Source organism: Adhaeribacter terreus, from assembly GCF_042657365.1.
Lineage (GTDB): Bacteria > Bacteroidota > Bacteroidia > Cytophagales > Hymenobacteraceae > Adhaeribacter_A > Adhaeribacter_A terreus.
In genome coordinates this window covers 1-115,343 of record NZ_JBHSKT010000008.1, presented here as the reverse complement: position 1 = coordinate 115,343, position 115,343 = coordinate 1, and the positions used below count along the sequence as shown (strand labels likewise).

General features: G+C 44.2%; 97 protein-coding genes, 6 tRNA genes and 1 other RNA gene (1 of these 104 running past the window's edge). 70 read left to right on the top strand and 34 right to left on the bottom strand.

Going from position 1 to position 115,343, the window contains the following annotated elements; all coding sequences use genetic code 11:
* Both ACFPIB_RS13805 and ACFPIB_RS13800 read left to right on the top strand, forming a co-directional pair.
* Positions 1 to 517: the 3' portion of a transporter gene (locus tag ACFPIB_RS13805; RefSeq protein ID WP_378018047.1), read on the top strand. Its footprint begins 302 nt before the window's first position; the window shows 517 of its 819 coding nt (coding positions 303–819); its start codon lies beyond the left edge, outside the window; its stop codon occupies positions 515 to 517.
* Positions 518 to 759: 242 nt separating this feature from the next.
* Complete coding sequence (locus ACFPIB_RS13800; RefSeq protein WP_378018046.1) at positions 760 to 2,901, top strand: M43 family zinc metalloprotease; 2,142 nt, start codon at positions 760 to 762, stop codon at positions 2,899 to 2,901.
* A 190-nt stretch (positions 2,902 to 3,091) separates the two neighbouring features.
* Here the strand turns inward: ACFPIB_RS13800 and ACFPIB_RS13795 are convergent, their stop codons facing one another.
* On the bottom strand, positions 3,092 to 6,601 hold the full coding sequence (locus tag ACFPIB_RS13795; protein ID WP_378018045.1) for a pyruvate carboxylase: 3,510 nt from the start codon (positions 6,599 to 6,601) through the stop codon (positions 3,092 to 3,094).
* A 354-nt stretch (positions 6,602 to 6,955) separates the two neighbouring features.
* On the opposite strand from ACFPIB_RS13795, the gene ACFPIB_RS13790 reads away from it, so the two are divergent.
* The 5 genes from ACFPIB_RS13790 to ACFPIB_RS13770 all read left to right on the top strand — a co-directional run bounded on the left by ACFPIB_RS13790 (position 6,956) and on the right by ACFPIB_RS13770 (position 12,987).
* A complete protein-coding gene (locus ACFPIB_RS13790; RefSeq protein WP_378018044.1) occupies positions 6,956 to 8,287 on the top strand; it encodes a cryptochrome/photolyase family protein in 1,332 nt (443 codons plus the stop codon).
* A gap of 55 nt (positions 8,288 to 8,342) precedes the next feature.
* Entirely contained in the window at positions 8,343 to 9,197 is an 855-nt protein-coding gene (locus tag ACFPIB_RS13785; protein WP_378018043.1) for a dienelactone hydrolase family protein, read from the top strand.
* Between the two features lie 129 nt (positions 9,198 to 9,326).
* Positions 9,327 to 10,262, top strand: a complete 936-nt coding sequence (locus ACFPIB_RS13780; RefSeq protein WP_378018042.1) for a DUF2279 domain-containing protein — start codon at positions 9,327 to 9,329, stop codon at positions 10,260 to 10,262.
* A gap of 283 nt (positions 10,263 to 10,545) precedes the next feature.
* The gene (locus ACFPIB_RS13775; RefSeq protein ID WP_378018041.1) at positions 10,546 to 11,796 is read left to right on the top strand and encodes a mechanosensitive ion channel family protein; all 1,251 of its coding nucleotides are present in this window, start codon (positions 10,546 to 10,548) and stop codon (positions 11,794 to 11,796) included.
* Positions 11,797 to 12,012: 216 nt separating this feature from the next.
* A complete protein-coding gene (locus ACFPIB_RS13770) occupies positions 12,013 to 12,987 on the top strand; it encodes a Smr/MutS family protein (RefSeq protein ID WP_378018040.1) in 975 nt (324 codons plus the stop codon).
* Between the two features lie 36 nt (positions 12,988 to 13,023).
* On the opposite strand, the gene ACFPIB_RS13765 is transcribed toward ACFPIB_RS13770, so the two are convergent.
* Entirely contained in the window at positions 13,024 to 13,401 is a 378-nt protein-coding gene (locus tag ACFPIB_RS13765; protein ID WP_378018039.1) for a response regulator, read from the bottom strand.
* A gap of 145 nt (positions 13,402 to 13,546) precedes the next feature.
* Between ACFPIB_RS13765 and rnpB the strand changes: the two genes are divergently transcribed.
* From rnpB to ACFPIB_RS13730, 7 genes are all read left to right on the top strand, one after another.
* Positions 13,547 to 13,954: RNase P RNA component class A (gene rnpB / locus ACFPIB_RS13760), an RNA gene on the top strand.
* 230 nt (positions 13,955 to 14,184) lie between these two features.
* Positions 14,185 to 15,297, top strand: coding sequence for a fatty acid desaturase family protein (locus ACFPIB_RS13755; protein WP_378018038.1), 1,113 nt, complete (start codon positions 14,185 to 14,187; stop codon positions 15,295 to 15,297).
* A 97-nt stretch (positions 15,298 to 15,394) separates the two neighbouring features.
* Positions 15,395 to 15,937 carry a DinB family protein gene (locus ACFPIB_RS13750; RefSeq protein ID WP_378018037.1) on the top strand — a complete coding sequence of 181 codons (543 nt, stop codon included), beginning with the start codon at positions 15,395 to 15,397 and terminating at the stop codon, positions 15,935 to 15,937.
* A gap of 83 nt (positions 15,938 to 16,020) precedes the next feature.
* Positions 16,021 to 16,965: a hypothetical protein gene (locus ACFPIB_RS13745; RefSeq protein ID WP_378018036.1), complete on the top strand. Its 945-nt coding sequence runs from the start codon at positions 16,021 to 16,023 to the stop codon at positions 16,963 to 16,965.
* Positions 16,959 to 17,645, top strand: a complete 687-nt coding sequence (locus ACFPIB_RS13740; RefSeq protein WP_378018035.1) for an ATP-binding cassette domain-containing protein — start codon at positions 16,959 to 16,961, stop codon at positions 17,643 to 17,645. The genes ACFPIB_RS13745 and ACFPIB_RS13740 overlap by 7 nt, the downstream gene beginning before the upstream one ends.
* A gap of 122 nt (positions 17,646 to 17,767) precedes the next feature.
* Positions 17,768 to 18,283, top strand: a complete 516-nt coding sequence (locus ACFPIB_RS13735) for a YciI family protein (protein ID WP_378018034.1) — start codon at positions 17,768 to 17,770, stop codon at positions 18,281 to 18,283.
* A 109-nt stretch (positions 18,284 to 18,392) separates the two neighbouring features.
* Positions 18,393 to 19,559, top strand: coding sequence for a sigma-54-dependent transcriptional regulator (locus ACFPIB_RS13730; RefSeq protein ID WP_378018033.1), 1,167 nt, complete (start codon positions 18,393 to 18,395; stop codon positions 19,557 to 19,559).
* A 330-nt stretch (positions 19,560 to 19,889) separates the two neighbouring features.
* Here the strand turns inward: ACFPIB_RS13730 and ACFPIB_RS13725 are convergent, their stop codons facing one another.
* Positions 19,890 to 20,885, bottom strand: a complete 996-nt coding sequence (locus ACFPIB_RS13725; RefSeq protein ID WP_378018032.1) for an acyl transferase — start codon at positions 20,883 to 20,885, stop codon at positions 19,890 to 19,892.
* A 66-nt stretch (positions 20,886 to 20,951) separates the two neighbouring features.
* Here ACFPIB_RS13725 and ACFPIB_RS13720 point away from each other — a divergent pair, with 66 nt between their 5' ends.
* On the top strand, positions 20,952 to 21,503 hold the full coding sequence (locus ACFPIB_RS13720; RefSeq protein WP_378018031.1) for a hypothetical protein: 552 nt from the start codon (positions 20,952 to 20,954) through the stop codon (positions 21,501 to 21,503).
* An 86-nt stretch (positions 21,504 to 21,589) separates the two neighbouring features.
* Here ACFPIB_RS13720 and ACFPIB_RS13715 read toward each other — a convergent pair whose 3' ends face one another.
* Entirely contained in the window at positions 21,590 to 24,004 is a 2,415-nt protein-coding gene (locus ACFPIB_RS13715) for an alpha-ketoacid dehydrogenase subunit alpha/beta (protein WP_378018030.1), read from the bottom strand.
* Positions 24,005 to 24,186: 182 nt separating this feature from the next.
* On the opposite strand from ACFPIB_RS13715, the gene ACFPIB_RS13710 reads away from it, so the two are divergent.
* The 4 genes from ACFPIB_RS13710 (at position 24,187) to ACFPIB_RS13695 (ending at position 29,667) form a co-directional block, all read left to right on the top strand.
* Positions 24,187 to 24,972, top strand: coding sequence for a DUF1573 domain-containing protein (locus ACFPIB_RS13710; protein ID WP_378018029.1), 786 nt, complete (start codon positions 24,187 to 24,189; stop codon positions 24,970 to 24,972).
* An 887-nt stretch (positions 24,973 to 25,859) separates the two neighbouring features.
* Positions 25,860 to 26,984: an alanine dehydrogenase gene (ald, locus tag ACFPIB_RS13705; protein WP_378018124.1), complete on the top strand. Its 1,125-nt coding sequence runs from the start codon at positions 25,860 to 25,862 to the stop codon at positions 26,982 to 26,984.
* A gap of 94 nt (positions 26,985 to 27,078) precedes the next feature.
* Positions 27,079 to 28,974, top strand: coding sequence for an LTA synthase family protein (locus tag ACFPIB_RS13700; RefSeq protein ID WP_378018028.1), 1,896 nt, complete (start codon positions 27,079 to 27,081; stop codon positions 28,972 to 28,974).
* 204 nt (positions 28,975 to 29,178) lie between these two features.
* A complete protein-coding gene (locus tag ACFPIB_RS13695; protein ID WP_378018027.1) occupies positions 29,179 to 29,667 on the top strand; it encodes a hypothetical protein in 489 nt (162 codons plus the stop codon).
* Positions 29,668 to 29,772: 105 nt separating this feature from the next.
* Here ACFPIB_RS13695 and ACFPIB_RS13690 read toward each other — a convergent pair whose 3' ends face one another.
* Positions 29,773 to 30,225, bottom strand: a complete 453-nt coding sequence (locus ACFPIB_RS13690; protein ID WP_378018026.1) for a type I restriction enzyme HsdR N-terminal domain-containing protein — start codon at positions 30,223 to 30,225, stop codon at positions 29,773 to 29,775.
* Positions 30,226 to 30,297: 72 nt separating this feature from the next.
* On the opposite strand from ACFPIB_RS13690, the gene ACFPIB_RS13685 reads away from it, so the two are divergent.
* The gene (locus tag ACFPIB_RS13685; RefSeq protein ID WP_378018025.1) at positions 30,298 to 31,071 is read left to right on the top strand and encodes an AMP nucleosidase; all 774 of its coding nucleotides are present in this window, start codon (positions 30,298 to 30,300) and stop codon (positions 31,069 to 31,071) included.
* Between the two features lie 164 nt (positions 31,072 to 31,235).
* On the opposite strand, the gene ACFPIB_RS13680 is transcribed toward ACFPIB_RS13685, so the two are convergent.
* Entirely contained in the window at positions 31,236 to 32,537 is a 1,302-nt protein-coding gene (locus tag ACFPIB_RS13680) for an MFS transporter (protein WP_378018024.1), read from the bottom strand.
* Positions 32,538 to 32,711: 174 nt separating this feature from the next.
* Between ACFPIB_RS13680 and ACFPIB_RS13675 the strand changes: the two genes are divergently transcribed.
* Complete coding sequence (locus ACFPIB_RS13675; RefSeq protein ID WP_378018023.1) at positions 32,712 to 33,146, top strand: T9SS type A sorting domain-containing protein; 435 nt, start codon at positions 32,712 to 32,714, stop codon at positions 33,144 to 33,146.
* Between the two features lie 78 nt (positions 33,147 to 33,224).
* Here the strand turns inward: ACFPIB_RS13675 and ACFPIB_RS13670 are convergent, their stop codons facing one another.
* A complete protein-coding gene (locus ACFPIB_RS13670) occupies positions 33,225 to 34,145 on the bottom strand; it encodes a methylenetetrahydrofolate reductase (protein ID WP_378018022.1) in 921 nt (306 codons plus the stop codon).
* Positions 34,146 to 34,258: 113 nt separating this feature from the next.
* On the opposite strand from ACFPIB_RS13670, the gene ACFPIB_RS13665 reads away from it, so the two are divergent.
* Positions 34,259 to 35,146: a Ppx/GppA phosphatase family protein gene (locus tag ACFPIB_RS13665; protein WP_378018021.1), complete on the top strand. Its 888-nt coding sequence runs from the start codon at positions 34,259 to 34,261 to the stop codon at positions 35,144 to 35,146.
* Between the two features lie 119 nt (positions 35,147 to 35,265).
* Here ACFPIB_RS13665 and ppk1 read toward each other — a convergent pair whose 3' ends face one another.
* Positions 35,266 to 37,449 (bottom strand): polyphosphate kinase 1, encoded by a 2,184-nt coding sequence (gene ppk1, locus ACFPIB_RS13660; protein WP_378018020.1) that lies wholly within the window; start codon positions 37,447 to 37,449, stop codon positions 35,266 to 35,268.
* 337 nt (positions 37,450 to 37,786) lie between these two features.
* Between ppk1 and ACFPIB_RS13655 the strand changes: the two genes are divergently transcribed.
* A complete protein-coding gene (locus ACFPIB_RS13655; protein WP_378018019.1) occupies positions 37,787 to 38,719 on the top strand; it encodes a DUF5996 family protein in 933 nt (310 codons plus the stop codon).
* A gap of 55 nt (positions 38,720 to 38,774) precedes the next feature.
* On the opposite strand, the gene gyrB is transcribed toward ACFPIB_RS13655, so the two are convergent.
* Positions 38,775 to 40,733, bottom strand: coding sequence for a DNA topoisomerase (ATP-hydrolyzing) subunit B (gyrB, locus tag ACFPIB_RS13650; protein ID WP_378018018.1), 1,959 nt, complete (start codon positions 40,731 to 40,733; stop codon positions 38,775 to 38,777).
* A 317-nt stretch (positions 40,734 to 41,050) separates the two neighbouring features.
* On the opposite strand from gyrB, the gene ACFPIB_RS13645 reads away from it, so the two are divergent.
* Positions 41,051 to 41,551, top strand: a complete 501-nt coding sequence (locus ACFPIB_RS13645; RefSeq protein WP_378018017.1) for a YciE/YciF ferroxidase family protein — start codon at positions 41,051 to 41,053, stop codon at positions 41,549 to 41,551.
* 135 nt (positions 41,552 to 41,686) lie between these two features.
* Here ACFPIB_RS13645 and ACFPIB_RS13640 read toward each other — a convergent pair whose 3' ends face one another.
* From ACFPIB_RS13640 to ACFPIB_RS13625, 4 genes are all read right to left on the bottom strand, one after another.
* Positions 41,687 to 41,866 (bottom strand): hypothetical protein, encoded by a 180-nt coding sequence (locus tag ACFPIB_RS13640; protein WP_378018016.1) that lies wholly within the window; start codon positions 41,864 to 41,866, stop codon positions 41,687 to 41,689.
* A 99-nt stretch (positions 41,867 to 41,965) separates the two neighbouring features.
* A complete protein-coding gene (locus ACFPIB_RS13635; protein WP_378018015.1) occupies positions 41,966 to 42,457 on the bottom strand; it encodes a helix-turn-helix domain-containing protein in 492 nt (163 codons plus the stop codon).
* A 288-nt stretch (positions 42,458 to 42,745) separates the two neighbouring features.
* The gene (locus tag ACFPIB_RS13630) at positions 42,746 to 43,990 is read right to left on the bottom strand and encodes a hypothetical protein (RefSeq protein WP_378018014.1); all 1,245 of its coding nucleotides are present in this window, start codon (positions 43,988 to 43,990) and stop codon (positions 42,746 to 42,748) included.
* On the bottom strand, positions 43,987 to 46,548 hold the full coding sequence (locus ACFPIB_RS13625; protein ID WP_378018013.1) for a DUF2339 domain-containing protein: 2,562 nt from the start codon (positions 46,546 to 46,548) through the stop codon (positions 43,987 to 43,989). Before ACFPIB_RS13625 ends, ACFPIB_RS13630 begins: the two co-directional genes overlap by 4 nt.
* 238 nt (positions 46,549 to 46,786) lie before the next feature.
* On the opposite strand from ACFPIB_RS13625, the gene ACFPIB_RS13620 reads away from it, so the two are divergent.
* Complete coding sequence (locus ACFPIB_RS13620) at positions 46,787 to 47,275, top strand: lipocalin family protein (RefSeq protein WP_378018012.1); 489 nt, start codon at positions 46,787 to 46,789, stop codon at positions 47,273 to 47,275.
* Between the two features lie 91 nt (positions 47,276 to 47,366).
* Here ACFPIB_RS13620 and ACFPIB_RS13615 read toward each other — a convergent pair.
* From ACFPIB_RS13615 to ACFPIB_RS13595, 5 genes are all read right to left on the bottom strand, one after another.
* A tRNA-Arg gene (locus tag ACFPIB_RS13615) sits at positions 47,367 to 47,440 on the bottom strand.
* 97 nt (positions 47,441 to 47,537) lie between these two features.
* Positions 47,538 to 47,611 (bottom strand) — tRNA-Pro (locus tag ACFPIB_RS13610).
* A 278-nt stretch (positions 47,612 to 47,889) separates the two neighbouring features.
* Positions 47,890 to 47,963: transfer RNA gene (locus ACFPIB_RS13605), tRNA-Arg, on the bottom strand.
* A 97-nt stretch (positions 47,964 to 48,060) separates the two neighbouring features.
* Positions 48,061 to 48,134, bottom strand: a tRNA-Pro gene (locus ACFPIB_RS13600).
* A 104-nt stretch (positions 48,135 to 48,238) separates the two neighbouring features.
* Positions 48,239 to 48,330, bottom strand: a tRNA-Ser gene (locus tag ACFPIB_RS13595).
* A 340-nt stretch (positions 48,331 to 48,670) separates the two neighbouring features.
* Here ACFPIB_RS13595 and ACFPIB_RS13590 point away from each other — a divergent pair.
* From ACFPIB_RS13590 to lysA, 10 genes are all read left to right on the top strand, one after another.
* Positions 48,671 to 49,639 carry a vWA domain-containing protein gene (locus ACFPIB_RS13590; RefSeq protein ID WP_378018011.1) on the top strand — a complete coding sequence of 323 codons (969 nt, stop codon included), beginning with the start codon at positions 48,671 to 48,673 and terminating at the stop codon, positions 49,637 to 49,639.
* The gene (locus tag ACFPIB_RS13585; RefSeq protein ID WP_378018010.1) at positions 49,636 to 50,613 is read left to right on the top strand and encodes a tetratricopeptide repeat protein; all 978 of its coding nucleotides are present in this window, start codon (positions 49,636 to 49,638) and stop codon (positions 50,611 to 50,613) included. Before ACFPIB_RS13590 ends, ACFPIB_RS13585 begins: the two co-directional genes overlap by 4 nt.
* 129 nt (positions 50,614 to 50,742) lie before the next feature.
* A complete protein-coding gene (locus ACFPIB_RS13580; RefSeq protein ID WP_378018009.1) occupies positions 50,743 to 51,144 on the top strand; it encodes a hypothetical protein in 402 nt (133 codons plus the stop codon).
* A 170-nt stretch (positions 51,145 to 51,314) separates the two neighbouring features.
* Entirely contained in the window at positions 51,315 to 51,935 is a 621-nt protein-coding gene (locus ACFPIB_RS13575) for a hypothetical protein (protein ID WP_378018008.1), read from the top strand.
* Positions 51,936 to 52,236: 301 nt separating this feature from the next.
* Positions 52,237 to 53,421 (top strand): acetyl-CoA C-acyltransferase, encoded by a 1,185-nt coding sequence (locus tag ACFPIB_RS13570; RefSeq protein WP_378018007.1) that lies wholly within the window; start codon positions 52,237 to 52,239, stop codon positions 53,419 to 53,421.
* Between the two features lie 195 nt (positions 53,422 to 53,616).
* Positions 53,617 to 55,056: a toxin-antitoxin system YwqK family antitoxin gene (locus tag ACFPIB_RS13565; RefSeq protein ID WP_378018006.1), complete on the top strand. Its 1,440-nt coding sequence runs from the start codon at positions 53,617 to 53,619 to the stop codon at positions 55,054 to 55,056.
* Between the two features lie 27 nt (positions 55,057 to 55,083).
* The gene (locus ACFPIB_RS13560) at positions 55,084 to 55,344 is read left to right on the top strand and encodes a hypothetical protein (protein ID WP_378018005.1); all 261 of its coding nucleotides are present in this window, start codon (positions 55,084 to 55,086) and stop codon (positions 55,342 to 55,344) included.
* A gap of 238 nt (positions 55,345 to 55,582) precedes the next feature.
* Entirely contained in the window at positions 55,583 to 55,897 is a 315-nt protein-coding gene (locus ACFPIB_RS13555; protein WP_378018004.1) for a hypothetical protein, read from the top strand.
* 165 nt (positions 55,898 to 56,062) lie between these two features.
* Entirely contained in the window at positions 56,063 to 57,391 is a 1,329-nt protein-coding gene (locus tag ACFPIB_RS13550) for an aspartate kinase (RefSeq protein WP_378018003.1), read from the top strand.
* Positions 57,391 to 58,539, top strand: coding sequence for a diaminopimelate decarboxylase (lysA, locus tag ACFPIB_RS13545; RefSeq protein WP_378018002.1), 1,149 nt, complete (start codon positions 57,391 to 57,393; stop codon positions 58,537 to 58,539). Before ACFPIB_RS13550 ends, lysA begins: the two co-directional genes overlap by 1 nt.
* Positions 58,540 to 58,702: 163 nt before the next feature.
* Here the strand turns inward: lysA and ACFPIB_RS13540 are convergent, their stop codons facing one another.
* Positions 58,703 to 59,269: a hypothetical protein gene (locus tag ACFPIB_RS13540; RefSeq protein ID WP_378018001.1), complete on the bottom strand. Its 567-nt coding sequence runs from the start codon at positions 59,267 to 59,269 to the stop codon at positions 58,703 to 58,705.
* A 196-nt stretch (positions 59,270 to 59,465) separates the two neighbouring features.
* On the opposite strand from ACFPIB_RS13540, the gene ACFPIB_RS13535 reads away from it, so the two are divergent.
* From ACFPIB_RS13535 to ACFPIB_RS13510, 6 genes are all read left to right on the top strand, one after another.
* On the top strand, positions 59,466 to 60,905 hold the full coding sequence (locus tag ACFPIB_RS13535; RefSeq protein WP_378018000.1) for an SDR family oxidoreductase: 1,440 nt from the start codon (positions 59,466 to 59,468) through the stop codon (positions 60,903 to 60,905).
* A 189-nt stretch (positions 60,906 to 61,094) separates the two neighbouring features.
* Complete coding sequence (locus ACFPIB_RS13530) at positions 61,095 to 62,030, top strand: phosphoribosylaminoimidazolesuccinocarboxamide synthase (RefSeq protein ID WP_378017999.1); 936 nt, start codon at positions 61,095 to 61,097, stop codon at positions 62,028 to 62,030.
* 68 nt (positions 62,031 to 62,098) lie between these two features.
* The gene (locus ACFPIB_RS13525) at positions 62,099 to 62,476 is read left to right on the top strand and encodes an STAS domain-containing protein (RefSeq protein WP_150904158.1); all 378 of its coding nucleotides are present in this window, start codon (positions 62,099 to 62,101) and stop codon (positions 62,474 to 62,476) included.
* Between the two features lie 24 nt (positions 62,477 to 62,500).
* Entirely contained in the window at positions 62,501 to 63,445 is a 945-nt protein-coding gene (locus ACFPIB_RS13520; protein ID WP_378017998.1) for a ribonuclease Z, read from the top strand.
* Positions 63,446 to 63,569: 124 nt separating this feature from the next.
* A complete protein-coding gene (locus tag ACFPIB_RS13515) occupies positions 63,570 to 64,145 on the top strand; it encodes a Crp/Fnr family transcriptional regulator (protein ID WP_378017997.1) in 576 nt (191 codons plus the stop codon).
* Between the two features lie 62 nt (positions 64,146 to 64,207).
* Entirely contained in the window at positions 64,208 to 64,648 is a 441-nt protein-coding gene (locus ACFPIB_RS13510) for a carboxymuconolactone decarboxylase family protein (protein ID WP_378017996.1), read from the top strand.
* A gap of 121 nt (positions 64,649 to 64,769) precedes the next feature.
* Here ACFPIB_RS13510 and glgP read toward each other — a convergent pair whose 3' ends face one another.
* Positions 64,770 to 66,416 (bottom strand): alpha-glucan family phosphorylase, encoded by a 1,647-nt coding sequence (gene glgP, locus ACFPIB_RS13505; protein ID WP_378017995.1) that lies wholly within the window; start codon positions 66,414 to 66,416, stop codon positions 64,770 to 64,772.
* A 358-nt stretch (positions 66,417 to 66,774) separates the two neighbouring features.
* On the opposite strand from glgP, the gene ACFPIB_RS13500 reads away from it, so the two are divergent.
* Entirely contained in the window at positions 66,775 to 67,587 is an 813-nt protein-coding gene (locus tag ACFPIB_RS13500; protein ID WP_378017994.1) for a queuosine precursor transporter, read from the top strand.
* Positions 67,588 to 67,671: 84 nt separating this feature from the next.
* The gene (gene trpS / locus ACFPIB_RS13495; RefSeq protein WP_378017993.1) at positions 67,672 to 68,652 is read left to right on the top strand and encodes a tryptophan--tRNA ligase; all 981 of its coding nucleotides are present in this window, start codon (positions 67,672 to 67,674) and stop codon (positions 68,650 to 68,652) included.
* 164 nt (positions 68,653 to 68,816) lie between these two features.
* Here the strand turns inward: trpS and ACFPIB_RS13490 are convergent, their stop codons facing one another.
* The 5 genes from ACFPIB_RS13490 to ACFPIB_RS13470 all read right to left on the bottom strand — a co-directional run bounded on the left by ACFPIB_RS13490 (position 68,817) and on the right by ACFPIB_RS13470 (position 73,669).
* A complete protein-coding gene (locus ACFPIB_RS13490; protein WP_378017992.1) occupies positions 68,817 to 69,389 on the bottom strand; it encodes a pseudouridine synthase in 573 nt (190 codons plus the stop codon).
* Positions 69,390 to 69,518: 129 nt separating this feature from the next.
* Complete coding sequence (locus tag ACFPIB_RS13485) at positions 69,519 to 69,683, bottom strand: hypothetical protein (RefSeq protein ID WP_378017991.1); 165 nt, start codon at positions 69,681 to 69,683, stop codon at positions 69,519 to 69,521.
* A gap of 8 nt (positions 69,684 to 69,691) precedes the next feature.
* Positions 69,692 to 70,465 (bottom strand): hypothetical protein, encoded by a 774-nt coding sequence (locus tag ACFPIB_RS13480; protein WP_378017990.1) that lies wholly within the window; start codon positions 70,463 to 70,465, stop codon positions 69,692 to 69,694.
* A 179-nt stretch (positions 70,466 to 70,644) separates the two neighbouring features.
* The gene (locus ACFPIB_RS13475) at positions 70,645 to 72,954 is read right to left on the bottom strand and encodes a nitric-oxide reductase large subunit (protein WP_378017989.1); all 2,310 of its coding nucleotides are present in this window, start codon (positions 72,952 to 72,954) and stop codon (positions 70,645 to 70,647) included.
* Between the two features lie 322 nt (positions 72,955 to 73,276).
* On the bottom strand, positions 73,277 to 73,669 hold the full coding sequence (locus ACFPIB_RS13470; protein ID WP_378017988.1) for a hypothetical protein: 393 nt from the start codon (positions 73,667 to 73,669) through the stop codon (positions 73,277 to 73,279).
* 148 nt (positions 73,670 to 73,817) lie between these two features.
* Between ACFPIB_RS13470 and hppD the strand changes: the two genes are divergently transcribed.
* The 4 genes from hppD to ACFPIB_RS13450 all read left to right on the top strand — a co-directional run bounded on the left by hppD (position 73,818) and on the right by ACFPIB_RS13450 (position 80,021).
* A complete protein-coding gene (hppD, locus tag ACFPIB_RS13465; protein ID WP_378017987.1) occupies positions 73,818 to 74,948 on the top strand; it encodes a 4-hydroxyphenylpyruvate dioxygenase in 1,131 nt (376 codons plus the stop codon).
* Positions 74,949 to 75,030: 82 nt separating this feature from the next.
* Complete coding sequence (locus ACFPIB_RS13460; RefSeq protein WP_378017986.1) at positions 75,031 to 75,582, top strand: hypothetical protein; 552 nt, start codon at positions 75,031 to 75,033, stop codon at positions 75,580 to 75,582.
* 81 nt (positions 75,583 to 75,663) lie between these two features.
* Positions 75,664 to 77,427 carry a phospho-sugar mutase gene (locus tag ACFPIB_RS13455; RefSeq protein WP_378017985.1) on the top strand — a complete coding sequence of 588 codons (1,764 nt, stop codon included), beginning with the start codon at positions 75,664 to 75,666 and terminating at the stop codon, positions 77,425 to 77,427.
* A 323-nt stretch (positions 77,428 to 77,750) separates the two neighbouring features.
* Entirely contained in the window at positions 77,751 to 80,021 is a 2,271-nt protein-coding gene (locus ACFPIB_RS13450) for a monovalent cation:proton antiporter family protein (protein WP_378017984.1), read from the top strand.
* Between the two features lie 93 nt (positions 80,022 to 80,114).
* On the opposite strand, the gene dnaB is transcribed toward ACFPIB_RS13450, so the two are convergent.
* Positions 80,115 to 81,674 carry a replicative DNA helicase gene (dnaB, locus tag ACFPIB_RS13445; RefSeq protein ID WP_378017983.1) on the bottom strand — a complete coding sequence of 520 codons (1,560 nt, stop codon included), beginning with the start codon at positions 81,672 to 81,674 and terminating at the stop codon, positions 80,115 to 80,117.
* Positions 81,675 to 81,991: 317 nt separating this feature from the next.
* On the opposite strand from dnaB, the gene ACFPIB_RS13440 reads away from it, so the two are divergent.
* Positions 81,992 to 83,365 (top strand): UDP-N-acetylmuramate--L-alanine ligase, encoded by a 1,374-nt coding sequence (locus tag ACFPIB_RS13440; RefSeq protein ID WP_378017982.1) that lies wholly within the window; start codon positions 81,992 to 81,994, stop codon positions 83,363 to 83,365.
* Positions 83,366 to 83,487: 122 nt separating this feature from the next.
* Positions 83,488 to 84,300: an exonuclease domain-containing protein gene (locus tag ACFPIB_RS13435; protein ID WP_378017981.1), complete on the top strand. Its 813-nt coding sequence runs from the start codon at positions 83,488 to 83,490 to the stop codon at positions 84,298 to 84,300.
* Positions 84,301 to 84,505: 205 nt separating this feature from the next.
* Here the strand turns inward: ACFPIB_RS13435 and ACFPIB_RS13430 are convergent, their stop codons facing one another.
* Entirely contained in the window at positions 84,506 to 85,036 is a 531-nt protein-coding gene (locus ACFPIB_RS13430) for a hypothetical protein (protein WP_378017980.1), read from the bottom strand.
* 17 nt (positions 85,037 to 85,053) lie between these two features.
* Positions 85,054 to 85,848, bottom strand: a complete 795-nt coding sequence (locus tag ACFPIB_RS13425) for a M48 family metallopeptidase (protein WP_378017979.1) — start codon at positions 85,846 to 85,848, stop codon at positions 85,054 to 85,056.
* 224 nt (positions 85,849 to 86,072) lie between these two features.
* On the opposite strand from ACFPIB_RS13425, the gene ACFPIB_RS13420 reads away from it, so the two are divergent.
* From ACFPIB_RS13420 to ACFPIB_RS13360, 13 genes are all read left to right on the top strand, one after another.
* Complete coding sequence (locus tag ACFPIB_RS13420) at positions 86,073 to 86,684, top strand: fumarylacetoacetate hydrolase family protein (protein ID WP_378017978.1); 612 nt, start codon at positions 86,073 to 86,075, stop codon at positions 86,682 to 86,684.
* A 99-nt stretch (positions 86,685 to 86,783) separates the two neighbouring features.
* Positions 86,784 to 88,682 (top strand): M23 family metallopeptidase, encoded by a 1,899-nt coding sequence (locus ACFPIB_RS13415; RefSeq protein ID WP_378017977.1) that lies wholly within the window; start codon positions 86,784 to 86,786, stop codon positions 88,680 to 88,682.
* Positions 88,683 to 88,749: 67 nt separating this feature from the next.
* A complete protein-coding gene (gene bcp, locus ACFPIB_RS13410; RefSeq protein WP_378017976.1) occupies positions 88,750 to 89,202 on the top strand; it encodes a thioredoxin-dependent thiol peroxidase in 453 nt (150 codons plus the stop codon).
* A 94-nt stretch (positions 89,203 to 89,296) separates the two neighbouring features.
* A complete protein-coding gene (locus tag ACFPIB_RS13405) occupies positions 89,297 to 89,869 on the top strand; it encodes a hypothetical protein (RefSeq protein ID WP_378017975.1) in 573 nt (190 codons plus the stop codon).
* A gap of 124 nt (positions 89,870 to 89,993) precedes the next feature.
* Entirely contained in the window at positions 89,994 to 90,848 is an 855-nt protein-coding gene (locus ACFPIB_RS13400) for a transketolase (protein WP_378017974.1), read from the top strand.
* A gap of 71 nt (positions 90,849 to 90,919) precedes the next feature.
* Positions 90,920 to 92,311, top strand: coding sequence for a vWA domain-containing protein (locus tag ACFPIB_RS13395; RefSeq protein WP_378017973.1), 1,392 nt, complete (start codon positions 90,920 to 90,922; stop codon positions 92,309 to 92,311).
* A gap of 262 nt (positions 92,312 to 92,573) precedes the next feature.
* Positions 92,574 to 93,527, top strand: coding sequence for a transketolase family protein (locus ACFPIB_RS13390; protein WP_378017972.1), 954 nt, complete (start codon positions 92,574 to 92,576; stop codon positions 93,525 to 93,527).
* 204 nt (positions 93,528 to 93,731) lie between these two features.
* Positions 93,732 to 94,271 carry an RNA polymerase sigma factor gene (locus ACFPIB_RS13385; protein WP_378017971.1) on the top strand — a complete coding sequence of 180 codons (540 nt, stop codon included), beginning with the start codon at positions 93,732 to 93,734 and terminating at the stop codon, positions 94,269 to 94,271.
* Positions 94,272 to 94,301: 30 nt separating this feature from the next.
* On the top strand, positions 94,302 to 94,733 hold the full coding sequence (locus tag ACFPIB_RS13380) for a hypothetical protein (protein WP_378017970.1): 432 nt from the start codon (positions 94,302 to 94,304) through the stop codon (positions 94,731 to 94,733).
* A 2-nt stretch (positions 94,734 to 94,735) separates the two neighbouring features.
* Complete coding sequence (locus tag ACFPIB_RS13375) at positions 94,736 to 95,182, top strand: hypothetical protein (RefSeq protein WP_378017969.1); 447 nt, start codon at positions 94,736 to 94,738, stop codon at positions 95,180 to 95,182.
* 229 nt (positions 95,183 to 95,411) lie between these two features.
* The gene (locus ACFPIB_RS13370; protein WP_378017968.1) at positions 95,412 to 96,602 is read left to right on the top strand and encodes an aspartate aminotransferase family protein; all 1,191 of its coding nucleotides are present in this window, start codon (positions 95,412 to 95,414) and stop codon (positions 96,600 to 96,602) included.
* A 135-nt stretch (positions 96,603 to 96,737) separates the two neighbouring features.
* The gene (locus ACFPIB_RS13365; RefSeq protein WP_378017967.1) at positions 96,738 to 98,555 is read left to right on the top strand and encodes an SLC13 family permease; all 1,818 of its coding nucleotides are present in this window, start codon (positions 96,738 to 96,740) and stop codon (positions 98,553 to 98,555) included.
* 140 nt (positions 98,556 to 98,695) lie between these two features.
* The gene (locus ACFPIB_RS13360; protein WP_378017966.1) at positions 98,696 to 98,887 is read left to right on the top strand and encodes a hypothetical protein; all 192 of its coding nucleotides are present in this window, start codon (positions 98,696 to 98,698) and stop codon (positions 98,885 to 98,887) included.
* Positions 98,888 to 98,958: 71 nt separating this feature from the next.
* Here the strand turns inward: ACFPIB_RS13360 and ACFPIB_RS13355 are convergent, their stop codons facing one another.
* Entirely contained in the window at positions 98,959 to 99,387 is a 429-nt protein-coding gene (locus tag ACFPIB_RS13355; RefSeq protein ID WP_378017965.1) for a tellurite resistance TerB family protein, read from the bottom strand.
* A gap of 292 nt (positions 99,388 to 99,679) precedes the next feature.
* Here ACFPIB_RS13355 and pfkA point away from each other — a divergent pair, with 292 nt between their 5' ends.
* Entirely contained in the window at positions 99,680 to 100,651 is a 972-nt protein-coding gene (gene pfkA / locus ACFPIB_RS13350) for a 6-phosphofructokinase (RefSeq protein ID WP_378017964.1), read from the top strand.
* Between the two features lie 164 nt (positions 100,652 to 100,815).
* Here the strand turns inward: pfkA and miaA are convergent, their stop codons facing one another.
* Both miaA and ACFPIB_RS13340 read right to left on the bottom strand, forming a co-directional pair.
* On the bottom strand, positions 100,816 to 101,742 hold the full coding sequence (gene miaA, locus ACFPIB_RS13345) for a tRNA (adenosine(37)-N6)-dimethylallyltransferase MiaA (RefSeq protein ID WP_378017963.1): 927 nt from the start codon (positions 101,740 to 101,742) through the stop codon (positions 100,816 to 100,818).
* Complete coding sequence (locus tag ACFPIB_RS13340) at positions 101,712 to 102,818, bottom strand: glycosyltransferase (RefSeq protein ID WP_378017962.1); 1,107 nt, start codon at positions 102,816 to 102,818, stop codon at positions 101,712 to 101,714. Before ACFPIB_RS13340 ends, miaA begins: the two co-directional genes overlap by 31 nt.
* Positions 102,819 to 102,969: 151 nt before the next feature.
* On the opposite strand from ACFPIB_RS13340, the gene ACFPIB_RS13335 reads away from it, so the two are divergent.
* The 5 genes from ACFPIB_RS13335 (at position 102,970) to ACFPIB_RS13315 (ending at position 111,342) form a co-directional block, all read left to right on the top strand.
* The gene (locus ACFPIB_RS13335) at positions 102,970 to 108,177 is read left to right on the top strand and encodes a PAS domain S-box protein (RefSeq protein ID WP_378017961.1); all 5,208 of its coding nucleotides are present in this window, start codon (positions 102,970 to 102,972) and stop codon (positions 108,175 to 108,177) included.
* A gap of 3 nt (positions 108,178 to 108,180) precedes the next feature.
* Complete coding sequence (locus ACFPIB_RS13330) at positions 108,181 to 108,558, top strand: response regulator (protein WP_378017960.1); 378 nt, start codon at positions 108,181 to 108,183, stop codon at positions 108,556 to 108,558.
* A 15-nt stretch (positions 108,559 to 108,573) separates the two neighbouring features.
* Positions 108,574 to 108,852: a hypothetical protein gene (locus ACFPIB_RS13325; RefSeq protein ID WP_378017959.1), complete on the top strand. Its 279-nt coding sequence runs from the start codon at positions 108,574 to 108,576 to the stop codon at positions 108,850 to 108,852.
* Entirely contained in the window at positions 108,849 to 109,610 is a 762-nt protein-coding gene (locus ACFPIB_RS13320; RefSeq protein ID WP_378017958.1) for an MBL fold metallo-hydrolase, read from the top strand. Before ACFPIB_RS13325 ends, ACFPIB_RS13320 begins: the two co-directional genes overlap by 4 nt.
* 166 nt (positions 109,611 to 109,776) lie before the next feature.
* A complete protein-coding gene (locus ACFPIB_RS13315) occupies positions 109,777 to 111,342 on the top strand; it encodes an NFACT RNA binding domain-containing protein (RefSeq protein WP_378017957.1) in 1,566 nt (521 codons plus the stop codon).
* 100 nt (positions 111,343 to 111,442) lie between these two features.
* Here ACFPIB_RS13315 and ACFPIB_RS13310 read toward each other — a convergent pair.
* The 3 genes from ACFPIB_RS13310 to ACFPIB_RS13300 form a co-directional block, all read right to left on the bottom strand.
* A tRNA-Leu gene (locus ACFPIB_RS13310) sits at positions 111,443 to 111,525 on the bottom strand.
* A 190-nt stretch (positions 111,526 to 111,715) separates the two neighbouring features.
* Complete coding sequence (locus ACFPIB_RS13305; protein WP_378017956.1) at positions 111,716 to 112,936, bottom strand: hypothetical protein; 1,221 nt, start codon at positions 112,934 to 112,936, stop codon at positions 111,716 to 111,718.
* A 78-nt stretch (positions 112,937 to 113,014) separates the two neighbouring features.
* Positions 113,015 to 113,410, bottom strand: coding sequence for a hypothetical protein (locus ACFPIB_RS13300; RefSeq protein WP_378017955.1), 396 nt, complete (start codon positions 113,408 to 113,410; stop codon positions 113,015 to 113,017).
* Between the two features lie 478 nt (positions 113,411 to 113,888).
* On the opposite strand from ACFPIB_RS13300, the gene ACFPIB_RS13295 reads away from it, so the two are divergent.
* Both ACFPIB_RS13295 and ACFPIB_RS13290 read left to right on the top strand, forming a co-directional pair.
* Positions 113,889 to 114,116 carry a hypothetical protein gene (locus ACFPIB_RS13295; protein WP_378017954.1) on the top strand — a complete coding sequence of 76 codons (228 nt, stop codon included), beginning with the start codon at positions 113,889 to 113,891 and terminating at the stop codon, positions 114,114 to 114,116.
* 116 nt (positions 114,117 to 114,232) lie between these two features.
* The gene (locus tag ACFPIB_RS13290; RefSeq protein WP_378017953.1) at positions 114,233 to 114,835 is read left to right on the top strand and encodes a hypothetical protein; all 603 of its coding nucleotides are present in this window, start codon (positions 114,233 to 114,235) and stop codon (positions 114,833 to 114,835) included.
* Positions 114,836 to 115,343: the final 508 nt, after the last annotated feature.

Genomic DNA, 115,343 nt, shown 5'->3' with positions numbered 1-115,343 from the left:
TCGCACGCCGCTGCCGGAAAACAAATTCATAGAAAAAGGCTTGGATGATATTATGCTCGGCACGAAGATTCAGTTACTACAGAACGCTGGCGCCCGGCCGGAAGCGGCATTGCAGGCAGATTTTAGATTACCGGTTGGCGGTGAGGATTTTGAAGGGGAAAAAGTTGAACCAAAACTGCGGCTTGCCCTCATGAATAAACTCTCGGAAAGATTTTCGCTGCATTACAATTTGGGGCTTGATTGGGAAGAAAACCAGAATCCGGAAAGCGCCCAGCCTTACAACCACATCGGCCTTTATACCCTGGCGCTTCAGTATGAAATATCCGAAGGCTTTATGGCTTTTCTGGAAGCCGTAGGTGAAAAACATAAGAAAGACATGCAGCAAAGTTTCGATGCCGGCCTTGCCTATAAAATAAAACCGAACCTGCAGCTGGATGCTTATGCAGGTTACGGAATAAGCGAAGAAGCACCGGACTTTTTTGCTTCCGCCGGCATAAGTTTCAGGCTGCCGAAATAAAACCAACTTGCTTAAACGCTATGCCTGACACCATAAAAACTCATAACAGCTGGCAAGCGCAATCGGCAACATCGTTTTCGGAAAACACTGAAAGGAATCTGAGCAGGTACTTTTCTTTGAAAGTTTATTTTTATTTTAAAATATTTCTATTTTTTATTTGCAGGTAATTTTTTTAACCATACCTTTCCAGAATTAAGATCTCACTTTTTCAACCCCTTTTATTCCCACCTTAATTAAACCTTATGAAAAGAAAATTTTACCATTTTCTGCTAGGCTGTGCTATGCTCACCGCCGGAGGAAACAGCTATGCGCAAGCCCCACAAACGCGGAATTGCAGCACCATGGATTTGTATCAGAACCAGGTACAGGCAGACCCCGATTTCCTGATCCGGCGCAATGCCATTGAAGCATTTACACAGAAACGTATAAACAGCGGCAAAGTAAATCAGCGAACCGGGGTAATTACCATTCCGGTGGTAGTGCACGTAGTTTACAACACCAGCGCCCAGAATATTTCCGACGCCCAGATCCAGTCCCAGATCAACATTCTGAACCAGGATTTCCGGAAACTGAATACTGACGTAAGCAAAATTCCGGCTGCATTTGCCGGTTTAGCCGCCGATGCTCAGGTGGAGTTCTGCCTGGCCAAACGCGACCCGAATGGGAATGCTACAACCGGTATAACCCGCACGCAAACAACCAGGACCTCTTTCAGCGATGCCGGAGACTATATTAAATACAACAGCACCGGCGGCAAAGATGCCTGGGACCGAAACCAATATCTGAACCTCTGGGTTGGTAATTTAAGTGGTGGTTTGTTGGGTTATGCGCAATTTCCCGGTGGACCGGCTGCTACCGATGGCGTGGTTTGTACCTATACCGGCTTCGGAAATACCGGCACAGCCTCTGCCCCTTTCAATAAAGGTCGCACAGCTACCCATGAAGTTGGCCACTGGCTGAACTTGTACCATATATGGGGCGACGATAATGGTGCCTGCACCGGTTCTGATCAGGTTTCGGATACTCCGAATCAGGGAAATTCCAACGGCGGCTGCCCTACATTCCCGAAAATTTCCTGCAGCAACACACCAAACGGCGATATGTTCATGAATTACATGGATTATACCGATGATGCCTGTATGTATATGTTCACAGCTGGTCAGAAAGCCCGCATGGATGCTATTCTCGATGCAGGTGGAGCACGGGCCAGCCTGGCTACTTCGCAGGGTTGCGTAGCACCGGGCGGAGGAACAGCTTGTAATGTACCGACCGGACTTACCGTTTCTAACTTAACTTCTACTGCCGTAACTCTTAACTGGGCTTCGTCTGGTGCAACCAGCTATAATGTCCGGATCAAGGCAATTTCTTCTTCTACCTGGAGCAATTTCACGGCTTCTACCAACAGCCTGGGTTTAACCGGTCTAACTGCTTCTACTACCTACGAATACCAAGTAGCAAGCGTATGTTCGGGTACTACCAGCGCTTTCTCTGCTTCCTATAATTTCACGGCTCCTACAGGTGGTTCAGGTGGCGGTTCTACCATTACGGTGGGTACAGGTTCAACAGGTATAACTCAGGCTCCTTACGGTACTTATTACATGGATCAACGCGTGCAATATATTATTACCAAGGCAGAATTAACGGCAGCGGGTTACACTTCGGGCTCAAGCTTATCTTCATTAGCATTTTATGTAAGCACTGCGCAAAGCCAGGTAATGAATGGTTATACCATAAAACTCGCCCACACTACTTCCAGTGCATTTGGCAGCACCAGCTACCTGACCGGTACCAATACCACCACCGTTTACAGCGCTAATTACACCACGTCTGCCAATTCCTGGAATACGCACGCGTTCTCAACGCCTTTCGTTTATAATGGCACCGGAAATATTCTGGTAGATATCTGCTTTAACAATAGTTCTTATACGCAAAACTCTACCGTTTTAGGAACCAATCTTGGCAGCTACCGCGCATTGTATAAGCAACAAGATGTAAGCTCCGGCGGAATCTGCACCACTACTACCGGAACGCGCTCATATAACCGGCCGAACATGAAACTTACCTTCGGAAGCGGCAGCCGTACCCAGGAAATTACTCTAGGTGATGCGGTTGCTTCGTTATCGATTTTCCCGAACCCGGTACAGTCAGAAATGTCGTTGCAATATACTTTAACCGATGCGAAAGAGAACGTGCAGGTTGAAATTTATAATGTGGTTGGCAAACTGGTTTACACCCATAAAATTGGCAACAAGACCAAAGGCGAACATGTTTTTGCTATGCCGCTGCAAACCGGCGAAATGGCAAACCTGGTAAACGGCATGTACATTTGCCGCCTGGTAAATGCAGGAGATATGCCGCAGATTCGGTTTGTAATCGCAAAGTAATGCTTGATTAAATTTATTAAAAAGGTCTTTCCGGTTAATTGGGAAGACCTTTTTAATTCCAGTTAGTTAAATTTCTTAAGTGTTTTTCAACCTCAAAACATAGCGTTTCCCATAAAAAAAAATCCTCACAAGCTTTAAAGCCGTGAGGATTTTTTTTTATGAGTTTTCGGGCTTAAAATGCTACCGTTTATCAGGCTTCTGCTTCGGCCGTTTCGGTAGCAGTTTCAATGGCATTTACCATAGCGTTTTCCGAAGGTTTATCCGTTGAAAGCACCAGGTCATCGGCGCTAACCAGCGATGTTTCCGGCAAGTAAATTCCGGTTACCAGCAAGTCCTCGGCAGCGGTAATGGTGGTTTCCATTTTCATGGCTTCTATAATGAAAAGCGGCGCGTTTTTCTTTACAACCTGCCCTTCTTTCACCAGCACTTTGGAAAGCATGCCTTGCAGCGGCGCGGCAATTTGTTTCGAATCGGCTTTGTCGGCTTTGCGGTTTTCTTTTTTAGTAATTTTCACCGATTTATCGAGCACATCAATATTCCGGGTCTGGCCGTTCATTTTAAAGAAAACCGTGCGTGTTCCGTCGTCGTTAGCCGGGCCCATGCTCTGATATTTTACAATAATCGATTTCCCTTTGGCAATATCAATAATGGCTTCTTCGCCCTGCTTCATGCCGTAGAAAAAGATACGCGTCGGGATCATGGAAACGTCGCCGTAGGTTTGTACGTGCTTGTAATATTGTTCGAAAACTTTCGGGTAAAGCAAATACGAAAGCAGATCGGTGAACTTTACGTTTTGCCCGAATTTCGCTTTCAGCTCATCCCATTCCTTTTCGAAATCGATTGGTTCCAGATGTTCATTCGGCCGGTCGGTGTAAGGTTCTACGTCTTTTAAAACGATCTTCTGCAGCTTTTTCGGAAACCCTCCTACCGGCTGACCGATGTCGCCTTTAAAGAACTGCTGCACCGATTCCGGGAAGGAAATTGTTTCGCCTTTTTCCAGCACATCTACTGTGGTCAGGTTATTGGAAACGAGGTACAAAGCCATATCGCCAACTACTTTGGAGCTGGGTGTAACTTTAACCACATCGCCGAAAAGCGCATTTACTTCCGTGAAAGTAGTTTTGATCTGTTCCCATTTATCGCCCAAACCCAAAGCCTGCGCCTGCGGACGTAAATTGGAATATTGGCCGCCCGGAATTTCGTGCTGGAATACTTCGGAAGTTCCGGCTTTTAAACCTGATTCGAACGGATAATAATATTCGCGTACGGTTTCCCAATAACTCGAATATTCGTTCAGGCTTTTCTGATCGAATTCCCGGTGACGATCCTGGAAGCGCATCATTTCTACCATCGAATTAAAATTCGGTTGCGAAGTTAATCCGGAAAGTGAACCTAATGCCACATCTACTACGTCTACGCCGGCTTCAATAGCTTTTAAATAAGTAGCGCTCTGAATGGAAGAAGTATCGTGGGTGTGTAAATGGATCGGCAATTTTACAGTTTCACGAAGGGCCGTAATTAACTCTGTGGCGGCATATGGTTTTAACAATCCGGACATGTCTTTAATGCAAAGAATATGCGCACCGGCGTCTTCCAGGTTTTTAGCCAGATCGAGGTAATACTGCAGGTTATATTTGGTCCGGTTCGGGTCCAGAATATCGCCGGTATAGCAGATGGAAGCTTCGGCCAGACCGCCGGTACGTTTGCGCACAAACTCGATGCAACTTTCCATGCCTTTCATCCAGTTCAGCGAATCGAAAATGCGGAAAATATCCACGCCGGTTTCCCAGCTTTTTTCTACAAACGCTTCAATTAAATTATCCGGATACGCTTTATAACCCACGCCATTTGCCCCGCGAATGAGCATTTGCAGCAAAATATTCGGCACCGCTTTTCTTATTTTGGCAAGTCTGTCCCAAGGGTCTTCGTGCAGAAAACGCATGCTTACATCGAAGGTCGCGCCGCCCCACACTTCCATACTGAAGGTTTGCGGATGGTTTTTGGCATAGCTTTCGGCCACTTTCAACATATCGAAGCTACGCATGCGGGTTGCTAAAAGCGATTGATGCGCGTCACGGAATGTAGTATCGGTGTAGTGAATTTGTTTATCGTTGCGCAGCCATTCAGCAAACTTTTCCGGGCCGAGTTCGGTGAGCAGATCTTTGGTGCCTTTCTCGTAAGTTTTCTTCGGATCAAGCTTCGGCAGATGCGGTTTTTCGAGCAACTTGTTCGGGTCAACTGCTTTAATATCCGGGTTGCCATTTACAATGGTATCAGCAATGTAGCTCAGGAATTTGGTGCCCCGGTCCTGCCGTTTTTCAAATTTAAAAAGTTCCGGATGTTCTTTTACAAAATCTACGGTGGCGTTGCCGGAAATAAATGCCTCGTGACCGATAATATTCTGTAGAAACTGAATATTGTTCTTCACACCCCGGATCCGGAATTCCTCCAAGGTCCGTTGCATTTTCTTGGCTGCATCTTTTAAGGTGGTAGAATGCGCCGAAACTTTTACCAGCAGCGAATCGAAGAACGGGCTGATCTTAGCTCCCTGGTATACACTGCCCTGGTCTAACCGAATACCAAAACCACCGGCGCTGCGGTAAGCAATAATGGTCCCGTAATCGGGTTTAAATTCATTTTCCGGATCTTCGGTGGTAATGCGGCACTGAATAGCAAAACCGGTGTTAAAACGCGCATGATTTTCGCCTAAGGATATTTCTTCGTCCGAAAGTTTGTAGCCGTCCGCAATGTAGATCTGCGTTTTGATCAGGTCGATGCCGGTGATCATTTCCGTAACCGTATGCTCAACCTGGATCCGCGGATTTACTTCAATGAAATAAATGGAATCTGTTTCCGGCGTTACTAAAAATTCAACAGTACCAACGTTATTGTAATTAACCGCCGAACAAATCTTCAGCGCATAATCGTAAAGTTTCTGCCGAAGTTCTTCTTTCAGGTTAAGCGCCGGCGCTACTTCCACCACTTTCTGGAAACGGCGTTGTACCGAACAATCGCGCTCAAATAAATGCGTAATATTCCCGTGGTTATCGGCTACGATCTGTACTTCGATGTGCTTGGGCCGCTCCACAAATTTTTCCAGGAAAACGGTAGCATCGCCAAAGGCTTTCAGGGCTTCATTTCGGGCTTCAAAAAAACCTTTCGCCAGTTCCTCATCCGTCCGGATCACGCGCATGCCACGTCCGCCGCCACCGGCCGCTGCTTTCAGCATTACCGGGTAGCCAATTCTGTTCGCTTCAGCTTTGGCCGTTTCAAAATCGACCAGATCTTTTTCGTTACTTTCAATGAGCGGTATGTTGCACGCTTTCGCTACCTTTTTTGCGGCAATTTTATCGCCAAGGGCTTCCATTACTTCCGGCCGCGGCCCGATGAAAACGATGCCGTTATCTTTACACTTTTGCGAGAACTCTTTGTTTTCAGAAAGGAAACCGTAACCAGGATGAATAGCGTCTACGTTATTTTCTTTGGCAATTGCAATAATTGCTTCCATATCAAGGTACGGCTGCAACGGCTGATGATCTTTTCCGATCTGATAAGCTTCGTCGGCTTTGTACCGGTGGTGGGAATAACGGTCTTCGTAAGTGTAAATAGCCACGGTCTGGATGTCCAGCTCGGTACAGGCGCGCAGAACCCGGATCGCGATCTCGCCGCGGTTCGCTACCAATACTTTCTTGATGTTCATAAAGAATTCTGATGTACGGTTAGGGAAGATGATTTAAGCTAACAAAATTCACAAAATATACGATTTTCTATATATAGAAAGGCCGGAAAATTAATGTGAGTTGCTAGATGGAGTTATGCGAATTTACTCGTTTCAGGTTTTCAGGTTACAGTGCGTAACGTTTTTTTGAGTCATTAGCCACAATTTGCGGGTTTACAGGGGCATATTTACTGCGGCCGCAAACAAAAAGTTAATGGTTTCGTTGAAAAAACGCTGCAATTTTAGCCGGATCCGCCTGAAAATGCATTCTAAAAAGGCTTAAATGCTGGCCGTAAACTTCTTCCGCTTCAGTTTTTTCTCATTAATAAATTATACATGAATTCTGAACCGATCAGTATTTTCTGGTTCCGCCGGGACCTGCGGCTGGAAGATAACGCCGGCTTGCATCACGCTTTAAAAAGCAAATACCCGGTGCTGCCACTCTTTATTTTCGATACCGAAATTCTGGATAAGCTGGAAAACCGGCAGGATGCGCGGGTAGAATTTATACAAAAAACGGTATCGGAAATAGCCCAGAAACTCAAAAAAAACGGTAGCGCTTTGCTGGTAAAAACCGGCAACCCTGAAGTAGTTTTCGGAGAAGTTTTGCAGGAATATAATGTGCAGGAGGTTTACGTCAACCACGATTACGAACCATACGCCTGTCAGCGCGACGAACATATAGAATCACTTTTAAGCGCCAAAAACATACCGTTTTTCACCTTCAAAGACCAGGTAATTTTTGAAAAGGCGGAAGTGGTGAAAGAAGATAGCAAACCGTATTCCGTTTACACGCCTTACCGCAAAAAATGGGAAGCCACCTTAAAGCCTTTTCACCTGAAAGCTTATCCGGTTTTAAAATACACGCAGCATTTCCTGAAGACGGAGCCATTGCCATTTCCGGATCTGAAAAGTTTAGGTTTTGAACCGGCAGGCATTAAATTCCCTAGCGCCAAACCCGATGTTGAAATAATAAGGCAATATGAAAAGCACCGCGATTTTCCGGCTTTGGAAGGCACAACGCGGTTGGGTTTGCATTTGCGGTTCGGTACCATCAGCATCCGGAAACTGGTCGCGTTCGCGTTAAAAGAAAATGCAGTTTTTCTTTCGGAACTGATCTGGCGCGAGTTTTTTATGCAGATCCTATACCATTTTCCGGAAGTAGAAACCCAGGCTTTTAAACCGGCTTACGACAATATAAAATGGCGCAACAACGAAGCAGAATTTCAGCGCTGGTGCAAAGGCAAAACCGGGTTTCCGTTGGTAGATGCCGGTATGCGCCAAATGAATGAAACCGGTTTTATGCACAACCGCGTGCGCATGGTTACGGCCAGTTTTCTGGTGAAACATTTACTAATAGACTGGCGTTGGGGCGAAGCTTATTTTGCAGAAAAGCTTTTAGATTATGACTTGGCGGCCAACAACGGAAACTGGCAGTGGGTAACCGGTTGCGGTTGCGATGCGGCCCCGTATTTCCGGATCTTCAACCCCGAAAGTCAGCTCAAAAAATTTGACTCCAAACTGGAATACGTAAAAAAATGGCTGCCGGAATTGGGTTCTACCGCTTACCCGAAACCGATGGTTGAGCATGCTTTTGCGCGGGAACGCTGTTTAGCAGCTTATAAAAAAGGGTTGGCAGAAAAAAATCAGGCTGTTTCTTATATATAGAAAAAACCGTATCTTTTTAGCCACAAAAACTCTTTAACCAAATCCATTCACACCCATGAAAAAACTTTTATTCTCGGCACTCTGCTGGCTGGCTTTTATGCCTTTTGCTCAAGCGCAAACCAAAACTTCCTGTTGCACCAAAACGGCTCCGGAACAATTTGCGGTATTTGCTTCTAACCAGGAATTTCAGGCCATGCACGCCAGCCCGCTACCATTTACCCTGGAAGAACCGGCCGGGGAGATCGTTTCGTTTCCGGTTGCCGGTGGCGAAGAAGGCCGCGCTTACCTGGTAAAAGCCACCAAACCATCTGACAATTACCTGATTGTGGTGCATGAGTGGTGGGGCCTGAACGATTACATTAAACAGGAAGCCGACAAATTTGCCAAAGCCATGCCGCACGTAAACGTAATTGCCGTAGACTTGTATGATGGCCGGGTAGCCGATAGCGCTAAAACAGCCGCGGAATATGTGAAAGATGTAACCGACGAACGCGCCACCGGAATCCTAAAAGGAGCGATGGCTTTTGCCGGTAAGAAAGCAAAATTTGCTACCATTGGCTGGTGCTTTGGCGGAAGCTGGTCGTTGCAGGCGGCTATGCTGGCGGGTAAAAATGCGCTGGGCTGCGTAATGTATTACGGCATGCCTGAAACGGACGTAAAAAAATTAAAAACCCTGAAATGCGATGTGCTGGGTATTTTCGCTAAAAAAGATCAGAACATTACGCCAAAAGTGGTAAGCGAATTCCAGAAAAAAATGAAAGAGGCAGGCAAAGTATTATCAGTTAAAACTTTTGATGCTGACCACGCTTTTGCCAACCCAAGCAGCTCGACCTACAACAACACTTTCTCGAAACAGGCCGATAAAATGGCGCTCGATTATCTGAAACGCAAATTTGCAGTGAAGAAATAAACCCGTTCTATTTCCGGAAACGGTAGCCTTTTTCATCTTAAAACTCAAGTTACAAAAAAGCCTTTCCGCATTGGAGAGGCTTTTTTATTGCCCGTCCTTTCCCGTATCTTTCGCTTTTAAAGCTTTGATTTGAAATTTCTTCCGAAAATATTCCTCCTTATTTTCTGCCTGCTGTTTGGCTTACAAGCGTCAGCAAGCACTTTTTTTTCTCCAGCCGATACCGTTTCCGGGAAGGTTCCGAACAAAAAAATTGCTTTGATCGGCGGTGGGATCGGTGTGGTTTACGTGGCTGGGATGGTAGGTTTGAGCCAGGCCTGGTACGATAAAAATACCCAAACCCACTTCCATTTTTTCAACGACAATGCTGAATGGAAGCAAATGGACAAAGCCGGGCATTTCTGGGGTGCCTTTCAAGAAAGCAAAGGCGGCGTAGATGCTTTAAAGCAAACCGGACTTTCGGAAAAACAAGCCATCTGGCTGGGCAGCTTAACCGGAATTTTACTGCAAACGCCCATCGAACTTTTAGACGGTTACCAGGAAAGTTACGGTGCTTCTGCCGGGGATCTGATCGCGAACACAACCGGTTCGGCAGCGGTTTTAGCGCAGCAACTGGCCTGGCGCGAGATCAGAATTCAACCGAAGTTTTCGTTCCATAAAACCCGTTATGCAGCTTTGCGGCCCAATGTTTTAGGGCAAAGTTTAGCCGAACGCGCTTTGAAAGATTACAACGGCCAAACGTACTGGCTCAGCGTAGATGTGGCAAAATTTCTGCCCCATGAAAGCAAATACCCGAAATGGCTGAACCTGGCGGCTGGCTACGGCGCCGAAGAAATGGTTTATAACGATCCGGAGATGAACCGGCAGGCCGGGCTGGAAAATTTAGGACAACCGCTTAAGCCCTACCGGCAATATTACCTGACCGTAGACCTGAATTTACGCGCCATTAAAACTCGCAGTAAAATATTAAGAACCGCATTTTATATACTGGATATTTTCCATTTGCCGGCTCCGGCTTTGGAGTATAATAATCGGAATAAACTCCGTTTTCACGGGCTTTATTATTAAGTAAAAACGGTATACTTTTCCGTATAAAAACTGCCGGAAACTTCGGATAATATCACCTGCCAATCTTCATTTAACGGCCTTACATTTTCATAAAACTTTCCTGTTACCGGGTTTTTCTGATATAAATAACAGATTACCAATACTTTTTTACGGCACTTAAATTTCAGAAACCAGGCAGCCCTGCGTATCTTCGTTGCAAAGCTCGGGAAGATTAAGCCCGGAATATGGTTGATTTATGGACATTTTAGAGCATTGGATAGAGCAGTTTTTAAGCAATAGCGGCATGGCTCCGACCTGGATTCCGGCAGTTACGGCTTTTATTTTATTTACCTCCCTGGTGCTGCTGGCCGTGGTTTCGTGGCAGTTAACCCGCGTATTGCTGGTAAGAACGCTGCACACTTTTTTTGCCCGCACCACTGCCAAATGGGATGATCTTTTTGTGGAGCATAAACTCTTCGAAAACCTGGCGCACATTGTGCCGGTATTGCTTTTCCGGTTACTTACGCCGGTAGTTTTTGCTGATTATCCCGAAATTCTGGCTGTTACTCTGAAAGCAGTTGATGTGTACATCATCTTCGTGATCATGCGCATTATTACCTCTTTTCTTACGGGCATGGAGGCTTTCCTGATCGCTTCGCCGGTCTTTAAAAACAAACCTATTGCCAGTTATTTTCAGCTCACGCGCATTCTCATTTATATTGCAGCTGCCATTCTGGTGCTTTCTATTTTATTGGGCCGTTCGCCGGTTTATTTCCTGAGTGCTTTCGGCGCCATGACGGCCATTATACTGCTCATTTTTAAAGACACCATTCTGGGTCTGGTAGCCAGCGTACAAATTTCCGCCAACGACATGGTGCGCGTGGGCGACTGGGTAGAAATGCCGAAATTCAATGCCGACGGCGACGTTATTGCCTTGAACCTGAACACGGTAAAGATCAGGAACTGGGACAAAACCATTACTGCCGTGCCTACTTATTATTTCATTACCGATAGTTTTAAGAACTGGCGCGGCATGCAGGAAAGTGGTGGCCGGCGCATAAAAAGGGCTATTTTCCTGAACCAGCGCTCCGTGAAATTCGTGGATCCGGAAATGCGCGAGCGGTTCAAAAAATATTACCTCATTACCGAATACGTGAACCGCCGGCAGGAAGAAATAGAAAATTTTAACCGCGAAAATGCCATTGATACCAGCACGTTAATTAACGGCCGCCGCATGACCAACATCGGGGTTTTCCGGCACTATACCGAAGCATTTTTGCGCGCCCATAAACGCATTAATTCAGAGATGACCTTAATCGTAAGGCAGCTTGCTCCTACCGATCACGGCTTGCCCATCGAGATCTATTGCTTTACCAACACGGTGGCTTTTGCTGAATACGAAGGCATCCAAAGCGATATTTTCGACCATCTGCTGGCCGCAGCTTCCCACTTCGACCTCGAAATTTTCCAGAGCCCAAGCGGCAATGACATTGTTCTGGCTGGCGAAAAATTAAGCCAGGTGCTGTCAGAAAAAAATGTGCCGCGGCAGGTGTAAGTTGCAATATGCTTTCAGTACAAATTCCAATAAAATAAAACGCTATGCTTTTCCGCCGGAAAACTCTGAAATGAACCTGAAAAACAGTAGGAAATTTAACTGAAAAACTCTGACCGAATAATCCGTAACTTTGAAAGGAAAAGCTGGCGTAAAACATATTTCAGAAAAGAAAGAAAATAGTACCTCAGCACATTAATAAATTAGCTCATTAAAGAAATGAATATAGGAGACCGCGTGCGTTTAATGCACGGCCGCGAAGAAGGCATTATTACCCGATTTATTGGCACCGACCAAGTTGAAATTGCAATAGACGGCGATTTTACGATTCCGGTGATGCGCCGCGAAGTGGTAGTAATTGCAGCCGAAGAAGCCAAATTTTTAGGCAATGAACCTGCAGAACAAACCCAGGCGCAGAAAAGCCAGCAGCTTTTTACCAATCCGGTTTCACCGGTACTTTCGGGCTCTGGTATTTACGTGGCCCTGGTACACCAAAGCCCGGAATTACTGGCCGTAAACGTGGTAAATAATACCGATTACGACCTGCTTTTTACTTACGGTGAAGAACGCGATGCAAAATACAAGGGCATTCTGAACGATAAGTTAAATGCGCGGAGCAGCAAAGCCGTTTCGCACATGCACCTGAAAGATTTTGATAAATGGCCGGATGTGATCATGCAGTTTTTACTGCACCGCGCCGGTACAACTTCGCTTTTACAACCCGAACTCAAACGGTTAAAATTTAAAGCTTCGTCGTTTTACAAGAGTAAAAATGTGGTGCCGGTACTAAAAAAAGAAGGTTATCTGTTTCAGGTAGACAATAAACCGGCCGAAGTTAATACCGGCAAAATTCTGCAACATCTGAGCGAAAATCCGGAACCAGTGGCTGACAATTACAAACTAAAAACGCCGGCTTCCGAAATAGATCTGCATATTGAAAAGCTTACTGACGAGGATGTTACTTTGATGAGTAATTCTGAAATTCTGCGTCGGCAACTGGCAGTTTTTCAGGATAATTTAGACCGTGCATTGGCCGCAAACTTACCGGAAATAACGTTTATTCACGGTACTGGCAACGGTGTTTTAAAGAAAGAAATTCAGAAAATATTGAGCCGGAATAAAGAAATAAAGTATTTTGAAGACGCTAAAAAAGAGAAATTCGGATACGGCGCTACCAAGGTAAAATTGAAATAGACTTTTCAGGGCTGAAAGGATAGCGTTTGCAAGCCCTTAACCAATCATCAGCGTCTGGATCTCTTTTAGAAGGTCGTCTTCGCGGAATGGTTTTTTAAGGTAGCTGTTGGCGCCGGTAAGCAAACTTTTGGTAGCGTGCTGCGGATGCTCATGACTGGTGATCATAATTATGGGAATATCCTGAAATTCAGGCATTTGGTTCCGGATAAAATCGGTAGCTTCGTAACCATCCATTTCGGGCATTTCCACATCCATCAGTATAAGGTTGAAGTTCTGTTGTTGCAGTTTTTCGATCGCGATCTTACCGTTTTCGGCAACTTGCAGGCCAAAACCATGGCTCTCCGCAAAGTCTGAAATAAGTTGCTGGAAGAAACGATTATCTTCTACTAATAAAATTTGTAGTGGAACATCCATCTGAATTGCTCGGATTATATAATTTTGTACCGGCGAAGGTTTAAGATCTGGCCAGTCGAACTTGGAACGAGTAATAATCAATGCTTGTTGTAAATAACAATAAAGTTCTTGTTCTTTGAAAATAAATTCTTTATAAAATAAAATAACGGCAAGCCGGCTTATCGCTGCGTCTTCCAGACGGAGAGGAAAGTCCGGGCAGCACAGAGCATCTTGCTTCCTAACGGGAAGGGGCTTTCCGGGCGACTGGAAAGTTACAGACAGGGCCACAGAAAATAACCGCCCTTTTTTAATTAGAAATTAAAAAAGGGTAAGGGTGAAAAGGTGCGGTAAGAGCGCACCAGTGCTTTGGGTGACCAGGGCAGCTGGGTAAACCTCAGGAGCTGAAAGACCAAATAGGTCCCGAATGTGGAGTTGCTCGCTCCCTGATTGCTTCGGTAATCTGTCGGGATGGGTAGGTTGATGGAGCCATGCCGCGAGGCCTGGCCTAGATAAATGATAAGCCGTTGCGGATTTTCCGTGGCGACAGAACCCGGCTTACAGGCTTGCTGTTTTTTTTATTTTTTACTTTTTCAAAAAAGCTGCCATTAATTCAGAATAAATTAATGGCAGCTTTTTGCATTTATCCCCCTCTTCTACCCTTTCAGGCAACATTTATTGCTCATACCATTTTTTCCGGAGTTTCAGGAATCCAAGCTATTGGCACTTAAAGTCAATATTATTAGTTAAATTTCTGAATTCGTAAGAAAAGCATCTTATTACCCGCAGCAGTTTAACCAAGCCTTTATGCAGCCGAATAATAAAATAAAATTTGTTAGCGCCAACCGGAATGAGTTTTTCGCCACCACCCGGAAACGCGTGGATCTTTATTTCGCGGAAAACAAGATCTCGAAGCATGCCAACGGCGCCATGATCCTGAAAAGCGTGATCCTGATCAGCCTCTACGTTTTGCCTTTTTTCTTTCTACTGGCTTTTCAACCTTCATTTCCGGCCAGCCTTTTACTTTGGTTTTTAATGGGAACCGGAATTGCCGGTATTGGCATGAGCGTGATGCACGATGCTAACCACGGCGCTTATTCCAAAAACAGCAAGGTCAATTACCTGATGGGCCACACCTTGAACCTGGTGGGTGGCTCGGCTTTTAACTGGAAACTGCAACACAACATTCTGCACCACACTTATACTAATATTGCCACCATAGACGAAGACATAAAAGACCGTTTGGTTTTGCGGTTTTCACCACACACTAACGTGAAATTCTATCACCAGCTGCAATACGTTTATGCATTCTTTTTTTACGGCTTATTAACGCTGTATTGGGTTTTGGCGAAAGATCTTGTTCAATTTCCGATGTTCATTAAAAACGGCACCAATGCCAATTCCCGCAAAGAAAACGTGGTTGCGTTAACCAAATTAATTGCAGCCAAAGCGATCTACTTTTTCATGATCCTGGTAGTGCCGGTCGTGTTTTTCAACATTCCTTTCACCGAAGTTGTACCGGGTTTTCTGCTCATGCATTTTGTAGCCGGCATTATTCTTACCGTGGTTTTCCAATTAGCACACACTGTAGAAGGTACAAGCCATCCGCTGCCGAACGATAAGAACATTATTGAAAACGACTGGGCCATTCACCAGATGGAAACTACGGTTAATTTCGCCCGGAAAAACAAGCTGATTTCGTGGTACGTGGGTGGCCTGAATTTCCAGGTAGAGCACCATCTTTTCCCGCGCATCTGTCACGTACATTATCCGCAGATCGCCGAAATTGTAAAAGCTACCGCCGAAGAATTTAACGTACCTTATTTAGAGAACGAAACCTTTGGCCAGGCGCTGCAATCGCACATCAATACACTTCATCGTTTCGGACGTTTACCGCACTGGAACGAAGCAATTGGGTAAACACTTTTTTAGCCTGAAAGCATAGCGTTTTTATTTAATTTCTGAAATTCCGAACGTAAATTACCGGCAAAAACCCCGCAATTAATAGCTCCGAACGATGAACCCGAAAATACTACTCTGGGAAAAAGAACTCAACGAAATTACCGCGCAATTCAAAAGCAGTTTCGGGCATTTGAGTGAGGAAGAACTGAACCGCAAACCAGACTCCAAAACCTGGAGCATTGCCGAAAATATAGCGCATCTTATTAAGATAAACGAAAGCTATTATCCGGTTATTAAAGCGGTAGGGGCGGGGAATTTAAAACTGCCTTTCATTGCCAGATTTTCCTTTTTCACCAACCTGCTCGGAAAATTCATTCTGCAATCGGTTGAACCGGAACGGAAAAAGAAAATAAAAACCTTCCGGATCTGGGAACCGGATACCAGCCAGACACAAGGCAATATTCTGGAGCAATTCGAAAAACACCAGCGGGAATTTATCAGTTTTATGAAAAGCACCGACGGGTTACTGAGCAAGCAAACCATAATCAGTTCGCCGGCCAATAACATGATCGTGTATAAACTGGAAACCGCTTACGAGATTATAGTTGCGCACGAAAAAAGACACCTGAACCAGGCGCTGGAAGTATTGCAACGGTAACAATAAAATGGTAGGCTTTTCGTATTAAAATCCGAACGCCGGTTCCGAAAAACGCTATCCTTTTACGCCTGAAAACTAAAGCCTTGCCTACCACGCTGCTTCAGATCCGCACGCTTCAATTTCGGCGTGAATTAAAAACGCTGGGACTTTTGCATAAAGCATTGTTTGGCATGCTTTTTCTTACGCTGGTGGCAATTTCCCACAGCAATTTTCAAAAGCAACCGAATTGCTGGTTCGCCGTGACGTTACTTTGGGTGGCAGCAAGTTTTGTGCAACTTTACCGGCCAGACAAAAACTTTGTTTACCTGCATTTAGCGAAGCCGCACCAAGCCATTTTTTTGGAATACGCGGTAATTTCGTTACCATTTATTTTACCAGTATTATTTTCTCCGAACTGGTTTTGCTTGTTCATTTTCCTAGCCGGCCTGTTCCCCATCACGTACATCCGAACCACCGTTTCAACTCAAACCCGGTTCATTTTCATCGGCAAAATATTTCCGGCTAATACTTTCGAATGGATTGCCGGTTTCCGGAAAAATTTTCCGTTACTAATTCTGATTTATGCGCTTGCCCTGGCGTTTTGTTGGGTAAAAGTATTGCCTTTGGCGCTACTCTGGCTTTTTTTTGGTATAGTGCTGAATTTTTACCAGCAGGCAGAACCCTTGCAGTTGCTGCGTACGATTACCGGAAACCCTAAAGATTTGCTCCGGAAAAAGATCATGCAAATGGTAAAATTGCTGTTGCTTTTAAGCCTGCCGGTAATATTGTTGCAAACAATTTTTCACCCGTGGTTGGGTTTGGCTGCACTGGCTTTTTTATTGCTCCAAAGCTGCGTGCTGGCTTTCGCTATATTCCTGAAATACAGCACTTACGAACCAAATAAAACGCTGAACAGCAACATGCTTTTGGTATCTTTTGCCCAAATAAGTGTCGTGATCCCGTTTTTTATTTTACTTCCGCTTGCTTTAATTTTCAGACAATACCGCCGGGCGCTTCAAAATTTAACGCACTATTTACCGCCATGTTAGAGATAAAAAAACTCAGTGTTTCCTTTGCCGGCCGGCCGGTTTTACAGGATCTGGATCTTACAGTTGCTGCTGGAAAAGTGCATGGCATAATCGGGTTGAACGGCGCCGGGAAATCTACTTTTTTCAACGTTTTATCAAGTGTAGTTAAACCGGAAAATGGTGAAATTATTTTCAATGGGAAACCGCTGAAATATACCGACATTGCTTACCTCGAAACCACTAACTTTTTCTACCCGAACCTTACCGGCCGGGAATACCTGAATATTTTCCCGAAAACGAATAAGGATTTTGATCTGATCGCGTTTGAGCAAATTCTGCAACTGCAGCTCGATCTGCTGATAGAAACGTATTCTACCGGTATGAAGAAAAAGCTGGCTCTGCTAGCGATGCTGCAACAAAACAAACCCGTTTTTGTACTGGACGAACCTTTCAATGGCCTGGATCTGGAGTCGAACCGAACGCTGGAAATGATCGTTGAGTTGCTGCGCCAGAAAGGCAAAACGGTTCTGATCTCGGCGCACATTCTTGAACCGCTTTTACATACTTGTAACCAGATCCATCTATTGCAAAACGGCCGTTTCGTACAAACCTTCGGAGAAGCAGAATTTCCCTTTATCCGTGAAAAACTTTTTGCACAACTGAACCAGGATCTTCAAAGTCAATTAAAGAAGGCGCTTTAGTTTTTAAGCCCGAAACCATAGCGTTTTAAACAGAAATTTGCTTCCTGGTTTTCCTGCAATATCCAGAAAAAGCCGCTAATTTCACTTCTCTAAAAATCGCTTCAAAACGCTACAACTTTTCTATGAAAAACTGCTCAACATTGTTCCTGGCTAGCCTTACAGTTCTGCTATTAAATACTTCCTGCTCCTCAACTTCCAAAACGGTTTCTGCTTCTAATAGTGCGCCAGCCAAAAGTATAGAAGCTTCCGGTTACGATGCTGCGCTGGCACAACAATTAGGCGCCGATGAGTATGGCATGAAACAATACGTAATGGCTTTTCTGAAAAGTGGCCCGAACCGTGATCAGGATAAAACTGTGGCAGCAGCATTGCAGAAAGCGCATCTGAATAATATAAACCGCCTTGCTGAAGAAGGAAAACTCGTAGTGGCTGGTCCGTTTCTGGATAAAGGCGAAGTGCGCGGCATTTACATTTTTAACGTAACCAGCATTGAAGAAGCGCAAAAACTAACCGAAACCGATCCGGCTATTCAGGCGGGGCGTTTGGTTATGGAGCTGCACCCGTGGTACGGTTCGGCGGCGCTGATGCAGGTTAATGATACACACAAAAAACTGGAAAAGAAAAACGTAGCCGAATAAAGAATTACCGAGTTTTTTTGCAATTTTCCCTACCGTTTTTCAAGCCGAAAAAGCCGGCAATTCGTAAACGGTTCTTTTAAAACGAAGGCTTTCCCATAAAATTAAAACTATGCCTAAAATTCTGATCATAGACGACGAGCGCGGCATCCGCAGCACGCTGAAAGAAATTCTGGAGTACGAAAATTACACCGTAGAAGAAGCTGAAGACGGCGAAAAAGGCCTTGATCTGCTTTCTAAAAGCAAATACGATGTGGTGCTCTGCGACATAAAAATGCCCAAAATTGACGGAATGGAAGTGCTGGACCGTTCCCGCGAATTAAACCCGGACGTTCCTTTTATTATGATCTCTGCGCACGGCACCATCGATACGGCCGTGGAAGCTACCAAAAAAGGCGCTTACGATTTCCTGGTTAAACCCCCCGATCTGAACCGTTTGCTGGTAAGCGTGCGCAATGCGCTGGATAAATCGAACCTGGTAACGGAAACGAAAAAGCTCAAGAAGAAGATCTCGAAAAGCTACGAAATGGTAGGCACTTCCGAAGCGTTGGAACGCGTGCGAAAAGCCATTGACAAAGTTGCCTTAACCGATGCCCGCGTTTTAATTACCGGCCCGAATGGTGCGGGTAAAGAAATGGTAGCGCGCCAGCTGCACGAAAAAAGTAACCGCGCTTCCGGCCCGATGGTGGAAGTGAACTGCGCCGCCATTCCCGGTGAACTGATCGAAAGTGAATTGTTCGGTCACGAAAAAGGCTCGTTTACTTCAGCGGTAAAACAACGTATCGGGAAATTTGAACAGGCCAACGGCGGAACTTTGTTTCTGGATGAGATCGGCGATATGAGTCTTTCAGCGCAGGCTAAGGTTTTGCGCGCTTTGCAGGAAAATAAAATTACCCGCGTAGGCGGCGAAAAAGAAATTCCGGTAGATGTGCGCGTAGTTGCCGCTACGAACAAAGATCTTTTAAAAGAGATCGAAGCCAAGAATTTTCGCGAAGACTTATACCATCGTTTGGGCGTGATCCTGATCCATGTGCCGCCGTTAAACGAACGCCGCGATGATATTCCGGCTTTGGTAGAAAAATTCCTGCAAGATATAGCGCAAGATCACGGCACCAAACCTAAAACCGTAGCCAAAAACGCTATGGAATATCTGCAAAAACTCGACTGGCGCGGCAATATTCGCGAACTGCGCAATGTAGTAGAACGCCTGGTGATTATGAGCGATGCTGAAATTACTGAAGAAGATGTGAAGTTATATGCCGGGAAAGCAGCGGTTTGATTGAATTGTTAAATGGTTTAATTGTTAAATTGTTATTTGTAAAAGCGGCAGGTTTTCTGGTGAAAAACCTGCCGCTTTTTGTTTCTGCCCCCTTCATTGCCGTCTGCTTTAGCTGACGGATTATTGCCAAATTATCCAGGGCTTTAGCCTAAATATTACGGAAATTTAAATTTGGCTGAAGCCGGAATACGAAATCGCATTTCCGTCAGCTAAAGCAGACGGCAATGAAAAAGGATTTGCCCAGAACAACTGTAGCGTATGGTTGTTTTATATTATAAATAATAAACAATTAAGCCATTTAACCATTTAGCCATTAAACAATTTAACCTTTTAAGAAACCAGCAGATTACAACCTCTGATATCGGAATTATCAAACCGCCCCAACACTTCAAAAGTACCATCTGGGTAAACTTTGCCGATGTCTTTAGTTTCGATAAAGCAGCAGGAATCGATGTTGGCCAGATCTATTACATTTATGCCGCCGCTGCGCAGGTTGGGGTTAATTTCAAAAGGATCATTCAGGTCGCGGAGCAGGATCTTCATGGTTTTGGGAACCTGAAAGATACCGTTGCCGGAAGAATAAGCCTGCGATAACAGTTCGGTCATGCCGTATTCGGAGTGAATATTCCGGATCTTAAAAGCGGCTTTTAAAATGGCATGTAGTTCTTCCCTGATCATTTCTTTTCTGCGGCCTTTCATTCCGCCGGTTTCCATAATAATTACATCCGAAAAGTCTGTATGACCAACCGTTTCAGCCAGATCGAGCAGCGCGTACGTTACCCCGAAAAGCATTACTTTTTTACCACTTTCCCGGGCATTTTCGATAGCGTTTTTCAGCGCATCGAACTGATATAGAAAGAAACCCGGCTCCTGTTGCCCGCTGCGTTTTATGAAATGATCTACCATGGCTACCAACGAAGATTCGCCTTGCTCCAGGTAGGAAGGCAGCAATGCCAGAAATACAAAATCCGTTAATTTGCCGTAAAATTGTTCAAATATGAGTTCAGCGTTTTGTAGGTAGAATTGCACGTCAGCTACAAAATGGCGGCTGCGCTCCTGTTGCGTGGTGCCGCTGCTTTTAAAAATGGTTTCCGCTTCGAATTTCCCGGTCTTGACTTCCTGCGTTTTAAAAAATTCGATGGGTAAAAACGGTATCTTTTCGAGGCTGAAAACTGCTTCGGGATCTATTCCCAGGTACTGAATATATTTTCGGTAAACCGGATTTTCCTGTGCCTGAAAGCGAAAAATTTCCAGCGCAAGTGTTTCAAAACCGAAACTTTGCGGCCCGGTTAGCAGTTCTTTAAAAAGTTGTTTATTATTGTTCAATTCTGAAGATAACAATTGCAGGTTTACTGCGTTAATTTTGTAAAAATAGTTTCTAATCTGCTTCCAATGAAACACTTATTCTTAAAATATAGCTGGTTGCCGGTTTTACTGCTTTTAAGTGCCTGTATGAAGGAGCCGGTTTACCCGCCGGAGCCGCAGATCGAGTTTAAAAGCATCTCTGCCAGAACCGTTTTCGATGATTTCAGGAAAACAGAGGTTGCCGAGATAAAGATCATCTTAAAGTTTAAAGATGGCGACGGAAACCTGGGCATCGATAATGCAAACCCGGCCGATTCCTTAGCACCTTTCGATTACGCGAATGGTTTCAATAAATTTCACCATAATTATTTTATAGAAACTTATTTTGAAACTGACGGCGAATTTAAATTGGTAAATCTGCCCATAAGTTTAAACGGTCGTTACCCGCTGTTGAATCCGGATGGGGAAAAACGAGCCCTGGAAGGCGAATTGCTTTATACCATCGATGACCTTGTTATATCCTTTCTCCCACTCAGCTTTAAATCGGGCGACCGCATGAAATTCAGAGTAACCATCGCGGACCGAGCTTTAAATTTGAGCAATACAGTGGAAACCGATCCGGTTCAGATATTTTTTTAACGAACCAAAATACGAATCAAGTAATATAAAAAGCCCCGGCATAAAGTCGGGGCTTTTACTTTTTATAGCCTGAAACCTACCGTTTTTTAGTAGATCTGCGGGAAACATTTTGGTTCAGCTTCGTGCATCATTTCATAAACCGTGTCGAAAATATCTTCGGCGTTTGGTTTAGAGAAGTAATCGCCGTCGGAGCCGTATGGCGGACGATGCTCGTGCGCGGCGATGGTGCGCGGTTGCGAATCTAACCAGCGGTAGGCTTCCTGCTCTTCCACTACTTTTTGCAGCATAAACGCAGATGCTCCACCCGGAACATCTTCATCAGCAAAAATTACGCGGTTCGTTTTCTTGATAGATTCTACAATGCTGTGGTTAATATCGAACGGCAATAAGCTCTGCACATCAATCACTTCCACCGAAATCCCGAATTCTTCAAGTTGCTTGGCAGCATCCATCACAATGCGGCACATCGAGCCGTAAGTTACAATTGTAATATCCTCACCTTTTTTCAGGACTTCCGGCTGGCCAAGCGGTACCGTAAATTCACCGATGTTATTCGGAATTCTTTCTTTCAGCCGGTAACCATTCAGGCATTCAATGATCAGGGCCGGCTCATCCGATTTCAACACGGTGTTGTAGAAACCAGCTGCCTGTGTCATGTCGCGCGGTACCAGCACGTGAATACCGCGAATGCTGTTCAGGATCATGCCGATTGGCGAACCTGAGTGCCAGATCCCTTCCAGGCGGTGGCCACGGGTACGGATAATTAATGGCGCTTTTTGCCCGCCTTTCGTACGGTATTGCAAACAGGCCAGATCATCGGAAAGGATCTGGATAGCATATAATAAATAATCTAAATACTGGATCTCAGTGATCGGACGCAGGCCGCGTAAAGCTGCACCAATACCCTGGCCAACGATCGTACATTCCCGGATACCGGTGTCAGTTACGCGCAGTTCGCCGTATTTTTCCTGCAAACCGGCAAACGCCTGGTTTACATCGCCAATTTTACCAACGTCTTCGCCAATGGCAAACACTTCCGGATATTTCGCTAAAGCAGCATCGAAACAAGCCTGCAAAACTTCACGGCCATCTACAATAGGGCTGTCTTCTGTAAACTCAGCTTTAACTTCTTCTACCAATAAAGCAGATTGCTCGCTCTGGCTGAATAGATACGAATTATAACGATCTGCATTTTCGCCAACCGCTTCTTCGAGCCAGTCTTTCAGATTGCGTTTCGCGGCAGATTTTTCGTCGCGTACATAACGCAGCGCTTTGCGGGCAGCTTTCACGGCATCAGCCCGGATCGGGTTAACCGTTTTGTGAAGCTCTTCGGCAATTTCGGCCAGTTTGGAAGCGTGTTCGCTCTGGCTTTCGCTTACCAGATGGTTCAGCAGATCCTGGCATTTGTCATGGTCAGCTTTAATACCTTCCATAAATGCATTCCAGGCGGCGGCGCGCGCTTGTTTTACGGTTTCTTTGGCGTCGGCTTCCAGTTTATCAAGTTGATCGGTAGTGGCGTATTCGTTTTCCAGGATCCACTCGCGCATTTTCTTGATACAATCGAAATCAGCTTCCCAATCCAGACGTTCTTTAGACTTATAACGTTCGTGCGAACCGGAAGTAGAATGGCCTTGCGGCTGCGTAACTTCCTCTACGTGAATAAGAACCGGCACGTGTTCTTCGCGGCAAACGGCTACAGCTTTTTCGTATGTTTCGCATAGCGTTTGGTAATCCCAGCCTTTTACTTTGAAAATTTCGTAGCCTTGTTCGCCTTTGCCTTCGCGCTGGAAACCAGCCAGAATTTCTGAAATAGAGCCTTTGGTGGTCTGGTATTCAGCCGGAACAGAAATGCCGTAACGGTCGTCCCAAACAGAAACCAGCATCGGAATCTGAAGAACACCGGCTGCGTTAATAGCTTCGAAGAACATGCCTTCGGAAGTTGAAGCGTTACCAATGGTACCAAAAGCTACTTCGTTACCGTTTACCGAGAAGTTCTTGTTGTTCTGAAGATCCGGGTTCTGGCGGTACAGCTTTGAAGCGTAAGCCAGTCCAACCAAACGCGGCATTTGTCCGCCGGTCGGGGAAATATCGGAGCTCGAGTTTTTAATTTCGGTCAGGTTTTTCCAGTTGCCATCGGCGTCAAGAGAGCGGGTTCCGAAGTGGCCGTTCATGGCGCGGCCGGCGGTTGCTGGCTCGGCTTCAACGTCGGTGTGGGCGTAAAGCTGGGAAAAATATTGCTGAATGGTCAGTTCGCCGGTGGCAAACATGAAAGTCTGGTCGCGGTAATACCCGGAGCGAAAATCACCGGGCTTAAAGTATTTGGCCATCGCCAACTGGGCAACTTCCTTGCCATCGCCGAAAATTCCGAACTTGGCTTTGCCCATGAAAACCTCTTTACGGCCGGTTAAACTGGCCTGGCGGCTTTCGAAAGCAATGCGGTAATCGTTTAGAATTTCTTCTTTGGTAAGCGTTTGAATTTTCGTGAGTTCTGCTGGCTGCATAATTTAGCGTTAGTGTTATGAAAATTTCAGCATCCAAAAGTACGAAAATTTAACCGTTTTCAAATATTTTGCAAGCCCGGAAACCAAGTGTACTGAAAATTTGTAGTGCATTTAACTTCCGGTTTTTATATATTTGCTTCCGGTAACGATTAACTCACGTAATATTTAAACTACGGTTAACCATGAAAAAAATCTTTACAATTCTGCCTGCCCTGGCATTTATGCTGGCTTCAGTAAATACGTTTGCGCAAGGCGTGCTGAAATTTGAATCTGAAAACCACGATTTTACGAAAGTAACGGAAGGGACAATTGCTACGCACGAATTCAAATTTAAGAACACCGGCGACAAACCGCTGGTTATTTCGAACGTGCAGGCTTCCTGCGGTTGCACCACACCAGACTGGACCAAAGAACCAGTAATGCCTGGAAAAACCGGTTTTGTGAAAGCGGCTTATAACAGCAATGGCCGTCCGGGAGTTTTCAATAAATCTATTACGGTAACTTCCAATGGCACAGAACCAACCAAAGTGCTGACTATTAAAGGCGACGTACTTACCCGTGCTGAAGCCGCTAAAAATTATACTCCGGAGCAAAAAGCAAAATCACCGAAGCTGACGTTAACCGGCAATTCACACGATTTTGGCAAAGTAGAAAGCTATCGTCAGGTAATTGCTAAATTCAAAGTGAAAAACACCGGTAAAACCGACCTGGTTATCTCAGATGTGAAAACAAATTGCAATTGCGTATCTTTGCAGCACATTCCGGACGCAATTAAACCAAATAAAGAAGCGACGCTGGAACTTTCTTACAACCCGAATCTGTTAGGTAATAGAACGGAGGTTGTTGAGATCTTTTCAAACGACATCGTTTCAGAACCGGCCAAGGTTAACCTGAAAGCAGAAGTTGTAAAAACCCTTGCGCCAACCAGCATAGTTAAAGAGGGAACCACAAGTGTTCCTTTTAAATAGTTTTTTCATAGTTTTATTTTGACTAATGGCAGTGATTATTTCGCTGCCTTTTTTTATGCCTTTTAGTTTGGAAAAAAGGATCTTTTTTTTAAGATTTTAGAAGCATTGTAGTTTTTGGTCTTGAAAGTATACCGTTTTTCTTGGTCATCTCGACGTCCGGAGAGATCTCTTTGGAATGGTAGTTTGGTTTGCTATTAAATCCCTTATTACGTCATTCCGAGCGCTAGTCGAGGAAACTTATGAAGCCTTATTTCTGACTTTTTCTGCTGAAAAGCATACCGTTTTTTTCTGTCATCCTGAGCACAATTGAGCGCGGGAGCGCGAAGATTGCGAGCGTAGCTCTGAAGGACCTCGTCGGCGGGCAGCAGTTTTTCAACTACAAAGGATACCGTTTTTGAAACACCTTTACTGCTAAACATCTGACTTTAAATTTTCATCGGCAATTTATTCCCTCAAGCCGGGCGGGCTTCGTTTCTGCGTTCGCGGCTGCAACCTTACCTAGCCGCATGGCGGCTTTCCTGACGGAACCGGTAAGCTTGGAGGCCGCTCTCACAGAAACTGGTATCATTCACCTTCGTAGTTAGCTTCTTTTTAGTTTAGTTTTCTCGGGTAACGTGGTTTTCAGGCTACGCTGCGCTGGCGAAATGCTTAAGATTGATAAATCAGGAAATTCTGTAATTCAGGTACTGACAATTGTCATGCAAATCTCTTAATCTGGTAAATCCTGAAACTGACTTTTTCGGCTGAAAACCATAGCATTTTTACTTTCCTGAAAAACAAGCTTTTAGCAATTCGGACCGGGTAAAATTTTTCCTTCGGGTTTTGCTATTTTATTACCGGAAACAACTGTATCTTTGCGCAAATTTCACATCAAAAATACTACTGAAATGATAATTGGTGTTCCAAAGGAGATCAAGAATAACGAGAACCGCGTAGCTTTAACTCCGGCTGGCGTGGCTGAAATGAAAAAGCATAACCACACCGTTTACGTGCAGGCAACTGCCGGTATGGGTTCTGGTTTCAGCGACGAAGATTACGTTGCGGCTGGTGCAGTAATACTGCCAACTATAGAAGAAGTTTACGGCATTGCCGAAATGATCATTAAAGTGAAGGAGCCGATCGCTTCTGAATACAACCTGATCAAAGAAGGCCAGTTATTATTTACTTATTTCCACTTTGCTTCTTCCGAAGAATTAACACACGCCATGATCGAGCGCAAAGCCATTTGCCTTGCTTATGAAACTGTTGAGAAAAAAGACCGTTCCCTGCCATTGCTGATTCCTATGAGCGAAGTTGCTGGCCGTATGGCTCCGCAGGAAGGCGCGAAATACCTGGAAAAACCACTGAAAGGCCGCGGCATTTTATTAGGTGGCGTACCAGGTGTAAAACCTGCTGAAGTATTGGTATTAGGTGGTGGTATTGTTGGTACTCAGGCTGCTAAAATTGCGGCTGGTTTCGGTGCCCGCGTAACTATCATGGATATTAACCTGAACCGCCTGCGCGAACTGGATGATATTATGCCAGCAAACGTGGTAACGCAGATGAGCAACCACTACAACATTAAAGAAGCTATCAAAACGGCTGACTTAATTATTGGTGCGGTATTGATCCCGGGTGCAAAAGCGCCTCACTTAATTACCCGCGACATGCTGAAAGACATGAAGCCAGGTACCGTTTTAGTTGACGTTGCTGTTGACCAGGGTGGTTGCATCGAAACCTGCAAGCCGACTACTCACGAAAACCCAACCTTCATCATCGACGATGTGGTTCATTACTGCGTAGCGAACATGCCGGGTGCAGTTCCTTTCACTTCCACTTTAGCTTTAACCAACGCCACCTTGCCTTACGCAATCATGCTGGCAAATAAAGGCTGGCAGGCTGCTTGCGCGCAGAACGACGAACTGCGTTTAGGCCTGAACGTGGTGAACGGTGAAGTGGTTTACAAAGGTGTGGCTGATGCCTGGAACCTGCCACTTACAAACCTGAGCAACGTAATGGAAGCTTACGCGTAATTATATAAATATTGATCTTGCGAAAGCCTTTCTGAAATTTTTCGGAGAGGCTTTCGTTTTTTTAATAGCTTAACCCTACCCTTTTCTAAAACGCATGTTCTGGCTCAAACTCGGAAATTTACTCAAACGCTTAGGCTTTCTGCTGGTGTTTTATATGCTGCTGCGATCTGCTTTTTTAACCCTGCATTTCGATACTTTTAGCGAAGCAACCAATGCCCAGATCGCCAAAGCATTTGTATTAGGACTCCGTTTCGATCTGGCGGCCATTTTTATGGTAAACCTGCCATTTCTTTTTTTCTCGTTGCTACCATTTGCTTTTACCCAGTGGAAACGGTACCAATTGGGCCTTAAGATCTGGTTTATCATCACCAATTTCCTGTTCCTTTGCCTCAACCTGATCGATCTGGAATATTTCAAATTTATTGGCCGCCGCACTTCCAACGAGCTTTTTACCATTACCCGCGACATTCAGGCGCAGGCCGGTCAGTTGATCACCAATTACTGGTATTTTCCGCTGGCAGGCGCTTTGCTCCTTTTCATTATGATAAAATGGTATCCGAAAGAAAAGAAAAACCCGGACGCCAAACCTCATTTAATAATTGAAATAATCGGGCTGATCCTGATGGTGGGCGCTGGCATTTTATTTATTCGGGGTGGAACTGCTTTAAAACCGCTGCGGCCGGCCAATGCCTTTATTCAGGAACCGCCAGTTTTAGGGCACGTTACCCTGAACACAACATTCACCTTTATTAAAAGCATTAACAGCCCGGTTTTAGACCCAAAAGAATACTTTGCCACCGATGCGGAATTATACCAAGCGCTGGAATTTAACCCAAAACCGGTAGGGAAATCGCAGGAAAAACCGGTGCGCGATAATGTAGTGATCATTATCATGGAAAGCTTTGCGTCGGAATACACGGGTCTGGAAAACAACGGCAAAGGTTACACGCCATTCTTCGATTCTTTAGCTGCCCGGGGCAATTTTTACCGGGAGCATTATGCCAACGGCCGGAAATCTATTGAAGCCTTGCCCCCGCTTTTTGCAGGTTTGCCTTCGCTTATGAATCAGCCATATATTACTTCCAGTTTTCAGAGCAACCAACTGTATGGCATAGGCAGTATTGCAAAAGATGCGGGCTATGCAACTTCCTTTTTTCACGGCGCCGAAAACGGGACCATGGGCTTTAATACTTTTGCCCGCATTGCCGGTTTCGATCAGTATTATGGCTTGCGTGAATATCCGAAAAACCTGTTCAAAGCTGATTTCGACGGACATTGGGGGATATTGGATGAACCTTATCTGCAGTATTTTGCGCAGGAACTGAACAAACAAAAGCAGCCGTTTTTAACCACTGTTTTCACGCTTAGCTCGCACCAGCCATACACGGTTCCGGCCAAGTACAAAGGCCGCTTTCCGAAAGGCAAATTACCGATCCACGAATCTATTGGCTACGCAGATTTTGCTTTGCGCCAGTTCTTTAAAACCGCTGCCAAACAACCGTGGTACAAGAATACGCTCTTCATTATTACCGCCGACCATACCCAGGAAAGCGTGGATGCTTCGTACCAGAATGATTTGGGAAGGTTTAAAATTCCGTTGCTGCTTTTCCACCCAACCAAAGTTTTGCCGGTCCGGAATTTCTTTAAGATCACGCAGCACGCCGATATTCCGGCTACCATTGCCGATTACCTGGACCTGCCTGCCAACAAACTTTTACCGTTCAGCAATTCGGTTTTAGATACCACCAATGCCGGCCGCGCTCTTTTATATACCGACGATAATTACGTGTTGGTACACCCCGACCTGGTTACCAAAATGAATGAATACGACCAGGTAACTTATTTTAATTACGCCCCGCACCGTTTAGAACCGCAAATAATTCCGAACCCGGAACTCGAAAAGAAATACACCCGGGAATTAAAGGCGCTGGTGCAATATTACCGCAAAGGCCTGATCGAGAATAACCTTTATTTCTGGCTGAAACGCTAGGGTTTCTGGGCTAAAAACTGCCGGGCCTTAATTGAAAAAAACTCAAGATGTGTTGGCCGTTTCCTCGTTTTAGTTTGCTAACTTAGAATTTAAACAATATACCTTCATTTTACAATTAAAAATGGTAGGGAAAACTGCTCAAAAAGTGATGGAAAACCTACAGTTATAGCGGGGATAAACGTAGTTACTACGTTTGTATACTAGTTGGCTGTAATTCAAATTATAGAAAAAATGGATTTAGGGACAATTTTTAATAAAAGACTTATACTTATCCTGGTCATTCTCATTGGATTGATAGTTCCTTTTATACCTTCACTTGTTGTAATCGAAATGTTTTTTCTTTTGATTCCTTTTGCTATCTTATTCATCGCTACAACAATATATTTGGTAGTAGCCCTCCTCAATAAAAACTTTAGTAAGGACAAGGCTCTTTTTATCTTTTCAATACTTCCAATATTCATCTCTTCTCAGTTTATGGTAGGATTTACAGTTGATAAAGTACAGAAAATTAGGAGTGAGAGCATAATAAAAGAAATTGAAGAAATCAGAAATAAAACAGGGAAACTTCCTGAACATTATAGCTCAGTAAGAGGAATTGATTACCAAAAACTAAGAGAAAATAATAATTTCATTGTAAGCTATTCCAGAGGATTTATGGTAACTGAAAAATATGAATCAGAGAGTAAGGAATAGAAAAGCTATGGGTGGAATGATTAAAAGAACACCTGCCAACAAGGTATAAAAATCAAACTTCGGCTCCGCCTTGTTCGCCTTTTATACTAACCGTTGAAAATATTTCTAAATCAACATCCCAAAAACCGGAATTTCCTGCAAGGCCTCGTACCGCGAATTCACAAAATCTACCTTCCAGCAATAATGTTCCAGGCCGTTGGTGAGCATGACGTATGGTGCGCGCAAGGTCTGGTTATAAACCGAAGCCTGCTTTACGGTTTCCGCGCAAATTTTCACTTCAGCAGCTTTGCATTCAATTAAAACCAATGGATTTCCTTCCGACGAATATACCCGCAGATCCGTGCGTTTCTGCAGACTATTATAGTGCATGCCCCGCTCCACCGAGATCAGGATTTTGGGGTATTGCAAGTACAGCGTTAAGTAATGCAGAAAATGCTGCCGCACCCATTCTTCCGGCGTAAGCAACACAAACTTCTTCCGAACAGGGTCGAAAATGAATAAATCTTCACCTGTTTTTTTAAGTTTGTAATCGTAAGCCGGTAAATTTAATGCTTGCATGCGTCAAAAATACGAAATTCCCCGTATATTACCGGGCTCAGGCTTTCGCAAGCCGGGCTTTAAATTAATATTATGAAGACCAAAGAAGACATTGTAAACAACTGGCTGCCCCGCTACACGGGCACAGCACTCGACGAATTCGGTGAATATATTCTGCTTACCAATTTTATAAACTACGTGGTAATGTTCGCCGAACAGCATAACGTGGAAATTAAGGGCATGGACAAACCCATGCAAACGGCTACCGCCAACAACATTACCATCATCAATTTCGGAATGGGTAGCCCCATGGCCGCTACCGTTATGGATTGCCTCTCGGCAGTAAAACCAAAAGCCGCATTGTTTCTGGGTAAATGCGGCGGCCTGAAAAAGAAAACCAAACTCGGCGACCTGATCTTACCTATTGCAGCCATCCGCGGCGAAGGAACTTCCGACGATTATTTACCGCCTGAAATTCCGGCTTTACCAAGTTTCCGGTTGCAGCGCGCCGTTTCTTCTATGATCAAAAAGCACGAGCTCGATTACTGGACCGGAACTGTTTACACCACCAACCGCCGCGTTTGGGAGCATGACGAAGAATTTAAGGAATACCTACGCCAAACCCGCATTATGGCCATCGATATGGAAACGGCTACCATTTTTGTGGTTGGTTTTATGAACGATATTCCGCACGGCGCTTTACTTTTGGTATCGGATAACCCGATGACGCCGGATGGCGTGAAAACGGCCGAAAGCGACCTGAAAGTTACCTCTAATTTCGTGAACAAGCATCTGCAGATCGGTATAGATTCGCTTATGGAGATCATGAATTCCGGCGAATCGGTAAAACATTTGCGCTTCGAATAAAACGCTATCTTTTTCTAACAAAAAAGTCTGGTTCAGCAACAAACCAGGCTTTTTTGTTAGAAAGCTATACCATTTCTAAGCCGCTCGATCTTCTGAAACTTGATCTTTTCAGTATTTATCGAAGCGATCTGTGAGTTTTTCAGGCTGAAACCATAGCGTTTTTATCAGGCAAAATGCGGCTGCGGTTCGGTTTTCTTACTCCGGATAGTTGCTAAAACGATCAGGCCGAAAACGAAGAATACCGAGAGCACCAATACGCTGTTTCGCATGGAGCCAAACCACTGTTCGGTAATTCCGAAAGCCAGCGAACCTAACGCTAAACCTACTTTATCGCAGATATCATAAAAGCTGAAGAAAGAAGCGTGGTCGGTAGTTTTTGGCAAAAGTTTACTGTAAGTAGAGCGTGAAAGCGCCTGAATACCACCCATAACCGCGCCTACTACAAAGGCCAGCATGTAATATTGGTTTCCGGTAGTAATAAAATAGGCCGCAATGCTAATGCCCACCCAAACCAATACCGCAACCATTAAAGCCCGGATATTCCCCATGCGCGCAGAAAGCCAAGCAAAACCATAAGCACCGCCAATAGCCACCCCCTGAATAATAAGTAATACAATGATTAAAGCATCGTCGGGCAAATGCAGTTCTTTCGAGCCGAAAAGTGAAGCCACGTACATAACAGTTTGCACGCCCATGTTGTAAAAGAAAAAAGCAAGCAGAAAGCGTTTCAAAGCCGGCAAAGCCTGAAGCTGATTCCAGACATGGCGCAATTCTTTAAAACCATTGAACAGGTAATTTCCTTCAGCTTTTTTGTGATAAGGATTTTGCGGAAGGTACGCAAACGTGTAATGCGCAAAGCCGAACCACCACAAACCGGTAAACAAAAACGACAGCCGCGGCGCCATGCTTTTATCAGAAATGCCAAACGTGGCCGGCGTTAAAACCAGCGCCAGCGAAAAAATAAGCAGCAGCATGCTACCGATGTAACCCAATGAAAAACCGCGGGCACTTAGTTTATCGAATTGATCTTCGGTGGCAATTTCGGGCAGGTAAGCGTTGTAAAAAACAATACTGCCGCTGTAACCAATGGCCGCCACCATAAACAAAAGCACCGAAACGGAAAAAGTCTGCAATTCAAAAAAATACAAACCCATGCAGGCAAACGAACCCATGTAGCAGAAAAACCGCATAAAAGCCTTCTTATTTCCGCCGTAATCGGCAATGGCAGTAAGAATAGGGCTAACCAAAGCAATAGCTAAGAAAGCACCGGTAAGCGCGTATTTATAAAGTACCGACGCAGAAACCTGCCAGCCCAGAAAATTTACCCAGTCGGTGCCGTTGGCTTGCGTGGTAATGGCTACATAATAGATCGGGAAAATAGCGGTGGTAATTACGAGCGAGTAAACCGAGTTTGCCCAGTCGTACATACACCAGGCGCGTGCCACTTTCGGGTTATTTTTTTCCATATTCAGGAATCAGATTTTAATGCAGGCGGTAAGTTAAGTAAAAATCGGAATGGCTGAAAAAGAACTTTTTTAACAAAACGCTATAGTTTTTCAGGTAAAAACCCGAAGCCTGAAAATCTTGGAACGAATTTAGCGTATGCGCTCAAAAACAGTATTAAACTCCCGATAACAAATATGAAAACGAAAAGCATATTCCGGATCTCCTTTTTGGCCGGTCTCTTGTTTTTATTCGCGCAAGCTGTGTATGCACAAGAAACAACCACCAAAACCAAAGTGAAAACCGAAACGGTAAAAACCAAAACCGAATCGAAAACAGAAATTACCGCTGCCGAACCTGAAAGCCGTGTGGAAACACTTTCCGGCATAAACCTTTTTCCGAATCGCAAAACCGGCAATTTCAGTTTACGTTTCTCCCAAGCGCTGAAAGACACTGCTAATATGGAATTGAAAAACAACGACGGTAAAGTGCTTTATGCCTTAGCCTTAACGCCCGAAGAAGCACCAATGGCCAAGCCCGTTGACGTTGGAAAACTGAATGCCGGCATCTACCTCATCGAAGTAAGATCGGCCAATACCGTTTACTGGAAAAAAGTCCGGATCCGAAAGTAATTTCTGTTTTGAGAATTTATAGGTTATCAATTCGAATAAAATAAATAAAAAGCCGTTGGGAATTTTCCAACGGCTTTTTTATGGCAATTTTTTAAGCACCTGCTCCAGAATTTCCGGACGCGAAAGCGCAAAGAAATGCACGCAGTGAAAGTTATTTTTGTAAAGTTCTCTCGCTTGTTCCGTCACCCAATTCACGCCAACTGCTTCCAGTTCAGCTTTTGAGGAACACTTTTTTATCTGTTGCTGCTGTTTTTCCGGAACTGAAACTTTAAAAAAATCAGGTAGCTTTTGCAGTAAATTCCACGAAACCAAAGGGCTGATCCCGGGAATGATCGGCACTGAAATTCCGGCGGCACGGCAGGCATTTTCGAAAGTAAAAAAGCGGGGGTTATCGAAAAAAAGCTGGGTAATTACAAAGTCTGCCCCGGCATCTATTTTCTTTTTCAAATACTGAATGGCCAGCTCAAAATTCTCTTCCGGTTCCGGATATCCGCCTACCCCAATGCAAAAATCCGTGTTAAAAGGCACATTTTCATTCCGCCAGTTTATACCCGAATTCAACTTCTTCACCTGTTCTACTAATTGAAAAGCATATTCATGTTGCCCGGTCTTTTGTTCGGTTGGCACAGAAATATCGCCCCGCAAAAGCAGCAGATTCCGCACTCCTAAAGCATGCAATTGCAGCAATACAGTTTCCGTTTCTTCCGCCGAAAACCCGGTGCACAAAATATGGGGCTGCGGGTTTAATCCGAATGTATTGATCAGAATTTCAGAAAGCGCTTTTGTCTTCGGGCGCGGCAAAAAAACGCTATCCTTTTTACCCGAAAAACCCGTATTGCTTCTGCCGGCGTGGTATGAAATGTCAACAAAAAGAGGCTTGCGCGCCAGTATCTTCTGGTAACGTAACAGATTATCTTCTGCAGTTATTCCTGGTTTGGGCAAGATCTCCAGCGAAAACTGCGGACCGGTATTTTGTTTCAGAAGGTTGGTAATATGCATACAGGCTGAAATTTTACAATGCACGTTTTACGGTAATTTAACGGCCTCGCCTGCCCAAACCGAAAATAATTTATGCGTATATTTGTTTCTATCACTAAATAAGATCACCCGGTTTGATAAAATTTGCTGCTATAGATATTGGTTCCAACGCCGTTCGCTGCCAGATCTCGAGTGTGCTGGAATATAACCAACACGTTACTTTCAAAAAAGTTGAATACATTCGCTACCCCATGCGCCTCGGCGAAGACGTTTTCGATACGGGTTACATCAGCGCACCGAAGCAGGAAAAATTCATCAATTTTCTGCATGCTTTAAAATTACTCATCGAAGTGCATGAAGTTCAGGCTTACCAGGTTTGTGCTACTTCGGCCATGCGTACCGCCAAAAATGCTTCCGAAATTATCCAGAAAGTGCAGGAAAAGCTGGGCATGAAAATAGAAGTGATCGATGGAGTTGCCGAAGCGGAATTGATAAACAAAGTGATACTGAATGTGCTCGACGATAAAAATTACCTGCACATAGACGTAGGCGGCGGCAGCACGGAGTTCAATATTTACGTGAACCGCGAAAAAGTAGCGTCCCAATCGTTCGAATCAGGCTCGATCCGCCACATGCAGGGCAACGATTCCGAAACCATCTGGACGAATATGAAACGTTGGGTGAAGGAAAATGCCAAAAAATACCACGTAAACCGCGCCATTGGAACGGGTGGTAACATCAACAAAATTTACGACCTGGCGGGCAAATCTGCCGGAAAGCCGATCTTCAAAAAGCAGATCGAAGAAATTGTGGAGCAAATGGCCGTTATGAAACTGGAAGACAGGATCAACATCATGCTTCTGAACCCGGACCGGGCCGATGTAATTGTTCCGGCGGCAGAAATTTACCTGGCTGCCATGCGCTGGAGCAAAGTAGAAAGCATGATCGTGCCTTCGGTTGGTCTGAAAGATGGGATGATGCAATCGCTTTACGAGAAATTTGTTGCCAAACGAAATAATTGATCTCAGAAAAACGGTATGGTTTCAGGCTGAAAAAGTCGGGAAAACGGTATCGGAAATTGCATAAAAAATGCCCGGTAGTTTTTACCGGGCATTTTCGTTTTCTGCTGAAAGCTTTATAGTTAAAGTTTTTCTTCTTTCAGATCTTCCTCCAAATCTTTTATCGTTTCTGTTTTCAGTTTTATTTCCGGGTACAGTTCTTCGAAAAGGCAGCTCCGCTCAATATTATCTTCGTTCACTTTATAAAATTCCTTGTGCGCGTTAAAGACCGGTTCATCTCCAACCGGTTGCTTTTTCACGTAAGAACCATCCTCGCGCATAATGTAGCTGTTCTGGTTATCTTTCAGGTTGTAATACAGAATATTGATCGCTTCTTTTTTCAGTTCTTCGTTCACAATGTAAAATAACGCTTCTATGCGGCGCTCAAAACTACGCACCATAATATCGGCACTGCCACCCAACACTTTGGGGTCGCCGTTATTGTGGAAATAGAACAAACGCGTATGTTCCAGGTATTCGCCCACAATAGAGCTCACCGCAATATTTTCGCTCAAATTTTCCCGACCCGGACGGATGCAGCAAATCCCTCTAACGATCAGCTTAATAGGAACTCCGGCTTTGGAAGCGGCATAAAACTCATCGATCACGGCTTTATCTTCCAGCGAATTGATCTTGATCACGATACCGCTTGGTAAACCTTGCTCTGCATTTCTGGCTTCCCCTCTTATCAGCTCGATCAACTGTTGGCGCATATCCTTTGGCGCCGTGATCAGGTTCTGGTACTCATCTGGCATGGAATGCCCGGTAATTACATTAAAGAATTCCGAAACGTCGTGCGCGTAAACTTCATCGGTGGTAAGCAAACTAACGTCTGTGTATTGGCGGGCGGTTTGTTCGTTGTAATTACCACTGCCCACGTGCACATACTGCGTAACCTTCTCCCCTTCCTTCCTGATGATCATCATCATTTTGGTATGGGTCTTGTATTTGCTGATTCCGTAGATCACAAAACAGCCGGCTTTTTCCAGTCTTTCGCCTTCCTTAATGTTGCGTTCTTCATCAAAACGGGCTTTCACCTCAAACAAAACCGAAACGTGCTTGCCGTTTTCCGCTGCTTTTAATAGTGCCGCAGAAACGCGCGACTGATCGGCTAGCCGGTAAATGGTTTGCTTAATTCCCAGTACATAAGGGTCTTCTGCCGCCTTTTCCAATAACCTGATCACCGGCTCCATACTATTGTAAGGGTGGTGCAGAATTACATCTTTTTTCTTGAGGTAATCGAAAAGGTTCTCGGTATTGTTATCTGGTAAACTTAACGGCGCCACCGGGCTTGGCTGCTTGAACATGCGGTTCCGGAACTGCGGATGCTTCAGAATTTGCCAGAAACCTTTCATATCTACCGGACCGGTTAGCGAGAAAATATTAGCGTTGTCTATCGTCCAGCGTTCGCGGAGCAGTTTCATCATGAAAGAAGAATGATTCTTTTCTACTTCCAGGCGCACCACGCGGCCTTTTTTACGGGTTTTGAGTTTGATTTTGATCTCCTGAATAAAGTCAGCTTCAATATCGTCGCTTTCTTCCAGCGTAAAATCACCGTTGCGGGTTATGCGGAATAAATTGGCCGATACTATTTCTACATTGCGGAAAAGCTTCTTGATCTTCCAGCGCACAATTTCCTCTATCGGCACAAATATAACCATGTCCTTCCGCTGAATTTCGTAGAAACGGGCCAGGTTCTGCGGAATCTGCACAAACGTTAATCGCTGGTTCTGTTTTATATCTTCTGCTGTTTTGGTAACCACGCCAAACGTGAGCAACTGGTTCATGAGCAGCGGAAAACCGTGATATGTATCGTAAACCATGGGCGTGAGCAGCGGGTAGATCGTCTTTTTAAAATACGTATCCACCTTCTTTTTTTCAACTTCCGAAAGTTCAGTTGGTTTCAGGATATTAAAGCCGTTCTCCTCAAACAGTGGTTTCAGTTCGGTGCTGTAAACCAGGTATTGGTCGTTTACAAAACGGTGCGCAAACTCCAGTAATTTCTTCCGGAAAGGCAGCTCGCGCAACCCCGAATAATCTACCCGTTCTTTGCCGTAGTCTATATAATTATACAAACTTCCTACCCGTATCATAAAAAATTCGTCGAGGTTGGAAGCCGTGATCGCCAGGAATTTCAGCCGGTCGAAAAGCGTTTTATCAGCATCTTTGGCCTGATCCAGTACGCGATAATTAAAACGCAGCCAACTCAGGTCGCGGCTAATGTAACGGCTACTCTTTATTTGTTCGGAAACTTTATTGATCAACATATTCAAATTCTCGGTAATCCCGCGAAGATTCTTCAACACCATGCGAATAAACTTATTTTCTAAAATCTAAACGAAAGCCCAGCGGCCGGGTTTGAGGCAAATTAGCTTATTTATACGAGAAACGATAGGTTTTTTGGCTAAAAAGCTTTGGTTCAGCTTTTATCGGGCAGATTTCCCCCAATAAAAATGGTATCCTTTTTAATAAAAAAACTCACTACCCTATCTGGCAATATTTTCAAGCGCAGAAAGCTGCAGTTTCCCCCCATTGATTTCTCAAAACTTCCCGCCTTAAACTTGTTTTATACGTAAAACAGAAAGCAGAATTCTAAGCAGATTTATGGCCGAAACGCATACCATTTCCGAAACTTTTCCCCCAATGCCGCTTGCAGATTGGGAAGATACCAAAGATACGCTCCATTTGTATATTCAGATAGTAGGTAAGATCCGGCTGAAACTGATGCCGCGCAAAAACCATTGGTGGCATGTGTTGCTTTACGTAACGCCACGCGGTTTAACTACCGGCGCCATGCCTTATAAAAACCGCACGCTGGAGCTACATTTCAATTTTATAGAACATGTTCTTGAAGTAATTTCCAGCGAAGGCAAAAGCCGCCAGATTCCGTTGCACGAAGGGTTAAGCGTGGCCCAATTTTACAACCAGGTTTTCAGCGCTCTACAGGAACTGCATTTCGAAATAAAGATCCTGGCCAAACCTTACGACAATAAAAGCAAAATTCCCTTTGCCGAAGATCGAGAACATCACCGCTACGACGCCGAAATGGTGCGCAAATATTGGTGCGTGCTTACGCAGGTAGATCAAATATTTAAAGAATTTGGTGGCCGGTTTTACGGCAAAACCAGTCCGGTTCATTTATACTGGCACCATTTCGACCTTACATTTTACCGTTTTTCAGGCAAAAAAGTGCCTTTAGACTCCAAAATGAGCATCGTAGAAAAGGATGCCTATTCGCATGAAACAATGGCTTTTGGTTTCTGGCCCGGCGATGATGTGGTGAGAGAAGCCGCTTTTTATTCTTATATTTTTCCGTTACCGTCCGGAATTGAAAACGAAAAACTGGAACCGGAAACGGCAAAATGGCAACTATCGAACGGCAGCCCAATGGCTTTTCTGAGCTATGAAAACTTCAGAAAACAACCGGATCCGAAACAAGCTTTACTGGATTTCCTGGAAAGTGCTTATTTGGCTGGAGCAAAACTGGCTGGCTGGCCCATTGAAGAATTGCGCGTACCACCCCTTAATGAGCTGTAATAAAAAAAGTCCTGCATTGCTGCAGGACTTTTTTGCTTTAAAAGGATAGCGTTTTTTAAACGTCCACTTTTGCGTATTTGGCATTTTTCTCAATAAAGTCACGACGCGGCGCAACTTCATCGCCCATCAGCATCGAGAATAAATGATCTGCCTGCGCCGCCGATTCGATGGTTACCTGTTTCAAGCTGCGGGTTTCCGGACGCATGGTAGTTTCCCAAAGCTGTTCCGGGTTCATTTCACCCAAACCTTTGTAACGCTGAATACCAACGGTATCTTCTCGGCCGCCTTTTGCAAGTTCTTTCACGGCTTCTTCCCGATCCTGCTCGGTCCAGCAATAACGTTCTTCTTTGCCTTTTTTAACCAAATAAAGCGGCGGTAAAGCAATGTAAATATAACCGTTATCGATCAGCTCGCGCATGTAACGGAAGAAGAACGTAAGAATAAGCGTACGAATGTGGCTACCGTCGATGTCCGCATCCGTCATGATGATGATGCGGTGATAACGCAGTTTTTCCATGTTCAGCGCTTTGTCGTCTTCCGGTGTACCAAAACTAACACCAAGCGCCGTGATCATGTTCTTGATCTCGTCGTTTTCGTAAATACGATGTTCCTGGGCTTTTTCTACGTTCAGAATTTTACCTCTTAACGGCAGAATTGCCTGGAATTTCCGGTCGCGGCCCTGCTTGGCAGAACCACCCGCGGAGTCACCCTCTACGAGGTAAATTTCGCAGTTAGCTGGTTCAGAATCAGAACAGTCGGCAAGTTTACCTGGTAAGCCGGAACCGGTAAGCACGCTTTTACGCTGCACCATTTCGCGGGCTTTACGGGCCGCATAACGGGCCTGAGCAGCTAAAACTACTTTCTGAATAATGATGCGGGCTTCGCGCGGATTTTCTTCCAGGAAAGCGTTCAGCATTTCGCCAACCGCCACATCTACCGCACCCATTACTTCGGAGTTACCAAGTTTGGTTTTGGTCTGGCCTTCGAACTGCGGCTCCTGCACTTTTACCGAAATAATTGCCGTTAAACCTTCGCGGAAGTCATCGCCGGTAATTTCAACTTTGGCTTTTTCCAGCATCCCCGATTTATCGGCGTAAGCTTTCAGGGTACGGGTTAAAGCGCGGCGGAAACCAGCTACGTGCGTACCACCTTCGTGCGTGTTGATGTTGTTTACGTACGAGAAGATATTTTCCGTGTAAGAAGAATTATACTGAAGTGCAACTTCTACCGGCAAACCGTTTTTCTCGCTTTCGATATGGATCGGTTCCGGAATCAGGTTTTCGCGGGTTTCTTCCAGGTAAGCCACAAATTCCTTCAAACCACCTTCCGAATAGAAAGAATCGCTGATGTAATTGCCATCCGAATCTTTTTCGCGCAGATCGGTTAAGTTAATACGAATGCCTTTGTTCAGGAACGAAAGCTCGCGCATGCGGTTGGCAATGGTTTCGTATTTATACTCCGTGGTAGTAAAAATGGAAGCATCGGGCTTAAAATGCACCGTTGTACCGTGAATTTCGGTTTCGCCGATCTCGCGCACCGGGTACTGCGGAATTCCGATCTTGTATTCCTGCTCATGTACTTTACCTTTCCGGAAAACGGTAACTTTCAGATCAGTAGATAGCGCGTTTACGCAGCTTACACCTACGCCATGCAGACCGCCGGAAACTTTATAAGAATCTTTATCGAATTTACCGCCGGCGTGCAATACGGTCATTACCACTTCAAGTGCCGAGCGGCCTTCTTTCTGGTGGAAATCGGTGGGAATACCGCGGCCGTTATCGGATACGGAAATGGAATTATCTTCGTGAATGGTTACGTCAATATTGTCGCAATGACCAGCCAGGGCTTCGTCTATAGAGTTATCTACAACTTCCCAAACCAGGTGATGTAAGCCCTTAACACCGATGTCGCCAATATACATAGCCGGGCGCTTCCGAACGGCTTCGAGCCCTTCCAGAACCTGGATACTATCTGCGGAGTAATCGGAGGCATTTTTTTCTACTATTTCACTCATTTGTTTCAGGTGTATTTAAGAAGTAAAGATACCACTTTTTTTTGGTTTTTCCGAGTAAAAAGGGCGTTTTTAGCTAATAACTTTCCTGCTTTTAACGCGTTTCAACCAGACTTTTCCGGCTTGTTAAACTACCGTTCCCGGGCTTATGGAATTTGCGTGAAAACCGTGGCCATTTACCGGCCGGAAAACCGTGTTTTCAGGCTATTTTCAACTGCGTTTCGGTTCAGTAAAATTCCTTTTCAGCAAGTTTACTTAACAGTTCGCAGATTCTGCCGTTTAAACCTGAAACAATGTCAAATTCTTAAACCCGCAAAACTATGGCCGAACTAAAAGATCTTACCGATCTGCTTCATCACGAAATTCAGGTTTTATATGATGCTGAAAATCTGCTGATAACCGCAATACCGCGCATAGCGGAAAAAGCCACTGATCCTGAATTGAAAGCAGCTTTTATGCAGCACCTCGAAGAAACTAAAATGCATAAACAACGCCTGGAACAAGCCGCTAAATTGCTGGGTATAAAACCCGACGGACAAGACAACGCAGGCATGAAAGGTTTGATTGCCGAAGGCGAAAAAGTGATGCATATAAGCCATTCGTCGGAAGCGATGGATGCTACATTAATTGCCAGCGCCCAGAAAATAGAGCACTACGAAATTTCCGGTTATGGAACGGCGGCGCATCTGGCGTTAGGGCTGGCGCTGGATGAAGTGCATACCCTTCTGAAAAAGACCTTAGATGAAGAACAAGCCACCGATACCAAATTAAATAACCTGGCTAAAACGAACATAAACCGAAGAGCCGCGCAGGTTTCCTAGATTTTCAGCAACATATTTACAAAAAGAAAAAGCCTTTCATTTTTTAACTGAAAGGCTTTTTTTAATGGTATTTGCTGTTAATAAACGGTAGGATTTTTAATGAAAAAACTGCTTGTTCCATAACCATAATAATTTTCAGGAGTTTTTAGCAGTCTCTTCTTTAACCAGATTACTTACTTTAAAATGCATGCTGCATTTGCGGTCCACCACCATCCATTCACACAGCGCCAGGTCGTTTTCAATTGCTTTCACATTCATCACCGGCCCGCCTATAAGCAGCCGCACCTGCATTCCAACTTTAATTTCTGTTTTCATAGGTCATGTTTTCAGGTAGAAAATTTTGTAGCAACTCATCCGGAAAAAGCCATTTCAGGCTGGATCTTAAAAAGAATTCGAAAAACCAAAAGCTTGAAATTAGTCGGTATTCTGTTTTCGCAACATTTCTATTATCTCGTCTTTCAAAGCCAGAATGCGTTGCAGGTTATCTTTTTCTGCCTGGCATACCCGTAACTCCGAAAGCACCGCCGGCACATTCATCAGTTGCTGCACCGGTGCGCTGCCTGGTTCATATTTTAGCAACTTATTTAGATTTTCCGATTCTGTATTTTCAGTAACAGACCGCAAAGTACCGGTTGCCCCGAATGGCCTTAAAGGTTCGCCTTTACCCGTGATCAGCCAATCCATATTCACTCGGGGATATTTAGCGGCAATTTTCTGAAGCGTATCAAAACTTGGTTTCCCCATCCGACCATACGGGCTCATAATATTATTCAGCACGCTGGTATCTACCCCGATTTCGTTGGCAAAAGCAGCCACAGATCTTATTTTCAAAAGCTCCTGAATAACCCGTAACCGGTGGGAAACCGTGAACTCCGATATTCCAGCGATGTCATTTGATTTCTTCATACTTTAAATACCATTAACAATATGTTCATTTGCCTTCCCCAACCGATCAATATAAATAACCGGATCAATTCGAAGCAACACACCTTCTGACATAATAGGGAGAAAAAAAGTTCGGAATATAGTAACCCGATATATTTATTCTTATTAATATACATTTTAAAAGCACCTCACCGCCTCCCTTTAGAATATTCACACAAAATATTCCTATTATCACAAAACGAATACACCCGATTCCGTTTATGAAATCGGGTGTAAAAGGAAATAAAAAGTCAGTAAAAACCGGCTTTATTACCGGGGATCGCTTGTTTCCTTTAACATCTTATAGGTCATATAACCCAGAAACGCGATCACAACGAGCAAAGCGATCCAGATCAGGATCTCATGCTGAAAAAAACGGTTAACCGCACTTTTTGGGGCTTCGGGCATAGCATTTTTAATTACGGCCAGCGGCTCCAGCACCGGTAAATTCCCTGGAAGTTTATCTTTAAAAAACGGTAGGTCGTAGGTCGGTAAAACTGCTTTAGCATCGCTGAAATACAATGCATATTCGCGGTTCTTTTTCAGTTCTGCGATCAGATACGTTTTTAACTGAAAGGCATTTACTGCTGCAATATTGAGCGGCGGATTGTCGGCATTTTCTATTTCCACATAAAATTCCTTCGCCCGGAAACCGGTAAACTGAAACGCATTTTTTCCATCCGACCGCAGCTGAAAAGATTGCACCGGCACCCACGATTCCAGCTTTTTATTGCGGCGGTCATTCACGGTTTTCCTTACAAAAACGGTAGCATTTCGCAGGTAAAAAGTCGCCGAATCTATCTTAAAATCGAGCTTATCGATCAGTACCGGCATTTCAGCAGAAAACCACAGAAATGTTTTTTTAATATTGGCGCTATCGGTGCGTTTAAGACTTAGTTCCGGAATAATTTCGTATTGCCCGTTCTCGGCATTAAAATCGTAAAAACCGGCAGTTAAAATATTGAGTGGCGCGCTGGCAGAATCGTTAATTTCCAGCTTATAAAACTCGTAATCAGAAAGCGGAAAATGCAGTACTTTTACTTCCGAAGTTGCTTCCGAATTCGATACAGATTGCAGTAAATAATCATCTTCCAGCGCGTACCAATTTTGCGCATCTGCGCTGCCACTCAGGCTGGCATTTTTGCTAACATTAGTGTTTTTTATTACCAGCGCCAGGTTGTTTATTTTGCTTTTTCTTGGGTTCTGAATTACCAGCGTGGTATTAATTTTCGGTATATTGTTTTTACCGACAATGGGATATTCGCGGAAGTAGCGGGTCGTTTTTTCGGTTGCGGTTCGTTCCAGTAAATACGGTAATTCATGGTTTTTATTATCATGAATACGCAGGTCAGAAAAATCGGCATTGGTAAAACGCACAATTTCCGGCCGCAGATTTATTCTGTAAAAACCGTTTTCAGATACCGCCGGCAATGGGGCTTTATACAGTTTTTCCTGGCCAAAACATAGCGTTTTCAGGCTCAGAAGCATCCAGAAAACAACTACAATTTTTCTCATGGCATTTCATCTTTAGCGTTGTGGGTTTCGTCGGCCAGGATCAGTTTTTTCAGGTTCTGGTACATAAACGAAATTACCAGCAGCAACACGCCCAGGCAAATAAATGCCGCAATTTTTCCGCCTTCCGAAATGCCGCGAATATCGAATAAGAACAGCTTGAGCAGCGTAATGGCAAACAGTGAAAGCGCCACAATACGCAGTTGTTTGTTCTTCTTTCTCAACCCGATAAACATAAACGTAAACGCGCAGATTCCCCACAAAATAGGGAAGCCAACTTTGTAAGTCTGGTGCTGAAGGTCATAAAAATACGTAAACTTTGCCGCCGCTAAAGCATCGCCTTTTAAGCCCTGTACATTGGCAAAAGGCAGGTTGAAATATAGCACATGATATAGTAATTCGGAACTTGCCACATATACAATTACCAGACTTAAACCCCACACCATAAACCTGTTAACGGCCGGCCAGCGCTCTTCGAAAATATATCGATTGCGGAAAATGAAATACAGCAAAACAAGCAGCAGCGCCAGACTCAGATAATGGAACCAGAAACCGGTAAATTCCTGCACTTCATAAAGAAAATGCGATTCGAGTAATTTCTTTACCAGAATATTATAGACCAGGCCATAAAGCAACACCCCAAACATGCCCAGCAACGTAACGGCCAGGGTAATTTTCGGTTCATTTTTACGCGCTGTAAACCGGAACAGAACGGCTATAAAACCAAGGTTGTAACAACCCTGAATGATGGCGCGGCTTAGGTGCGAATCGAAGTAATAATCAAGCTGATAATTGAGTTCAAAAAGCAGCACGAAATAAATGGTAATTACCAGAATAAAACCCAGCGCTTTCCGGTACACCAATGGTTGAAAATCGAACTGTTTAAAGACTACTGCTGCCGGTTCTTTCTTAAGCAACCAACGCGTAGCCAGTAAACTTAAAACGCAGATTGCGCCGGTAATAAAACCTTTGTTCAAAAGCACATTATACGTTACACCTGCCGGGATTTTCTGGTAAATATTCACCCAATCCATTGCCAGCGAAACAAGCATTAAACCGGTTATAATCACCGAACTTATAACCGCCAGTTTAATACCCGCTTTCTGGGCGAACCACAGCAATAAAACAGCTTCCAGCGCCCAGAACATAGTGATATAATTACCTTCCAGCTGCACCGGAATGGCAAGGCTTATAAAGGTAATTACCATACCAATAAGCAGATAAACCAGGTTGCGGTCAACCTGCCGGCTACGGAACAGCAAAAAGGCAAACGTAAAATTAAAAACGGCCACGGCTACGGTAAATAATCCCTGGAAATCGCCTTGCTGAACGTCGTGCAAAATGGCCATACCCGCCGAATAAAAAAGAAAGGTATTGCTAAGCAGGATCCCGATCTCAGATGCGACAAATTGCGTGCGCGCTTTCACATTGTTGATGATGTTCATCAGGAAGAAAATGATATAGAAAAGCGAGGCAAAAGTCAGGGCACCGAGATAAGGGGCACCGGTTGTGTTCAATACTTTCGTGGAAAGCCAGCCGCCGTATAGTAAAATGGTAGCGCCGTAGCAGATCCAGTTAATAATTTTCCAGTTCTTCAGGTAAGCCAGCACCAACATTCCTACGTTCAGGATCAGGATATAGGTAAAAAGAACCACGTAATTTCCTTCGCCGGTACTAACCATAAAAGGCGTTGCAAAACCACCTAAAATAGCCAGAACCGCCAGTTCTACCCGGTTATACGATATTGAAAGCAGCACTGAAAACGCCGTAATAACCACCATTACCAGAAAAGCCGCGATTTGGTTTAAAAGCTGGTATTCGTGAAACGCAATGGCAATGGTAAAATATAAAACTGCCAGACCACCGCCCACTAAAACCGAACTGAACGCCGAAAACGTTTTCCGTAACCGGTGCGCCAGCCCGATCAGAATTCCGCCGGACAAAATACCAATAAACACCCTGCCGATCTCATTGATCCAATCCTGATCGATGGCGAATTTCACAAAATATCCGATACCCAGAACCAGGATTGCGATCCCGATCTTATTGATCAGGTTTTCACCAATGAATTTTTCGAGGTCAGGATTATTTTGCAGGAAACGCTCTATAAAGCCTGGTTGCGGTTCTTCATAAACGTGTTCCGGAGGAGTATGTGGCATATAATCTGACTTTTCAGCCGCAGATACTTCTTCGACTTTTTCAGTGATTTTCCCTACCGTTTCTGTCGGTTTTTCCTCCGTTTTGGATACCGTTTTTGGTGGTTCTGCTGCCGTAAACAAAGGTGCCGGTTTGGGAATTTCGGTTGCTTCTGGCGGCGTTAGAATTTGCGGCAGTGATGTTGGAGGTGTAGCTGCAACGGGTTTAACTTCTTCGGGTGGCGTAGTTTTTTGCACCGGAGTTTGTGCCTGTTGCCGGCGCATCAATTCCAGTTCAGTCCGGATGCGCAGCAATTCGTCTTTTATGGTTTCGTAACGCAGGTTTACCTCCTGAATTCTTCCGGATAAAATATTGATTATGATAAAAGCCGCCACTCCAATGGCCAGCAACAGCATAACTTCCATGCAAAGTTTTATTGAAGTTCAGATAAAATGAAAATACAAGTGTATTTTAAGTTTGGAAGTTAAGCATTTAAATAATCCGTTTCGAAAAAACGGAGCAGAACATTTCAAAATGCATGGGCCTGAATCAGGGCAGAAAGATCAATTTAACGGCAGCAGAATTGTGCGCAACAAAACCATATATTGTTTGGATGTAACAGCAGAAATACGTTACTTAGGCAAAATTTAAATCCAATAGATCATGCTGAAACAACGCGCGGTTTTTCTTTTTGTCGCAACTTTGCTATGCAGTGCCTGTGAAAAAGAAGAGCCTGCTGAACCAGCGCCAACCGTTACAGAAAGTACGGTGGAAGAAAAATTAAGTGCCAATACTTCGAAAAGCTGGTTATTGACAAACTGGACGACCCGGGAGCAATTCGGCGTAATTACCAATAATTATTTGACGCTGGATTCCTGCGAGCTGGACGATGTGTACACGTTTTATTCCAACAAATCTTTTTTGCGCACCGATGGAAAATTAGCCTGCGATCCGGGTTCCAATACCATTCATCTTTCGGCGGCCACCTGGCAATTGCAGCAAAATAATACCGAATTAAAATTCAATACGTTTGGCGGCGGCTCTGTTTTTAAGATCAAAAGCATAAGCAACAACACCTTGGTACTTAACCTCCCGCTTCTTGTGCTCGGCAACGACACGATCTCAACCACTTATACCTTCACTGCAAAGTAAAACGCTGCTGCTTCAAGTAACTTTTAAAACCAAAAAATGATTTCCGAATAAAATAAAAAAAGCCCTTCAGAATTAACTGAAGGGCTTTTTGTGATCCCATTTGGATTCGAACCAAAGACCTACTGCTTAGAAGGCAGTTGCTCTATCCAGCTGAGCTATGGGACCGGGGTAAAAAAAAAATACGAATTATAAATCAGGAATTAGGAATGTCCCGAAGGAACAAGAATCGTAATTCGCAATTCGTAATTCGTAATTTTAAAAGTCGGGGTGGCAGGATTCGAACCTACGACCTCCACATCCCAAATGTGGCGCGATACCGGGCTACGCTACACCCCGAACTGTGCTTCATTTCTTTCAGCGCACAAATGTAGTAATATTTTCTTAACCTGAAACCAAACCAGGCCAGTTTTTTTCTACATTTTTCTTCTACTTGAATTAACCGGTTATTTTTCAGTGAATTAATTTTTCAAAAATAAATTCAAACCCTAAAATTCCAGGTTAAAAACCACTTTAACACTTGGGCCTGACCGGGAAATAAAAATGAACACTCACCGCACTTAAATAAAAAGCCTCTTTACTGGCAGTAAAGAGGCTTAAATAATGCGGGTAAATAGTGATCCCATTTGGATTCGAACCAAAGACCTACTGCTTAGAAGGCAGTTGCTCTATCCAGCTGAGCTATGGGACCGGGGTAAAAAAAAAATACGAATTATAAATCAGGAATTAGGAATGTCCCGAAGGAACAAGAATCGTAATTCGCAATTCGTAATTCGTAATTTTAAAAGTCGGGGTGGCAGGATTCGAACCTACGACCTCCACATCCCAAATGTGGCGCGATACCGGGCTACGCTACACCCCGAACTGTGCTCTTGAATTCCTGCGCAAGGCTTTCGTTCAATTGCGGTGCAAACTTAATATCTTTTTTTGAATTAAAACTAATGAACTCAAAAAAAATTTAAATTCTGGCGGAGGGGGGGGGATTCGAACCCCCGGTACAGTTTGACCCGTACGACAGTTTAGCAAACTGCTGGTTTCAGCCACTCACCCACCTCTCCGTGACCCTTTCTGCTAAAGGATGTGCAAATATACAGTTATTAATTTCAGATTTGCAACATCCATAACTGATTTTCTAATGAAATAATTTCAAAAAAACATCCTTTCCACCTTAATATTCTGATTTTAAAACACATAAATTTTACAGGCGCGCCATAAAAAAATCGGCTTCACCCCTACTATGCAGCTTTCGGCAAAAAAACGCTATGCAAAACGGCTCAAAAAGTCAGGTCATTGTTTATAAAAACTCATATCAAAAGCTCCTTTTTTGGTCAGCCACAAAGTTCAGGAACGGGATATGCTGAAATTTGTATCTTTGGGAACGCAATTTTATAAACCTGCATGACTTGGAGCCAGCCTTTTTCTTTACTGGAGCTTATTTTCGGCCTGATCTTTATTCTGCTTTACGCGGCTTACTTAATCCGGATGAAGAAGCTAGCCAATGCGCTGCACCAGAAACCACACCTGATCTGGCTTAAAATGCTGTTGCGCGGCACGTATTTCCTGCTTTTAATAATTGCGTTGCTTGGCCCATCGTTCGGGGCGGCTACCAAAGAAATTAAGACTACGGGTAAAGACATTCTGGTGGCGGTAGATCTTTCGCAATCTATGAATGCTACCGATGTGCAGCCTTCGCGCCTGGAAAAAGTAAAATTCGAGCTTCCTAAACTCTTAACGCGATTCAACTCAGACCGCATCGGGCTGCTTATTTTTTCTTCCGAAGCCTTTGTGCAATGCCCGCTTACCTTCGATCAGAATGCGCTGGAACTTTACACCCAAACGCTGAACACCAACCTGGTGCCGCGCGCCGGAACCGACCTGGCAGCTCCGTTGGAACTTGCGCTGCAGAAATTTAAAGAAGAAGAAAAATCTGATTCGCGGCAAACGGCCAAGATCCTGGTAGTGATATCCGATGGTGAAGATTTCGGCGAAAACCTGAAAAAACCACTCCGTGAACTGGAAAAGGCTAATGTGCGCGTCTTTTCGTTGGGCGTTGGCTCGGCCGATGGCGGTAATATTCCGGAAGGCAACAGTTTTAAAATGGATGACGATGACAAAAAAGTTGTTACCAAACTGAATTCGGAAGCGTTGCAGGAAATTGCGGGCAGCACCAACGGCGAGTATTTTGAAATTAATTCCCGGGCCAGCGAAATAAACAAACTGATAAGCGCGATAAATAATGTGAAAGGCAATGTGCGCCAAAGCAAAACTATAGATGTGAAAGCCAACAAATATTTTTATCCGTTACTGCTGGCGTTGCTGCTTATGCTTTTCGATGCTACCATTCGTTTCAATACCTTTAAGATATGAACGCGTTCTGGCTGATCATTTTCCTGTTTGTGAGCATCGGCGATTTCCGGCATATTGCGGAGCGGAACACTCGTAATGAGCAGGCCGCTGCAGCTTTTGCCAAAGGCAATTACGCAACCGCCGTTAAGAATTTCGAATACCTGGTTTATGAAATCGGCGATGATGATCCGCGTTTGTTATTGAACCTGGCGCACGCTTACCGGAAAAACAAGCAACTGGAAAAAGCACAGAAAGCCTACGAAAAATGCCTGAAAAACCCGAATGCCTGGCTCCGCTCCATTGCCTGGGAACAGCTCGGCACCTTAAATGCCGGCCTGCAGGATTACCAGAAAGCACTTACATTTTATAAACGCGCTTTGGTGGCCAATGCCGGCAACGAACAGGCGCGCTACAATTACGAAATGCTGAAAAAGTACCTGCGCGAGCATCCGGAAGAAGCGAATAAAATGCCGCCGCCTGCTCCGGAGAAAAAAGAAGAAAAGCAGGAACAGAAAAAAGAGCAAAAGCAGCCTGAACAACAGGAACAGCAAAGCGAAAAGCCGAACGAACAGGGGGACCAGGAAAAAGAAAATCCGGACCAGCCGGAGAAAGGTGATCAGCAGCAAAAACCGGATAAGCAAACTAACCCTGAAATGCCGGATCAGCCTAAAAAGGAAAAACCTGCAGACGGGGAAAACGCTAAGGAAAAGGAGCAAAAAAGTGGTACTGAAAAAGGCAACGAAGAAGGTCAGAATTTAGCAGAAACCGAAGAACAACCGAAGCCGGAAAAACCAAATAAAGCCGGCGGAAAAGAAGCGGCCAGCGGCGATGAAAAACGCTTGCAAACCCAATACGAACGCCTGCGCAAAGCCAACATCAGCCCGGAACAAGCTGAAATGATGCTGAACGCCATGCGCGCCGCTGAACAGCAATATTTACAGCAACTTCCGAAAAAAGCTACTAAAAAACGTGATCGTTCGAAGCCCGATTGGTAGGTTTGGTTTAAAATTTAAATAAAACGGTAGGCTTTCCTGTAAAAAAACCGGCAAAAACCTCCGGATATAGAAATGATAAGCCGAATATTCGGTATACACAGTAGTTGTGCGCAATTGATAAACTTAAATTTGAAAATTACACGATCTATATTCATTGGACTGCTTTTAATGCTTAGTTCATGTTGTCCATTCATAGAAGAAGAGCATCTTGGAAATAATTTATATTTATCAGAATATGATAATGTAGATCGAAGAATTCTTTATTCCGAAGAGGTTTGTTCAGGATCCGGGGTAGAAATAGTTCCAATGACTGTATTGGCATATGCATTTAATTCTGAATGGATTATCGCAAAATCAGGGAATAAGCGAACGAATTCTAATATTAAGTATTGGATCATCAAAAACAAATATGATGTTGAACCAACTGCAGAGATTGTTAAATCAAATACTCTTGGCACTTTGGATTTAGAAATTTTTTCCAAAGAATTGAAAGACAAAGGAATACTGTTAGAGTTAAAAACAATAGAATAACTGCGCACAACAAAATCTATAAGTTAGCTTCGCCACCTTATAGCTAAATCCGTTAGCTGCAATTTAATGATGACACTACAAGACATAAACCAATGACAAACAGGTTCAAAATAAATCTCATACTTTTTGTTGCGAGCATCTTGTCACCATTCATTGGCACTATAGTTCTTATGCGGACACTTGACGGTTTTTCAATTTTTCTATTGATTCCACTATTTCTTGCAGCATTAATTTTGTTAATTATTTCTACAATTAGACTTAGCAAAAATCAATCAGTCAAAACAAAAATTAAATACTCTCTAACAGCATTTTCTTCAGTGTTTCTTTATTTCTTTACATACGGTTTGCAACTCGACACGGCAGATTACATTTATTTTAAGACTAAAGAGAGCTTAATGAATGAATTTGTAGCAAATATTAGAACCTACAAAAAGATAACTCAGTTTTCTGACGAATATGAAAACCTAAATGGTTATCCCACAATTGCAAAAAACAATACTAATGTATTCATTCAACTAAGCAACAATTATCCTCTTGACAGTATTAAAAACATTTTCAACATAGACAATCAGCATTACGAAATATTTAGGCAAAAGCTAAAGTCAAGTGGTTACAGAAGTTTCTGCATTTTAGAAGACGGCACTATTTCATTTACTCAAGGTGGAATGATAGATAACTGTTATGGTATAGCATATTCTGAAACAGGTAGTAAACCGATTGAAAATGACTGCGGAAGAATAATTCGGTGGAAAAAAATTAGTGACCATTGGTTTGCTTGGGGAACAACTTAACACTTTGACAGAAAGAAAAACGGCAGCTAACACGGGCTTTGTGTTAGTGGGCAGACAGTGCAAATAGAAACATTTGAGCAATTAATAAACTTTGGTTCTGGCAGACAGTTTACGGTTTCAAAAGCCCACCAACGCAAAATCCGTATTAGCAGAAATACTTATTCCAAAACTATTAATCAACCCTTACCTTAAATTCGGTTATTCTCTTATTTCCCTTCCCTCCTTTCTCCAAAACCAACCGCAATTTGCAATTCCCACATAGTCTCGGTAATTTCACGGCCAAACAGTAAATCATCGCTTTATGCAAACGAAAGAAGTATATGTAATTTCGGCGGTTCGTACGCCAATTGGTAGTTTTGGTGGTTCTTTGGCCAGCGTTTCTGCTACGCAATTAGGTGCTGCTGCTATTAAAGGTGCCCTTGAAAAAGCCGGCGTAGATAAAAAAGAAGTGCAGGAAGTAATTATGGGTAACGTACTGAGCGCCAACTTAGGCCAGGCTCCGGCCCGTCAGGCAGCTATTTTTGCCGGTCTGGGTTACGAAGTAGAATGCACTACCGTAAATAAAGTTTGTGCTTCCGGTTCTAAAGCTATCATGTTCGCAGCGCAGGCTATTATGCTGGGTCACAAAGATGTGATCGTGGCAGGCGGCATGGAAAGCATGAGCAACGTACCATACTATTCAGATAAGATCCGTTTCGGGGCAAAATTAGGCCACGTGCAAATGGTAGATGGTCTGGTAAAGGATGGTCTGTGGGATGTTTACAACGATTACCACATGGGTTCTGCGGCTGAAAACACAGCTAAAGAAATGAACATCACCCGCGAAATGCAGGATGAGTTCGCCATTCAATCTTACAAACGTTCTGCTGAAGCTGCTAAAGCCGGCATGATGAAAAACGAGATCGTTCCGGTTTCTATTCCGCAGCGCGGCAAGGACCCGATCATGGTTACCGAAGACGAAGAATACACCAAAGTAAACTTCGATAAAATTGCTGGCTTGCGTCCGGTTTTCGATAAAGAAGGAACAGTTACTGCTGCCAACGCTTCTACTTTGAACGATGGTGCTGCGGCTGTTTTATTGATGAGCAAAGAAAAAGCCGAAGAACTGGGTTTAAAACCAATTGCGAAGATCTTAGGTTTTGCCGATGCGGAACAAGAGCCGAAATGGTTCACTACTACCCCATCTTTAGCCATTCCGAAAGCGCTGAAAAATGCCGGTATCTCTGCTGATATGGTAGATTTCTACGAAATTAACGAAGCGTTCTCGGTAGTTTCTATTGCCAACAACCAGAAATTAGGCTTGAAAGGCGACAACGTAAACGTATACGGCGGTGCAGTTTCTTTAGGTCACCCGCTGGGAGCTTCCGGTGCCAGAATTGTAACTACACTTATTAACGTACTGAATACCAAAGGCGGCAAAATTGGCGTTACTGGTATCTGCAACGGCGGTGGCGGTGCTTCTGCTATTGTAGTAGAAAAAATGTAATTCCGACTTTTTTGCTTCTTAAGCATACCATTTTCAAAAAGCCTTACGTTCATTTGTAAGGCTTTTTGTTTTTGATCAGGATTTGCAGTATTAATGAATTTTCAGGATTGAAAAACGGTATGGTTTTGGACTGAAAAAATCAGAACACATTGCTAAAACAGCATATTAGCACATTAAAAATTAGCACTTTAACGAATGATTCGCACTGCACTTACCGGCACTTTTTTACTCGTTTTCGCTACCGTTTCTTTCGGGCAGCGAAACAATTACAAGCGTTTTGAAAAAACCAAAGGGCCTGAAGTGAAAGTTACGACTTACCACGATTCGGCATACGCTAAGATCAGGGAACGTTACTTCATCCTGACCAAACCAGACACGCTGATAACCGGGCAATACCGCAAATTTTACCGCAGCGGAAAACCGGAAGTAAAAGCCAAATTCGTGAACGGCAAACCCGACAGCATTTACACCGAATTTTACGAAACCGGCGAACCGAAATTACGCGTACAGTACGAAAATGGCATGAAAAACGGCACGTTCCAGGCTTTTCACCCGAACGGAAAAATCTTGCAGGAAGGCAGTTACGTGAACGATCAGCAAAGTAACGTTATCAAAACCTTTTACGAAAATGGCAACCCGAAAATGGAAGCTGCTTTTGTGAACGGTTTTCCGGATGGTTTGGTGAAAGAATATTATCCGGGCGGGCAACTGAAATCGGAAATTACTTATAAAAACAACCAGCAAAACGGGCTGAGTAAAACCTATTACGAAAACGGCCAGCTCGAAACCGAGGCCCAATTTCTGAACGGTAATATTGATGGGTATTACAAAACTTTTTACGACAACGGTCAGCTAAAATCTATTGCGCAGCAAAACAAAGACGGCAAAACCGGCTCGTATAAAAGCTATTACAAAAGCGGCGGTTTAGAAACGGAAGGCACTTACAAAACCGTTAAAATTGAAAAGCAGCCGGAAATGTTCTTCGATGGGAAACAAACCCGCGCCCGCGAAAGCATAGACCTGAGCAGCACCACCGGCAAACGCGACGGCCTGATTAAATCGTATTATGAAAACGGCAAACCGATGCGCATCAGCACCTATAAAGAAGGAATCCTGGTTGGTACTGTGCAGGGCTTTTACGAAAGCGGCAAACTGAAAGAAGAAGTTAAATACAGCAACAACGCGCTGGACCGGAAAATCACCACGTATTACGAAAGCGGCAACGTAAAAGAAGAACAGACTTACAAAAACAAGCTGAAAGCCGGCGAATGGCTCACGTATTACGATGCGCCTAAAAAACTAAAGATCAAAGAACCATATCTCAACGACCGCATTTCCGGCATCCGGTTTACTTATCATGAAAACGGACAGGTTGCAAGCAAAGCCGAACATGTAAATAATAATAAGATCGGCCTGGAAGAAACCTTCTACCCAAGCGGCAAACTTAAAACCGAAACGGAATACAAAAGCGGCAAACGTTCCGGCAAATTCCGGCAGTATTTTGAGAATGGCAAAACGGAAATTACCGGCGCCTTCCGCAACAACCGCGAAACCGGCAACTGGAAATGGATGAACGAAAACGGCAAAACCGTGCGTACCGCAATTTTCCGAAATGGAAAGGAAGTGCCGAAGTAATTTATTCGTAATTAAGTCGAAATTAATATGACATTTTCAAAAGGTACTTCAGTAATCCTTAATTCATTTTTGGGGACTTCAGAACCCGAAGTAGATTTAAATTGCAATGAAAATTATTGGCTGCTAATTGGCAAAAAAGGAAAAATCATTGATTATCATGCGAGTTATCAAGATAGAGTATTGGTGCTATTCAATAATAATTTAGATGATTATGGATTAGAAAATCATAATCCTATTAAGAATTCTCTCTGGATTAAAAAAGCTGATTTAATATTGGACATCGAATAACAATTTTATCTGCCTTAGAAAATCAAAAGTGCCAGGTTAATTGTTTATAGTGTGCTGCCAATAACGGAGTCGGCAGTTTAAATGCACTACCATGAAACAATTAGCCTTGCTTTTGATAATTTTCCTTTTGACTGGTTTTAGCAATTCCGCCAGAAAAAATGAGCCTTTTAAAGTCGAGATCGCATACCGGTCACTTCCTGATCCTAAAACGACTGAGTACATTATTGACAATAAAAAAATGTACCTGACTCATGTGCTCTATGATAATCAGGAGGCATCGTACCAGACTTTAAACAAATCGACCTATAAAGATTTCGACCAGGAAAAGATCATTTCCTTTTTAAAACAAACCAACTGGTCCGAAATTCCGGCCCAATTGGGAAGTGCCGCGGATGGTCCGCACTACATCGTTAAAATAGAAATAGATAACCAGGCTTATAACTTCGATATTCGTAATACTTACCACCCAACTTTTGCCGGTTTATTCACGGTTTGCAACGAAGCAATTCCGGAAAAAGAAAAACGGGAAAAGTATTATTTACCTTATAAATAATGCGAAGGTATTGAAAGTCGAAAAAAATCCTTCCTCCATCAAAAACGCTATCCTTTTTCATTAAAAAACTCGAAATTCTCTTTTACTGATTTTATCATTTTCCCGGGCTTTCTCCGTACTTTTGCGGCTCAATTTCATAGCGTTTTTACGTATAATCTGTTATTAATGAAAGTCTTAAAATTCGGCGGCACTTCTGTAGGTTCCGCAGCCCGTATCAAAAACGTGGCCCATTTAGTGCAGCGCGAAAACCGCCCTGTACTGGTGGTGCTTTCGGCCATGAGTGGCACAACCAATCGTTTAGTTGAAATTACCGAGCTGCTGAAGCATAAACGTACCGACGAAGCTAAGAAACAGATCCAGGAATTACACCGCCAGTACCAGCTCGTAACCGAAGAATTATTCGATACCGAAAACTGGAAAAATCAGGCGCTGCAACTCTTGAACGAGCATTTTCAGTACCTGCAGGCTTTCACGCAAGACCTTTTTACGGTAAACGAAGAGCGCGCTATTTTAGCCCAGGGCGAACTTTTATCTACAGCGCTTTTCCATTTTCATTTACAGGAAACTGACGTGGCCGGAACCTTGCTGCCAGCGTTAAACTTCATGCGACTGGACCAGGACCAGGAACCAGACATGGCTTACATTCGCGAAAACCTGCAAACCGAACTTTCAAAGTACGACCGCAAACAGATCTTTGTAACACAAGGTTATATATGCCGCAATGCTTTCGGCGAAATTGACAACCTGAAACGTGGCGGTTCCGATTATTCGGCGTCTTTAATTGGTGCAGCCATAAAAGCCGAAGAAATTCAGATCTGGACCGATATCGACGGCATGCACAACAACGACCCGCGCGTGGTTAAAAACACCTACCCTATCGCCGAACTTTCCTTCGATGAAGCGGCCGAGCTGGCTTATTTCGGGGCCAAAATTCTGCACCCGAGCAGCGTGTGGCCCGCCAAGCAGGAAAACATTCCGGTACGTTTACTCAACACCATGCAACCGGAAGCGCGCGGCACGTTAATTTCCAGCAAAACCAACGGCCAGAATATTAAAGCGGTAGCTGCCAAAGATGGTATCACGGCTATTAAAATTCAGTCGAGCCGCATGCTTTTGGCTTACGGTTTTCTGCGTAGCGTTTTCGAGGTTTTTGAGGTTTATAAAACCCCGATTGACATGATCACCACTTCGGAAGTTGCCGTTTCCATAACCATAGACGACACCAAACATTTGGGCGCCATTGTAGAAGATCTGAGACTTTACGGCAACGTGGAAGTAGAACAGGATCAGACCATTATCTGTATCGTAGGCGATTTTCTGGCTGAAAGCACGGGTTACGCCTTTAAGATCATTACCGCTTTGCAACACATTCCATTGCGCATGATCTCGTACGGCGGAAGCAAAAACAATATCAGTTTCCTGATAAAATCTGAACATAAAGTGGCGGCTTTAACGGCGCTGAACGATAACGTTTTTGGCGAAGGAGGAAATTAATGCTGCACATCAATAAAACCGAACTGCAAAACAACCCCACCCCTTTTTACGCTTACGATCTGAAGCTGCTCCGCGAAACCTTGCAGGCAGCAGCCAAAGAAGCGCAGAAACACGATTACCACGTACATTACGCCCTGAAAGCCAACACCAACGATCCGGTTTTAGCGGAGATCAGAAATGTGGGTTTTGGCGCCGATTGCGTAAGCGGGAATGAAGTTAAAAAAGCGCTGGCAGCAGGTTTTACCGCCGATAAAGTAGTTTTTGCCGGCGTTGGAAAATCGGATGCGGAAATAAATTTCGGACTGGAAAACGATATTTTCTGTTTTAATGCCGAATCGGTACATGAGCTGGAAGTCCTGAACGAACTGGCCGGTAAAATGGGCAAAAAAGCGCGTATTGCGCTCCGCATCAACCCGAACGTTAATGCTAAAACGCACCATTACATTACTACCGGTTTAGAAGAAAACAAATTCGGGATCAACTTCTGGGAACTGCCACAACTCATTGATTATCTGCCAACTTTAACCAATCTGCAACTGGTAGGCTTGCATTTTCACATTGGCTCTCAGATCACGGAATTAAGCGTTTTCAAGCAATTATGCCTCCGCGTTAACGAAATTCAGGGTTGGTTTTTAAGCCGCAACATTAAAGTAGAACATTTGAATTTAGGCGGCGGCTTAGGCGTAAATTATCACGAACCAGATGCAGAAGCCATTCCGGATTTTGCTATGTATTTCGGGATATTTAAAGAATTTCTAAAACCGGAACCGGGCCAGCAAGTACATTTTGAACTTGGCAGGGCGTTGGTAGCGCAGTGTGGCACGTTAGTTTCTAAAGTGCTCTACATTAAAAAAGGTATCAAAACCAATTTTGTAATTCTGGATGCCGGCATGACCGAATTGATGCGTCCGGCGCTTTACCAGGCTTACCATAAAATTGAGAACCTTACCAGCCATGAACCTGATTTGCGTTACGATGTAGTTGGCCCGATCTGCGAATCTTCCGATTGTTTTGGCAAAGCGGTAATGCTCCCGGAAACCAACCGCGGTGATCTGCTGGCCATTCGTACCGCCGGCGCTTACGGCGAGGTTATGAGTTCAGGATATAATTTACGGGAAAAAGCACCCGCATTTTATTTCGAAGGCTGATAGTTTTGAAGGTAAAAACGATAGCGTTTTTTACTGAAAACGCTATCGTTTTAAACACAAAAAGTCTGATGCAGCACCTAGATGCAGCGTCAGACTTTTTTAATTTTATCAAATTAAAGAATCAAAAACTGAGCATTTTCAAATCTTCAAATTCCCAAATCCATTAGATCTGATCCAAAACTAAATTCTGGAAGAAATCTGGCTCTCCGATCTTGATCCCAGGATTTTCGTGGAAATAATTGGCCATATCGAGCGCGTTTCCGGCCGCATTTTTATCGGCAGATAAAAGGTAAATATTATTTCCCAGCTCTTCTACCAAACGGGTGTTGGTTCGTTTCATCAGTTTTTCGAGCAGCGCTTTACTTACCGGTTCTTCCAGGGTTACAATAAACTGGTTAGTAATGCCCAAACGGCCCTGTTTATCTTCCGTACGCGAAAAGAACGGCGTGGCATACATTATTTTCGGATGCTGTTCCAGTAAATTGAACTTCAGTTCCATGGTGCCGGGAGTAATTTCGCCCCGCGTGGAAACGACCGTTACATCGGCTGAACCTGAGTTTGTTTCGTCGAGAATATTACCCAGAAACTCATATTCGCTCAGGATTTTGTCTTTGGTTGCTTTATCGGTGCCATCAGCAAAACCGATGATGAGCATATCTGTCAGAACCGGGCCTAATTCAACCTTCTGATCCTGATAATAGAAGTAGTGGGAAGCTCCAGAGTTTGCCATATTTTTATAAAATAGCTGGAAGTTTTTTCCTTCCTATAACGCACGCCCTGCCTTTAGGTTCTGACTTTTTATATTAAAAACGCTATACTTTGCACCTGAAAAAGTCAGAAGCCGGCATTTCTCAAAACTTCGGGGCCGAAAAAATGTTCTTAAAACCGGAAAAACCGTATGCATTTGCAGCTCAAAACTAACCGCTATGAAAATATTACTGACCGGCGCCAACGGTTACATTGGTAAGAGATTGTTACCGGTGTTGCTAGAAAAAGGGCACGAAATAACCTGCCTGGTGCGCGACCCGCGAAGGTTTGAGCTGGAAGAAAGCCTGAAAGAAAAAGTAAAAATCGTAAAAGCCGACCTGCTCGATGAAGCCAGCTTAAACCAACTGCCCACCGAAATTGATGCTGCTTATTACCTCGTACATTCTATGGGCGGCAGCCAGGATTTTTACAGCGCCGAAGCCCGTTCAGCCGAAAACTTCAAAACATATTTAAACCGGACTTCGGCAAATCAACTGATCTATTTAAGCGGCCTTTCTTACGGCGAAAAACTTTCCAGGCACATGGCTTCGCGAAGCAACGTGGAGCAGGTTTTGCGCACCGGCAACATACCAGTTACCGTTTTGAGGGCTTCCATTATTATCGGTTCCGGCTCGGCTTCCTTCGAAATTATCCGCGATCTGGTGGAAAAACTGCCGGTCATGATCACGCCGAAATGGTTGAATTCCCGTTGCCAGCCCATTGCCATTCGTGATGTACTTTTTTATTTATCGGAAGTGCTTACCTGCGAGCCTTGCCGGAATAAAACCCTCGATATTGGCGGCCCAGATATTCTCACGTACAAACAAATGCTCCTGAAACTGGCCGAAATCCGGGGCCTGAAACGTCGCATTATTACGCTGCCAATTCTTACGCCCAAACTTTCTTCTTACTGGCTTTATTTTTTAACCAGCACCACTTTTTCTATTGCCCGAAGCCTGGTTGAAAGCCTGAAATCGGATACCGTTGTGCAAAATGACCAGATAAAAAACCTTATTCCGCACGCCTGCATTCCTTACGAAGAAGCGTTAAAACTCGCCTTCAGCAAGATCGAACAGAATTCGGTAATTTCCAGCTGGACAGATGCTTTGGTGAGCGGAACGATCAGGCAGGATTACATGGATTTTGTGCAGATTCCGCAAAACGGCGTGCTTACCGATAAACAAATCATTCCGCTGGAAGGCGAGTATAACCACGTGCTGGAAAATATCTGGCAGATCGGCGGAAAGCGTGGCTGGTACAAAACCGATTGGCTCTGGAACATTCGTGGTTTTCTGGATAAAATGGTGGGCGGTGTAGGTTTACGGCGCGGCCGTCGTCATCCGACTGACCTGAAAGCAGGCGATACGCTCGATTTCTGGCGGGTACTTTTAGCCGATAAACAAAACAAACGCTTGCTGCTTTACGCCGAAATGAAACTTCCCGGCGAAGCCTGGCTCCAGTTCCGGATATTTGAAGAAAACGGTAAAAATTACCTGGAGCAACTCGCCGCTTTCCGGCCAAAAGGTTTGTGGGGAAGATTATACTGGTACAGTGTTCTGCCTTTTCACTTCATTATTTTTGGTGGCATGGCGCGCAACCTGATCCGGAAAGCGGTTTAAACCTTGCAAAAACGGTATGCTTTTGGCCCGAAAAACTGCTTAGAATAAATTTTTGAAATTCCGTAACGAATAACAACTTTCATTTATAAAAGTTATGCCCAATCCAGAGAAAGAAATCTAGCCGATTCGTTCAATATTTACCGAACCTTCCTACCTTTGCAGCAATCATTTATTACTACTTTTTTCTGAATGGACGCGCTTAAAGAAACAAATTTCGAATTCCTGGGTCAGACCGGTTTTTATCGTGGCAAAGTACGCGATGTGTATTATTTCGGCAATAAATTAGCCATTGTAGCCACCGACCGCATTTCAGCTTTTGATGTGGTTCTGCCCCGCGCCATTCCGTATAAAGGCCAGGTACTGAACCAGATAGCGGCTTACCATTTAAAAGCTACTTCCGATATTGTACCGAACTGGGTATTAAGCCAGCCGGATCCGAACGTAGCCATCGGTCATTTCTGCGAACCTTTTAAAGTTGAAATGGTTATACGTGGATATTTGGCCGGCCATGCGTGGCGCGTTTACCAGAGCGGCGAACGCATGCTGTGCGGCGTTGCTTTACCGGAAGGCCTGAAAGAAAATGACCGTTTGCCGGAGCCCATTATTACGCCAAGCACCAAAGCCGATCAGGGTCACGACGAAGATATTTCGCGGGAAGAAATTATCCGTCAGGGCATTGTGAGCGAAGAAGATTACGTGCAACTGGAGAATTACACCCGGGCTTTATTTAAACGCGGCACCGATCTGGGAACCAAGCAAGGGCTTATTCTGGTTGATACTAAATATGAATTTGGTAAACTCGATGGCCAGATCTACCTGATCGATGAGATCCATACGCCTGATTCTTCGCGCTATTTTTATGCTGAAGGCTACGAAGAAAGACAGAAAAACAACGAACCCCAGAAACAACTTTCCAAGGAGTTCGTAAGGCAATGGCTGATCGAAAATAATTTTCAGGGCAAAGACGGCCAGCAGATCCCGGAGATGACCGACGAAAAGGTTTCGGAGATCTCGGAGCGCTACCTGGAGCTTTACCACAATGTTACAGGCCAGAAGTTTGTTAAAACCGGCTATGAAGGCATTCTGGAAAGAATTGAGAAAAGCATAAAAGAAAACATTTTTTAACGCGAAATTTTACAAAAGTCTCGTTACTTTTTACTAGATTCGCACTTTAAACCATATTACCGCGACGTATGAAATACACGATCGATAAAAAAGAGAACTATACCGTCATTACCATCGACGAGAAAAAGCTTGACACGACGATTGCCCCTGATCTGAAGTCTGAATTCGTGAAGCTCAACGCCGAAGGTATCAATAACCTGATCCTGGATCTTACCAACGTAAAATATACTGACTCTTCCGGCCTGAGCTCGATCCTGATTGCCAACCGTTTGTGCAATTCTTCTAACGGCTTGCTTATTTTAACTGGTCTGCAGGACCACGTAATGAAGCTGATCACGATCTCTAAACTGGAGTCTGTTCTGAACATTCTGCCAACAGTAGAAGAAGGCATCGACCGCATTTTTCTGCACGAAATTGAGCGCGACCTGACGAATAAGGAAGACTAACGAAACCTTAAAAAGGGAGCAGGATTGGATTTTGAACTCAAAATATTGGGCAGTTCTTCCGCCATTCCTGCTCCCAATCGTTTCCATACGGCCCAGGTACTTACCGTTGGCAGCCATCTTAATTTAATAGACTGCGGCGAAGGTACCCAAAGTCAGTTAATGCGGTACAAGATCAAGCATCACCGCATTCTCAATATTTTTATCAGCCATCTGCACGGCGACCATTACTTCGGTTTATTCGGGTTGCTTTCTACCATGCATCTGCAGATGCGCACAACTCCTTTGAATCTGTTCGGGCCTCCCGGCTTAGCCGAACTTTTAACGCTGCAGTTCAAGGTTTCCAATACCAATATCAATTTCCCGATCACTTTTCACGAGATAGATCCTACGGTTTATAAACGGATCTATGAGGATAAAACCATTACGGTGCATACCTTGCCCATGCAGCACCGCGTACCTTGCTGCGGTTTTTTGTTCAAAGAAAAGCCAAAACCGCGCCACCTGGTAAAAGAAAAACTGCCCTCCTTTCTTACCCCTCCGCAACTCGTTCGCCTGAAATTCGGAGAAGATGTTATGGATGAGTACGGCGAAATTCTGGTGCATAACAAAGATGTTACTACTGATCCTAAACGCAGCCGCAGCTACGCGTATTGCTCCGATACCAAGTACAAAGAAGATATTCTGCCTTACATTAAGGGTGCCGATCTGCTTTACCACGAGGCAACCTTTATGCACGACATGGCAGACCGTGCGGCATATACCAACCACAGCACTGCCCAACAGGCAGCAACGCTCGCATTAAAAGCGAATGTAAAACGCTTGCTCATTGGTCATTTTTCGGCCCGCTACAAAGACCTTACGCCGCTGCTGGAAGAAGCCAAAGCCATTTTCGAAAATACGACACTTGCCATAGAAGGGAAAACAATTGGCGTATTGGAATACGATTTCCGGGACGAATTTGCTAATTAATTACTAATTTATTGCCCGACTTTTAGACGATAAAAGCATAGCATTTTAGGCATTATTCTTTCTTCTTCCCTATTTTTCAAGACAAAGATCTTCCGTAACAGTTCTTTCAAACTTTAATAGAAATATGTCCGAAATACTCAGACAACATATTGGCAAGTTTGTGGAGATAAGTGAAGAAGAATTCGCTGCAGTTCTTCCGTATTTCAGAACGGCAGAGATCAGAAAAAAGGAGAATTTACTTACGGAAGGACAAATTTGTAAATCGAATTATTTTGTGCTGAAAGGTTGTCTCAGGAAGTTTTTTATTAATAAAAAAGGCGTTGAACAAACTACTGAATTTGCGATTGAAACCTGGTGGATCACCGATAATATTTCGTTCGAACATCAGACTAAATCTGAATTTTATATACAGGCAGTAGAACCTTCAACGATCCTGATTATTGATCACGATTCGCAGGAAAAATTATTGCTTCAACATCCGAAAATGGAGCGGTATTTCAGATTTATATATCAACGCGCTTACGCGGCGGCCCAGATGCGCATAAAATACTTGTTCGATTATTCAAAAGAAGAATTTTACCATTCTTTCAATAGCAGTTACCCGGATTTTGTGCAGCGCATTCCGCAATATCTGTTAGCTTCCTTTTTAGGATTTACGCCGGAATATTTGAGCGAATTACGAAATAAAAACCGTTCTTAAACCAGTTTAAGTTTTATTGGTTTTGCCTGGGCTACCTTTGTATATCATTAAAACTTAAGTTCATGAGCAACAGAATCAACATCCAGGAAATCGACCCGAAAGCCTACAAGGCCATGTTTGCGTTGGAAGGTTATTTAGGTACCACAGAAATAAACAGAACGCACAAAGAACTCATTAAGATCAGAGCTTCGCAGATAAATGGTTGTGCATTTTGCATTGATATGCACACCAAAGATGCGCTTAAAAACGGCGAAACTCCCCAGCGTATTTTCTTATTGAATGCCTGGAAAGAAACCGAACTTTTTACCGAAGAAGAAAAAGTGCTCTTAGCTGTTACCGAAGAAATTACTTTAATTCACAAGCAAGGCCTGACCGACAAAACGTATCAGAAAGCAATTGAAACTTTCGGGGAGCGTTATGTGGCGCAACTTATTATGTTCGTGGTAACCATTAATGCCTGGAACCGAATTGCGATCAGCACGCAATTAGAAATTCCGAAGTAAAAAGCTTCTATCTAAAAAACAAAGCGAAGTGGCAATGCTTCGCTTTGTTTTTTAGATAGAAATTTCTGTTTAAAAATGCGTCAAAGTTTTCAGCACTTTTTAGGGCTAAAAGGATAGCGTTTTACTGATACAACTTCCGGTAATATTCATCGGCCATTCTATCAGAATCGAAATAAGGAAGCACGGCGCGCATGCTATTTTTCATGATGCGGAGCCATTTACTGCGGTCTTCATAGTACATCGGAATAATTTCGCGTTCCAGTATATTCATCATGTTTTCATAATCAATATCATCCTGCACTTCCGTTGGTAAAGAGCTGTCCACGATCGGGAAGAGGAAGCTATTTTCGCCGTGGCGGCCAAATTCAGGTATCCAGCCATCCTGCACCGAAAAATTAATAGCACCGTTCATAGCCGCCGTCATGCCGCTGGTACCCGAAGCTTCGCGTGGCCGGCGGGGCGTATTCAGCCAGATATCGGCGCCCTGTTTCAATTTCCGCGACAGGTCTATTTCGTAGCCTGTAAGCACCGCAAAATTCTTTTTCTGATCAGATAGCCGAATCAATTTATTGAACACATCGATGGCGTTGTAGTCGAAAGGATACGGTTTTCCGGCCCAGATCACCTGTACCTGGTCCTGTTCGCAAACCAGGTTATAGAACCGGTTCAGATCGCGGAGCAGCAGATCGGCTCGTTTATAAGCGGCAAAACGGCGCGCCCAGACAATGGTGAGCACATCCGACCGGAAGAGTTTGCCCGTTTGGTCGGCTACCACTTCAAAAAGCGGCTTCTTCATTTCGGCTTTGCGGCGCGTCAGGCCTTCATCGTCGTTATTTTCCAGGGTTTTGTATAAAGCCTTATCGCGCCAGAAACCGTTATGCTGCGCATTGGTAATGGCTATAATTTCGGCTACTGCCTCGTTGCCGTACCACATTTTCCGGGCCACTTCGCCGTGCAGTTGCGAAACCCCGTTAGCCCGTTTAGATAGCCGCAAAGCTGCCAGCGTATGATCGAAACTGTTGCCCCGAATCCCGGTAATATAGCGCACTTCTTCCAGATCAAGATTGTTAAAATACGACATGGAATTCAGAAAATGGATATCGTGCTCTTCGTTGCCGGCTTTTTCGGGGGTATGCGTGGTAAAAACCAGGCGTTTACGCACTTCGTTAACGTCGCGGTATTTATCGTAAAGGTGAAAAGCCAGCGGCAAGGCATGGGCCTCGTTCATGTGGTGCATGCCGGCTCCGCCTAACGCTTCTACCACTTTTGCGCCCCCAACCCCGAGTACAATACTCTGCGCAATGCGGGTAGAAACTTCCTGATCGTAGAGTTTATGGGTAATGGTACGGGCCAGGTGGTCGTTCTGCGGAATATCGGTAGTGAGCAGGTAAATGGGCACCGTGCCGAAAGTGGAGGGCTTTAATACCAGCGCTTTTACCCAAACCGGGTGATTATGAATGCTAACCTGCACCATTATGCCGGTTTCTTCGAGGTAGGTATAGAATTTCTTCTGGAAGGCAATGCGCATGGAAAGGTCTTCGTGGCGCCCCTGGTCGTAATAACCAAATTTCCAGAGCATCCCGATCCCGATCATATTTTGCCGCAGATCGCGGGCGCTGCGCATGTGTGAACCGGCCAGAAAACCGAGTCCACCGGAGTAAATTTTAAGTGCCTGGTGAATGCCGAATTCCATGCTGAAATAAGCAACCCGTTCGGCGTATTTTTCATTGATATTGTACGGATGGTGCCATTTGCTGTATTGTGCCATATTTACTTGCGACGAAAACCTGGTTTCCGGTTTGGTATGGTTAAAAATTGATCTTCTAAAAACGCGGCTTTCACGGAATTGGTATAAATCAGTTTCCGGCTAAAGCTTGTGTTCACGTTTCGAATAGCTTTTAAACGGCTTTCAGATCTTCCTGTTCAAAAAAATTGCGGATGGTATTCTATTCATAACCCTCACAAAATGCTTTTCTGACTTTTTCGCCTCCAGACCCTACCGTTTTTCTTTCTGAAACTGCAACTATGCATCATAGAAAATAATCAGGGTACCCGCTGTTTAAAATTTCAGACTTTTTTAGCTTAAACCATAGCGTTTTTGCGGCAGAATCTGCATCTTTCGGATTATGGTTCCAAACGCTACGTTTCAGCAGAAAAAGACTTTTCTTTTTATTGTACTCTCTTGCATTGTGCTTACCAACGCCATTTTAGCCGAATTGCTGGGCGTAAAGATATTCTCGCTGGAAGCCCTTTTTGGGCTGCCGCCCGCCAACATTCATTTGTTTACCGATTCGCCGCTCAGTTTTAGCCTGACTGCTGGGGTAGTTATCTGGCCGGTGGTTTTTATTACTTCCGATATTATAAATGAATATTTCGGCAAGGAAGGCGTGAAACGCATCAGTTGGCTTACGGTGGTGTTTATATTGTTTGCGTTCCTGATCATTTCGGTGGTTACAGCTTTGCCTCCGGCCCAATTCTGGCTTGATCTGAACAACAAAGATGCGGCTGGAAATGCATTCAACATCGATTATGCGTACGGCAGTATTTTCCGGCAAGGTATGGGCATTATTCTGGGTTCGGTGAGTGCGTTTCTACTTTCGCAGTTTTTAGATGCTACCATTTTTCACTGGCTCCGGAAAACCACCGGGCAGCGCATGATCTGGTTGCGAGCGACGGGTTCTACGGTAGTTTCGCAGCTGGTAGATAGTTTCGTGGTGCTGTTCATCGCGTTTTACGTTTTCGGAAACTGGCCCCTAAACCTGATCATTTCTGTCATGATCGTGAATTATATTTATAAATTCTGCGTGGCCGTTTTGCTTACGCCTTTGCTTTATGTAGCCCATTATTTTATTGATCTTTACCTGGGCAAAGAAGCGGCGCACCAGCTCGAAACCGAAGCGATCCATAACCCGCTGGCCCACCCTGGAAAAAATAATTAAAGGCAGCTTTTACTTTTTCAGCCTGAAACCCTACCGTTTTTTACGCTGCATTTCGTTACTTTGCATAATTAAATTTGACTTTTTATGGCACGAATCTTAACTGGTATTCAGAGTACCGGCCGGCCGCACCTGGGCAATTTACTGGGCGCTATTCTTCCGGCAATTACTTTGTCTGAAAACTCCGCAAACGAATCGCTTTACTTTATTGCGGACCTGCATGCTTTAACCACCATTCGCGATGCGGAAGTTATGCGCGCGAACACGTATGCCGTTGCGGCTGCCTGGCTGGCTTGTGGTTTCGATACGGAGAAGCATATTTTTTACCGTCAATCTGATGTGCCGCAGGTTTCGGAACTAACCTGGTATCTGAGCTGCTTTACGCCGTTCCCGATGCTGGCCAACGCCCATTCTTTCAAAGATAAATCGAACCGTCTGGCCGATGTAAATGCGGGTTTGTTTACATACCCGGTTTTAATGGCGGCCGATATAATTATGTATGATGCGGAATTTGTTCCGGTTGGAAAAGACCAGATCCAGCACCTGGAAATTGCCCGCGATATTGCCAGCGCTTTCAATAACCGCTATGGCGAAACGTTTGTATTGCCGCAAGCCAAAGTAGAAGAAGCCATTATGACGATTCCGGGCACTACCGGCGAAAAAATGAGCAAAAGCTATGGCAATACCATCGATGTTTTTGTGCCGGAAAAAGAACTGCTGAAAACCGTACGTAGCATTGTAAGCGACAGCAAAACCCTGGAAGAACCAAAAGATCCGGAAACGGATACGACCTTTAAATTATTTGCTCTGCTGGCTACACCGGAAGAAACCGAAACAATGCGACAGAATTATCTGAATGGCAACTACGGTTACGGCCACGCTAAAAATGCGCTTTACGAAGTAATTTTGCGCCGCTTTGCAAAGGAACGTGAACTGTTTAATTATTACATGATTAACCTGCCGGAACTGGATGCGAAGCTGAAAGTTGGCGCCGAAAAAGCCTATGAAATTGGCAGCAAAACGTTAGCCCGAGTAAGGGAAAAAGTAGGTTATCTGCCAAAGGTTTAAGTCTCGGATTTTTTAATAATAGAAAGCCACTGCGTTTGTAGTGGCTTTTTTTTGTTTTTCATGGTTTCTTTAAACAATAATTATAGAGCTTTTTTAAAACAAAAAACGCTATACTTTTATGCTCAAAAAGTATAGCGTTTTCAAACGAAAGTTTATCTGAATCTTTAGTCGCCGACCACAAAACTTTCCACTTCCCGAACTTCGCCGGCATCTAAATTTCCAAGTTGCATATCGCCGATCCGCACCCTAACCAAACGCAAAGTCGGAAAACCAACGGTGGCGGTCATTTTACGGACCTGGCGGAATTTGCCTTCCCGCACCGTAATGGAAACCCAACTGGTAGGACCATGACGGTCGTCGCGGATCTTGCGGCGGCGTTGCGGGAAATCGGGAACGGTTTCTACTTTAAAAGCTTTACAGGGAAGTGTCTGGTAGGTTTCGGAGCGGTGCACAATTTCTACGCCCTCTTGTAATCGGGCAATTGCTTCGTCAGTAATTAAGCCATCAACCTGCGCGTAATATTCCTTTTCTATTTTTTTGCTCCGGATAAATTCGCTCATTTTGCCGTCGGTGGTAAGCAAAAGTAGGCCTTCGCTGTCTTCATCCAAACGACCAATGGACATGGTTCCGGCGGGGAAATCGTAAAATTCGCCGAGCAGTTTTTTACTTTTTAATTCGCACACAAACTGGCATAAATAGCCGTAGGGTTTGTGAATAATGAAATGTTTGTGATCCATAAATGTTTTTTCCGCCACGCAAAACCGGCAGGCCTATCCAACAAAAAACGCTATACTTTTCGTTCTCAAAAGCATAGCGTTTTGCGGTACAAAGATACTGAAACTTAATAAGTTTACGGAAGCCTACTTTTAACAGCCATAAGCAATGCTTACCACGATGTATTTCGTTTCAATTAGCTTTTTTTTACTGAACCGTTGCAGCCGGAAAAGAAAAGCATCGTAGCCATAATTATACAGTTTTTTGTTTCTGGTAAGCGTTGCGACCGAATCGTATTCGCCGGGAATAACCACCAACGTATCTTTTAACTGGTACTTTTTCTTAATTCTGGCAAGCTCTTCCTGCAGCTGTTTCGTTTCCCAATCGATCTGCGTTTGGTGTTCGGTTTTTTTACGGGTACAATTTTTCCATCTTTCACGGTAATTTCTTCCATATCGGGTGTGTGCGGCATGGCCCGGAAATAAAAACTTGCCGAATCTTTTATGGAATAATATTGGGTCTGTTCATCGTACCGGGCAGCTTTTTTATAGCGTTTATTTGCCTCTTCCCGCGTCATTTTCCGGTCGTCGATAATTTCACCTAAAGTAGAGAGGTAGCAAAAGGAAAGCTTGAACCGGTCGTTTTTGTTTTTTGGAAGAATCTGGATAAGCGTGTTGTTGATGCGGTCGTCGAAAAGTTGTTCGCTGATGTGCAGGGTATCTTTCTTTACAATCAAAGCTTCTGTATAATCTTCGTTTTCCTGCTCTGCATCGTTTAATTCGGCCTCGTTATAATCGCTGCTTCCGCCAAACTGGCTGTAATATTTCCGGTCGCCGTTATGAGTTTCATTTAATGCTGGTTCGTAACCTTTAAAATTATGTATTACAACTTCAAAAGCCGGGTATTTTAACCTCGTTTCTTTAAGTGAATTTTCTTCATCCGTTGGTTCATCTTCGGAAAAAGAACCTGCAGTTTCATCAACCGAAATGGAATTCAGGATCGAATCGGAAATAATTCCCTGAATAAGATCAGCCTGGGTTTCTGCAATGGCTTCCGATACAGCATTTTCTGCTGAACTATTTTTTGAATAGCTGGCCATACAACCCTGAAACAAGCACATGGCAATTAGCAAAAACGCTGGTCCGGCGAAAGCTTTCCCAGAAGGTTTATCAGAAAAAATCATCGTCCCTTTTTATATTTCCTTACGGGTAAGGTAACAAAAAAACGCTATACTTTTTGAGTTAAAAAGTATAGCGTTTTTAAAGGTTCTGCCGGAAATTATTTCACAGCATTAGTAGTTTTTTTCGCTTTGGCAGCAATCAGGTCAATGTCTTGCACGTCTTCATCTTCTTCCAGCGACCAACCGGTTTTCAACCCGATTATGAACCAGGCCAACGCAACTATGCCACCAGCAAAAATGGTATCGCCGACTACCCGGAGCCAACGTAATATGTTCATGGTATCGGTTTGCATGAATTCCATGGAGCGGGCGTACCATAAACCGTGTTCCACACTAGCCCAGGTTTGCAGAATCCCGATCGGGAGTACGCTGATCAATACCATCAAAATCAAGCCGATATTCAGCGACCAGAAAGCGAAACTGATCGGCCCATCTTTCCAGCGACGACGGCCAGACAAACCTTTTAATACAAAGAGCATCAAGCCGATACCCAGAATTCCGTAAACTCCGAACAAGGCCGTATGCGCGTGAACCGGCGTGGTATTCAGGCCCTGCATATAATAAAGCGCAATGGGCGGATTGATCAGAAAACCGAAAATACCAGCCCCCAACATGTTCCAGAAAGCCACGGCTACGAAACAATAGATCGGCCATTTATAAGCTCTGATCCATTGGGTAGCCTTGCTTATTTTCAGGTGGTGATAGGCTTCGAAACCGATGAGTACCAGCGGCACCACTTCAAGCGCACTAAAAGTTGCCCCAAGCGCCATAACCGCCGTTGGTGTTCCTGAGAAATACAGGTGGTGGAAGGTTCCTAAAATACCGCCTAAAAGGAAAATAATAGTCGAGAACAACACGGTATTCGTAGCCATTTTCACATCGAGCAGGCCCATCCGGAAGAACAAAAACGCGATTACTACGGTGGCAAAAACTTCGAAGAAACCTTCTACCCACAGATGCACAACCCACCAGCGCCAGTACTCGGCAATGGCTAGGTTTGAATGTTGCCCCCACATCATGCCAGCGGCATAGAATAAAGCGATGGCGGCAGAAGAGATCAGGAACATTCCCAATAAATGGCGGCCGGCTACGTCGTTGCGGTAAGCGGGCATAATAGCGCTCACCATTAAAGCAAGCCAAACGAATAAACCAACCAGCAGAAATACCTGCCAGAAACGGCCTAAATCCACATATTCATAGCCTTGGTGGCCGAACCAGAAATTTTCGGTGTAGCCCAGTTTCTGCATTACGCCGTACCACTGACCAGCCAACGAGCCAGCCACAATGATCAGCAGGCAAACGAACAGAAAATTAACGCCCAGTTTCTGGAATTTAGGTTCGTAACCCGAAACCGCCGGAGCAATGTACAAACCAGTAGCCAGCCAGGACGTCGCGATCCAGAAAATAGCCAGCTGCACGTGCCAGGTACGCGTTATGGAATACGGCATATAATCGGCCAGTGGAAAACCATAAAGCGCCTGCCCTTCTACCCCATAATGCGCCGAAACAATGCCGAATGTAACCTGTACCAGAATAAGCGCCGTTACGATCCAGAAATATTTCAGCGTTGCTTTCATAGAAGGCGTGGCGTTCAGACCAAGCAGCGGATCTTTTTTCGGCAGTCTGGAATGGTCAATTTCTTCTTCTTTATTAGAAGCGTAATAGTAAACCAGCAAACCAACCCCGGCAATCAGCACAATTACACTGAAACCGGTCCAGAGAATGAGGTCGCTGCTTGGTTCGTTGGCTACCAGTTTTTCGGCGGGCCAGTTGTTGGTGTAAGTTATCGTTTTACCCGGACGTTCGGTTACGCAAGCCCAGGAAGTCCAGAAGAAAAAGGCATTCAGTTTCTCCATCCGAACCGGGTCTATTACGGTATTATTTTTCATGGCGTAAGCGTCGCGGTGTTTGGCCAGCGAAGGATCGTTCATGAAAAGGCCGGTGTAGTGTTTGCTTACATCGGCAATGGCTTTGGCTCGCAGATCGGAAATGGTAAGCACGCCGGTTTCCGGATCGTAGGAATTGGCGCGGATCTGTTTTTGCAGGCGGGCTTCCAGCATGGCTTTACCTTCTACGTCCAGCTCATCGTAATTCATGCCTTTTTCCTGTTTCGCCCAGAAATCCAGGAAATACATGGCTTCTTTGTGCAGCCAGTCTGCGCTCCAATCGGGGGCAACGTAAGCGCCGTGGCCCCAGATTGAGCCCAGCTGCTGGCCGCCGGTAGATTGCCATACGTTCTGCCCGTCTTTAATATCCTGTTCGGTAAATATTACGTTGCCAGAGGCAGAAACAACTTTAAGTGGAATGGGTGGTGCTTCGCGGTAAATTTCTATGCCGTAATACCCGAGCACGGCAAAGGAACCGACAATTACGGCAATGAGTCCGAGCCATAATTTTTTGTAATTCATAATAGTGTTTGTTAAGTGATCAGATAACCAAAAGCGCCTAAAAATGCAGTTTTAGGGCTGACTGGCTTATAATATCACAAAGGTCGGGGCTCGTTGTTGCGGGAAACATGACCAATTCCATTAAAAAAAGAGACAAATGTCTTTTATTATTTCCGGCGCAGATCACATGGTAACATGTGTAAGAAAAGTCACAGAATCTTCATTACTCCACTGGCACAAGGGCATAAAAAAACGCTATACTTTTTGCCTTAAAAAGTATAGCGTTTCCGCCTTTCAAAAAAGAAAAGTCTTAAATCTTATGTCTAATATCCAGTGTTTGAAATTACGCTTTCCAGACTTCCTTACGGATATTTTTGCCTACCGAAAGAATTAAACGTACCGGGTTCGGAATTAAAACCAGACGTGATTCTTTTCCCGGGAATTCATCGGAATCTACCCACACACCTTCTTTCTGATCTGCACCGCTTTCGCCTTCCAGGTTGTTTGGCAGGTAAGCCGTAGGTAAAAGCACATCGGTATCCGGGCAAAGTTTAGCGTGCACATCTTCCAGCACATCTTCTAAATACGGCCCGAACTCTTCGTTAAAATCGTCTTCCAGATCGTGAAGTTCTTCTTCCATATCGTCGTAGCGCTCGTCGTTGTAAGAAAGTTTGCCTAACGCCTGTTTCTTTTCGATAAGGGCTACCAGTTGTTTATTTAGATTTTCTGTGTTCATAGTTCAGATTGATTTTATACAAATTTTAAAACTACCAGCGCGAATTGCAAATTAATAAGGCAAAAATTCCGAAATAATTTTCTGCTTTTCAAATACCACTTAAATTCTTAAATTTACGGCAAACACTCATTTTAAAGTTTTATTTATCATGAATCAGGAAACAGCTCAGGCTTCTGCACCCGAAACTGCAGTAGATTTTTTACCCCTTAACGGTACCGATTATATAGAGTTTTATGTAGGCAACGCCAAGCAGAGCGCATACTTTTACCAGGCCGCTTTCGGTTTTGAACTGATCGCTTATGCAGGTCCGGAAACCGGCGTGCGTGATCGTGCTTCTTACGTATTGCAGCAGGAAAAAATCCGCCTTGTGCTTACTACTTCCTTAGATCCAAATTCAGACATTACCAAGCACGTGGCCCAGCACGGCGACGGCGTGAAAGTAATGGCCCTGTGGGTAGATGATGCTGAAAAATCTTTCAACGAAACTGTTAAACGCGGCGCAAAACCAGCTGCTGAACCTAAAACGTTAACCGACGAATTCGGCGAAGTAAAAACCGCTTCGATCCATACTTACGGCGAAACCATCCATACATTTGTGGAGCGTAAAAACTACAAAGGCGCATTTATGCCGGGTTACGTAGCGAAGAAAAGCACTTTCCCGGTTACGCCGGTTGGCCTGAAATACGTAGACCACTGCGTTGGTAACGTAGGTTGGGGCGAAATGAACCAGTGGGTGAAATTCTATGAAGATGTTCTGGGCTTTAAATTGCTTATCACCTTCGATGATGAAGATATTTCTACCGAATACTCTGCTTTAATGAGCAAGGTGGTTTCCAACGGAAACGGTTACGTAAAATTCCCGATCAACGAACCAGCCGAAGGCAAGAAAAAATCGCAGATCGAAGAATACCTGGATTTCTATCACGGCGCCGGCGTGCAGCACATTGCTGTAGCTACTTACGACATTCTGCATACCGTTTCTGAACTGCGTAACCGCGGCGTGGAATTCCTGGTGGTGCCAGATACGTATTATGATGACCTGATTGCCCGCGTGGGAAATATTGATGAAGACCTGTATGATCTGCGCAAGCTGAACATTCTGGTAGACCGCGACGACGAAGGTTATTTACTGCAGATCTTTACCAAACCGGTAGAAGACCGCCCAACTGTTTTCTACGAAATTATTCAGCGTAAAGGCGCGAAAGCGTTCGGTAAAGGTAATTTTAAAGCTTTGTTCGAATCTATTGAGCGCGAGCAGGCGCTGCGAGGCAACCTGTAAGCCAAATTTTACGACTAGTATTTACAGAAACACCTCTGCTGCGAAGTGGAGGTGTTTTTTTCGCTTCATAAAATCTGAATGTATGGCACTTTTTAACCGATTTCTTATAGCGTTTTGCGGCTTTTTTCTGCTTTCCTTTTTCAGCCAGGCTCAAACTGAATTCACGCGAGATCAGAAAGGTCTTTTAAAAGAAGCCCTGCGCATAGCCGTTTCAGACCCGGATTTCCTGCCCGAATATCCGGAATTGAAGGGTGATAGAACCGTTTTTCTGTATGATAAAATGGTATCGCTGGATGACCTTAGCAAAGAGCCTGTGTACCTGACAGAAAAACTGGTTCCGCAATTTAAAAACGTAAAATTCGAACTGAAAACCCAGCAGGAGATCTTTGACCCGGCCCGCCGCGAAGACATGATTTTTTTACGGGTAATGCAAATTAACCAACCGGAAAGCAATTATGGGCTTGTAACCGTACTTAGCCAAATTGCGTTAGGCAGCGAAAGCCGTGAAAAAGGATTTCTGCATAAACAAAGCTATGGCAAAACCATGCTTTTCAAGAAGTATAAAAAAGCCTGGAAGTTCGAAAAGGTAGCGAACACGCTTCCAAACTTAGTGGACTACAACCTGCAATATTAGTTTTTTCACTATTTTTCCTACCGTTTTTGTTACGTGCATTTCCTTTTAAATGCGCCAACCCTTAATCTAACCTACTTGCATATGAATCTGGAAAAAAACATAACCTTAGTAGATGCAGCTCAGCAACGCGTAAACACCTGGCTGGAAGGAAACTACGACGAAGAAACCAAAACGGCGATCCGGCAGTTTTTAGAAACCGAACAGATCGATGCCCTGAACGATGCTTTTTACCAGGACCTTGAATTTGGTACCGGCGGCTTACGCGGCATTATGGGCGTAGGTTCTAACCGCATGAACCGTTATACGCTGGGCATGGCTACGCAGGGTTTAAGCAATTACCTGCTGAAATCTTTTCCGAATGAAGAAATTAAAGTAGCCATTGCGCACGATAGCCGTAATAATTCCGATACGTTTGCCGAGATCGTGGCAGATGTTTTTTCAGCCAACGGCATTACAGTTTACTTTTTTGAAGGCCTCCGCCCTACTCCGGAATTATCGTTTACGATCCGCGAATTAGGTTGTCAGAGCGGCGTGGTTTTAACGGCAAGCCATAACCCGAAAGAATACAACGGTTACAAAGCCTACTGGACCGACGGCGCGCAGGTAACCGCTCCGCACGATAAAAACATTATTGCCGAAGTAAACGCCATCACCTCGATCGAGGACGTGAAATTCCAGGGCAATCCGGAGAAAATTCACGTGATCGGTGCGGATATCGACGAAAAATATCTGCAGAAAGTCGCTTCACTTTCGGTTTCCAGGGAAGCTATACACCGCCAGCATAACCTGAAAATTGTGTACACGCCGTTGCACGGAACGGGCATTACGTTGGTGCCGCGCGCATTGCAAATGTTCGGCTTTAACAACGTAACTATTGTGGAAGAACAGGCTACGCCGGATGGCAATTTCCCGACGGTGATCTATCCGAATCCGGAAGAAAAAGACGCCATGAAACTGGCCGTAGAAAAAGCGAAGCAAATTGATGCGGATCTGGTTTTAGCTACTGACCCGGATGCGGACCGCGTAGGCATTGCCGTAAAAGATCTGAAAGGCGAATTTGTGCTTTTAAATGGTAACCAAACCGGCAGTTTGCTGATCTATTACATGCTGAACGCCTGGAAAAAAGCGGGCAAAATTACCGGCAAGGAATACGTAGTAAATACCATTGTAACCACCGACCTGATTAACCGCATTGCCGAGAAAATGGGCGTAACGAACTACGAAACCCTGACCGGCTTTAAATATATTGCCGAAGTAATTCGCGAGCAGGAAACGAGTGGCGCCGGCACTACTTACATTGCGGGCGGAGAAGAAAGCTACGGTTACATGATCGGTGATTTTGTGCGTGATAAGGATGGCGTGGCATCCTGCGCGATGATCGCGGAAATGGCGGCGGCAGCCAAAGATCAGGAAAAAACTTTATTCGAGCTGATGATCGAGATGTATAAGGAATTCGGGTTTTACAAAGAAGACCTCCTTTCGATCACCAAAAAAGGCATGAACGGCGCCAAAGAAATTGCCCAGATGATGAGCGATCTACGGGCTAATCCGCCGATGGAAATAAACGGTTCCAAAGTGGTGGAACTGCGTGATTTTAAAACCGGCCAGATCAAAAATTTTGAGACCGGCGCAGAAAGCAAAACCACAACGGAAAGTTCCAACGTACTGCAGTTCCTGACCGCCGATGGCTCTAAAATTTCTGCAAGACCAAGCGGCACCGAACCGAAGATCAAATTCTACTTCAGCGTGAACGAAAAACTGGAAAAAGCTGAAGATTACGACCTGGTAAATCAGCAACTAACCGATAAAATTAACGCGATCATTTTGGATCTGAAACTGAAATAAGCTCTATGAGCTGCTAATAAAAAAAACCTGATGTGAAGACTTCAGGTTTTTTTGTGTCTGAACCTACCGTTTTTCGTTTAAGAAAAATACCGCAATTAAGAAAAACGGTTGGGTTAGCGGCATTAAACCCATAAACAAATTTCGATCATTTTCGGGTAGCTACAGGCAGGCCAAATTAACCAAGCCGGCAAAATTTTCAATAAACTGAGGGCATGCTGTACTTCCCGAATAAACATATTCGTTTTTAAATATTTCTTACAATAAAGTAGCTGTTTTGCCATTTAATCAGTATATTATCCTAAACCGAAATCTACAATTATTGCATGGGCCATTTACCAAAATTGATAGAAGACCTCGCATTGATCCTTATTGTTGGTGCAATTACTACTTTACTTTTCCGAAGCATTAAACAGCCCCTCGTTCTGGGTTATATTATTGCAGGCTTACTTGTTGGGCCGCATTTGTCGCTTACGCCTTCGGTAATAGATACCGAAAACGTAGAAACTCTTGCTGAGATCGGAGTTATTTTCCTGCTTTTTAGTTTAGGTCTGGAATTCAGCTTTAAGAAACTAATGCGGGTTGGAGGCTCTGCCAGCATCACTGCCTTTGTAGAAATATTTTTTATTACGATAACCGGCTTTTTTCTTGGCAAACTGATGAGTTGGTCTACCATGGATAGCTTGTTCTTAGGCGGTATGCTGGCCAGTTCTTCCACTACAATCATCATCAAAGCTTTCGATGAACTTGGGGTTAAAACCAAACTCTTTGCCCGCATTGTTTTTGGCGTGCTGGTGGTGGAAGATATTGTGGTGATCTTACTGATGGTTTTGCTCTCTACCATTGCCGTTACCCAGCAATTTCAGGGCACAGAAATGGCTTTTACGGTACTGAAACTGCTTTTTTTCCTGGCATTGTGGTTTATTGCCGGCATTTTCCTTTTACCAACGCTGCTCAAAAGAGTAAAACCGCTGCTCGACGATGAAACGCTGCTGATCCTTTCTATCGGGCTTTGCCTGGGCATGGTTATGCTGGCTACACAGGCCGGTTTTTCGGCTGAATTAGGTGCGTTTATTATGGGTTCAATTCTGGCTGAAACAACAGCCGCCGAAAAAGTTGAACACATTCTGACGCCAGTTAAAAATCTTTTCGGTGCTATTTTCTTTGTATCGGTGGGCATGTTGATCGATCCGGAAATGATCCTGGAATATCGCTGGCCGGTACTGTTTGTAACGCTGCTAACTTTATTCGGCAAATTTTTCAGTACCACATTGGGCGCTTTGCTTTCCGGGCAACCACTCAAGCAGGCCGTACAAGTGGGCATGAGTATGGCGCAGATCGGGGAATTTGCGTTCATTGTGGCGGCTCTCGGTCTTTCTTTAGGCGTAACTTCCGATTTCATTTTCCCGGTTGCGGTTGGCGCTTCGGCCATTACCACATTTACTACGCCTTACATGATCAAGTATTCGGATCATGTTTATAATTTTATTTCCAAAATAATACCCGAAAAGTGGCTGGTGGCATTGAATAAATATTCCGCCGGCACTCAGAATATACAAGCTGAAAGCTACTGGAAAAAACTAACAAAAGCTTACCTGAAAATTGCGCTTACCAACGGTATTGTGTTGCTCGCGCTGATGTTACTTTCCATTAAGTTTTTGCTACCGTTTTTAAAGGAAACCGTTGAAAATGAAATTCTGGGCAGCATCATTACCCTGGTGATTTCGCTGGGCCTTGCCGCTCCTTTTCTCTGGGCTTTCATGACTAAACAGCCCAATAAAATGGGTTTTGCCGAGCTTTGGCTTGAAAAAAAATACAGCCAGGGACCTTTGCTGGTACTCGCGATCATCCGGATGGTTTTTGGCATTATCATTATCGCGGTTTGGGTAGATCGTTTGTTTACTGCCATGGCCGCCATTCTGGTAGCCGTTCCGATCATTATTATTGTTATGTTCCTTTTCTCGAAGCGGATACAAAACTTTTACCAGCGTCTGGAAGGCCGTTTCTTAAGCAACCTGAATGCCCGCGAAAAAGCCGAAGCAGAAAAGTTATCGGGCACAGAAAATATTCTGAGTAAGCATTTCAGTCCGCAATCTGATCTTTCGCCCTGGGATGCGCATTTAATAGATCTGGAAGTGAGCCCGCAGGCAGCGTACATTGGTAAAAACCTGCTGGAGTTGGCTTGGCGTGAAAATTACGGGGTAAATATTGCCTACATAAAACGGGGCGATAAACTCATTTATGCGCCCGGAAAAAATAACAAACTCTTACCCTTCGATCATGTGGGCATTATTGCTACCGACGAACAGATACAGGCGTTTAAGCCGGTTTTTGATATGCAGGAACAGATTGAAGCCGCAACGCCAAACGTAGAAGACATTGTAGTTCAAAAAATTGTGGTGGATGAACATAACCGATTAAAAGGCCAAACGGTGCTAAGTTCAGGTATAAGAGAACGCACGAATGGCTTAGTAGTTGGTATTGAGCGCAACCATGAACGTATTCTGAACCCAACCTCAACCACCACTTTTGAATGGGGCGATATTGTATGGATTGTAGGTGAAAAACAGAAAATTCAGAAACTGAATACGGCGTGATTGTTTTCTGATGAAATTTGATACCGTTTTTAAAATAAAGAAGGCTCCGCAAAATGTGGAGCCTTTACTTTTTCATCTTAAAATGATACCGTTTTAAAACGGCGGTTCTTCGTCAAAAGCGGAGCTTGGGAAACCTCCTCCGTCGTTCATTTTGCTGCCTAAACGGATCGTTCCCGGCGTTTCACTTTCAAAAGTGCTCGTAGCTGAGAAACTTCCCGGATTAAATTCGGAATTGAAATCGCCGTCCAGATCCGCAAATTTAGTGTATTTACCGATAAATTTCAGGATCACGTTTTCCAGGGAACCGTTCCGGTGTTTGGCAATAATTACCTCACCGGTACCGGCAGTTGGGTTACCCATTTCATCTTCGGTAATTTTGTAGTATTCAGGGCGGTAAAGGAACACAACCATATCCGCATCCTGCTCAATAGAACCGGATTCACGTAAGTCGGAAAGCATTGGTTTTTTGTCGCCACCACGGGTTTCTACGGCACGGCTTAACTGCGAAAGCGCAATAACCGGCACACTCAATTCCTTCGCAATCATTTTCAAAGCCCGGGAGATGGAAGCAATTTCCTGTTCACGGTTTCCTGGTCCTTTACCGTCAGTTGAGCCGGTCATTAGCTGCAAATAGTCAATAATAACCATCTGAATGTCATGGTGCGCTTTTAAGCGGCGGCATTTGGTACGAAGCTCCCGGATAGAAAGACCTGGGGTATCGTCAATATAAATTGGCGCTTCCGAAAGTTTGGCAATTTTATGGTTAAGCTGCGCCCACTCGTATTCCTCTAAGTTCCCTTTTTTGATCTTCTCCGAATCGAGTTCTGCTTCCGCCGAAATAAGACGATTTACGAGCTGAAGCGAAGACATCTCCAGGGAGAAAATAGCAACCGGTTTTTTAAATTCTACCGCCGCATTCCGCATGGCCGAAACTACGAACGCCGTTTTACCCATACCCGGACGAGCCGCCAGGATAATTAAGTCGGAAGGTTGCCAGCCGGAAGTTACACGGTCTAAAGCGGTAAAGCCGGAAGGAACGCCGGTTAAGCCTTCTTTCTGATTTTTCTTTACTTCGAGTTCCTTGATCGCTTTTACCATCAACGAACGCATATCGTCGAAATTCTTCCGGATGTTCGATTCAGAAACTTCGAAAAGTTGTGCTTCAGTTCTATCTAAAAGATCGAAGACGTCGGTAGTATCTTCGTAAGCTTTGCTCAGCACTTCGGAGGAAATACCGATCAGTTCGCGTTTGATGGAATTTTCGGAAATGATACGGGCGTGAAACTCGATGTTAGCCGCGGAGTTTACGCGGGTAGTGAGCTGCGAAATGTAATACGGGCCGCCAACAAATTCGAGCTCGCCGCGTTCGCGCAGTTCGGTTACTACCGTTAAAATATCGATCGGTTCCGATTTATCGAAAAGGCCGACAATGGCGGAGAAAATTTTCTGGTGCGCCTCCTTGTAAAAACTTTGCGGACGCAGAATATCGATCACGGTGGTTAAAGCGTCTTTTTCGAGCATTAAAGCGCCTAAAACTGCTTCTTCCAACTCCAGTGCCTGGGGCGGTAATTTGCCCACACCTGCCGGTACCACCGATTTTGCGTTCCAACCCGTCTTCGGTTTTGTCTGAAACTTCACTTTATTCTCTTCCATAGCCTTTTCTTCCTTATTCAAACAAATCTACATCAAAAACCGGCGGAATAATACACAACTTATACACAAAAATTTCAGCTTCCTGAAAGCCAGTGAATTAATTTCGCACTACTTTTTCAGCCTTAAACCATACCGTTTTCGCTATATTTCTGCAACCGTTGGCTGAAGTTAACGGCAATGCATTTCCAGCTCTTACATAAAAATTTCCAGAATATCCATCGCCGTCTGTTTTAACTGACGGAAGCTTTTAAAAATAAAAACCACGCATAGGCGAAGAAGTTTATTTTCGTACTTTTGCTTACCTACAATGCTAATTTATGCTTTCGAACGACTATAAACGCATTCATTTAATTGCTACCGGTGGCAGTATTATGCACAACCTGGCTTTGGCTTTAGCAGAAAAAGGCCTGCAGGTTACCGGTTCTGACGACGAAATTTTTGAACCCGCCAAAAACCGTTTAGCGGCGGCCGGCCTTTTACCCGAAAAAGAAGGCTGGTTCCCGGAAAAGATCACTTCGGACCTGGATGCGGTTATTGTTGGCATGCACGCGCGCGCCGATAATCCGGAACTTTTAAAAGCGCAGGAATTGAACATTCCGGTTTATTCGTTTCCGGAATTTATTTACGAGCAAAGCAAAAACAAGCAGCGCATTGTAATTGGTGGCAGCCATGGCAAAACGTCCATTACCAGCATTATCATGCACGTTTTGCAGTACCATAACCGGAAATTTGATTACGCCGTGGGTGCACAGCTGGAAGGTTTTAAGAACATGGTAAAGCTGACGGAAGATGCGCCGATCATCATTATTGAAGGCGACGAATATTTGTCTTCCCCGATTCAGCGGGTTCCGAAATTCCATTTGTATCACCATCACATCGGGGTAATTTCCGGCATTTCCTGGGATCATATTAACGTGTTTCCGGACGAAAAAATTTACCGTGAGCAGTTCCGTATTTTTGCTGACATGACCCCGAAAGCGGGTGTAATGATTTACAACCAGGACGATGAACAGGTGGCGCACGTTTGCGTTCCGCGTACCCAGGATTCGAAATTTATTGGTTACGGCGTGCATGAGCACAAGATCAAAAACGGTAAGACTTATTTAACTACGAAGAAAGATCCAGTTGAAATTCAAATCTTTGGGGAACATAATTTGCGGAATATCAGCGCGGCGAAGGAAGTTTGCAAAGAACTTGGCATAAAGGGTCAAGCATTTTACGAAGCGCTGGCTACTTTTAAAGGTGCGGCCAAACGGTTGGAAAAGTTAGGCGAAAGCAATTCTACCGTAATTTACCGCGATTTCGCGCATGCGCCTTCCAAAGTAAAAGCCACTACTGAAGCTCTGAAAAAACAATTCCCGAACCGAACGTTGGTTGCTTGTTTAGAATTGCATACCTTCAGCAGCCTGAACAAAGCTTTCCTGCCGCAATATGCCGGAGCATTAAATGCGGCCGATGTGCCGGTAGTGTATTTCAACCCGAAAACGGTGGAGCATAAGCGCATGGAAATGCTGGATGAAAACCAAATCAAAGAGGCGTTCAAAAATCCGAATATCAAGGTTTTCACGGACAGCAGATCGCTACAGGAATTTATTGAGAACCAGGATTGGAAAGAAAAGAATCTGCTGCTGATGAGTTCGGGGAATTATGATAACCTGGATTTTAAAGGTTTGACGGAGAAGGTTTTGTAGACCAACCACCCCCAACCCCTCCTTTTTAAGGAGGGGAGCTGTAATACCTGACTTTTTCAATCCATTCTGATACCGTTTTTGAGAATATTATTCATTAATCATTCGTCATTAATCATTAAACCATGAAGCTGAACCTGAGAAAACCCATTGTGTTTTTCGATCTGGAAACTACCGGAACCGATATTTGTAAAGATCGCATTGTGGAGATCAGTGTGCTGAAAGTGACGCCGGATGGGGAAGAAATTCTGAAAACGCGCAAGATCAACCCAACCATTCCTATTCCGCTGGAATCGAGCATGATCCATAAGATTTACGACGATGACGTAAAGGATTGCCCGACGTTTGCGAAAGTGGCGAAGAACCTGCACGAGTTTATGCAAGGCTGCGATCTGGGTGGTTATAATTTGCTGAAGTTCGATATTCCGTTACTGGCCGAGGAGTTTCTGCGTTGCGATATTGAATTCGATATTTCAAACCGCGCAGTGGTAGATGTTTGCCGTATTTTTCACCAGATGGAGCAACGAACTTTAAGCGCGGCTTACAAATTTTACTGCGACAAAGCGCTGAATAATGCGCACAGCGCCGAAGCCGATACTGTGGCAACTTATGAAATTCTGAAAGCGCAGATCCAGCGGTATGAAAACGTGAGCATGGTTTCGGCGGATCTGAAAGAGGTTTTTCCGGTTTGTAATGATATGCAGCAGCTTCACAAATTTACGGCGCAGAACACTGCCGATCTTTCGGGCCGGATAGTTTACAATAACGCTGGCCGTGAAGTTTTCAATTTCGGGAAATATAAAAATATGCCGGTGGAAGATGTGCTGGCAAAGGAACCGAGTTATTATGATTGGATGATGAAAGGCGAGTTTCCGCTTTATACCAAAAAAGTTTTGACGAAAATAAAACTGCGCGGCGTTACCATGTTCAAAGCTTAAAATATTCCTTTTAAGGTCTACAAAAAATCAGATGTTAACTTTTGGAAATATCTGGCCACGCAAATAATAAAAAAGTCTGGCATTACTGCCAGACTTTTTTACCTTAAAACCATACCGTTTTTATTTCTTTTTCTGCCGCTTATCGCCGGCCAACGTGGTGGCAGCAAGAACTACAATGGCGGTTAGAATGATCTTCTTCCACATATTACCTGCGCATAAAATTATTGCTTTCCGCTACGGTATAGGAACAGGCACCGGCGCTAGATTCTTCCTGGCATTCGGAACCGGTTATTACGTTGTGATCGTAGGTGAACAGGCAGAAATCGCAATCGCGGCTAGTGGTAATGTATTTCCGGGAGTCGGGGCTTACGTATAAACTGTTATCTTCGGAAACATGGAGCTCTAAAGCCATCATCCGGAATTCGCCGTTTTTCTGGCCAATTCCTACGGCATAATAGTACGGCTTATCATTTTTAGTTGCCTGCACCCTTCTGATCTGCGCATGATCTACTACGGTGCCATCGCCAAATTCATCGATGAACGGTTGCAGCAATTTTTCCTGCGGCACGGCGTACGTTACGCTGTCGAAGATCATTTGCCCGAGTAATTTTCCGGCTACGGCTTTTTCACCGTTCTTCTCTACCGGCATGTTCGTTACTTCCGGAAAATTGCCTTCGCGCTGGCAGGCCGAACCGAATAACACGGCTATACTAAAAATGAATGCGTACTTTTTCATGGCTTTACCCTACCGTTTTAGCGTGGTTTATAATATTTCATGGCTTCTGGCATTAACCGCCGCAAATCATTTATACGAGTTTGGTCGGAAGGGTGGGTAGATAAAAATTCCGGAGGCGCCTGTCCGCCACTTTTAGCTGCCATGCGTTCCCAAAACGGAATTGCCTGTTGCGGATCGTAACCAGCCATAGCCATGAAGATCAAGCCTAAATGGTCCGCTTCAGATTCCTGCGTGCGACCGTATTTCAATAACCCTAAACCCGAACCAACATTATAAGAAGTTAAGAACAGGTTGCGGGTTTGAGCCGGTTTCTGCGACAGGGCTACGTCTAAAGCTACGCCACCTAATTGCTGCGCCAGGCCCTGACTCATACGTTCGTTACCATGTTTGGCAATGGCGTGCGCAATTTCGTGGCCCATTACTACGGCCAGGCCGGTTTCGTTTTGAGTTAAGGGCAGAATACCGGTGTAAACCACCACTTTACCACCGGGCATACACCAGGCATTTGGTGTATTATCTTCCACGAGGTTAAATTCCCACTGAAAACCAGCCAGTTCGTTGCTTAAATTGTTCTGCGCCATGTAACTTTCTACGGCCTGCTGAATGCGTTGCCCCACCCTTTTTACCATGGCCGTATTGGCAGCATCGGAAGAAAGACGGTTTTGTTTCAGGAAGGCATCGTATTCGCTGAAGCTCATGGAAAGCATTTGCGAATCTGGGACCAGATCGAGCTGGCGGCGGCCGGTAACCGGAACGGTGGAACAGCTAACGGCAGCAAACAAGCAACTGGCAAGGAAAATTTTTCTTAACATAATTATTCTACTTTTTAGTCTGAAAAAGATAGCGTTTTTAATTCGCCATAAGGCAATTGCACCTCTATACGTTTTTTGCTATATAAAATGTTTGCTTCCGGCTGAAAATCCTGTTGGGTAGAATATTCGTAAGCGGTGTTTTTTGGAGCCGGGCAATAAACTTGCGGGTTAGCCTGTTTTCCCTGAAAATTAAGTTTTACTTTTGAAGGAAGAAATTCCCTGCTATGAAAATACTTTGCATTGGCCGTAATTACGCCGACCATATTGCCGAACTGAAAAACGAAATTCCGGACGAACCGGTAATTTTTACCAAGCCCGATACCGCTTTACTGCGTCAGAACGCGCCTTTTTACTTCCCCGATTTCTCGAACGACATTCACCACGAAATTGAACTGATCTTGAGAATCAGCAAGGAAGGAAAGAATATTCAGCCGAAATTTGCGCAGAATTATTACGATGGCATTGGCCTGGGCGTAGATTTTACCGCCCGCGATCTGCAGTCCAAAGCTAAAGCCAAAGGTTTACCCTGGACGCTGGCCAAAGAATTTAACGGCTCCGCCCCTGTTTCCGAATTCAAACCCGTTTCCGATTTCCCGGATCAGAATAACATCAATTTCAGCCTGAAAATAAATGGCGAAGTGCGGCAGCAAGGTAATTCTGAGTTGATGATGCACAAGTTTGCCGATATTATTGCCTTCATTTCCAGATACATTACACTGAAAAAAGGCGACATTATTTTTACCGGAACGCCTGCCGGTGTAGGCCCGGTTAAGATCGGCGACCGGCTGGAAGGTTTTATCGAAAACGATAAAATGCTCGATTTTGAAGTGAAGTAAATTTGAAGATCTGGAAATTTGAAGATTTGAAAATGCGAACTATCATTATGAATCTTTAATTTCTAATTTCTCATTGCTAATTTTTAATTACCTTTTGTTTTGAAGTTCAGATTTTTTGCAGCGAGTTTTTTTGCGTTTTTCAGTACCGTTTTTTCTGCGTTGGCCCAGATTCCGGCCGATGTACCTTTAGATTATTTCCTGTTCCCGATTAAACCTGGTCAGCAGAATTTCCTTTCGGGCAGCATGGGTGAGATCCGGCCGAGCCACTTTCACGGTGGCATCGATATTAAGACCGATGGCGTGGAAGGTTTGCCGGTTTATGCGGCCGCCGATGGTTACGTTTCGCGCTACAAACAATCGAGCTACGGTTATGGCAACGTGGTTTATTTAACGCACCCGAACGGGCTGGTAACGGTTTACGGGCATTTACAGCGTTTTGCAGAACCAATTGCCGGTTTTATGCTGCGCAAGCAGTACGAATATCAGAGTTTTGAGCTGGAACTGAAGCCCGAAAAAGATATTTTCAAATTTAAGAAAGGTGATATTATTGGTTATAGCGGCAACACCGGCGGCTCCGGCGGTCCGCATTTGCACTTCGAGATCCGCGACAAAGACGATGTGCAATACAACGTTCTGAAGTTCAAATTTCCGGAGATTCAGGATAAAATTGCGCCAACCATTAATAAAATTGCCCTTAAAACGCTTTCTATTGATGGCCGGGTAAATAACGAATTCGGCAGATTTGAATTTGTACCAACCAAAGCCGGCAGTTTTTACAGCCTGAAAGATACCGTTTTTGCGCACGGGCAGCTTGGGCTGGAAATGATGGCCTGGGACCGATTAGACAAAGCTGAAAACAAGAATGGCGTACAACAAGTGGATCTGACTGTGAACGGCAAACTGGTTTACAGTCATTATATAGATGCTATTCCGCTGGAAAAAAGCCGCCAGGTTTCCTGCCATATTAATTACGAAGTGCTGAAACGCTATGGAAAAAGCTTCGAAAAGTGCTATGTGGACGATGGCAACGGCTTACCGATCTATTCCCAGACTTTTCAGAAAGGCAAATTCTATATTAAGCCGAACACAAAAAACGACGTAGTGCTGACGCTGAAAGACACTTACCAGAATACCACCACGCTGCGCTTTACCATTATCGGCCAGAAACCGCAGTTTGCGGGCACCACAAAAAAGCCTAAAAAGCCGCAACTCGATTTCGAACTGGATGAAAATATTCTGAAAGTTACGGCCAACGATACGGCCAGCAAGTTTCGCAACGTGGAGCTGTTTGTCGGGTTGAAGAAATACAATTTATTGCCAAGTTATGCAACTGCGGCGGGCACGGTGCACCTTTATGATGTTCGCGGCGGTATTCCGGATTCGATCTTGTTCTGCGGCATTTCCAAAAAACCGGGTATCCGGCAGGTGGTGCCTTACGGCCAGGAACTGAGTTATACCGATAACCATGTGAACGTGATTTTCCAGGCAAATTCATTGTACGATACGCTTTACCTGAAAACCAGTCAGGACGCCGATTTTTTTACGGTGAACGATATGTTTACCCCGCTTTTCGGCCCGATAAAATTAACGCTGAAACCGAAAACCCTGCCAACCGGCGACCTGAGCAAAGCTTCTGTTTATTATGCCGGTTGGGGTAAAAGCCGTGGTTTTGAAGGCGGCAAATGGGAAAACGGAACCATTACTACAACCACCAAAAACCTCGGTAAATTCCGGATCTTAAACGATACCACTGCCCCAACCGTAAAATTGCTCATGAAAAACAAAGATGTAATTTCCTTCCGCGTGCGCGACGATCTTTCGGGGCTGGCATCTTACAAGCTGGAAGTAAACGGCAAATTCGTGTTACTGAAATTTGAGCATAAAAAAGCGCTGATGTGGTCAGAAAAACTGGATAAAAAGGTACCTTTGTCGGGCGATGTGGTTTTGCGCGTGAAAGATAATGTGGGGAACGAAACGGTTTACAAAACCAAGATTTAACTGATTTGAAAATCCGGAGATTTGAAGATTTGAAAACGATCTTCGGAATTCCTTTAAATTTCAGCTTATGACCTTACAGATTGGCGATATTGCTCCCGATTTTGAAGTAAAGAACCAGCACGGCGAACCGGTGAAACTTTCCGGTTTCCGGGGCAAAAAAGTGGTGCTTTACTTTTACCCGAAAGACGATACGCCCGGCTGTACCGCCCAGGCCTGCAGCCTCCGCGATAATTACACCGAACTGCTGAATCAAGGCTACGTGGTTTTGGGCGTAAGCGTAGACAACGAAAAGAAACATCAGAAATTTATAGATAAATACGAACTGCCTTTTCCGCTGCTGGCCGATACGGAACATGAAATTGTGGAGAAATACGGTGTGTGGCAGGAAAAAAGCATGTACGGCCGCAAATACATGGGCACCATGCGCTATACTTTTGTGATAGATGAGGAAGGAAAAATCGAATACATCATCACCAAAGTGGACACGAAAAACCACGCGGCCCAAATTCTGAAAAGCTAACCTAAGAAGTTGAACTGTGAAAATCGCGGTTCAACTTTTTGGCTTATATTGGTAGCATTTTGGAATAATTAAACCATTGGGATATTAAAGCAAAATGAAACACATTTTTAATTTAATATTATATTTCTTCATTTTAAGCTGTTCAAATTCTAAAAATGATGGTGATTCAGAAAAAGCTATTGATCTTAAGGATAATAAAAAGCATGAATGGCCAACTTTTATAATTGATGGGTATAGTTATGTTGATACATCTAAACGTACATACAAATTAAAGTTTAAATATCCACCTAGCTTGGTTGTTGAGCAGTGCAAAATGGGGCTCTGTATAGGAAAGAAAATAAAAACGAAGGCTCCTGATGATCCAATTACCAATACAATGGATTGCTGTATCAGGTCATCAGATTTACGACTAATGTCTGCTCTGGTGTATTTGGAAGGTAAAAATCCTGATCTTCATCCTTTCCATGAAAGTATAAGTTCAGTAAAAATAGCAGATAGGGATGCCGACCGGGTTCAGCTTATTGAAAATAAAACGAATAAAATACTTAAGGATTATGTGTTTTTAGATCTATTGGAATATGAGATCACCTACGAAATTGTAAACACCAAGCTTTCCCCGATAGACTTTGATTATTTTTTAAAGACCATAGAAATTACGCAAAATTAATCAATAAATAACGTTGGGTTATATTACTACAACATTGTAAATCAAAATCAACTTTTCAACCAAAACAATACCGATTTCAATTGTTTATTAATAATTTTTAATTCTTAATTCCTAATTATATACAATGAACCCTTTTAACAAAAACGTTGACGAACTGAACCAGATGGCTTCGCAGGTGCGCCGCGACATTCTGCGCATGGTGCATGCCGTAAATTCCGGTCACCCGGGCGGCTCGCTGGGCTGTACTGAATTCCTGGTTACACTTTACTTTAAAGTAATGGACCACAACCCGAAATTCGACATGGATGGCGTAGGCGAAGATTTGTTCTTCCTTTCCAACGGCCACATTTCCCCGGTTTGGTACAGCGTTTTGGCCCGTTCCGGCTACTTCGATGTGAAAGAACTGGCTACGTTCCGTAAACTGAATTCGCGTTTACAAGGTCACCCAGCCACGCACGAACATTTACCAGGCATCCGTATTGCTTCCGGTTCTTTGGGCCAGGGTTTATCGGCAGCTTTGGGTGCGGCGCAGGCTAAAAAACTGAACAACGACGACAAACTGGTTTACGTGCTGATGGGCGACGGTGAAATTGAAGAAGGCCAGGTTTGGGAAGCAGCTATGTATGCACACCACCACAAAGTAGATAATTTAATTGCTACGATCGACGTAAATGGTCAGCAGATCGATGGTCCGACCGACGCTGTTATGAGCTTAGGCAACCTGCGCGCCAAGTGGGAAGCGTTCGGTTGGAAAGTTTTGGAAACGCAAGGCAACAATATTGATGAATTGCTGCCTACTTTGGAAGAAGCGAAAAGCTTAACTGTTCAGGGCCAGCCAATTATGATATTAATGCATACCGAGATGGGTTACGGCATCGATTTCATGATGGGTTCGCATAAATGGCACGGTGTAGCACCGAACGATGCGCAGCTGCAGCAAGCGTTATTGCAGGCCGCAGAAACCGCCGGCGACTACTAATTTCCCGAACCCTGGCAGGCTGAAAACGGTATGATTTTGGAGCTAAAAACTGCTTCAACAAAAATCATTTTATGCAAAACTTCTTCCGGTTATTCGTTTTTCTGTTCTTCTTAAGTTTCGCGGCGCAGGCCCAAAATAAACCTGCTCCTACCCCGAAACCCAAGAAAACCCGCATCTTATTTCTGCTCGATGGCTCGGGTAGTATGAATGCAAAATGGGAAAACAGCGTGCGGATGACGGTGGCCAAGCAATTGCTTACCAAAATGGTAGATTCGCTGAAAACGCATAAAAACCTGGAAATGGCTTTGCGCGTGTACGGTCACCAATTCCCGAATAAGGAAAATAACTGCACAGACAGCAAACTGGAAGTAGCCTTTGCGCCCGGAAATTCGGATCAGATCAAGAAACGCATAAAAGCCATTACGCCGAAGGGAAACACGCCAATTACCTATTCGCTGGAGCAAAGCGCGAAAGATTTTCCTGCTGAGCCCAACACCCGGAACGTGATCATTATTATAACCGACGGGCTGGAAAGTTGCAAAGGCGATCCGTGTAAAGCTTCATTAGCGTTGCAGAAAAAACGGATCTTTTTGCGGCCGTTTGTAATTGGTATTGGCGCAACGGAAGAGTTTCAGAAGCAGTTCGAATGTGTTGGTCAGTATTACAATGCGGCCGACATTAAAACGTTCGAAAATGTGCTGGACGATGTGGTAACTACCGCTTTGAGCTCCACCACGGTAAGCGTAGAACTGAAAGACGAACAAGGCAAACCGGTAGAAACGAATGTGAACATGACGTTCATTAATAACATCACCGGCGAACCGGAATACAACTACGTGCACTACCTGGATGCCAACGGCAAAACTGATATTCTGGACATCGATGCGCTGCTGAACTACGACCTGGTAATCAATACGATTCCGCAGATAGTAGAGAAAAACCTGAAGATAAAAGCAGGTAAACACAACGTTTTTTCGGTTACCGCACCGCAGGGTTATCTGAATTTCCGACAGGAAGCGCCTCCGGCTTACGGCACGGTTACGGCAATTATTCGAAAGAATGGTTCGCCGCAAACACTGGCCTGGACTACCTACGGCACCACCCAGAAACTGCTGGCCGGAAAGTACGATATCGAGTTACTGACCTTACCGCGCTATTATTTAAATGATGTGGTGGTAAAACAAGGCGAAACGAAGATTGTAAGTTACCCGATGCCCGGTTTGCTGAATGTTACTTCAGAATTACAAGGCTATGGCAGTATTTATACGATAGATAGCGAAGGCGGCCAGAAATGGATCTATAATCTGCCGGAAAGCAACAGCAAAATAAACCTGCCGTTGCTTCCCGGAAAATACCGGCTGGTGTACCGCGCCAAAAGCGCCCGCGCCAGCAAGTTTACCGAAACGAAAAACTTCACTATAACCAGCGGCAAAACCACTACTCTGAAACTTTTCGGGCAGTAGGTTTCTGTAGCAAGTAGAAGGATGAAAGTAGAATAACTTTTATCTGAAATGTTAAATTAAGTAAGAACTAAAAAAATACGATGCGGAAGTTGAAAGGTATTTGATCTAAAGTCCCCCTTTGGAGGGGGTTGGGGGAGGATTTTTACGTTATTTGATCAAATGTAAAATCTGATAATGCTCCTTTCCTCCCCCTACCCCCTCCAAAGGGGGACTGATCGCAATTCCGTCGAATCCTGCATCTTGAAAACATTAAACCATAAAAATGAAAGATTTTCCTTACACCGAATCGAAAGATACCCGTTCTGGTTTTGGCGCGGGCTTATTAGAATTAGGCAGAACCAACCCGAACGTAGTGGGCCTGTGCGCGGACTTAACCGGTTCCCTGAAAATGGACGCGTTTCAGAAAGAATTTCCGGAGCGTTTCTTCCAGGTAGGTATTGCAGAAGCCAACATGATCGGTCTGGCTGCCGGTATGACCATTGGCGGTAAAATTCCGTTCACCGGTACATTTGCTAACTTCTCTACCGGCCGCGTTTACGATCAGATCCGTCAGAGTGTGGCATATTCCGGCAAAAACGTAAAAATCTGCGCTTCGCACGCCGGTCTTACTTTAGGCGAAGACGGCGCCACGCACCAGATCCTGGAAGATTTGGGCATGATGAAAATGCTGCCGCACATGACCGTAATTAACCCTTGCGACTTCAACCAGACTAAAGCTGCGACTATTGCTATTGCAGAGCACGAAGGCCCGGTTTATCTGCGTTTTGGCCGTCCGGTTGTGCCAAATTTCACGCCAGCAGATCAGAAATTTGAGATTGGTAAAGCAGTTGTTCTGAACGAAGGTAAAGACGTTTCGATCTTCGCAACGGGCCATTTGGTTTGGAAAGCGATCCTGGCAGGTAAACTTTTAGCCGAGCAGGGAATTGATGCGGAAATAATAAATATCCACACGATTAAACCTTTGGATGAAGAAGCCATCTTAAAGAGCGTAAGCAAAACGCGCTGCGTGGTTTCGGCAGAAGAGCACCAGTTCAACGGCGGTTTAGGCGATAGCATTGCGCAACTTTTAGCCCGCAAAATGCCGCTTCCGCTGGAAATGGTTGGTGTGAACGACAGCTTCGGTGAAAGCGGAACTCCGGATCAATTAATGGAGAAATACGGCCTGAACGAAAACGCTATCGTAGAAGCCGTAAAAACTGTAATGGCGCGGAAGTAATAATGATTAATGGATAATGATTAATTTTTAATTGTTTCCGCTAATTCTGAAAGGCTGTTGCTTACCTGTAGGCAACAGCCTTTTTGTTTAAAAACGGTATGGTTTTGGGATAAAAAAATCAACAACGTATAACCGAACTGGCGCAAGTGTTAAGCGTTAGTATCACTTGTGCCAGTAAATGCCAGAAAAAACAAATAACCAAACTTGGAAGACAAAGAGATACTTGAAAAATTCATGAAGGAAGAAAGCCGGAACATGGCTTTCAACCAGCTCGTGCGCAAGTATCAGCAGAAGGTTTACTGGCACATCCGGAAAATGGTGATTGACCACGAAGATGCCGATGATCTGACGCAGGAAGTTTTCATAAAAGTCTGGAAGCACCTGGAAAATTTCCGGCAGGATTCGCAGCTTTATACCTGGTTGTATCGCATTGCTACGAACGAATGCCTGAACTTCCTGAAAAGCAAAAAACGCAAATTCTTTCTGCCTATTAATGATGTTTCGGCCGAGCTTTCCGCTAAAATCGATCAGTCGGATTTAATTGATGGCGATGAAATTCAGCTGAAGCTGCAAAAAGCTTTGCTCAGACTTCCGGATAAACAACGCCTGGTTTTCAACATGAAATATTACGACGAGTTGAAGTACGAAGAGATTTCAGAGATTCTGGGAACCAGCGTGGGCGCTTTAAAAGCCTCTTATCACCTGGCGGTAAAAAAAATTGAAGAATACGTTACCAAAGATTAAACCATTGCAAATAAAAGAATTCTAAGCAGTATGAAACCGAAATTTAATATGGAAGAACTGAGGCGGGAGAATGTTTACAACGTGCCAGAAAATTATTTCGACAAGTTGCCAAACCGGATCATGCAGCGCGTAACGGCTTCGCCAACTGAAACTTCCGAAGTATTGGGCTGGCTTTCGAAACCAGTGCGACTGGCTTTAGCGGGTTCGGGTTTTGCGGCCGTTTTTGCTACCGTATTCATGTTAAATATGAATCAGAACGAAACAATGCAAGGCGATCTGCTGGCCCAGGTTCCGGAAACTGAAATTGTAAATTACCTGCTGGCTTCAGAACAAATGGATCGCAGCGATCTGGCTGTTTTAAATGCAGCCGACCAGGATTTTACGCATGAATTTATTGCTGCCAATACCACTGAAATACGACAGGAATTGGAAGAAATGCCGTTAGACGAAACCTATTATTAACCATGAAAACTTTACGAACATATACCTTACTTTTTGCCCTGATCTGCATAGCGTTTTCGGCGCATGCTCAGAACAGCCATGGTAAACGCACTGAAAAAATTGAGGCTGCCCGCACGGCTTTCCTTACCGATAAAATGAACCTGAGCCAGGAACAATCGCAGAATTTCTGGCCGATTTACAACGAATATGAAGCCAAACGCAAGGAACTTCGTCATAAAAGCCGTCCGTTTAAAGGAAAGAACCTGGAAACATTGAACGATGCGCAAATTAAGGAACAAATGAATCTGATGTTTGATACGCGCCAGAAAGAACTGAACCTGGATAAAGAATATGCCGAAAAATTCCAGAGAGTGATTTCGGTGCGACAGTTGGCCGCCATGTATAAAGGCGAACGCGAATTTATGAAAGTGCTGCTGCAGAAATTGAATGATGATAAACCAAAGAATTAATCTGTTTTCTACTAGGGTGAATGTGAAAAACGGGGTGCAGATGCGCTCCGTTTTTTTGTGTCCAAACGCTATGGTTTCAGCCTGAAAAAGTCCGAACCTGTAAATATTAAAGCCTTTTACAACCTGCTAACTTTGTAAGCATAACCGCCACATTCCGTTCCGAAATAAGCAGTACCTTTGCCTGCGAATAACGGTTCACTATTCATTAATCACTAATCACTACAAGAACATGCTTACGCCGCGCCAGCTTTTTCTGAAACACCAGGCTCAGACCACCGATTTTCCTTTATTACTGGAAATTGAAAAAGCCGAAGGCGTGCACATGTTTGGTGCCAACGGCGAAAAATACCTGGACCTGATCTCGGGAATTGGCGTGAGTAATGTGGGGCACCGTCACCCGCACGTCATTAAAGCCATTCAGGAACAGCTCGATAAGTATCTGCATTTAATGGTCTATGGCGAATTTGTGCAAAGTCCGCAGGTGAAATTAGCGGAAGCGCTGAGTAAAACGTTACCTGAAAATCTGAGCATTTCCTACTTCGTAAATTCCGGTTCCGAAGCCGTGGAAGGCGCTATGAAACTGGCCAAACGCTTTACCGGCAGAACGGAAATTATTGCCTGCCACAACGCTTATCACGGCTCTACGCACGGCTCTTTATCATTGAACGGTTCAGAAAATTTCAAGCGCGCGTACCGACCTTTATTGCCGGATATCAACCATATTCAATTCAATTCCTTCGAAGAGCTGGAAAAAATCACATCGCGTACGGCGGCCATTATCCTGGAAACGGTACAAGGCGAGGCCGGCGTGCGCGTTCCGGAAAACGGGTATTTAAAAGCGGTTCGCGAACGTTGCAACCAAACCGGAACGCTGCTTATTTTAGACGAAATTCAGAGTGGATTTGGCCGTACCGGTACCTTCTGGGCTTTCGAACAATTCGATGTAATTCCGGATATTCTTACTTGTGCCAAAGGCATGGGCGGCGGTATGCCGATCGGGGCTTTTATAACTTCCGAGGCAATTATGAGCACGCTGAAAAATAATCCGATCTTAGGCCATATTACCACCTTTGGCGGGCATCCGGTAAGTTGTGCGGCTTCGCTGGCCACTTTAGAAGTTATTCAGCGGGAAAATTTACTGGCAGGCGTTGCCGCAAAAGCAGCATTATTCAAAGCAAAATTGCAGCACCCGGCCATAAAAAATATCCGGAATTGTGGCTTGATGATGGCCGCAGAAATGGAAAGTTTTGACATTCTGAAACCAGTGATTGACCAGGCAATTTTAGACGGCGTTCTGACTGATTGGTTCCTGTTTTGCGATAATTCCATGCGCATTGCCCCTCCCCTAACCATTACTGAAACCGAAATTGAAGACGCCTGTGCCATAATTCTGAATGCAATAAATAAAATTATGGCGTAGTAAACTGCTTAGCATAAAACATTACAAATAAACCGCTTACAATTTCCGTATCTCCAAAATTTTTATTTACGGCTTAAATTTACCTTTCAGGCTTAACCCTTTACAGTAAAAACAGTAAATAGCGATTACCCGATAATGAAGTGTTCCTGCTCCGGAACCATGACTTTTTTCGGGATAAACCCTACCGTTTTTATGGAAATTACCATAGTGCTTAGCTTGCTTTTGCTGGCTATTATTCTGTTCGCTACCGAAAAATTCTCTGTCGATATTGTTACACTGGTCATGCTTATTGTGCTGGTGATAACCAACATTATTACGCCTGCCGAAGCTTACGCCGGTTTCAGCTCCGATTTTATTGTGATCCTGGCTTCGGTGTTTGTATTGGGCGCAGCGCTGGAAGATACCGGTGTACTTGAATTCATGATCTCCAAACTGGTGCGGGTAGCCAGTAAAAGTACCAACTTGCTACTGGGTCTGGTTATGATCGTAGCCGGTGCAATTTCGGGTTTTATGAACAATACAACGGTTACCGCCATGTTTGTAACGCCACTGGTGGGTGTTTCACGCAAAGCGAAGCTCAGCAGTTCTAAACTATTAATGCCCCTGGCTTATGCTTCCATTTTAGGCGGCACCTGCACCCTGATAGGAACTTCTACCAACGTTGCCGTAAGTGGTTACCTCGATAAAACGGGTATTGAACCCATTGGTTTATTCGAAGTTACGCCCATTGGCCTCATCATTTTTGCCGTGGGGATGGTTTATATGATGACGATCGGTAAAAATCTCTTGCCGAAGCATTCCGAGCAACACGCCCTGGTAGAAGAATACAACATCCAGAAATACCTGACCGAAATTGTAATCACGCCCGCCTCGCCATTAGTTGGCCATAACGTTTTTACCTCTACCCTAGCCAATGCCCCCTTCCGGACTCTGAACCTGATTCGCGGCAAAACCAATTTTTTACCCGATTACCATACCGTTTTTCAGGAAAATGATATTCTGTTGGTAGAAGGTAGTCTTGAGGATCTGATCAGGATCAAGGAATCGAAAGGCATCGAAATTATGGCAGATGTAATGGCTGAAAAAGATCTGGAAACGAAAGACATCCGGCTGGCAGAATTACTGGTTACCGTGAAATCGAACATTATTGGGCGTACGGTGCGCGAAATAGATTTTATGCGGCGATACGGTTTTGCAATTCTGGCCATTTCGCGGCACGGCGAAACCCTCCGCTCCAAAATAAATGAAGTAGAATTACGTATGGGCGACCTGCTTCTGGTGCAAAGTTCCGCCGATAGATTGTCCAACCTCCGTACCAGCCAGAACCTCACCATTCTCGACGAGTTTCAGCCAATACTTTTTAAGAAACAGAAAGGGCTTATTACCATTTGTTGCTTTCTGCTGGCTATTTTATTAGGCTCGCTGGAAGTAGTACCGCTTTCGGTTAGTTTTTTAGGCGCCGCCGTAATCAGTGTAATTACTAAATGCATTACAACGGAACGCGCTTATCAGATCATAGACTGGCGTTTGCTTATTTTAATTGGCGGCATGACGGCTTTCGGTACTGCCATGGAAAATTCGGGGGCCGCCAGTTTTCTGGCCACTGGCATCGTAAATTTACTGGAGAATTGGGGTACTATCGGTATTCTGGCTGGTTTTGTGTTACTTACCGTTTTCCTCACCCAACCGATGAGTAATGCTGCGGCGGCGCTCGTAATTGTGCCAGTAGCCATTAAAACAGCCTTGGCTTTGCATGTAGATCCGCGTTCGTTTGCCATTGCTATTATGCTGGGTGCCTCCGTATCGCTTATTACCCCTTTTGAACCGGCGTGCATTCTGGTTTATGGTCCTGGAAAATATAAATTCTCCGATTTTCTGAAAGTTGGTTCCGGCTTAACCCTTATTTTAATTGCACTAATTCTGGGGCTTGTACCATTCTTCTGGCCGTTTTAATCAGATTCAAAACCTGAAACAGATAACCTGCAAATACCAATTCAGGCCAGCTTACGGCAGTTTTTAGCCGTAAAACCATAGCGTTTCTAAAACCCGGAATTTGTGTAATTTTTAAGCAGGTTGAAATTTGTTAAAACGCTATGGAAAGACCCGTAAAAAGTCTGTGCTATTGTATCTTAGTTGCCAGCATTCAATTGGTTTCCTGTACCGCACCAACAAAAAAGCAAGCGGAAACTGTAGAAAAACAGGAGCTTCCGGCTAAAACCGATTCTTTAAAATTGCAGCCAAAAGACGGAACCGATGTTGAAAGCGACTCAACTTTTCACCAATAAAAAAGCAGTTCCCGGGCCGGTAAACCAACCAGAAAACTGCTTTTCAAAATACGTGTTTTATAGCGCCGGAATTAATATTCCAGAAACGCCTGTGCTTCTTTTTTAATGTGTTCGCGGCTGTGGCCGTCTTTCACTCCCATCGAGATCTTACGCACCAACACTCCTACAATTGCCTTCCGGAAACCAAGTTTAGCGGCCATATCGATGCAGAAATCCATTTCGTTATCGTCCACAATGCCGTCGGCCAGCATCATTTCCACCAAGTCGTAGATCTGATCGAAGCGTTCGGAATCGTTGGTGGGAAGTTCGAGTTTTACACCGCCGGAATTTGCGATCAATGTGCGTACATCTTCCGGTTTCAAACCATTTTTGCGACCGATGGTTACAATATAGTTCATCTCGGCCGTATCTATGTGCCCATCCACTTTCGCTAGCGCACCTAAATTCATTAAATGGCTTTTCAGTTTTTTAGTCTGTTCGCTTTCAAAAAAATTAAACATAAATCGGTCCGTTTAAGTTATAAATTTACGCATCATGGGTTGCAAAAGGCCTTGTATCACCTCCCGGAAATTTCCACAATATAAAAATTCTACCTTTAAATTGTATCAGGTTAAGCCGAAAAAATTATACCGGAAAAGTTGGGTTCCTGGCCTTCTGAATATATATGTTTTCATATACGCTAATTCTGAAGAATAGTGTACCATTTCTATAGATTTTTTTTAAGTTAAAATTTCAATATTACATCGCAACCAGAAATATTTTAACTTAGCTCCGTATAAGCCCCAAAAAGCTATGAAAAAAATTGCAGTTTTTACCTCCGGCGGCGATTCTCCGGGCATGAATGCATGCATCCGCGCGGTTGTGCGCACCGCTATATATCACGGACTGGAAGTTTACGGAATTCGTCGGGGTTACAATGGCATGATAAACGGCGATATTATTAAAATGGATTCTTCTTCGGTGAGCAACACCATTCAGAAAGGCGGCACCATTTTAAAGTCCGCCCGTTCTAAAGAATTTCTAACCGTGGAAGGCCGGGCCAAAGCGGCGGAACAGCTGAAAAAATTTGAGATAGATGGCGTGGTAGCTATTGGCGGGAACGGTACCTTTACGGGCGCCATGAAATTTTACGAAGAACACGGCATCCCATTTATAGGCGCGCCCGGCACAATAGATAACGATCTTTACGGCTCCGATCATACTATTGGCTACGACACCGCCGTAAACACCGCTTTAGATGCAATAGATAAAATCAGAGACACCGCAGATAGTCACGAACGCGTATTTTTTGTAGAAGTAATGGGCCGCGATTCGGGGTATATTGCCATGCCTTGCGCTATTGGCGGTGGTGCCGAAATTGTAATGATCCCGGAGACCACTACCACCATAGATACCGTAATAGACACTTTACAAAACGGCTGGAAACGTTCTAAAACCTCGTTTATAATTATTGTAGCCGAAGGCGACGAAGAAGGCCATGCCACTGATATCGTAAAAAAAGTTGAAAAGGCGCTGCCGCAAATGGATGCCCGCGTAACCGTGATCGGCCACATTCAGCGCGGCGGCTCCCCTACGGCCCTGGATCGTTTACTGGCTTCGGAACTGGGTATTGCTTGCGTGGAAGGCTTATTGAATGGAAAGAAAAATGTAATGGCCGGTAAAATAAACGCTAAAATTGTTTATACCCCTTTCGAAGATACTATTAACAAAAAGAAACTGATAAACCCGCGCTTTACCCGCATGGTTGAGATTTTGAGCATTTAAATAGCTTAATTTTTAAATGGTTGATTGGCTTTATAAGAAATGAATCGAAAATGAAATTTAAAACAATTAAACCCTTCAAAAAATTAGCCATTTAACCATTAAAAAAACGGTAGGTTTTCGGACTTAAAAAGTCTGATACCCTACCGTTTTTTTTTGCGGCTGGATTAATTTCCTGCGTGCATTTTTGCTTCGACAAATTCCAGTATCTCTTTTTCCTGCGAAGCTTCGAACCAGGTAAATTCCGGGTCTTTACGGAACCAGGTTAGCTGGCGTTTGGCGTACCGACGGCTGTTGCGTTTCAGCAATCTTACGGCTTCATGCCAATCGTATTTTCCTTCCAGGAAATCGAAAATTTCGGTGTAACCTACGGTTTGCAACGCGTTATGCGATTTATATTTTTCGAGGCTTTTTGCTTCATCCAGCAAACCCTGCGCCAGCATCTGGTCCATCCGCAGATCAATGCGTTTATAAAGTTCTTCGCGGTTGCGGGTTAAGCCAATTTTAATGATCTGGAAAGGCCGTTGTTTTTTTTGCTGGCTCCGGAAATACGAATACGGTTTACCACTGGCCAGGCAAACTTCCAGCGCGCGAATTACTCGTTGTGGATTGGCTTGGTCTACCAGAGCAAAATATTCCGGATCGAGTTTTTCGAGCATTTTACCTACCGTTTCCAAGCCTTCCGTTTCCAGTTTTAGATTCAGCTCTTCCCGAATTTCCGGCGCAACGTCCGGCATGTCGTCCATGCCTTCGCAAAGCGCACGCACGTACAAACCCGATCCGCCAACCATAATGGCCACGTCCTTTTCCTGGAAAATTTCATCCAGAATTTTCAGCGCATCTGCTTCAAATTGCCCGGCATTATATTCCTCAGTAATGCTATGCGAATCGATGAAATGATGCCTGATATTTTGCTGCTCTTCCGGCGTAGGTTTGGCCGTACCAATGTTCATTTCCCGGAAAAACTGGCGCGAATCGGCAGAAAGAATTTCGGTGTTGAAATGCTGCGCCAGCTTAATGCTCAGGTCCGTTTTTCCTACGGCTGTCGGCCCGGCAATTACGATCAGGAATTTAGTTTTTGCGGGGTTTGCCATAGCGTTTTATAAAGGGCCAGTAATTTCTTTTCTTCCTGTTGCCAGTTCCAGGTTTCGCGGGCTAGCAGGCAGTTTTTCACCAGAAAATCATAGCGTTTTCCGTCGGTTAATAATTGCTGCAACGCATTTTTTAAAGCGGCTTTTTCCAGCGGAATAGCCACTCCCACTTCAAATTCCTGCAACAGAGTTTTATACTCCGGAAAGTCAATAACTACCTGCGGAATACCGGCGTGTAGATAATCGAAGAACTTGTTGGAGAGCGAATAATAATAACTCAGTCCTAGGTTTTCGAGCAAATTAAAACCGATGTAGGCTTCGCGGGTAATTTTTTCCAGGTCGGTCGGCAGCACGTATCCCAGGAATTTTACTTTGTTTCCGAGCCTGAGTTCCCGGGTGCGTTGCTGCAAACTTTCCAGCATTTCGCCTTTACCGCAGATCCATAATTCCGCCCCAATTTCCGGCATTGCTTCCAGCAACATTTCCAGTCCACGGCCTTCGTTCACGGCGCCCTGGTACAAAATATAACGCTGCTTTTTTCCCACTTCTACAAACGGTTTCAGCACCGAGATATTCCGGATAACGCCGAACGGGGAACCATAATTCCGGGTAAAAATTTCTGCTAAAGAATGGGTAACGGTGTAACGCAAAGCGGAGCGTGGCACAATAAATTTTTCTACGGCGCGCCATATTTTTTGCACCGCCGGTCGGCTAATCACTTCCGGTACTTCCGGGAAATATTCGTGCGCATCGAAGATAAAAGGTTTACCTGAAAGTTGTGCTTTAAAACAAACCGGCAGGGCAGCGTCCAGGTCGGCGGCGCCATACGCATCGGCTTTCTGAAAAAGCAGGTAAAAAAACAGGCGCAGATTATATTCGAGGTAAAAGAATTTGCCTTTTGAAAAAATACATTTCAGGCGGTGCTGCGCATATCGTTGGGTTTGCAATGGTTTGGAAACCGGCCACTCCCGCCCTACCAGCAACACTTCATAACCATTGCCGGCCAGGCTGTTGCAGATCCGTTGCATGCGCTGGTCGTAGTTCAGATCGGTGGTTACGGCAAAAATAATTTTTTTCATGTTACAAACCGGCAACGTATCCGGGAAAGTAAAAATTAGGATTTCCGGACGGAAACGCCGTAATTTTTACCTGCGAATTTAGAAGCTTTTCATGAAAATTCGCGTATCTTAAACCGCCCGCAAGTATTAAGGGGCAACCTTATTTGCTGCCATGACTTTTATTTCCGATTCCGATACCGTTTCTGCCGAACGTTTATTACAAATAATCAGCCAGTTAGAGAACACTAAAAAACTGCTGCTTATTGCCAATGTGAGTGGTTTAATTTTAGCTGCCAGTCCGGAAGCCGTATCGTTTTTCGGTCTGAAACCCGACGGCGCCGATGAAATAAGGCTTTATGAATACCTGCCACAGCTGGAACAACATATTGCGTCGGGAATTGAACAAATTAACGGGCAGCGCCTCACTTTTTCGGGCCAAACCGATACCGTTTTAACGTTTCAGGGCCAGCCTTTCCGGTTCGAAGGACATACGTTTTTTGTATTCCAGTTTAACGAAGTTATCAAAGAAACAGCCAATCAGAAAAAAGATGATTTAATTGACAAGAGCTACAAAAGTATTTTCGAAAATTCGGATCTGGCCATTTGCATTTTGAACCGCCGCGGGGAATTACTCGATTTTAACAACGCAGCTTTAAATTATGTATCGGTAGATCGAAACGCAGCCATCGGGAAAAACATGGCTAAACTCCTGGACTTAAATGCTTACGAGAGAACCGTATTCTATAAGAACCTGGATCTTGCTTTTGCCGGTGAACCGCAGAAATTTGACTGGTGGTTTACCCTGCCCGATGGCAACCTGACCACAATCGAGATCAGTTTTAAAACAGCAGTCGCCGATAACCAAAAGATCCTGATTTGCACCGTTGCGAATACCTGGGAAAAAGTTAGCGCCGAGCAAAATATTTTATCCCGCAATAACCAACTCGAGTTTGTAAATTATTTGTTGGCCAACCTGGCGGTTTTTAAAAATACCGAAGAAATTCTGCGCTTCACCATTGAACAGCTCATGGAAAAAAGTGACATAATTGGTGGCGGCACGTATTTTTACTCCGAGAAAGATAGTTTATTAAGTATTTGCTCCAGCTGCGGTCTCTTCTCCGACCTGCTTTTGCAACACCAGGAAATCACCATTGATAAGGCTTTAATTCAGGAACTTTTACAAGGCAAAAAAAAGAACAGCATTCCTAAAATTGCGGCTATGCTGCAGGAGCTTTTTCCGAGCCTGCCCTTATTGGTAATGCCTATCTGCACCGATACCCAGGTAGTGGCCCTGAATTTACTGTTCATTAAAAACAAACATAAAATTACGCCGGCCTTGATCTCCCTTATCGATTCTATCGGTTCCGGCATCGGGCGGTATATTTCCAAGCTGCAGCTTTATCAGGAACTCACCGTTTCGAAAAGTAAATACGAAGCTCTTTTCGAATCTTCCTACGACGGTATCTGTCTGCTTTACAACAACGTGATCGTAGATTCTAACGATACCACCATTCAGCTTTTCGGTTATCAGAAACACGAATTATTAGGCAAACGGCTCGACGAAATTTCGCCTGAACATCAACCCGACGACCAGCCTTCCACCAGTAAAGCGGCCAGCATTATTGAAGCAACTTTAAAGGCCGGCGTTTCCCAATCTTTTGAGTGGAAATTTCAGCATAAGAACGGTACAATGCTCGATGCTGAAGTAAGTTTAAGTCGCATTTCTTTAGAAGGACATCATTACATTCAGGCCAATATCCGCGACATTACCGAACGTAAAATGGCGCAGGCTGCTATGCGCCGTGAAGAAGTAATGCGGGAAAGTATGCAGCAATTCCGGGTGTTTCTGGAAAAAGTGAACTTGCTCTATATCAGCCTGAATCTGAAAGGCAATCTGATAACGGTAAACGATTATTTCCTGACCTACACCGGTTACACGCGCGAAGAAGTAATTGGCCGCAATTATTTCGAATTGTTTTTGCCGGAAAATGAAAAACAAAAGCGCCAGCATGATTTTACAGAATCACTTCAGGACCAGACAATTAACCATTACTATGAACGCAACATTGTAACAAAAAGTGGTTTGGTGAAAGTGCTGAAATGGCACAGCATTTTCGAAAAAGACATAGAAGGAAATATCATTGGCCTTTCAAGCGTTGGGAAAGACATTACAGACCGCAAAGCGGCCATGGAAGCCCTGAAAACCAACAAAATACGTTTACAGGACCTTTTCGACAATGCCCATGACCTGATCCAGGATACGTCGGTAGATAACAAATTTATTTTTGTGAACCGGGCTTGGAAAGAAAAACTGGGATATAACGATTTCGACATCGAAAAACTGACGCTGAACGATATTGTTCACCCGTATTACAAAGCCAAACTTATTTACCAGCTCCGCAATTTGTATAAAGGCGAAGATGTGAATAAGATCGAAACGGTATTCCTGACCAAAAGCGGCAAACCGATTCACCTGATCGGTAGTATTAGCTGCACGTTGCAGGATGGAAAACCAGTAGCTACACGCGCTATTCTGCACGATATTACCGACCGTATAAAGGCCGAACGTTTACAGAAAGTTTACTATAGTATCGCCAACTTAGCGATCAGCAGCAAAGATTTAACTTCTCTATACGGAGCCATTCACCGCGAGCTGAGTAAGATCATCGAGACCAATAATATTCAGATCGCGCTTTGTAACGAAGAAAGGACCGAACTGAATTTTGTTTACCTCGTCGATCAGCAGTTAAACGCCGGCAGCACCGAAATAAAACGTTCCTTCGACAATGGCATAACGGAATACATTATTAATTCCGGCCGGCCGCTGTTCTTATTAAAGGAAGATTACCAGGAACTTATTGATTCCGGCAAAGTAACGTTGCACGGACAAATGCCGGAAGTAATGCTAGGCTCCCCTCTTTCCATCGAAGACCGCATAATCGGGGTAATTTCGGTGCAGGATTATAAAAAACCAGATGCTTACATTCACACTGATATCGAGATCCTGCACTTTATTTCAAACCAGGTAGCGCTTGCTATTGAAAGAAAGAGTAACGAAGAACAGATAAACCTGCAGAATGCCCGTCTCAAAGCCATTTTCGAAAGCGGCTCTCACATGATGTGGTCGGTAAATAATGCGCTGGAAATAACTTCTTATAACCAGAACTTTTACAATTATTTCTTCCCTGAAAATTCGAAATCACTTCCTTTAAAAGTTGAATCTTCCGGTCTGCCCGAAGCTTTTGGCGATAGTTACGCAGAATTGCAGGCACGCTACCAGCAGGTTTTTGAAGGAATAAATCAGCACTTTGAACTGAAACTGGAGCGACCGGATGGCACTACGAACTGGCGGGAAATTTACCTCAACCCAATTTACTTGCGCGATGGTAGTTTTGAAGAGGTTTCGGGTATTTCGCTGGATATTACCGAAAAGAAATTATCGCAGCTGGCGCTGTCCCGGAGTGAAGAAAAATTCCGTTCCATTTTCGAATCGTTTCAGGATCTGTATTATCGCACTGACCGCGATGGGTACATTCTTTTAATGAGCCCTTCCGTGCAGGAAATTTTAGGCTATTCTCAAACCGAAGTACTTGGCATGCATAGCCTGGAGCTTTACAGTGAACCGCAGGAACAGGAGAATTTAAAAAAGGCCGTCAGCGAATTGGGCAAAGTACAGAACTTTGAAGTTTCGCTGAAGAAAAAATCTGGTGAAGTGCGGAAAGTATTGATAAATGCCCGCCAGGTGCGCGACGAAAGAGGTAATCCGCTGGGAATGGAAGGAGTTTGCCGCGACGTAACGGAACTGAAGAAAATTGAAATGGAGCTGATCCGGGCAAAAGAGCTGGCAGAAAGTTCGTTACAGGCTAAAACGCTTTTCCTGGCCAACATGAGCCACGAATTGCGCACTCCTATGAACGGCATTATCGGGATGATAGACCTGCTTCATCAGACTTCCATTTCGGAAGAACAGGCGGAATACGTGGAGACGTTGCGCAAATCTTCTGACGCTCTTTTAGCAATTCTGAACGATATCCTGGACCTGTCTAAAATTCAGGCCGGCAAATTGGTAATTAACGAAACGGGTATTGATCTGTACGACACGCTGGATAAGATCTATTCCTTATTCCAGAACCGGGCAAATCAGAAAAGCCTCGATTTTGCTTTGCACATAGAGCCCGATGTACCGCGTTTTATTATTACCGACGAAACGCGTTTCCTGCAAATATTATCAAATCTGACGGCTAATGCCATTAAGTTCACCAATAGTGGCGCGGTTAATATTTTCGTTAAGAAAAAGCGGGAATTCGATGGTAAATTCATGCTGGAAATAAAGGTGCAGGATTCGGGAATTGGCATAACTGAAGAGAATAAGAAATTACTGTTTACCAATTTCACGCAGCTCGACGATACTTCTACTAAATCTTTTGGCGGCACCGGTTTAGGGTTGGCTATTTCCAAACAACTCAGCGAATTACTGGGCGGTGAGATTGGTCTGAATTCAGTTTACGGCGAAGGAAGTACGTTCTGGTTTACAATTGCCACGCGCGTTGCTGAAAACAGCGAGGAAATTGTAAAGAATATCAAGGCGTCTAAAGAAGCAGCGGTAATTACCGAAAATTTCGAAAATGAACCGTACGTGCTGTTAGTTGACGACAACCAGATAAACCAGAAAGTTGCCCTGAAACTGCTGAATAAACTGGGTTGCCGCTGCGATGTTGCGTCTAATGGTTATGAAGCCATAGAATTTGCGGCAGTGCATCCTTACGATATTATTTTCATGGATATTCAGATGCCGGAAATGGATGGTGTGGAAGCAACCGCCCAGATAAAAGACATGCTCCTGCAGGACTGCCCGCCTATCGTTGCCATGACAGCTTACTCCATGAAAGACGATGCTGAAAAATTTATGAACCAGGGGCTGGACGATTACATCTCCAAACCTGTTAAATCGGCGGAATTATTCAATATTATTCAGAAATGGATTGGCATGGATGTCTATAGCAAAGAGGTGGTAGCTGAACCAGATTCTACGAACGAACCGGCCCTGAACCTTAGCATACTGGAACAACTGCGAGAACTGGGAGGCGCTGATTTTGCAGAGCAACTTTATCACGATTTCGAAACGGAAGCCGGCGATCTGCTTTATGCTGCTAAAAAAGAAGTAGACTTAAAACATTACAAAGAGATTTTAAGTACATTGCATCAGATTAAAGGCACAGCATCTACGCTGGGCCTGAACCCAATGGCACAAATGGCCAAACAACTGGAGCAGGAAATTAAGCACGGCCACCTGAAAACGGTAGACTCCGGCTTTTCAAAACTGCTGCAGCATTACAAAGAATTTACGCAAATGTATAAGCAATATTTCACTCAAAACTAAATTATGGCTGAAGCTAAAACTATTCTGATTGCGGAAGACAGCTCCGTTATTCTGAACCTTACCCGCAAAATTCTGGAATTACAAAACTACAATATTATTGCGGCTAAAAACGGCAGTGAAGTAATGAAAACCATTGACAGCCAGAAAATAGACGGCATTTTAATGGACCTTAACATTCCGGGAAAAGACGGCATGGCTTGCACCAAAGAGATCCGCGCGAATGCAAATCCGGAGATCTCGAATATTCCGATTATTGCGGTAACCGGCAATGCCAATAATTACAGCATGGAAGATTTTAAAGCAGCCGGCATTAACGCATATTTGCCAAAACCGGTAGATTTCGACATGCTGGTGCAAACCGTAAAACAGTATATTTCTTAAGCAAAAAACTACGGCATGGAGCTGAAATACACGCGCCATTTCCTGAACAAACTCGAAGACCTTTTTGCCGAATCGGATTATATGCTGCGGTACGAAAAGGGAAATTTTAAGGCAGGATATTGCGTGCTGAAAGATATGAAAGTGGTAGTGGTGAATAAATACTACGCACTCGAAGGAAAAGTAAACTGCCTCTACGAGATCCTGCGGAATATTACGATCGATACCAGCCGCTTAAGCGAAAAGAACCAGGAATTCCTGGCCGAAATTCAAAGCCAGGAGGATGCAGCCTCGTGAAAGTAACTGTTCTTGGCTCCGGCACTTCCCAGGGCGTTCCGGTAATTGCCTGCGAGTGTCCGGTTTGCCATTCCCTCGACTACCGCGATAAACGCCTTCGTGTTTCCGTACATATTGAAGTAAGCGGAAAAAGCTTTATCATCGATTCCGGCCCCGATTTCCGGCAGCAGGTTCTGCGTGAGCGCATTAAAAAACTTGATGCGCTCATATTTACGCACGAACATAAAGATCATACTGCCGGTATGGACGACATCCGGGCTTTCAATTTTTCGCAACACCAGGATATGCCGGTTTATGCAGAAGAACGAGTACTTCATCAGTTGCAAAACGAGTTCAGTTACATTTTTTCCGGCATTAGTTATCCCGGTATTCCGCGTGTGCAGCTCCACCCTATTTCCGAAGAACGATTTGAAATTGAAGGGGTGCAAATCATCCCCATTCGCGCCATGCATTATAAATTGCCGGTGTTCGGTTTCCGGATAGGAAATTTCACCTACATTACCGATGCAAACGCTATTACTGCCGCCGAAAAAGAAAAGATAAAAGGCTCTGAGGTAATTATTCTGAATGCCTTGCGCAAAGAACCACACATTTCGCATTTTTCGCTCTCCGAAGCCATAACCTTACTAGAAGAATTACAACCCAAACAGGCTTATTTAACGCACATCAGCCATTTAATGGGCTTTCACGCCGAAGTAGAAAAAGAGCTGCCCGATTTTATCAGGCTCGCTTACGACGGGCTTAAATTAAATTGTTAAATGGTTAAATTGCTGATTGTTAATTATTGGTTGCCTGATACGGCAGAATTTCAGACTTTTTAAACTAAAAAGCATACCGTTTAAATTCAAGAATATAAAGTCAATAAAATAAAGCCAATTAAACAATTCAACAATTTAACAATCTAGCCATTTAACAATTTAAAAAGTGCACCTGAATTACTTTTTCCTGAAAAAACTGAGCGCGGCGATGGAGCAAAAACTGGTTGGTTTTACGTTGGCCACATGTTTTAGTCAGGAGAAAGATGAACTGGTGCTGGGCTTTACCAACGGGCACGAAGATTTCTACATTAAAGCCATTTTAACTTCCGGTTTTTCAGCCCTTTCATTTCCTTCCGAATTTCATCGCAAACGGCAGAATTCAGTAAATCTTTTCCCGGAAACGGTAGGCAAAACGGTGGAAAAAGTGGTGCAACATCAGCACGAACGCAGCTTTTATTTTGAGCTTTCCGAAGGCTTGGTTTTACTTTTCAAAATGTTTGGTAACCGTGCTAATATTGTGGTGTTTCAGAACCGCATTCCGGTTAACCGTTTTCACAAAAAATTTCCTGCCGATTTTGAGCTTGATCCGTGGCACATGGATCGCCATTTTACCGTTTCGCCTGCCGAATTCCCACTGAATTTAAAGCAGTTACAAAAAATTCTACCCACTTTAGGCGAACTTCCGCTGGCGTATTTGCGCGAACAAAATTTTGAAGATCAAACCGCCGAAAATCAGCAGAAAACGGTATCAGATTTACTGCAAAAACTCGAAGATCCGGTTTACTATATTATTGAATTTGAAGGCAAAATTCGCTTAAGTTTGTTACCGCTCGGAACTGAAATTGCGCAGTTTACAAACCCGATCGAAGCGTCGCAGTTTTTTGCGGTAAAGTATCTTTCCACCCAGTTTTATCTGAGTAATTTTCAGGCGATCAAGCAGCAACTGGAAAAGCAAAAACACTCCGCCGAACAAATTTTAGCACAGGTGGAAAGCAAACAAAAGTCGCTGAAAACCGACACGAATTTTGCGCAGACGGCCGACGTAATTATGGCCAATCTAACCAATATTCCGCCGCGCACTTCCGAAATTGAACTTTACGATTTTTACCAGGACCGAAACCGCACCATAAAACTAAAAGCTACCGAAACGCCCCAAAAAACTGCCGAACGTCTTTATAAAAAAGCCAAAAACCAGCAGATAGAACTTAAGATCCTGGACGAAAAAGCGCTGCGCAAAACCGAAGAAATATTTGCACTGGAGGAAAAATTAGAGGAGCTTTCACAGGTTACAGACAGCAAAACGCTTAAGCACTTCCTGAAAGCCAATGATTTTGAAACAGGCAAAAAAACAGCACAACCCGAAAGCCCGTTCCGCGAATTTACGACCGAAGGATTCAGAATTCTGGTGGGAAAAAGCGCCGCCAACAACGATGTGCTCACCCAAAAACACACCCATAAAGACGACCTCTGGCTCCACGCTAAAGATGTTTCCGGTTCGCACGTGGTTGTAAAATTCCAATCGGGTAAAACTTTCCCGCAAACAGTTATCGAGAAGGCAGCCAAGCTGGCGGCTTACTATTCCAAACGCAAAACCGATAGCCTTTGCCCGGTAATTTACACGCAAAAAAAATATGTGCGTAAACCTAAAGGCGCCGCTCCGGGAAGCGTAGTGGTAGACCGCGAAAATGTAATGCTGGTAACGCCGGAAAACCCGTTCGAACGCACTTTCTGATCAGGCAAATTCACCTTCTTTTATTTTAGAACAACCATTAAAAAAATATAGACACAAAAAAAATCCTGCCGCAAAAAAGCAACAGGATCTTTGTAAAAAGTGCGCGCGGGGAGATTCGAACTCCCACACCCGTAAGGCACCACCCCCTCAAGATGGCGTGTCTACCAGTTTCACCACGTGCGCAAAAAACGGTATTCTTTCCGGCTTAAAAACTACCAGATCGAAGTGGCTGCAAAAGTAATGTTTCCGGCTTTACCCTCCAAATATTTCTGAGCTATAATTTCCTTTCAAGAAGATATTTTTCAGGATTTCCGGCTAATTTTCTGCAATATCTTAAGCGCCAATTGAATAACATTTTTAGCTTTACATCAAATCAATTCGTTTCACGTTCCTGAATAGCCTGATGCAAAAGTTGTGAGGCTTCTATTAACTTTTGCCGCCTGCTTTTCAGCGTGAGCAATGTCTTTTGTGCTGTGGCGTGTTCAACTTCCGAAGGATATTTTTTAACCGCTGCCTGCAGCACTGCATCGGGCAATTTAATTTGCAACGCTTTAGCCTGATCTTCAAATGTTTTACCGGAAACATTTTTTAAAATCAGGTTATCCAGCACGCGGCCATTTATGGCAAAGCCTTTCACATCTTCATATTCCGGGGTAAAAGAAGCGATCTTATGCAGGGCCGTTCGGGTTAATAAATAAGGCACAACACCATCTTTATAATGCCCTAAAGCCTGATCCCGGTCTTTAGGAATAGGCCTGAAAACGGTATGATTTTTAGCTGAAAAACCCGCCCAATCCCATTGTCCGGGATGGCGGTCCCAATCGCTGATGAGCAGATCAAAGAGCCGGCACTTCAGAAACAAGTTCGTATCTACAGAAGCTTTTCCCTTACTTTCAGCCAATAATTTCAGCATCTCTTCCGAAGAATAAATACCTTCTAAACGCTCACCGGGCCGCTGTAAACTTTCCGGTTGCGGTAATTTGGGGCTCAGGTTATAGAATCCACCCGCTCGTAAACCAAATCTGTGAAAGCAAGTATCTTCGGGAAGAATATAATAAAGCTCCGGATCTGTATGCGGAATACCTGCCTGCGAAGAGAGGTAAGCCACTAACTGAGAAGCATAAGGATCGGTAGCCGAAACCTGGTCTCGGACAAACGATGCCACGAAAGTGTAACGGAAAAATTCAGGTAAAACGTTTACCGGGTTTTTATCTACCGAGCGAAGCGCATATTCTGTTCCGGAATTATCTGCCAAAGTAAAGCTGGTAGTTTGCATGCCACCGCCTTTTTTCAGAATCTTCATTCCGCCGTGCACTTCATTTATACGAAACACCGGCACTTTTACCGGCAAAGTCCACGCAGAACGGTAGTGTTTTCCCAGCCAAAACTCACCCATGGCATTCCGTAAATAATGAGGCCCGGGTGCTGCAATTACCGTATCGGTAGTAGTCTTTTCAGCAATATTTTGATAGGTACTAAGAGGCGGATACTGTAAAGTAAAAGGAATAAAGAAATTTAAACTCCAGCTCACATAAATACCGGCAACAACTGCCAGCAATTGACCCAGAAATTTCTGAAAAGATTTGTTCGTCATACACATCCGGAAAGGAATACCCTCTAAACGAGATTTCCGGAAAAACGCTGCCCTTTCGGTATTAAAAAGTGCTGATACTTACTCGCTGGCTAAACTGTACAGAAATTCGTCCTGCCGGCAGCCACGCTGAATAAGCAAAGCAATGTGTTCGGGATTATGCGTGAGGCGCTTGCCCAAACGGATCGCTTTTGCTTCGGCGGCTTGCTCACCATCTACTTTTATAAAGCTGAAATATTTATTCTCAACTTTAAACTTCCGGATCTGGCCGTATTTATTCATTTCGAGCACAAAACCCAGTTTTTCCCACTCGGCTTTAGTTTTAACAGTGTCAACGTAGGGCAACAGGCTGTCGGGCAGATCGGCATATTGATTCCAGCATTCCAGCAAATAATAAACCACGCCATTTGCACCCGATTGGGGAACCGGCGCGGCGTTACCTTTCTTTTGCTTTAAAATTCGCTGCAATAATTTCATTTTTATCAAGAATACATGACCTGAATTTTAACCGGGGAAAATAAATATACTCCATCGGTACCAAAACGGTTTAAAAATCCGGTTCGTTTTTCTTTCAGGCTGCAAATATAGGAAAATAATAATTTAAGTTTCTCTGCTGTTATTGTGCTCGGCTATATTTAAATGCTAGTTTTCCTGAACATCAGTGAATTAAAAATACATTCTCTTCAATTCTATATCAAACCCAAAACCAGTTCTCTTACTGTTCTCTTTCAGACTGCTTTTATTCCTGTTCAGGCAGGTGACTTTCCGCTTCAGCCATATAAATTTTCAGCACTTGAAAAATAAACTTTACTTAGTATAGAATAAATTATATATAAGGCACGGTATTTGCAACTTCATATCCGAATTTGCTCCGGGCTGAAATCAGGTAAACCAAAGCTTTTCAAGCAAAACAGGTTTTGTAATCACTTTAGTTTTCACCGCTAAAAACAACGTTATGCATTACTTTCCCTCCAACCAGGTAAGCGTTACATTTTTCAATAGTCTGTCTGCGGACATTTCGCACACTTTGCTGTCCGAAAACGATGAAATTTTCATAGAACTGATGGAAAGTGGTTTACCGGTGCTGCGCGATGGCTTTAATGTTATGCTTTTTGTTAGCACCGAAACCGAACTTTACAAAGTGCGCCGTATTACCCAAATTCCGTTATTTATTAAGTTTTAATTTTCATTTTTCCCGGAAAACCGGGAACGAATTTGAACGCGCGCGCCTTTATTGTAGTTTTACCGAAAGTCTGAATGCAAGTTCGGCTGAAACGGAAACTAACCTTAGTAATTTTTATGCATTTTAAACAAATATTCCGCCGTTCATTTTTTGCGGCGTTGCTGTTCTCATTATCCACGCTGGCTTTTGGCCAATCGGCGGGTACAATTGGTTTAGGTGTTAAAGCCGGCGACCCAACCGGTTTATCAGCAAAATTTTACCGGCCTTCTTCCGCCATAGAAGTTGTGGTTGGTCGTCCTTATTATTTTAGCGGGCATTATCATAACGATGGATATTACCGCGACTATTTTTACAAGAATAAAAAATATAAACACTACCGTTACCATTATTACGAAGTTGGCAACCCGGTAGCTTTACAGATCCACTTTCTGAAAAGCAAATCTACCAAAGCTGCCAAAGAGCTGAAATGGTATCTGGGTGCCGGTCCGCAATTGCGCACGAACAAAGTAAATTATTATTACTACGACGATCATAACATTTATATTCACGACCGCCACACCAACATCGACCTTGGTTTAGATGGCGTTTTTGGCCTGGAATACACGTTCTCCGATATGCCTATCAGCATTTTCACAGATATTAACTTATTCATGGAACTGGTAGACGAAGTAAACCTGGAATTACAAGGCGGTATTGGCGTTCGCTATAACCTGAAATAAAAAAACGCTATCCTTTTTGAATGAAAAACCGGCTGCTCCTAATAGAGCGGCCGGTTTTTTTTATGCCTTTTCCATCTGCTTTTTCTAATCACGCCGTTGCATTCAAGAATTTCCTTTCCGAGTTTTTACCCCTAAAACCATAGCATTTTCCGCAGCTTTACTTTTTTCTAACCTCCGAAAAAGAGTACAATCTTTCCTTCCTTATTCAATTGAGAAAGCACTTTGCTGCCGGCTTCTAAAACCACCCTTCCCTCCTTTCCCACTGGCAGTGCAACGGGATGGCTGCCTGTTCCTACAACCAACATCTTTGCATAGTACAATTCAATAAAAACCTTTCTACCAGCTTAGTTTCGCTCTTCACCCGCTATTTATTGCCATTTTTCACCTTTTCAGCCATTCCATTTAGCACTTTAGCAACAAATTAATTGCACTCCTGAAACAGCCCCTTGCTAAAGTACAACTCCCTTTCCAACCCGGCGTTAAAACCCATATATCACAAACAAGCAAA

Bases quoted from the DNA above. Each gene is read 5' to 3' on its own strand.
- ACFPIB_RS13800 (WP_378018046.1), top strand. From the start codon at position 760: ATGAAAAGAAAATTTTACCATTTTCTGCTAGGCTGTGCTATGCTCACC.
- ACFPIB_RS13795 (WP_378018045.1), bottom strand. From the start codon at position 6,601: ATGAACATCAAGAAAGTATTGGTAGCGAACCGCGGCGAGATCGCGATC.
- ACFPIB_RS13790 (WP_378018044.1), top strand. From the start codon at position 6,956: ATGAATTCTGAACCGATCAGTATTTTCTGGTTCCGCCGGGACCTGCGG.
- ACFPIB_RS13785 (WP_378018043.1), top strand. From the start codon at position 8,343: ATGAAAAAACTTTTATTCTCGGCACTCTGCTGGCTGGCTTTTATGCCT.
- ACFPIB_RS13775 (WP_378018041.1), top strand. From the start codon at position 10,546: ATGGCTCCGACCTGGATTCCGGCAGTTACGGCTTTTATTTTATTTACC.
- ACFPIB_RS13770 (WP_378018040.1), top strand. From the start codon at position 12,013: ATGAATATAGGAGACCGCGTGCGTTTAATGCACGGCCGCGAAGAAGGC.
- ACFPIB_RS13765 (WP_378018039.1), bottom strand. From the start codon at position 13,401: ATGGATGTTCCACTACAAATTTTATTAGTAGAAGATAATCGTTTCTTC.
- ACFPIB_RS13755 (WP_378018038.1), top strand. From the start codon at position 14,185: ATGCAGCCGAATAATAAAATAAAATTTGTTAGCGCCAACCGGAATGAG.
- ACFPIB_RS13750 (WP_378018037.1), top strand. From the start codon at position 15,395: ATGAACCCGAAAATACTACTCTGGGAAAAAGAACTCAACGAAATTACC.
- ACFPIB_RS13740 (WP_378018035.1), top strand. From the start codon at position 16,959: ATGTTAGAGATAAAAAAACTCAGTGTTTCCTTTGCCGGCCGGCCGGTT.
- ACFPIB_RS13735 (WP_378018034.1), top strand. From the start codon at position 17,768: ATGAAAAACTGCTCAACATTGTTCCTGGCTAGCCTTACAGTTCTGCTA.
- ACFPIB_RS13730 (WP_378018033.1), top strand. From the start codon at position 18,393: ATGCCTAAAATTCTGATCATAGACGACGAGCGCGGCATCCGCAGCACG.
- ACFPIB_RS13720 (WP_378018031.1), top strand. From the start codon at position 20,952: ATGAAACACTTATTCTTAAAATATAGCTGGTTGCCGGTTTTACTGCTT.
- ACFPIB_RS13715 (WP_378018030.1), bottom strand. From the start codon at position 24,004: ATGCAGCCAGCAGAACTCACGAAAATTCAAACGCTTACCAAAGAAGAA.
- ACFPIB_RS13710 (WP_378018029.1), top strand. From the start codon at position 24,187: ATGAAAAAAATCTTTACAATTCTGCCTGCCCTGGCATTTATGCTGGCT.
- ald (WP_378018124.1), top strand. From the start codon at position 25,860: ATGATAATTGGTGTTCCAAAGGAGATCAAGAATAACGAGAACCGCGTA.
- ACFPIB_RS13700 (WP_378018028.1), top strand. From the start codon at position 27,079: ATGTTCTGGCTCAAACTCGGAAATTTACTCAAACGCTTAGGCTTTCTG.
- ACFPIB_RS13690 (WP_378018026.1), bottom strand. From the start codon at position 30,225: ATGCAAGCATTAAATTTACCGGCTTACGATTACAAACTTAAAAAAACA.
- ACFPIB_RS13685 (WP_378018025.1), top strand. From the start codon at position 30,298: ATGAAGACCAAAGAAGACATTGTAAACAACTGGCTGCCCCGCTACACG.
- ACFPIB_RS13680 (WP_378018024.1), bottom strand. From the start codon at position 32,537: ATGGAAAAAAATAACCCGAAAGTGGCACGCGCCTGGTGTATGTACGAC.
- ACFPIB_RS13675 (WP_378018023.1), top strand. From the start codon at position 32,712: ATGAAAACGAAAAGCATATTCCGGATCTCCTTTTTGGCCGGTCTCTTG.
- ACFPIB_RS13670 (WP_378018022.1), bottom strand. From the start codon at position 34,145: ATGCATATTACCAACCTTCTGAAACAAAATACCGGTCCGCAGTTTTCG.
- ppk1 (WP_378018020.1), bottom strand. From the start codon at position 37,449: ATGTTGATCAATAAAGTTTCCGAACAAATAAAGAGTAGCCGTTACATT.
- ACFPIB_RS13655 (WP_378018019.1), top strand. From the start codon at position 37,787: ATGGCCGAAACGCATACCATTTCCGAAACTTTTCCCCCAATGCCGCTT.
- gyrB (WP_378018018.1), bottom strand. From the start codon at position 40,733: ATGAGTGAAATAGTAGAAAAAAATGCCTCCGATTACTCCGCAGATAGT.
- ACFPIB_RS13645 (WP_378018017.1), top strand. From the start codon at position 41,051: ATGGCCGAACTAAAAGATCTTACCGATCTGCTTCATCACGAAATTCAG.
- ACFPIB_RS13640 (WP_378018016.1), bottom strand. From the start codon at position 41,866: ATGAAAACAGAAATTAAAGTTGGAATGCAGGTGCGGCTGCTTATAGGC.
- ACFPIB_RS13635 (WP_378018015.1), bottom strand. From the start codon at position 42,457: ATGAAGAAATCAAATGACATCGCTGGAATATCGGAGTTCACGGTTTCC.
- ACFPIB_RS13630 (WP_378018014.1), bottom strand. From the start codon at position 43,990: ATGAGAAAAATTGTAGTTGTTTTCTGGATGCTTCTGAGCCTGAAAACG.
- ACFPIB_RS13625 (WP_378018013.1), bottom strand. From the start codon at position 46,548: ATGGAAGTTATGCTGTTGCTGGCCATTGGAGTGGCGGCTTTTATCATA.
- ACFPIB_RS13620 (WP_378018012.1), top strand. From the start codon at position 46,787: ATGCTGAAACAACGCGCGGTTTTTCTTTTTGTCGCAACTTTGCTATGC.
- ACFPIB_RS13590 (WP_378018011.1), top strand. From the start codon at position 48,671: ATGACTTGGAGCCAGCCTTTTTCTTTACTGGAGCTTATTTTCGGCCTG.
- ACFPIB_RS13585 (WP_378018010.1), top strand. From the start codon at position 49,636: ATGAACGCGTTCTGGCTGATCATTTTCCTGTTTGTGAGCATCGGCGAT.
- ACFPIB_RS13575 (WP_378018008.1), top strand. From the start codon at position 51,315: ATGCGGACACTTGACGGTTTTTCAATTTTTCTATTGATTCCACTATTT.
- ACFPIB_RS13570 (WP_378018007.1), top strand. From the start codon at position 52,237: ATGCAAACGAAAGAAGTATATGTAATTTCGGCGGTTCGTACGCCAATT.
- ACFPIB_RS13565 (WP_378018006.1), top strand. From the start codon at position 53,617: ATGATTCGCACTGCACTTACCGGCACTTTTTTACTCGTTTTCGCTACC.
- ACFPIB_RS13560 (WP_378018005.1), top strand. From the start codon at position 55,084: ATGACATTTTCAAAAGGTACTTCAGTAATCCTTAATTCATTTTTGGGG.
- ACFPIB_RS13555 (WP_378018004.1), top strand. From the start codon at position 55,583: ATGTACCTGACTCATGTGCTCTATGATAATCAGGAGGCATCGTACCAG.
- ACFPIB_RS13550 (WP_378018003.1), top strand. From the start codon at position 56,063: ATGAAAGTCTTAAAATTCGGCGGCACTTCTGTAGGTTCCGCAGCCCGT.
- lysA (WP_378018002.1), top strand. From the start codon at position 57,391: ATGCTGCACATCAATAAAACCGAACTGCAAAACAACCCCACCCCTTTT.
- ACFPIB_RS13540 (WP_378018001.1), bottom strand. From the start codon at position 59,269: ATGGCAAACTCTGGAGCTTCCCACTACTTCTATTATCAGGATCAGAAG.
- ACFPIB_RS13535 (WP_378018000.1), top strand. From the start codon at position 59,466: ATGAAAATATTACTGACCGGCGCCAACGGTTACATTGGTAAGAGATTG.
- ACFPIB_RS13530 (WP_378017999.1), top strand. From the start codon at position 61,095: ATGGACGCGCTTAAAGAAACAAATTTCGAATTCCTGGGTCAGACCGGT.
- ACFPIB_RS13525 (WP_150904158.1), top strand. From the start codon at position 62,099: ATGAAATACACGATCGATAAAAAAGAGAACTATACCGTCATTACCATC.
- ACFPIB_RS13515 (WP_378017997.1), top strand. From the start codon at position 63,570: ATGTCCGAAATACTCAGACAACATATTGGCAAGTTTGTGGAGATAAGT.
- ACFPIB_RS13510 (WP_378017996.1), top strand. From the start codon at position 64,208: ATGAGCAACAGAATCAACATCCAGGAAATCGACCCGAAAGCCTACAAG.
- glgP (WP_378017995.1), bottom strand. From the start codon at position 66,416: ATGGCACAATACAGCAAATGGCACCATCCGTACAATATCAATGAAAAA.
- ACFPIB_RS13500 (WP_378017994.1), top strand. From the start codon at position 66,775: ATGGTTCCAAACGCTACGTTTCAGCAGAAAAAGACTTTTCTTTTTATT.
- trpS (WP_378017993.1), top strand. From the start codon at position 67,672: ATGGCACGAATCTTAACTGGTATTCAGAGTACCGGCCGGCCGCACCTG.
- ACFPIB_RS13490 (WP_378017992.1), bottom strand. From the start codon at position 69,389: ATGGATCACAAACATTTCATTATTCACAAACCCTACGGCTATTTATGC.
- ACFPIB_RS13480 (WP_378017990.1), bottom strand. From the start codon at position 70,465: ATGGCCAGCTATTCAAAAAATAGTTCAGCAGAAAATGCTGTATCGGAA.
- ACFPIB_RS13475 (WP_378017989.1), bottom strand. From the start codon at position 72,954: ATGAATTACAAAAAATTATGGCTCGGACTCATTGCCGTAATTGTCGGT.
- ACFPIB_RS13470 (WP_378017988.1), bottom strand. From the start codon at position 73,669: ATGAACACAGAAAATCTAAATAAACAACTGGTAGCCCTTATCGAAAAG.
- hppD (WP_378017987.1), top strand. From the start codon at position 73,818: ATGAATCAGGAAACAGCTCAGGCTTCTGCACCCGAAACTGCAGTAGAT.
- ACFPIB_RS13460 (WP_378017986.1), top strand. From the start codon at position 75,031: ATGGCACTTTTTAACCGATTTCTTATAGCGTTTTGCGGCTTTTTTCTG.
- ACFPIB_RS13455 (WP_378017985.1), top strand. From the start codon at position 75,664: ATGAATCTGGAAAAAAACATAACCTTAGTAGATGCAGCTCAGCAACGC.
- ACFPIB_RS13450 (WP_378017984.1), top strand. From the start codon at position 77,751: ATGGGCCATTTACCAAAATTGATAGAAGACCTCGCATTGATCCTTATT.
- dnaB (WP_378017983.1), bottom strand. From the start codon at position 81,674: ATGGAAGAGAATAAAGTGAAGTTTCAGACAAAACCGAAGACGGGTTGG.
- ACFPIB_RS13440 (WP_378017982.1), top strand. From the start codon at position 81,992: ATGCTTTCGAACGACTATAAACGCATTCATTTAATTGCTACCGGTGGC.
- ACFPIB_RS13435 (WP_378017981.1), top strand. From the start codon at position 83,488: ATGAAGCTGAACCTGAGAAAACCCATTGTGTTTTTCGATCTGGAAACT.
- ACFPIB_RS13430 (WP_378017980.1), bottom strand. From the start codon at position 85,036: ATGAAAAAGTACGCATTCATTTTTAGTATAGCCGTGTTATTCGGTTCG.
- ACFPIB_RS13425 (WP_378017979.1), bottom strand. From the start codon at position 85,848: ATGTTAAGAAAAATTTTCCTTGCCAGTTGCTTGTTTGCTGCCGTTAGC.
- ACFPIB_RS13420 (WP_378017978.1), top strand. From the start codon at position 86,073: ATGAAAATACTTTGCATTGGCCGTAATTACGCCGACCATATTGCCGAA.
- bcp (WP_378017976.1), top strand. From the start codon at position 88,750: ATGACCTTACAGATTGGCGATATTGCTCCCGATTTTGAAGTAAAGAAC.
- ACFPIB_RS13405 (WP_378017975.1), top strand. From the start codon at position 89,297: ATGAAACACATTTTTAATTTAATATTATATTTCTTCATTTTAAGCTGT.
- ACFPIB_RS13400 (WP_378017974.1), top strand. From the start codon at position 89,994: ATGAACCCTTTTAACAAAAACGTTGACGAACTGAACCAGATGGCTTCG.
- ACFPIB_RS13395 (WP_378017973.1), top strand. From the start codon at position 90,920: ATGCAAAACTTCTTCCGGTTATTCGTTTTTCTGTTCTTCTTAAGTTTC.
- ACFPIB_RS13390 (WP_378017972.1), top strand. From the start codon at position 92,574: ATGAAAGATTTTCCTTACACCGAATCGAAAGATACCCGTTCTGGTTTT.
- ACFPIB_RS13380 (WP_378017970.1), top strand. From the start codon at position 94,302: ATGAAACCGAAATTTAATATGGAAGAACTGAGGCGGGAGAATGTTTAC.
- ACFPIB_RS13375 (WP_378017969.1), top strand. From the start codon at position 94,736: ATGAAAACTTTACGAACATATACCTTACTTTTTGCCCTGATCTGCATA.
- ACFPIB_RS13370 (WP_378017968.1), top strand. From the start codon at position 95,412: ATGCTTACGCCGCGCCAGCTTTTTCTGAAACACCAGGCTCAGACCACC.
- ACFPIB_RS13365 (WP_378017967.1), top strand. From the start codon at position 96,738: ATGAAGTGTTCCTGCTCCGGAACCATGACTTTTTTCGGGATAAACCCT.
- ACFPIB_RS13360 (WP_378017966.1), top strand. From the start codon at position 98,696: ATGGAAAGACCCGTAAAAAGTCTGTGCTATTGTATCTTAGTTGCCAGC.
- ACFPIB_RS13355 (WP_378017965.1), bottom strand. From the start codon at position 99,387: ATGTTTAATTTTTTTGAAAGCGAACAGACTAAAAAACTGAAAAGCCAT.
- pfkA (WP_378017964.1), top strand. From the start codon at position 99,680: ATGAAAAAAATTGCAGTTTTTACCTCCGGCGGCGATTCTCCGGGCATG.
- miaA (WP_378017963.1), bottom strand. From the start codon at position 101,742: ATGGCAAACCCCGCAAAAACTAAATTCCTGATCGTAATTGCCGGGCCG.
- ACFPIB_RS13340 (WP_378017962.1), bottom strand. From the start codon at position 102,818: ATGAAAAAAATTATTTTTGCCGTAACCACCGATCTGAACTACGACCAG.
- ACFPIB_RS13335 (WP_378017961.1), top strand. From the start codon at position 102,970: ATGACTTTTATTTCCGATTCCGATACCGTTTCTGCCGAACGTTTATTA.
- ACFPIB_RS13330 (WP_378017960.1), top strand. From the start codon at position 108,181: ATGGCTGAAGCTAAAACTATTCTGATTGCGGAAGACAGCTCCGTTATT.
- ACFPIB_RS13325 (WP_378017959.1), top strand. From the start codon at position 108,574: ATGGAGCTGAAATACACGCGCCATTTCCTGAACAAACTCGAAGACCTT.
- ACFPIB_RS13305 (WP_378017956.1), bottom strand. From the start codon at position 112,936: ATGACGAACAAATCTTTTCAGAAATTTCTGGGTCAATTGCTGGCAGTT.
- ACFPIB_RS13300 (WP_378017955.1), bottom strand. From the start codon at position 113,410: ATGAAATTATTGCAGCGAATTTTAAAGCAAAAGAAAGGTAACGCCGCG.
- ACFPIB_RS13295 (WP_378017954.1), top strand. From the start codon at position 113,889: ATGCATTACTTTCCCTCCAACCAGGTAAGCGTTACATTTTTCAATAGT.
- ACFPIB_RS13290 (WP_378017953.1), top strand. From the start codon at position 114,233: ATGCATTTTAAACAAATATTCCGCCGTTCATTTTTTGCGGCGTTGCTG.